Raw genomic sequence first — 115,343 nt, 5'->3', positions numbered from 1 at the left:
GTAAGTGCTGAAATGCCTCAACATTTGTTGAGGCATTTTTATTGATTCAAGTTGCATGATCTTTCGGCGATTGAGTTAATTATAAATAATAGATAGCATTCCATTCAAACCATCTTATGTATTAAACAGTTTTTAATGCTTCATCCAGATCGTTCAACAGGTCATCCACATTTTCAATACCAACAGAATAACGGATCAATCCTTCAGGTATGCCTAATTGTTTACGCTGCGCTTCTGTTAATTCAACATGGCTTGTTGTGCGTGGCGGGCCTGCGAGTGTGCTTACAGAACCAAGGCTGGCAGCGCGATGCACCAGTTTAAGCGCTGGTAAAAATTTTTGCACGCTGCTCCATCCGCCATTTAATACAAAGCTCATCATGCCACCAAAACCGCGCATTTGTTTTTTAGCAATATCATGGCCTGTATGCGTTTCAAGGCCGGGATAAAATACATCATTTACTTTATTATGGGCTTTAAGAAATGCTGCAATTTTTAAAGCAGATGCATTTTGTCTTTCAATTCTTAACTCCAGCGTTTTCATGCCGCGGGCAATCATATAAGCAGTATCAGCCTGCAGGCTTGCACCATTTATTTCCCTGAACTGAAATACTTTTTGTACCAGTTCTTTTTTGCCCGCTATCAATCCGCCCATTGCATCGGAATGTCCGCATAAATATTTCGTTGCACTGTGAATAACAATATCAGCGCCCAGTTGCAAAGGGTTTTGATTGATGGGCGTTGCAAATGTGTTATCAACCAAAACAATCGCTCCCACTGCTTTTGCAGCTTTGCTTAGCCTTTCTATATCTATAATTTTTAAAGTTGGATTGGTGGGCGTTTCAAGATATACAACATCGCAGCCTTTGGCAATAGCGGCTTCCAATGCTTCATGATCTGTTGTATCGCATAACTCAACATCCACATTATATTTTGGTAAAAAATCGAGAAACATTTTGCTGGTGCCGCCATAAGAATCTTTTATTGAAACCACTTTTTTGCCTGCCGTTAAAAAAGTAAATAAAGTATTGCTGATGCCTGCCATACCTGTTGCAAATGATGTTGCCGCTTCAGCATCTTCCAGTACACGAATCTTTTCTTCCAGTGCAGCAACTGTTGGGTTGGTATTGCGGCTATAAATATAACCGGGCTTATTGCCTTTTGAAACGTCGTACCATTCTTCAAGATCATCGTATGCAAAAGCCACGCTGTTCACAATGGGCGTAGTAGCAGCACCTTTTACATTTACATCGCCTTCGCCTGCCCAAACAGCTTTCGTTCCTTTTTTATAATTGTTATTCATGCACGATCTATTTTAAGATGCGCAAAAGATAAATAATTATTGATACCTGTATAAAATAAAAACCGCCTCAAATGAATGAGGCGGTTGAAAAAGAAACCCCCAAATCAAAAAACGGTGTTTACTATTGTTATCGTACACAACGAAGTGTATGATATTTAAAATTTAAAAACCAGGATTGTTTGGCAGCAGGTTGGGGTTAACATCAATTTCCTGCTGTGGCACCGGGAACAATAATTGCTTTTCTGCAAAGGTGGCGCCACCTGTGGTTTTATGGCCTACAAAATCATCCCAATTGCCGGTTACATCATTATGCACTTTACGGGTGCGTATCATATCAAACCACATTTTGTTTTCAAAACATAATTCGAAGTAGCGCTGCAGCCATACTTCATGTTCAAAATCTGTCTGGCTCATAGTGCCTATCGGCGCCAGTTTTGCCCTTGCCCTTATGGCGTTTACATAAGCAATGGCATTACTGTTAGGATGGCCTTCGGCGCGGTTGGATGCTTCCGCATACATCAGCATAACATCGGCCAAACGGTATAAGGTATAGTTTAAATCAGACTTTACAGTACTTACCACTGCAACGGAATCGAACCACTTGTAAATGTAGTGATGTGCAAAATGAACGGTATCAGTTGCGGGTGCTTTTCTCTTATACTTGGTGTAAAAGAATTGCCTTTCCTGCGCTCTTTTATCGCCTGCGGGGAATGAATTATAAAACTGGTCTGTTGGATAAACAGAGCCATATTCATCGGAGTAATTTGAGATGCCTGAATAATTGGGAATAGTAAGCGGTGTTAACGGATTGGTGGAAGGCACGCTTGCCGCATACTGCACCTGGAAGATAAATTCGCCGGTATTTTTATTTGCCGGATCTATCATATCTGTGTACTCAGGAAATAAAGAATAGCCGCCGTTTTGAATTACTTCAAGTGAACGTTTTGCAGATTCTGCATAATACTGTTCTCCGCCATTTATAGCCGCACCTGCATACGTTAAATACACATCAGCCAAAATTGATTTTACTGCACCCATAGAAACGCGGCCTGTGCTGCTTTGCCATGGAAGCGTTGATTGTTCCGCAGTTAAAAGATCAGGAATAATGATATTATCATAAATATCCTTTGCAGGCGTTCTTGGTATCTTTAAACTATCAGGGCCTGTGGCTAATTCTGTGATACTTGGCACTGCCCCGTACATCCTTACAAGATAGAAATAATACAAAGCACGCAATGTATGTACTTCCGCAAGCATATTGGTTTTGTCTGCATCGCTTAAACCACTTGCATTAATATCAGGTATTTTTTGCAAGGCAAGATTACTTGCGCCAATGCCTCTGTATAAATATTGCCACCATGTATCAAAGTAGAACGAAGTGGGTGCGTATGACAGGTTTTGAAATGTTACAAAGCCTGTTTGCCCAAGATCGCTTAACGACTTACCGGTCATAAATTCCATCAGGTTCCATGTGTTACCGCCATAAGAAGAAGGCTGGCCGCCAAGCATGGCAGGCTGCAGGTTTTGATAAGCGCCATCCGCAAATGCGCGGGCAACTTTTACACTGGAGAGATTAGATTCCGGCGTTAAGAAATTGGTCGGATCTTCTTCCAGGAATTTTGTACAGGAGCAGGCAAACAATATTGCTATTGCCACCAGCGTATATTTTGTCGATTTCATTTTAAAATATTTAATCATTAAGATTGATAATTTTTATTGTACAGCTTAAGCATTCATTAAAATACCAGTGATACGCCGAGGTTCCATGTGCGTGGGCGCGGATAAGCAAAGAAGTCTAAGTTCTGAGAGAAAGAACCATTTGCCCCATACCCGGAATTGAATGTATCAACTTCAGGATCGTAACCGGTATATTTTGTAATAATGAACAGGTTCTGCACGCTGGCATAAAAACGAAGTTTCTGAATTTTTGCCTTGGCTGTTTGAGATGTTGGCACCGTATAACCGAGCACAAAATTTTGGCCGCGTATAAACGAACCATCTTCAACCCACCATGTATCGAAATGGGAATCCTGTGCATATTTATAATTGCGCACCTGTGATACCATTGTGTTTTGATTGTCCGGAGTCCATGCATCCAATACAGTGGCGAGGCTGTTGGCAATGGTTTGCCTGTCTTCACTTGAATGCTTGAAGTTGGCTGCAGTATTTACGCCCTGCACAAAACGGATGTCAAAAGCAAAGTCCCAGTTTTTGTAGCTCATGCTGCTGCTGAATGTGCCGGTCCATTTAGGATAAGCCTGGCCTATAATGCTGTAATAGTTACTGCCATCTTCATTATATATATATTTTCTGTCGCCAACTTTTAAGCCATGTTTGGCAGCTTCATCAGCTTCTTTATCGCTGTATGTTCCAAGCCTTGTCATGCCATAAAATGAACCGATTGGTTCGCCAACACGGATAACAAAGTTTTGGCCGAGGAAATTAGGGCCGGGGAAAATATCTGCATTCCCATCATTTAATTTAAGCACCTTGTTTCTGTTGGTAGCAAAAATGAAATTGGTAGTCCAGGTAAAGTTTTTGCCTCTGATATTCTCTGTGGTAAGGTTTACTTCAAGACCTGTATTTCTTACAGATCCTACATTCCTGTATACGTACGCGTTAACAAAACCGGCAGACCATGGAGTGGGTTGTTGCAGCAACAGGTCTTTTGTATCGCGTGTATAGAAATCAAGATCAAGGTTAATGCGGTTTGAAAAAAGCCCTAATTCAAGGCCTGCATCAAACTGTACTGACTTTTCCCATTTCAAATCAGGGTTGCCGATATAGCTTGGTAATAAAGTTGACTGCGATGCGCCGTTCAACACCGTAGAGCTTGGCTGAATCTGTGCAATGGAAAGATACTGGCCAATTTCCTGGTTACCTGATACGCCATAGCTTGCACGCAGTTTTAAGTTAGAGATAGAAGTATTGTTCTTCATAAAATCTTCTTCGCTTAAACGCCATGCTGCACCAACAGATGGAAAGAATGCATACTTGTTATTCTTGCCAAATTTTGAAGAGCCGTCATAACGGCCTGTTGCTGTAAAGAAATATTTGCCGCTTATATCATACGTGGCGCGGGCAAAGTAAGAATTCATCGACCATTGATAATCCTGCGATTCGTTGGAACTTCTTACAGAGCCTGCCTGCTGGTAATGGTACTGGAAAATATCATCAATGAAATTTTGTGTTTCTGAACGCACCCTTTCATTATTGAATTGCTGGAATGACATACCAAGCAGTGCTGTCAACTTGTGATTATTATTGAAAGTTTTATTATAGGTAAGATAGTTTTCAGACTGCCAGTAAGTGGTATTATAAGCATTGATATTAGCTACGCCACCCTGGTCTTGTGAAAGGTGCGCCAGGTCTTGTGATGAATAGAAATTGTTTTTCTGTGAGTTTACATTATAGCCATAGTCTGTTTTAAAATCAAGGTCTTTTGTAATATGGAACAGCAGGTAAACATCGCCCAGCATTTGCATATTATTGTTAAGCGAGTACCTGTTGGTAGCAATGTTCACCGGGTTGGGGCCGCCTTCAAGACCTGCTATGTCATTGTTGCCAGCCCATGTGCCATCGGGATATTTTACCGGAACAATCGGTACTTCTTCCGTAACCATTCTCGGCACATTTAAAGCGCCGTTAGCATCAGAAACCATGCGCTGCCTGCTTTTAATTATATTGATATTGCCGCCTACTTTCAGCCAGTTGTTTATATCGTTATCAAGCGTAAATCTTGCAGAATAGCGTTTAAACCAGGACTCTACCATGAGGCCATTCTGATCAAGATAACCTAATGATAAACTGTATATAGATTTTTCTCCGCCGCCCTGGAAATTAAGCTGGTGGCTTTGAGAGAATGCCGGTTTATAAGTTTCTTTTTCCCAATTGGTATTATACAATGGTTTATCGTTGGCATCAAACAATAAAGGAAAGTTTTCATGGTTCAATGCTTTTGGCGGTGTTTGCACTGCGCCATCGGGATCCCATTTTGAACCATTGGCATAAGCCAGGTTATATACCTGCACAAACTCATCGGAATTAAGCGTTTTTAGATGCCTGTATAAATCAACCATATTTACATTACCATCATAGGAAACAGTAGTGCCGCCTTTTCTTCCGCGTTTGGTAGTGATGATAATAACACCGTTAGCGCCGCGTGCCCCGAAAATAGCAGTGGAAGATGCATCTTTCAATACTTCAAGCGAAGCAACATCGTTTGGATTTATTGAATTTGGATCAACGCCAATTACACCATCCACAACATATAGCGGATCTATGTTAGAGTTGATAGAGCCAATACCACGCACACGCACTTTGGCGCCGGCGCCGGGTGCATTGCTGTTAACACTTACATCCACGCCGGCAACTTTACCCTGCAATGCTTGCGTAACATTAGGCACAGGCCTGTCCATTAACCGGTCGCCTTTAACTGTGGCCACCGCACCGGTAAGGTCTGATTTTTTTACCGTGCCATAACCAATTACTACCACTTCATTTAATGTGGAATTTTCGTTATCCGGCAGTAGCGTTACCGTTATGCTTGATTGATCGCCTACAGTAACTTCCTGCGCTTTCATTCCTACATAATTAAACACAAGCACGGCGTTTGACGAGGGCACAGTGATAGAAAAGTTGCCCGACGCATCTGTTGTGGTGCCGCCGGATTGATTTTTAACTTTTACAGTAACATTCGGCAGCCCGTTTTGTGCACTGTCGGTAACATGGCCTGTTACGGTTTTTGTTTGGCCCGTAGCCATGTAAAAACAGAAAAGCAGGCAGGTAATAAGGCCTGCTCTGATCTGAGGGATTTTTTTCATGAACAAGGTTTTTGAAATGAATAAAAATTAATAGCAAAAAAATTTGAATAACATGGTAAGCGAAAGCTTTCAATAGCGGCCTGGCGCTGCTATTATTCAACAATAAATAATAACAACTATACATTGGGTGAGTATCCCGATGCTGGTTGCTTGCAGGAATGGCCAACATAACTACATATAAGAAGTAGTTATCAGCATAAATAAAAAGCCCTATTTAACAGCTTTGGCTATTGTTTGAGTACAGCAGCGCAAAAGATGAAGGGAAAGCATAAACGAAATTGGTTGGAGCTAAACTTTTTCATGTGTCAGAATTTTAAATGTGAGCAATTTTTGTCAGAATAAGTGATGTTGTTAGCAATCGAATTAGTTAGATAACAACTAATTGCACGCAAATTTAGGACGTAAGCCGAGATTATGAAACGCCAACTTATAAACCGTTTTCAATTATTAATGCACATAATAAAAATGCATGCAGCGTTTTTGAATATCAGGTAATCCCTTGAAACCTCTTAACGCTTTCCTATATATTTCCAATGCAGTAAATAGCGTTAATAAAAAGCCTTTATCTTGCAGCAAACAATTGTAATCGTATGAAAAAAATCCTGCTACCATTAATGCTTTTAGCATGTAACTTTTTATTTGCACAAGTGCCATTGCCGCAATTAAGTCCCACGGCAACTGTTACCCAGAATTTTGGCGTTGGCAAAATAACGCTGGTATATTCAAGGCCATCTATTAAAGAAAGAACACTGTTTGCCGAAAACAGCGACCTCGCACCGCTCGGAAAATTATGGCGTACCGGTGCTAATGCCGCCACACAGTTAAGCTTTACAGATAAGGTAACTTTTGGTGGAAAAAATGTTGACACAGGCTCGTATGCGCTTTATACAATTCCTGGTGCAAATGAATGGGAAATTATATTAAACAAGGGCTACAATAATTCGGGCACGGATGGCTACAAAGAAAGCGATGATGTGGCACGCTTTAAAGTGCCAGCCGAAAACAGTACCGATCTTAATGTTGAAACATTCACAATAGAATTTCTGAACATTAAAGCCGAAAGCTGCGATCTTGCTTTGATTTGGGGTAATACAATAGTAGTTATACCCATTACAACAAATTTTAAAGACAAGGCAAGGGCTGGTATTGAAGCTGCTTTAAAAACCGATAAAAAACCTTATTGGCAGGCAGCGAGTTTTTATTATGAGTATGATAAAGATTATGCAAAAGCGTTGGAGAATGTGAACCACGCCATCGAAACTAATAAAGATGCATTCTTTATGTATATGCTGAAAGCGCGTATTCAAAAAGAACTTGGTGATAAAACCGGCGCCAAAGCCAGCGCAGAGAAAACAATAGAGCTGGCCACCACTGCAAAGAATGATGATTATATAAAACAGGCAAATGAACTGCTGAAGGGCCTGTAACTAATAGTATAGAATTGAAAGAAGGCAGCCGGTATTGGCTGCCTTTTTTATTTTAAAAAGTTTGATATTGTTTTATGTATTTCTCTTAATGCCCGCATCTTCATATTATATTTAATACGCCAGCAGAATTATTTACATGAGAAAACTTATAATGCTAACTGCAATAATTTGTTGCAGCCTCGTTACATCAGCCCAAACAGCAAGCAGCTATGCAAAGCAATGGGAAGAGATAGATTCACTTATCGTTTTAAAAGACCTGCCTAAAACCGCTTTGAAGAAAGTGAATATTTTATATAATGATGCGAAAGTAAAAAGTTTGCATGATGAAATTATTAAAGCCTTGCTGTACAGGCTAAGCCTTGAAAACAAGACAACAGATGATGATATAAATAATAAAGTTGTTTTACTTAAAGCAGAGTTGCACACCACAAATGATGCGGTTTCAAAAGCTATACTATCTGTTATATTGGCTAATACCTTAAAAAAATTTTATTCTCAAAATGCCTGGAAAAACCGAGACCGTAAAGAAACTGATATAAAGGAAGCTGATGTTGCCACATGGAGCAACGCACAATTCAAAGAAATTATTGATAGCCTGTATGCAGCAGCTCTTATCTCTAAACAAATACTACAGCAAACAAATACCAATGCTATTAAGGCTATATTGATAAAAGGCAATATGGCCAATACAAGGCCCACATTATACGATCTGCTTGCGCATGAAGCGCTTGATTATTATAAAACAGGACTGGCGTATTTATCCAGGCCCGCATATACGTTTGAGTTAACTGATGTGCATGCTTTGGCAAATGCGCAGAATTTTATGCAGTACAATTTTGTTACAAAAGATACAGCTTCGCATATTTTAAAAACTTTACACTTATACCAGGAACTGCTGCGGTTTCATAAGATTGATGCAGACCCTTCGGCTTTTATTGATGTGAACCTTGAAAGAATAAATTGGGCGAATGCCAGGGCAAATATTGATGATAAAGAAGCGCTTTATGTGAGCGCGTTAACTGATGCAGCAGGCAGTTTTCCTAATGCAAAACCTGCTGCAGAAGCATGGTATTTATTGGCAAAGCTGGAAGCGGATAAAGCATCATCCTACAACGCTTTAACTGATACAACGCAACGTTTCGGTTATGTAAAATCAAAAAAAATAATAACAGAAAGACTGACAGCTATGCCTGATTCCTGTTATGGCAACGAAGCCATGAAGTCTTTATTAAACGATATAGAAAAGCCTGAATTAAATACAAATGCAGAATCGGTAAATGTTCCCAACATGCCTTTCAGGTTGCTGGTAAATTATAGGAACATTGATACATTATATGCACGGTTGCTTTTGCAAAAAGATATAGATAAACCTGCCAAGAAGAAACATTATAACCGGTGGGAAGGTGTGGCTTTATTATCGCCTTTAAAAACATTCATACAGCCTTTGCCGCAAACAAAAGATTACCAGCAGCACGCCGTTGAAATAAGGATTGACGGTTTGCCTGTTGGCAATTATTCAATCCTGTTCAGCAACAATAAAGATTTCAGCGATGACAAAGATAAACTGGCATTGCAACCAATAACGGTTTCCGGTCTTGCTTACCTGCGTAATGGTTTTGATTATTTTGTGGTTGACCGCGAAAGCGGCCAGCCTTTGCAAAATGTAAAAATCACCGGCTCTGTTTCTGTACAAAATGAGCAGAACAAAGAATGGAGTAACAAAAAGTTTAAAATACTATACACCGATAGCACCGGGCATTTCGTTTTGCCATTCAATAATAATGCAGGCATCTATGGCGATGTTAAGCTTATGTTGCAGAAGGGTAACGACAAACTTGAAACTGGTGATTATCTTTATTCTTACCGCAATAGTTATAATAACGATAATGATGAAGTTGATGATTCAACGTATGAAGAAGATAATTCGCGGGTTTATTTTTTTACAGACAGAAGCATTTACAGGCCGGGGCAAACTGTTTTTTATAAAGGCATAGTATTGACCAAAGATGGGAAAACCAAACAGCAAAAACTTTATAATTATACTGACAGCATAGAGGTTGATCTTTACGATGCAAACGGCAAACAAATTGATTCCATGTTTGTAATGTTGAATGAATATGGCTCATTTGCCGGAAAATTCTTATTACCGGAAAATGTGTTGACCGGCGAATTTTCAATTGAAACTTTGGACTTTGACGGCGAAGCAGAATTTAATGTGGAGGAATATAAACGGCCCACTTTTTATGTTGAGTTTGATACATTGAAAGGTTCTTATCGTCTCAATGATACCATCACGGTTACGGGTATTGTAAAATCTTATGCCGGCAGTAATATAGACAATGCACGCATCAGCTATAATATTCAACGCACGGCAAACTTTCCTTATTCCTATTTATTTTGGCGAACAAGAATGCCCTATTCATCTGAAACACAAATCGCAGACAGCATCATCAGCACAGATGTAAATGGTGTGTTCAAAATAAGTTTTGTTTCAAAACCGGATTCATCAATAGAAAAACAAACAGAGCCGTTGTTCAATTTTAAAATTGAATTATCTGCTACTGATGCCAACGGTGAAACGAGGGAAAGCTCAACCAGTGTAATGGTGGGTTATAAATCAATGGTGGTGCAGGCAAATGTTCCTTCCATCGCCGAAGTAAATAATTTTAAAAATATTTTCATCACTACAAAAAACAATTCGGCTGAAAATATTCCTGCAAATGTTGATATTGTTATTAAAAGATTGAAAACACCTGAAAAAGCGTACCGCAAAAGATTATGGCAGCAGCCCGATCAGTTTGTAATGGATAAAAATACGTTTGAGCAATATTTCCCTTATGATGAATACAAAGCGGAAACAGATTATCATGAATGGGCAAAGCTGGGTGCTGTTGTAAAAGATACTTTTAACACAACCAATACTTCCAGCTATAAATTGCCTGAACAATTGCAGCAGGGCTGGTATTGTATTGAAGTATCAGCAAAAGATAAATATGGCGATACTATTAAAGATGTTTGTTATGTTCAGTTGTATGATATGAATGCTGCAGGCCTGCCTTCGCCGCAAACAAATTTCTCTCAGAATATAAGTAATACCGGCGCTCCCGGTGATAAAGCGCAGTTGCTGATTGGCACAAGTGACGCTGATGTGTTTGTAATTAAAAAGCTCAGCAGGGGCGATAAAAATGTAGCGGGTTCATTTCAGTATATAAACCTCAATAATAATAAAAAACAAATTGAATACACTATACAGCCCACCGATCATGATAATATTGGTTTATACTATGCTTTTATAAAGCACAACCGTTTTTATACCGGTGGTATGCAGGTATATATCGCCAATGAAGTAAAGAACCTGGATATAACCTATTCAAGTTTTCGGAATAAAACAGAACCTGGCAGTAAAGAAACCTGGACGGTGCAGGTTGCTAATAATGATGGTACAAAAGCGGGTGCGGAATTATTAACGAGTATGTACGATGTGTCGCTTGACCAGTTTAAAAAGCATGAATGGGCTTTGCCTTATTTTAATACAAACAGTTATGTAAATAATGATTGGAGAAGCAGTTTGCTTTACGTTAAAAGTTCAGAAGAAAGTTATCCTGGAAATAATAATAATTTGCTATTCAAAGCACGGGATCATATAGCTCAATCTGCGGATGAATTTTGGAATATCTATAGTTTTAAAAGAATTTATAAACTGCAAACCGAAAAGCATTCCGGTAGAAAGATTAAAACTGAAGATTACGATAAACAGTTTACAACTGATCCTGAATTTATGGCAATGCGGTTAGCGGCAAGAGATAATAAAGCTGTTGTAACTGCTTATGGTGTACAAAAAAAGACAAGTGTAACAGTCGCTGCTGCGTCAATTCAAATCAGAGGCACGTCAAGCCTGAATGAAAAAGCTCTCTTAGTTATTGATGGTGTAATCAGTGATAAATCAGCAGATGATATCAATGCAGAAGATATTGATAATATAATTGTCCTCAAAGGCAGCGAAGCAACAGCGCTGTATGGGGCAAAAGCAGCTAATGGCGCAATCGTTATCACTACAAAAGAATTCGCTTTGCGTAATGGTAAAAAGAAAGAAGAAGAGCCACAGGTGCAGATAAGAAAGAACTTTAATGAAACGGCTTTCTTTTACCCGCAATTGCATGCAGACAGCGCGGGAAATTATAGTTTCAGTTTTACTATGCCTGAAGCTCTAACCACCTGGAAATGGATGAGCCTGGCGCATACAAAAGATGCTGCCTTCGGTTTAAAATGGCAGAATATCATCACCCAAAAAACATTGATGGTACAACCCGGCCTGCCACGTTTTTTAAGGCAGGGCGATACAATTGATATAACGGCAAAGCTCACCAATCTCAGCGGCAGCGTATTAACCGGCAAAGCAACGCTGCAATTGTTTGATGCTATTAATAATGAGCCTTTAAATGATGTTTTTAAAATAAATATCACTGCACAAAACTTCAATGCAGCCCCAGATAAAAGTACCGTTGTGAATTTCCCGGTTAATATCCCACGCAGTTTTACGCACCCGCTTATTGTAAAAATTATAGCGCAGTCAGGCCGGTACAGCGATGGTGAAGAAAGAATATTGCCGGTGCTTTCAAACAGGCTGCTGGTTACAGAAACGCTTCCTTTATATATGCCAGGCGAAGGATCGAAAACATGCACATTTGAAAAGCTGCTCAACAATAATTCATCAACTTTAACCAACGAAAGTCTCACTGTGGAATATACGCCAAACCCTGTTTGGTATGTTGTTCAGTCATTGCCTTATCTTATGCAGTTTCCGCATGAATGTGCGGAACAAACTTTCAACCGTTTTTATGCCAATGTATTGGGCGCATTCATTGTTTCGCAAAACCCTTCCATTAAAAATGTATTTAATAAATGGAAGCAGGATACAACGGCAATGGAAAGCAACCTTGAAACAAACCCTGAACTGAAACAAATCCTGCTGAACGAAACGCCCTGGGTTTCGGATGCAAATGGCGGGCAGCAGCAAAAGAGAAATATTGCGTTATTATTTGACTCTGCAAAAATGAACAGCAGTATGGAAAATATATTGCAGCAGTTAAAGCAAATGCAAAAAAGCAATGGTGCTTTTGCATGGTTTAGCGGCGGTAATGATGACAGGTATATAACGCAGTATATTTTAACAGGTATTGGCAAATTAAAGAAGCTGAACGCCATTCCTGCACTGCAACAAAACATATTGAATGAGATAACAAATAAGGCATTGTTATATGCTGATAAAGAAGCTGAAAAAGAATATGAAGCACTCGTAAAGCGCAAGGCAGACCTTACAAAAGAACAATTAACGCCGCTGATGATCCAGTACTGGTATATGCGCAGCTTTTTTGGCGAAGCACAGCATAAATCATTTCCTGCTGAAGCGTTAGATTTTTATATGAAGCAGGCAGAACAATACTGGATGAAACAAACGCCTTATCTGCAGGGCATGGTTGCACTGGCTTTAAACCGTTTGCTTCCTGTAATGCAGCCATTATCAAAATTTAAAAATTCACAGCTTGATATAATTAAATCACTTAAAGAAAATGCAGTGAAAGATGTTGAAAAAGGCATATACTGGAAGAATAATTCCAGTGGTTATTACTGGTACCAAAGCCCGCTGGAAGCGCAATCGCTTTTAATAAATGCTTTTGAAGAAATTGCGCCCGGAGATACTTGCATCAATGCTATGCGCAGGTGGCTTATACTTAACAAGCAGGTTAACAATTGGGAAACCACAAAAGCCACTGCCGATGCCTGTTACGCTTTGTTATCAGGCAATAATATCAATACACAAAATCTTGCGGTGAATATTAAACTGGGAGATTTAGTTGTTAGCACGATTAGCGAAATGCAGGAAAGCGGCAGCGGTTATATAAAGCACAGTATTGATGGAAAAGATATACGGCCGGCAATGAGTAATATTGAAGTGTCTGTTTCAAACCCGGTTGCAAAAAGCAATAATTATCCATCATCTTATGGCGCTGTTTACTGGCAGTATTTTGAAGATATGGATAAGATAACAGCGGCAACATCGCCACTTTCTGTCAGCAAAAAATTATTCATAGAAAAAAGTTCTGATAAAGGCAAGATGCTATATGCTATTAATGAAAAAGATACATTAAAAACCGGCGATAAAATTATTGTAAGGCTTACTTTGAAAACAGACCGTGATATGGATTATGTTTATCTGAAAGACCTTCGTGCAGCTTCGATGGAACCTGTAAATGTTTTGAGCGGATACAAATGGCGGGACGGTTTTGGCTACTACGAATCAACAAAAGACGCAGCTTCTAATTTCTTTATTGACCATCTTTCAAAAGGCACATATATTTTGGAATATGCCGTTTACATTACTCATGCAGGAATTTTTTCTGCAGGCATTGCCAGTGTTCAATGCATGTATGCGCCCGAATTTTCGGCACACAGCGAAAGCACGAAACCTCTGTTCCTTAAAGGGGAATGAGATATGTACGTAACAAGTATTCGTTTACAATAAATCTATTGTTGCCACAGATGCACAGATTTTTGTTTTTCTTATCTGTGCATCTGTGGCTTTTTATAATAAAAAAAGTTTAATCCGGTGCCATTATCTTCGCGGCATGGCTACGTATGCGCATGATAAAATTGTGCCTGATGAAAAAAGTGATGCCGCCAAAAAAAACCAGGTGGCTGAAATGTTTAATTCAATTGCGGGACGGTACGATTTTTTAAACCGCTTTTTGAGTGTTGGAATTGATAAAAGCTGGCGGAAGAAAGCAATTGCTGAATTAAAGGAAATTCATCCGCAAACAATGCTGGATGTTGCCACAGGCACAGCAGATGTTGCTATTACTGCATATAAAATGCTCAGGCCCGAAAAAATTACCGGCATTGATATTTCTGAAGGCATGCTTGAACTTGGCCGGAAAAAAATCCAAAGCCTTCAGCTTGAAGATAAAATCGAATTACATATTGGCGACAGCGAAACAATAAATTATGCCGATTCCTCGTTTGATGCAATAACCGTTGCATTCGGTGTGCGCAATTTTGAAAACCTTGAAAAAGGCCTTGCCGAAATGCTGCGTGTGCTGAAACCCGGTGGTAAAGTTTCGATACTTGAATTTTCAAAACCCAGGGCATTTATGTTTAAAGGCATTTATAATTTATATATGCGTATTGTGGCGCCGGGTTTTGGGAAAATGTTTGCAAAAAATAAAGAAGCTTATGCCTATCTGAATAATTCGGTGCAGGCTTTTCCCGACAGGGAAAATTTTGCGGCAATTATGCATAAAGCAGGTTTCAGAAAAACGTATTATAAATCGCTTAGTTTGGGAATATGCTGTATTTACTGCGGAAGCAAATAGTTTTTGTGTGCCTGCTTCTTATAACTATCTCTTCAAAAGCACAGCACGAACTTAAGCGGCCGGATCACGATAACCTGCCTTATTATTTCGGGCTCACTTTTGGATATGCCAATATGGGGCTGCATACAGAAAAAGACCCGCGTTTTCTTCAATACGACAGTGTGCTCTCCGTTGACCCGGGTACCAGCGGCGGTTTTTCTGCAGGGCTGCTGGCTACATTAAAATTAAATAACCGCTTTGAACTTAGAATTGCACCGCAGTTGGCTATTGGTGGCGCCAGGGTATTTACTTACTCCGTAAAATATCCAAATGCGCTTGAGCAAACGATAGCCAAAAAAACACTTACTTCCACATTATTCACTTTTCCGCTGCAGGTGAAATTTAATTCAGACCGCATTGACAATTTTCGTGTGTATATGATTGGAGGGCTTACGTATGATGCCGACCTCGCCAGTAATTCAAACGAGCGTAATGCCGAAGACCTTATCAAGCTTAAAAAAAATGATTATGCCATTGAAGCGGGCGTTGGCTTCAACTTCTTTTTAAACTTTGTAACCATTTCACCGGAAATAAAAATTCATAACGGCCTCACCAATATTCATGACCGTGATCCCGACCTTAAATATTCCAATGTGCTGGGCAGGCTTAGTTCCCGTATGATAATGTTTTCAATTAATATAGAACCTTAACCGGCAGTATTTTTTTTGGGCTTTGAGGCCGCCGGTTTGCTTTTAGATTTTGTAAATCCAATTAATGGCTGCATATATGCGGGCACTATATACCGTTTCTTTAATTGCTTTGCTACGGGTTTTTGATATTCCACATAATATATTTTCAGCAGGATAAAGAAGTAGGAGATAAGCAACGGGCCGAAAATCAGGCCGAGTATTCCAAAATACTGGAGGCCAAGTATTACGCCAAGCACGGTAATAATAGGATGCACATCTGCCATTTTTTTTGCCAGTATAAAACGGATAACATTATCGAGCACGCCCATAATAATGGCGCCGTATAATATCATAAAAATGCCTTGCCAGTAATGGCCGAGAACAAACATGTAAACGGCAATAGGCGCCCATGCAATACCAGTGCCCACTACCGGTATGAATGATGTAAATGCAGTTACAACTCCCCAAAAACCAGGCTCATGCAGGCCAATGATCCAATAGGCTAAAAAACCTGCGAGGCCCTGCGCCACCGCAATAGCAGGTATGCCAATGGCATTGCTGAATGTTTGATGCACCAGTTCATCGCCGAATAACTTTATTTTATCTTTTTTAAAAGGGAGATATAAAATAAGCGCTGCTTCAAACCTGCTGGTATTTATGATCATGAAGTATAAAAAGAAATACATCATTAATATGGTTGAAACAAAGCCCAGGCTTTTGTTTAATATCACCGATAAAAGGTCTGAGGCTTTCGTTCTGATGGTTGCCAGCGTATCGCTTGATATTACACTGATGTGGTATTTTTGTTGTATAACACTATCGGCCTGTTTTATGGAGTTTGTAATTACATCAGGGTTAGCTAACACGGCACTAATCTTGTTATAAAGCAAACTGATAAGGGTAGCTACCGGTAAAAGAATTACAAAGAAAGAAAGGATGATAATGAGAATGGCGGCCATGCTTTTATTCCATCCTTTTTTCTTTACAAGCCATGCAGCGAACGATTTACTTAAAATGTAAAATGTGATGGCGCCCAAAAATGCGGGGAAGAACTGCCGCAAACTGGCAAACAGAAAAAAAGCGAATATTAAAATAATGGCAAGAAAAATATACCTGTTAACCTGTTTGCTTAAAGAGTTCTCCATATAATGAAAATAATTTTTTTTGGTATTTAATGATAAACAAATATTCATCCAATTAAATCTACAATTATGACTACCGGACAAAAATTTTTAGGCGGTATTATGCTCGGCGTAGCAGCGGGCGTTGCTATTGCTTTATTTATCAACAGCGATAAAGGAAAAGAATTGTTAGCTGATGTAAGTGATGCTGCAAGCGATGCAGGCGATAAGCTGAAAAACAAATATGCTGAATATGAAGACCAGGTAAAAGACTTTATTAAGAAAGGAAAATCTTTTTTAAAAGATATGGAAGGCAAAGCGAAAGATATTGCGGGTTAAGTTTGCATAGCAGCAATCAATTAAAATAATTATTTACAATGAAGGAAGAAGCAAATTACTTTCAGGAAACCAGGCAAAAACTGAATGAGTATATACAGCGGCGGATTTTATTGCTGAAGCTGCAGGCAGCAGATAAAGTTTCCCATGCAGCGTCAACAATAATTACAGCAACAATAATTACCATATTAGTATTGTTTGTGCTCATATTTGCAAGCATAGCTGCAGCTTACTGGCTCGCAACGTTAACCGGCAGTTTAGCCGCAGGCTTTGGTATAGTTGCTCTTTTTTACCTGTTTGTTTTTTTATTTGTTATACTCTTTTTGAGAAAGATTATACGCAATTCCTTCGTTGACAAATTCGTTAAACTCATTTATAAAAAAGATTAATATGGCTTCAAAAATTGTTGCGGTAAACGGCGCTTATGACCTTTCTGAAATCAATACAATTAAAGAATTGAGGGAAGAGATAGAACTTTTGAAAGTAAGCGTAAAAAAGGATGAAGAAGAGCTTGAAGAACGCCTGCGCCGTTTGCCGCAACATGCCATAAAATCTGCAGCAGATAATTTGCTGCCTTCCTTTATTAATAAAATGATTGCAAACGGAACATGGAAATTATTATTGAACGGCGTTAACTTATTTGCCAATCCTTTTTCAAGAGGCTTTAGCATAAAAAAGAATATTGTTGGTTCTGCAAAAAAATTAGGCCTTATGGCTTTGATAAAAGGCGCCTACAGTTATTTCACAACCAGAAAAACACCAGCCGGACCGTCGTTTACAAATGCAGGAGGAGAGAAGAGGGTGCCTGGCAGCGTTATTCCGCCCAAAACGAAAATTAAAATGCCTAAGAAAGCGTAGCGTCTTCTGTATCCAGTCTTTCCACCTCATAAATGCCTTTCAGATGTTTTAACCGGTTTACAAGCTCATCAAGTTCTTCCTTGTCGTGCACAAAAATTTTAATGGTTCCTTCAAACATGCCTTCGCCCGATTCGATGGTGAGCGCTGCTATATTAATGCGCAGCTCGCCGCTAACAATATTGGTTATTTTATTAATAACGCCCACATCATCAATACCAATAATTTTTAAACCGGTTAAGAAAGAAATTTCCTTGTTCTTGGCCCATTTTGTTTTTACAATACGTGGTGCATAGTTTGCCATAAGCCTTGCTGCATTAGGGCAATTTGTGCGGTGTATAATGAGGCCTTTGCCCGTGCTTACAAAACCAAACACATCATCGCCGGGAATAGGAGAACAGCATTTAGCGAGGGAATATTTTATCTTATCGCTGCTTTCACCAAAAATAATAAGCTCTGAATCTTTTTTATGTGAAGGCTTTGTATCTGTTTCGGGAACTTTTACTTCAGTAATTACTTTTTGTGGTTTAGGCAGTTCAAGTTTGCCGCCGTTAACTGTAAAATCCTTTAGTTCTTTAAGATCGGTTTGCTTCGTGGCTATGTTATAAAACAGGTCGAGCTGCGAAGGAACTTTATAGAAGTTTACCAGTTCATCAATATTATATTGGCTTAATGTTGTGCCCTTGTTTTCAAGTTTGCGCTGCAGCATTTGTTTGCCATCGTCTGCTATCTTTCTTTTTTCTTCTTTAAGCGAATCTTTAATTTTTGCCCTTGCTTTTGCCGTTACCACAAATTTCAGCCAGTCTTCATTAGGCCTTTGTTTATTGCTCGTAATAATTTCAACCTGGTCGCCGCTGCGCAGTTTATGGCTTATGGGCACAAGCTTATGATTTACTTTAGCGCCAATACAACGGCTGCCTACTGCAGAGTGAATGGCGAAGGCAAAATCAAGCGCAGTACTGTTTACAGGCAACATTTTCACATCGCCTTTTGGCGTAAAAACATAAATTTCTTCGGCAAGAAAACTCGTTTTAAAATCCTGTAAAAAGTCAACACTGTCTGTATCCTGGCTGCTGATCATTTCGCGTATCTGCGAAAACCATTTATCAAAACGATCTTCTTCGCTGCTGCCTTCTTTATATTTATAATGCGCGGCAAGGCCTTTTTCCGCAATTTCGTTCATGCGGTTGGTGCGTATCTGCACTTCAACCCATTTTCCCTGCGGTCCCATAACGGTTGTGTGCAGGGCTTCGTAGCCATTATTTTTTGGATTGCTTATCCAGTCGCGCAAACGTTCAGGCGAGGGCAGGTATTCATCGGTTATCATTGAATAAACCTTCCAGCATTCTTCTTTTTCTTTTTCCGGCGATGCGTAAACGATAATGCGTATGGCAAATAAATCATACACTTCATCAAAATCAACGCCTTTCTTTTTCATTTTATTCCAGATGGAATGAATGCTTTTAGGCCTGCCATAAATATCGAAAGTAAAACCTGCCCTTTTCAGTTTCTCTTTTAAAGGCTTGATAAATTCGTTTATATAACGGCTGCGTTCCCTTTTTGTTTCAGAAAGCCTTTGGGCAATTTCGCGGTAAGCTTCAGGTTCAAGGTATTTCATGGAGAGGTCTTCCATCTCCGTTTTAATATTATACAACCCCATCCTGTGTGCAAGCGGCGCATAAACCCATATAGTTTCACTGGCTATCTTCAACTGCTTTTCACGCTTCATATAATCGAGCGTGCGCATATTGTGCAAACGGTCTGCAAGCTTTATTAATATTACCCGCGGATCATCTGTAAGCGTAAGTAATATCTTTTTAAAATTTTCTGCCTGCTGGCTTGTATTGGTATCCATTACGTTGGATATCTTGGTGAGCCCGTCCACTATGCGGGCTATTTCGGCGCCAAATTCCTTTTCAATATATTCAATGGTAATGTCGGTGTCTTCAACAGTATCGTGCAGCAGTGAGCAAATGGTAGAACGCACGCCAAGGCCTATCTCTTCCACGCAAATCATGGCTACCGCAATAGGATGAAGTATGTAAGGCTCACCACTTTTGCGGCGCATGGTTTTATGGGCTTCCGCTGCAATTTCAAAAGCACGGCGCACCATTTCCTTATCGCCTTTTTTAAGCTTGCTGCGTAATGTTTTTAATAAAGCGCGATACTGTCTTAAAATTAGCTTTTTCTCCTGCTCGTCTGTAAGATTGTACGTAGGCATCTTCACTGCCTGTACGGTTGCCTGCACTTCGTTCATACTCTACGAATTTAATAAAAAATACTGCGAAAGAAAAGTTTAATGCTGCGTTAATTGTTTGCCTGCGTAAAATTAAAATTGAATTGAATAAAGCGTGCTTCTGCCGGTTTTATTACAATTCCGGTAAAGCAGCAAGCTCCCGGAACGAATTGCGGGAAATCTCATAACAAAAACTTTCATTGCCGTTTGTGATAACAAAATAACTGATAGCGAGCGCCATATTATATCGTATCACCTGTTCAATAACTTTTATATCAACCGGTGTATTGCTTTCCTTGCATTCCACAATAAGCCAGGGCGTGTGTTCTTTATATACTACAATATCGTAGCGCTTTGAAAGATCGCCCACCCTGATAATTTTTTCAACAGAAATAAGCGATGCAGGATAATTTTTTACCTGTATTAAATATTGCAGGAAATTCTGGCGTACCCATTCTTCCGGCGTTAATGCCACCCAGCGGCGACGCACTTCGTCAAAAATAATGTGCTTGTTTTTTTCTTTTTTTATGCGGAAATTATGTTCAGGAAAATTTATCTGCAGCATATAAATAATGGCAGTTTATTAAAACCGCCTCGCTTTATTAATAATCATCAAAATTGCCATACATGTCTTTATTGTTTTCATAAAAATGCCGGGCGCTTTTATGTTGCAATAACAGTAATCTTGATAATTGTTCGCTGAACTGTTCTGCAAGCGGTTTGCCGGCTATAATTTTTTCATTGGTTAAAGACGTTAATGCATTGTCCGTGCTTACCATATTCAGGTTTTCCGGCTGCGGGCCGCTTAAAGCAATTTCCCAGTCATCATCTTTCTGCAATTTGTATTTAAAAAAATAAACATAGCCTTTTTTGCCATTGACATTTGCAAGCGTTTTTCCTTCGGGCTTTATATCAAAGAATTTTGTTTTTTCCGAATCGCCGGTTAATAATGAACGCGCCATTAAATCCTGCTGTTTATATTTTGATGGGAATATGTCAATGCGGTTAATTTCATAAAGCCCCTTAAACAGGTCGCTGCGGTAATTATCTTTCGCAGCAATATTCATCAATATACTATCCGGCACAGGTTTATTGTTTTTAATCAATAATACAGCCGTTTCCAGTTGAACGCTTGTATCCCTCGATTGTAATAAGCGGTTAAAAAATTTCGGCAAAGCAGGCACTGTATCATAAAAAGGCAATAACAATGCAGCATATTCATTTATATCGGTTGTTTCATAATTGTTTTTGGAATAGCTGTTTTTTATTACACTGTCATTGTCATCATAGTTTTGCTGCGATTGCTGTTCAAGTAATTTTTCTTCAGCATTCTGCTGCTTTTTCATTTCAATTTTTGCATCAAAATATATTTTACTGAAATAATCTTTATAATCGTTTGCTTTTATATAACCGCTGTCAAGTAATTCTGATAACAATGCAATAACGGGTTCTTTATAATCTTCAATGGTTGTTAGCTGCAATATTTCCGGAAATAATGTTCGTGTAAGCTGCAGCGAATCCTCAAAATTTTCGAAGAAATCCCCATATTCATCATAGTCGTCAAATAATGGCGGGTCTTGCAGCAGCAGGTTTTTTAAGGCAGCGTATGAAGAATCTGTTTCAATATGTTGTAATGCTTTTAATACTTCATTCTGAAAATAAGCGGTATCGGCAGTTCTTATATAAATATCTTTAAGCGTATGCACAATTTTATCTTTGCAGCATGAATCATTTATGTAACCTAATTCAGCAATGAATTTTTGCTTCATTTCAAAATAATCTTCTTCGCCATAATTAAGGTTATTGATGAAGTTTACAACTTTATCAATGTTGCCGGCGCCATAATAAACATTGGAGATTGCATTTCTTGCCCGCGCTTTTGTAAGCGAATCTTTACTGTAGAGGTCTTCAAAAAACAAATTTGTTTTATCTGAATAAATTGAAGCCGTGTTTTTATTAATTACGGTAAAGGTTGAAAAGAAATTTTTTATGAAGTTACTTTCAACACCTGTCGTGTCAGAGATGGTATAAAGATTATACAGCCTGTTATTGCTTAAAACTTTGTAGTTAATTATTTGCCTTACCGTATTGGTATCACGCCAGTATAATTTATAACCCTGGCAGGAATCGCAGGCTGTAAAAGCCGTTTTTTTATACAGGTAAATATCCTCGTCATTGCCTGGTTTTAATTGTTTGTTCCAATAAGTTGCAGCATCTTTTACATGGTAATATTTTGGATATTCATACATGCTTACCAAAACAGATTCGCCTGTTGAATCGCTTTTAAACATGGCGTATTTGCTTTTTGGCCAATAGCTTTCGCCCTGTATTTTGGCTAAAAGGCTTGCATCGTGCAGCACGCTGTACATTAAATTAACAAGCGATGAATCCAGCACGGGCTTTACAGGTGTTTGTACCGTAAAATCAAGCAAAGTATCTGTGTAAGTGGTAGATGCATTGTATTGATAAGTATTAAAACCAAACGAATTAAAAAATGCAGCGTCGATATTATTTTTTTTGCGGCTTGTTTGAATAATAAGATAATAATCCGGGCCCTTTAAAACAGCTTGTGCATTTATATAATTACCATTCTTACAGGCGAACTGCATTTTCAGCGCATTAAAGCCTTCCACTTTTGTAAAACTTCTTAAAATTTCTTTATCAATTATATCAGAAGATTTTAAACTCAGCTCTGCAAGGCTGAGATCAAAAGTATCTTCTTCCATAAAGTTTAAATTGGTAACTGTTTTTTTATAAACAGCATAAGCATTTCCGGTGATACTGTCATTGGCTTCAAATTGCCATTCGTCTATATTGTCTGCATCATACGTGTTTTTATTTATGTGCGGCAATTGCGGAAAGTTTATATGAAAGCCTGCCTGCGGCGATGTGAAAGCCGGGTGTGAAGCAGAAGGCGGATTAAAATGTATTGAATTAAAAAAAGTATCAGCCTCTGTGCCGCCTGCATAATCATTGATGCCGCTCATTTTAAAAATGAGTATTTCATAAGGCGTTACGAAAATATTGTAGCGTTGCAGGTCGCCCCTTCTTGTTCTGTTTACAATGTCAAAGCCACTTACACCATCTCTTTTTATTGTTTTTTTGCTAATGATGCGGCCGGGGATGTTTTCATATAAAAGGCTGTCTGTTTTTTGTAAAACGTCGCCCGCATTTTGATTGAGTAAACCTGCGTGTGTTTGCACCCGCGTAAGCATATAATAAGCGCCATTATCCATATCGGCATATTGCCAGTTATCGTTAATGGTCCTGTATGTTTGAGGCATTCTGTATAAAGGGCCGGGCATTTGCACAGAAACAAACCCGTCATCCGTTGTGAAGTTTTTAAAGGTTACCGGCACTTTCATTTTTTCAACAGCTTCCTTTGCTGTTGCATCCCTGTCCTGCATATAAATGGGACGCAGTTTATAACCTTTCTTCCGCAGTAATTCAATTACTCCGTTAGAGCCTGGCAAATGGGCAGCGCCAACGCCAACAAACAGGCTGTGTTTTTTTACTAAAGAGTCTATTGAGTTAGCCTGGATTTTATTGCGTTCATACAGAAATTTATTTACATAAGCAGGCGAGTTAAAAGATAAATGTTCAAGTGAATCCAATAAATCCAGGTTGCCGCGGCGGTAAGCTTCCTGGATTTTCTTATCAATATCAGGTGTTACATCACGGTTATTCGACCGCTTCATTCTTTCTTTTGCCATGGCCGCATAAGCCTGGAACAATATTTTCTGGGTTTGATAATAATCTTCAACGCCGCCGGCCAGCTTGCCATATTTTCTGCCGGTTTGATAAATGTAAAGATCGAGATAGGTGTTTTCCTCATAATCCTGCTGCATGGAAAATGTGCGGTAAAGCAGGCTGTTTATTTGCTGCGGTTCGGCTGTAAGCGCCGGTTTTAATTTGTCGTAATAATCATTTATCGCAAAAGATGATTCGGTTAAATATTGCGTTGTATTATCCCTGTAAAAATTTTCAATTTCTTCCTGCGCAGCATTCATTTTCACCATATCTTTTTGCCAGTATTCAGGGTTTAATTCAAGCGCAACCATATCGGTGCTTTGAATGGCATTGTAGAAAGAGTCGCTTAAATGAAAAGCAATCTTGTTGCTTACATGCATGGTGCCAAACAGGTAAGAAGGTTTTTTTAAATTGTTGCCGGTTATTTCCCAAAAAAGTGAAGGGTATTTTGCAGTGTTTGAAGTTTGGGCGAAAGCATTGTTAAAGAACAGGATCAACAGAGCTATCAACTTACAGGTTCTCAGCATTTCAGGCGATTGTTTCAGGTGTGCAAATTAAAGTTTTGAAATGAGATTAGCCCGGTTAATTATACGTATGGAAAAAGCCGTAACAACGTTTAACAATATGGTTTACAGAATTATTTACGGATAGGAAAATAATCAATTCATTATTATAAGGAGCGCTTCCTGCTTACTTATGTTTTTTGTTAACAGGCATTAGCAAACCTGTTTTGAAAATAGCGAGTATCTTGCACAACTTTTTACTACAGATATGGTTGATCTCTCAAAGTTTGACGTAAATGAAGTGGCAAACCGCAATAACAATATTTTCGGCCTGCCCTTTTCTGAAGATGATGCGCGTGTTGTTATCCTGCCCGTTCCCTGGGAAGTTACAGTAAGCTGTAATGCAGGCACAGCAAGGGCTATAGAGCATATTTTTAAAACAAGTACGCAAATCGATCTTTTCGATCCAAATATGCCGCACGGCTGGAAAAAAGGCTTTTACATGCGCGAGCCTGATAAGAAAATCCTGATGAAAAGTGATTACCTGCGCAAAGAAGCCGAACTCTACATTGATTTTATTGCGCACGGCCAGGACATAAACAACAATAAGTTTATGTTAAAAAGTCTGAAAGAGATTAATGAAGGGAGTGAAATGCTGAATAACTGGGTGTATGAGCAAACCGCAGATTTGCTTAACCGCGGCAAACTTGTTGGCCTGCTTGGCGGCGACCACAGTGTGTCACTGGGATATTTTAAAGCATTGGCTGAAAAATATGAAAGCTTTGGCGTGTTGCAGATTGATGCGCATTGCGATTTGCGTAAGGCTTATGAAAAATTCAATTATTCCCATGCGAGCATTATGTACAATGCCCTGAATGAAGTGCCTGCCATTGAAAGGCTGGTGCAGGCAGGTGTGCGTGATTATTGCGAAGCTGAATGGAATTATATCTGCAGCAGTAATTATAAAGTGATCACTTATTTTGACCAGCAGATAAAGGAACGTTTTTTTGCCGGAGAAAACTGGAAGATTATTGCCGATGAAATGGTACAATACTTACCGGATAATGTGTATTTCAGTTTTGATATAGATGGGCTTGATCCCAAACTTTGTCCAAACACCGGCACGCCGGTTCCGGGTGGTTTTCAAAGTGATGAAGTTTTATACCTGCTGAGAAAGATTATAGAAAGCGGGAAGAAATTAATAGGGTTTGATTTGGTTGAAGTGGGCGTGGGCGAAACCAATTACGATGCCGTTGTTGCATCGCGCCTGTTATGGAAGATCTGTAATTTATTTGTGAAAAGTAATTGCACTGATGAGCCAAAATAGAGAATACGATTTTGTAATTACGCTCAGGCATCCCAATTACAAAATATATAATATCATAACAACGCTGATGTGTGTGCTTACAATTGCCGCAGAAATATATGCGTTGTTAAGCACCATGTTCTTTACATACAACTGGATTAATGTAATATTAATGGCGGTTATTGTAATCAACTTTGTTCTTTCAATAGCGGCCAATCAGAAAGAAAGTATAATTACATTTAAATGGGCCTTATATGCAGCCGCATTTTTATGGCTCATGTACCCGCTTCATCTTCCGTGGATAGCGGTACTGCTCATTGTTGCGGCTTTGCTGGAGCGGCAAATTAAATTTCCGCAGGAAATAGGCTTTAGTAAAGATGCCATTACTTTCAACACCTTCCCATTCAAAAATTATGCATGGCAGGATGTAAAGAATGCTATGCTGAAAGATAATATGCTCACGCTCGATTTCAATAATAATAAGATTATTCAAAAAGAAACTGAAAGCGATGTTCCCGCTGAAACAGAAAGGGAATTTAACGAATTTTGTAAACAGCAAATTGCAAACAGCCCGCAGCTCACGGCTTAAAGTTTGCAGCTTTATATTATGCTTCATCAATCCCCATACATATTATATTCAGATGGTAAAGGCAACATCTTTGAAGATACAAGCCTTTATGCCGTTGGCCGTGCCGGATGGGACGCCTTTCCCATAGAAAAAGAAGACTGGATTGAATTGCCCGATGGCGGCAATTTATATGAACTGCCGGGCCGCAGGGGTATTGGCATTGATGTGCATACAGGAGAAATGCGTTTGTGCGAAAAGGGCTGGGCTGTTGCAGCATTTATTCCGCCTGCACATACGGGGTTGTTTATTGCTGCGTATGAAACTTTACCCGATGCGCCAACGCTGCCTTTATTTTGCTACACGGCTGCAGGCTGGCTGAACAATAAATTTTATGTACCTGCTTTGAGAATTGAAGAAGATATTCGACAGGAATGTGCGGGTTATAATGATGAAAAAATTCAGAACGGTGCGCAATGGCTTTTGGAGCATTACCCGCATAACCGTTTGGTGAAACATTTAATGCAGAATTGCTGCTTAACCTATCATTGCCCCGCAGCGAGGAATTTATCGTTGGGCAGATGGGAATGCCCGGTGCCATCATCACCGGCATGTAATGCCAATTGCATTGGCTGTATTTCTTTTCAGCCTGAAGAAGAAACGATTGTTTCCACACAAGACAGGCTTACATTTAAACCAACTGCTGAAGAAATTGCAGAGTTCACCGTTCCGCATTTGCTGAACGCGCCTTATCCGTTGGTGAGCTTTGGGCAGGGTTGCGAAGGAGAACCTCTGCTAATGTGGGAAACTATTCGTGAATCCATTGTTGAAATAAGAAAACACACAGATCGCGGCAGCATCAATATTAATACAAATGGCTCCAAACCCAATGCCGTAAGGGCTTTGTGCGAAGCTGGATTAAACAGCATACGCGTAAGTATGAACAGCGCCCAAAGCCATATTTATACCTCATATTACAGGCCTAATAATTATGTGTTTGAAGATTTGCTTGAATCATTAAAAGTTGTGCGCAGTTATAATGGCTGGACAAGCATTAACTATTTTGTTTTCCCGGGAATGACCGATACAGTTGAGGAATACGAAGCTTTGCGAAAGCTGATTATTGATACTGATTTATGCATGATACAATGGCGCAATTTTAATATTGATCCTGATTGGTACCTCGGAAAAATTAATGTAACAGAAACCGGTGAAATGCTTGGTGTGAAACAATTAATGGAATTATTAAGAGAAGAATTTCCCCATTTGAAATTTGGTTATTATAATCCTCCTGCTGAAAGAATTAAAGGCGATTACAAAAAAGATTTTGCCCATTTTGTATAATTGCTGTTAACACAAACTTCTTCGTGAATAAACTTAGGCAAACATTTGCTTACTGATGGCTTTTTATTTTCTACTTTAGCTGCCTGTCAAAATACGAATATAAAATGGCGATGAATACAGCCTTGCTTGGAGAATTAAAGCACGAAGCAATTAATACAAGAAAAATACTGGAACGTGTTCCAACCGATAAACTGGAATGGCAGCCACACGAAAAATCAATGAAACTTGGCAAGCTTGCAAAGCATATTGCTGAATTGCCTGTTTGGTTTGAAAGAATTTTAAATGCTGATCAATTTGACCTGGCTTCAGCATCATTTAATAGTGAACCGCCTAAAAACACCGGAGAAATTTTAAAGCTGTTTGATGACAGCATCGCTGCAGCAATAAAAGTATTGGAATCAGCAACTGACGATAATTTAAACAGCATATGGATTTTCCGCCGCGGCGAACAAATCATGTTTCAATTGCCCAAAAAAGTGGCATTGCGCAACCTGGCAATGAATCATGTTTACCATCATCGCGGGCAATTAAGTGTTTACCTGCGGTTATTAAATGTGCCTGTTCCGGGAATGTATGGCCCATCGGCAGATGAAGCCCTGTAAAGCCTGAGAATAAAAGTCTTTCAAAAAATTACTTCACTATAATATACAATGATTAATACAGAAACCCAGTTTGATAAGGCAATAGAAAGTTGCAAAGAAATTTTTCTTAAAAAAACAAAAGACTATGGTACGGCGTGGCGCGTGCTGCGTACAATATCTGTGGTTGATCAGATTTTCATAAAAGCGCTGCGCATAAGAAATATACAAAACCTGGAAGAACGTAAAGTGGATGATGATGTGCAAAGTGAGTTCATTGGTATTATTAATTATGCCGTTATTGGCTTAGTTCAGTTGAAACTAAATAACCCGGTTGTTGAAGAGCTTTCTGTAAAACAGGCTGGTGATTTGTATGATGAAGCAGTTCATATTGCAAAGCATACTTTGCTGAATAAAAATCATGACTATGGCGAAGCCTGGCGTGAAATGAGCCAGGAAAGTTTTGTTGATTTAATTATAGTAAAATTACTGCGTGTAAAACAAATTTTGAACAACGATGGCAAAACCCTCATAAGCGAAGGCATTGATGCCAACTATACTGATATTCTTAACTATGCAGTTTTTGCTTTAATAATGATTGATGAAGGAAAACACAAGGGATAGGACGTAAGGAGAAAGCGGCGCTGCTATGGCCTTATACATTTAACCTTACACCTCATACCTAAAAAAGATACAATGACAACAAAAAAAAATACAGGCTTATTGATTATTCGCTGGGTTGTTGGGCTGCTGTTTATTTTTAGTGGGCTGGTTAAGGCGAATGACCCGCTTGGTTTGAGTTATAAGATGCAGGAGTTTTTTCAAGCCTGGAATATGTATTTTTTTAATGACTACACATTGGCCTTTTCCCTTATAATGAATGTATTTGAAGTGCTTGCCGGCGTCGCGGTAATCATTGGCTGGCGCATGCGCTTATTTAGCTGGCTGTTATTATTGCTCATAATCTTTTTTAGTTTTCTTACCGGTTATGCTTTGTTTTCCGGTAAAATAAAAACTTGCGGTTGTTTTGGAGATTGCCTGCCACTAACACCTGCGCAATCTTTTACAAAAGACCTTATTTTATTAGTCCTGATACTTATATTGTTTATTAACAGGAAGAAAATAATATCATCTTTAAGACCCATTGCGGCTGTTTGTTCTTTGATATTCTGTATTGCTGTTATAGGTGAATTGCAGGCTTATGTAATGAAGCATTTGCCGGTAGTAGATTGCCTCCCTTATAAAAAAGGAAATAATTTATTGCAGCAAATGCAGCCGCCGCCAAATGCAGTGCCGGACAGTATTGTAATGGTTTTTAAATACAGAAAAAATGGTAAGGTGCAAGAATATACTGCAGAAACTTTGCCCGCTGATCTCGATTCAACATACGAGTTTATTGACCGTGTAGATAAAGTTGTAAGAAAAGGAAATGCTACGCCGCCTATTGCTGATTTTGCTTTATTTTCTTTTAATGGAACAGATACAACGAAAGATTTATTACAATCTGATGCAAAGTATGTAATGCTGTTTGCAAAAGACTTCAGCACGGTTGATGACTGGATGAATGATGATTTTAAAAAGTATGTGCAGCAATTGCAACAGCAGCAAATACATTTTTATATTGTTACAGCTGATAAGCAGGGTGCTGAAAGAATCTCAGGCAGCATTCCTGCTGATGTTTTATTATGTGATGGCACGGTGATTAAAACGGCAGCGCGTGTAAACCCAACCTATTTTGTTATGCACGGCGCTGATGTGCTGGATAAATTCAGCTATGCTGATTTACCGGAAAGACTTTTAAAATAATAACCGGTAAAAGTTGCTGATGCTTGGATAAACGTTTGAAGTATTTAGTCTTTGCCGCAAAAATTATAATTTACCTCCGGAAACTGAAATGCTGTCAATTGTAATTGTTTTTTATTTTTCACTGTCCTTTTTAAGAAACAATACACTACTTTTATTTCACCAAACAAGCCTGCGTACATCTGCTTATTAAGGTATATCCGGGAGCAATACTATTTCTTCAATTCAATATTGCATTTGCGCAGAATAACTGAATTCGTAAATTAATAACGCTAACTGCTTTAATAACTTTTAATGATCGTACCTTTTAAAAAGAACATAAAATCAAAACGGGTGTTTAAGATAAACCTGTTTAAAGTTGATACCGGCGATATTATATACGCCATTATTATTTTGTTCGCTTTAATTATATTGTTTTTTTAAGCTTGGTCATTAAATCCTGATTGTGCAGTTTCAGAAAGTTGAAAATTTGGAATAGGCTCTTTTAACTGCTCACTCCGTAAAATTAAGTGCATGAAATTATTTCATTTTGTTTTACGGAACTATTACCAAACGTTTACCGGCAAGGCCAGTGCGCTGCCATGCCTCGCTGATATTTTTTAGTGGCACTTTTTCAATATCCATATATAATTTCTTCTCCTGTATCAAATTCCAGACGAGGTTAATTTCTTCCGTCAGCACTTCGCCGGCAATTTTTCCCACGCCCATCATTTCCAAACCTGAAGTACGGAATGCAGAACCCGGTATAGATAAATGTGATCCTGCTTTTTCGCCAACCTGTATATAACGTATCCTGTGTTTGGCAAAACCTGCTTGTTTAGGAATAAACGTATTGATCAATATTTCAGCAGGATGGCCCCATAAAAAATCAATCACGATGTCATAACCTTCATCGCCTCCTGCTGCAATCAGGTTCTCTGCAAGCTTTTCATCGCTTTGTAATAAACTGATTGTTTCATCTGCCCCTAAAGTTTTCAGCAGTTGAAGCGAAGCATCATTTCTGCCTGCAGCAACAATTTTTTTTGCACCTAATATTTTAGCTATTTGCACTGCAATTCTGCCCGAAACGCCGGTAGCGCCGTTTACAAAAACCGTTTCGCCAGGCAGTAATTTTGCTGCATGCTTTAAAGGAAGTAATGAAGTGAGTGCTGAAGGAAGAATAGCAGCGGCATCAGCAGGATCAATACCAGAAGGCACCGGGATAGTGTAACCTGCCGAAACCTTTTCTGCAAAAGCGCCATAAGGCGGCCTGATTTTTCCAAAAGCCACCAGCTCTCCATTTTCTGTAATGCCAACACCATCATTGCCAACTATTGCCGGGAATTTTGGAAATAAAGTTTTGCTTGAATAATGTTTTCCCGAAGATGCGCCTTTGTCGAAATTTTCAAGAACGGCTGCTTTTACATGTATAAATTGCTCATTGCCGGATATTACTGGGTCAGGAAAGTCTGCATATTGTGGTGTTTCCCCGAAGCCGGTAATTACTGCTGCTTTCATAATTCTTTATTTTGAAACAAAGTTGATGCAGCAGGCAGGCATTGAACGATAACATTTGTTAAGAACTATGCTTGTTTTCTTTTAGCAGTTTATTGCGGATGCGGCTTAAATGTACCGATGTAATGCCGAGGTAAGAGGCTATATAATGTTGGGGCACACGCTGCACTACCTGTGGTTTTTGCTGTAATAAATTCAGGTAACGTTGCTGCGGGGTATCGCGGATAAAGGATAAGAATTCCCGTACATAATATAATTGCCGCTCAAAAATTATTTCCGTCATTTCTTTCAAAAAAGTGGTGTCATTGTTCAGTTCCTGCATAATATGATCATAATCTTTTTTATGCATGATTTGAATTACAGAAGGCTCAATTGTTTCTATGGTAAAAATGCTTGGAATTTTTTTTCGGAAACTTTCGGCAGAGGACACGCCCTGCCCTTCAAAAAAGAACTGGAAGGTTAAATCCTTGCCATTATTGTTAATCCAGGCGCGCAGGCAGCCTTCTTCCACAAAGAAAAACTGCCTGGAAATTTCTCCTTCCCTAAGCAGGATGGTTCTCGACGGCACTTCAATTCTTTCATATAATGCTGCAAATTGTTCGAGCCTGCTTGAGGTGCGGGAGTTTTTCTGCCAAATAGCTTATCATAACCTTTGAGATGTTGATTTGGCAAACTTAATATTATTTGAAAGGAGCGGTGTTTTCATATTAAATGAATGAAATTTGCAGTTTCCGTGCATCCTTAACAAAAATTATCAAAAAAACTTCTCTAAATGCTTGTGCCATATCTGTGAGAAACCTACCTTTGCGCTCCCAATTTGAAAAAATTGGTTTTGATTATGTCTCAGAGAATAAGAATAAAATTGAAATCATACGATCATAACCTGGTTGATAAATCAGCCGAAAAGATCGTGAAAACAGTACGTGGCACAGGCGCCGTAGTAACAGGCCCAATTCCTCTTCCAACACATACGAGGATTTTCACTGTTCTCCGTTCTCCCCACGTAAACAAGAAAAGCCGTGAGCAATTCCAGTTGGCAACACATAAGCGTTTACTGGACATCTACACTTCTTCATCAAGAACCGTGGATGCGCTGAGCAAGCTCGATCTTCCTTCAGGCGTTGAAGTAGAGATCAAGGCGTAAACTGTCTGAACCTGGATTCTTAGGATTCAGGGATTATCGGATAAAAAGTTCTTACAAATAATATCATCTCTCAATCAATCGAAAGTTTGAAAAAAGAGCTCTGAAAAATGAAATATCTGAAAGGAGTTTTGGATTAATCCTGAAAATTAGCAGAATATCCAAGATACCGCTTCAGACAACATATAAACAAGCCCTTCGAGGTTTGCTTACTTCCGGTACTTCTCTCCCGGTGTAAAATCGGGAAACAAAAGAAAAGGTCGGTAGCTAAACAGAGGATCGATTCCTGACAAAAAAGGAAGTCCTTATAACCATGCGGGGCTAAAACCGCAAAAAATGAAAGGAATTATTGGTAAAAAGATCGGGATGACCAGCATCTTCACTCCGGATGGCAAGCAAACAGCTTGTACCATTATTGAAGCTGGCCCCTGCGTGGTAACCCAGGTTAAAACAAAAGAAACAGATGGGTACTCTTCTCTCCAGTTGGCATTCGGCGACAAAACTGAAAAACACTCCATTAAAGCCGAGACCAATCACTTTGCAAAAGCAAGCACTGCTCCTAAAAAGTTCGTAAAAGAATTCCGCGATTATAATATTGATAAAGCTTTAGGCGAAACTGTTACTATCGACATTTTTACCGAAGGTGAAAAAGTTGATGTTGTTGGTACAACAAAAGGTAAAGGTTTTCAGGGCGTTGTAAAACGTCACGGTTTTGGTGGTGTAGGACAGCAGTCTCACGGCCAGCATGACCGCCAGAGGGCTCCCGGTTCTATCGGTAACTCTTCCGATGCTTCACGTGTATTTAAAGGTGTGCGTATGGCCGGCAGAATGGGCGGCGACCGCGTAAAGCTTAAAGGTTTGAAAGTGGTAAAGCTGTTTCCTGAAAAGAATTATATTCTTATCAGCGGTTCTGTACCGGGGCATAACGGCTCTATTGTATTAATTCAGAAATAATCGAAACCTATAAGGTTTATAAACCTTATAGGTTTTAAAAATAAATAAAGCGAAATGCAAGTTGACGTTTTAAATATAAAAGGTGAAAAAACCGGCAGGACATTAGAATTGCCTGATGATATTTTTGGAGCAGAGCCAAATGATCATGTAATCTATCTCGCTGTTAAACAATACCAGGCCGCTCAGCGCCAGGGTACACATAAAGTAAAAACCCGTGCTGAGGTGCATGGTGCAAGCCGCAAACTTCACCGTCAGAAAGGTACCGGTGGTTCCAGAAAAGGTAACATTCGTAACCCCTTATACAAGGGTGGTGGTACCATTTTCGGGCCTAAGCCACACAGCTACGATTTTAAGCTGAACAAGAAAGTGAAAGACCTCGCCAAAGTGAGCGCCTTATCATACAAAACAAAAAATAATGCTTTATTGGTTGTTGAAGATGTAAAGCTGGATACTCCTAAAACAAAACAGGTGGCTGATGCTTTAAAAAGCTGGAATTTAGGTGGCAAGAAAACTTTGTTTGTTACAGATGAACTGAATGATAATCTTTATTTAAGTCTTCGCAACATTGATACCGTATTAAGCTGTGCATTAACAGATTTAAATACGTATGATATTTTAAATGCAGATGCGCTTGTTTTAACAGAAGGTGCGGCAAAAATATTTGTTGACGAAACAGAAGTGGCAGAAGAAAAAGCATAATTGAATAACATTTCAATAAAAGAAAAATGCAGTTAGCAGAAGTTTTAATAAAACCAATCCTTACAGAAAAGGCAAATGGCCAGCAGGAAAAGCTGAAGCGTTATGCTTTTAAGGTAAGCCGTAAAGCAAATAAGCTTGAAATTAAAAAAGCCGTTGAAGAATTTTACGGAGTATCTGTAGTGGATGTAAATACCCTGGTTGTTCCGGGTAAAAACAAAACCAAGTTTACAAAGGCTGGTTTTGTAAAAGGTGTAAAACCGGCTTATAAAAAAGCAATGGTTACCGTAGCAGAAGGCGATACAATTGATTTGTACGCAAATATTTAAGCAAATAAGTTAAGGCAGCAACTGCCGCAAAAGTTGATAAAATAAAAGTACAATGGCATTAAAAAAGTATAAACCGGTTACAGCAGGCATGCGTTGGAGAATTGGTAATGCGTATGCTGAAATAACTACCAACGAACCTGAAAAGAGTTTGCTGGAGCCGATGTCAAAAACGGCTGGCCGTAATGCTCAGGGCAGAAGATCAATGCGTTACATGGGCGGTGGCCATAAAAGGAAATACCGTGTTGTGGATTTTAAACGTAATAAAAAAGATATTGCAGCAACGGTAAAAACCATTGAATATGATCCTAACCGTTCGGCATTCATCGCTTTGGTTGAATATACGGATGGTGAAAAAAGATACATACTTGCGCCGCAGGGCCTGCAGGTGGGAGCCACTATTATTTCCGGAGATGCAGTAGCCCCCGAAATTGGCAATGCATTGCAAATGAAAAACATGCCGCTGGGTACAAATGTTCACAATATTGAAATGCAGCCTAACCAGGGCGGAAAGCTGGCAAGAAGCGCAGGCGCTTCCGCACAGCTTAATGCCAAAGAAGAAAAATACGCTGTATTGAAAATGCCTTCAGGCGAATTGCGCAGGATTCTTATTAATTGTTATGCAACAGTTGGTGTGGTTTCAAACAGCGACCATAACCTGCAAACAATGGGTAAGGCCGGCCGTAACCGCTGGAGAGGTATTCGCCCACGCAACCGTGGTGTGGCTATGAACCCTGTAGATCACCCGATGGGTGGAGGTGAAGGTAAAGCTTCAGGCGGCCATCCGAGAAGCAGGACAGGTAAATACGCTAAGGGCGAAATTACCCGTAAGAGAGGCAAGGCAAGCAATAAGCTTATCCTGCAAAGAAAGAATGGTAAAAAGCTGGCTAAATAATTAAATCAGAAATCGTTAAACAGAATATAAATGGGTCGTTCGATTAAAAAAGGTCCTTACGTTGACGTAAAGCTGGATAAAAAAGTTCTGAATATCAACGAGGGTAAAAACAAAAAATCAGTTATTAAAACATGGAGCCGCCGCTCTACAATTACACCTGATTTTGTTGGACATACTTTCGCTGTACACAACGGTAACAAATTCATCCCGGTTTATGTAACAGAATTTATGGTTGGCCATAAATTAGGCGAATTCGCTCCAACCAGGAACTTCAGAGGACATTCAGGCAGTAAATAAAATTCAAAATTAAAAAGTGAAAAGTAAAAATCAGAGACTTCGAATTTAAGCTTTTTGAATTTTGACTTTTGACTTTTGACTTTAATAATTATGGAAGCAGTAGCTAAACTTAAAAATTATCCCACAGGTCCGCGCAAAATGCGTTTGCTGGCTGATGTTATTCGTGGCATGCAGGTTGAAAAAGCGCTTGGTATTTTAGAGCATCATCCGCAGCATAATGCAACGCCTTTAGCAAAGCTTTTAAGAAGCGCCATCAGCAATTGGGAGCAAGCCAATTCCGATAAGAGTGCCGCTGATGCCAACCTTATCGTGAAAACGGTGTTTGTTGACGGTGGAAGGGTTTTAAAACGCATGCGCCCGGCGCCGCAGGGCCGTGGTTACAGGGTGCGTAAACGCAGCAATCATGTAACAATAATTGTTGATTCAAAAAATTAATTAAACAGAATAAACCTTAATATGGGTCAAAAAGCAAATCCAATAGGTAACCGGTTAGGTATTATCCGCGGATGGGAAAGCAACTGGTATGGCGCTAAGAAAGACTTCGCTACCAAACTCATCGAGGATAATAAAATAAGAAACTATCTTAATGCACGTATCAATAAAGGCGGTATTTCCAAGATCGTTATTGAGCGTACATTGGGTAAGCTTATCGTAACAATTCATACCTCAAAACCGGGTATCATTATTGGTAAAGGCGGAAACGAGGTGGACAGGATTAAAGAAGAGTTGAAGAAACTTACCAGCAATGAAGATGTTCAGATCAACATTCTGGAAATCCGTCGCCCCGAACTGGATGCAGCTATCGTAGCCGATAATATTGCACGCCAGATTGAAAATCGCATTAACTATAAAAGAGCCATTAAAATGGCAATCGCTTCATCGCTCCGTATGGGTGCCGAAGGTATTAAAGTAAAAGTTTCTGGTCGTTTGGGTGGTGCTGAAATTGCCCGTACGGAAGAAATAAAACAAGGCCGTACACCGTTGCATACTTTCCGTATGGATATTGATTATGCCAGCGTATTTGCGCTTACCGTTTATGGTAAAATCGGCATTAAAGTATGGATTTGTAAAGGTGAAGTTTTAGGCAAACGTGAGTTGAACCCGAACTTTATCGGCGGTAAGAACGAAGGTGGCGACCACAGGGAAAGAAGAGGTGGCGATCACAGAGGCGACAGGGGTGATCATCGTGGCGGACGCCGGGATAACCGCGGTGGTGAGAGAAGGGATAACAGAAGATAATTAAAGAGAAGCTACGGGCCATGTGCTATGAGCCATGAGCCAGAGCCTTAAAATAATATTGATTTTAAATAGCTAAATGCTGAAAGCTCAAAGCTGAAAGCTGATAGCTCAAAGCTGAAGAAAATGTTACAGCCAAAAAGAACGAAACACAGAAAGGCGCAAAAGGGAAGAATCCGCAAAGTGGCCAAAAGAGGCACTTCTATAGCTTTTGGTTCCTATGCATTGAAATCTCTCGAACCAATCTGGTTAAATAACAGGCAAATAGAAGCTGCACGCCAGGCTATGACAAGGGCGATGAAGCGTGAAGGTAATGTTTGGATCCGCATATTTCCTGATAAGCCAATTACCCGCAAGCCACTTGAAGTGAGGATGGGTAAAGGTAAAGGTAACCCTGAGTTTTGGGCTGCAGTGGTTGAACCGGGCCGCATTTTATTTGAGTGCGATGGCGTAAGCCTTCAAACAGCACAGGAAGCAATGCACCTGGCTGCTCAGAAATTGCCTATCAAAACACAGTTTATACAAAGAAGAGATTTATAATAATGTGATAATTTGAAAATATGTTAATGAGGTAAAACATTTCAAATTTTCAAATTGTAAATTTTCAAATTTAGAAAAATGGCAGACAGAATTGATTTTAATAAAAGTTTGAAAGACCTTAACGAGAATGATCTTAAGGCCCGTATTGCAGAAGACAAGCTGCGCTTAAAAAAGCTGGAATTTGCACATGCCATTTCTCCGCTTGAAAATCCTTTAAGCATCCGCGGCCTTCGCAGGGATATAGCCCGTTTAAAAACTGAATTAAAAAACAGAACATTACAAGCTTAATATAATGGCAGAGGAAACAACAACAGTGCAGAGAAACCTGCGCAAAACAAGAACCGGTGTAGTCCGCAGCAATAAAATGGATAAAACCATTACCGTTACTGTGGAAAGAAGGGTAAAGCACCCTATCTACGGAAAGTTCGTAAAGAAAACAACCAGCTTTCATGCGCACGATGAAAAGAACGAGTGCACAGTTGGTGATATCGTGAGAATAATGGAAACACGCCCGCTGAGTAAAACAAAACGCTGGCGCTTAGTTGAAGTGATAGAAAAAGCAAAATAAAGAAAGCTACGCGCTACGAGCCCCAAGCTACGAGCCGTACAGTTTAAAATAGTTTTTAATTGCTAATAGCTCGCAGCTAATAGCTCAAAGCTTAAAAAAATGATTCAGCAGGAAAGTCGTCTAAACGTAGCAGATAACAGCGGTGCAAAAGAAGTATTATGCATCCGCGTTTTAGGAAACAGCGGCCAGGACTATGCAAAAATTGGCGACAAAATAGTTGTTACGGTAAAAGACGCAATACCCGCAGGCGGTGTTAAAAAAGGAACTGTTTCTAAAGCTGTAATTGTTCGCACTACCAATAAGTTGAGAAGAAAAGATGGTTCTTATATAAGGTTTGATGACAATGCAGTTGTATTGCTCAACGCATCTGATGAACCACGCGGTACCCGTATTTTCGGGCCCGTTGCCAGGGAACTGAGAGATAAAGGCTACATGAAAATTATATCACTGGCGCCGGAAGTATTATAAAGAAGCTACGAGCTACGAGCCATGAGCTACGAGCCCGTTAATCATAAGATATAAAACGCTATAGAGTAAAGCTCATAGCTCAAAGCTTAAAAAAATGAGTAACAGATTTAAACCGAAGTTTAATATTAAAAAGGGAGACATGGTAATTGTTATCTCCGGTAACAGTAAGCCACAAAAAGAAGATGGCAAAACCATCTATAAACCACGTAAGGTTTTAAAAGTGCTCCCTGAAGACGGGCGTGTAGTTGTAGAAGGCGTAGGCATCGTTACACGTCACACAAAACCTTCGGCGCAAAATACAAAGGGCGGGCTTGTAAAAAAAGAAGCTCCTATCCACATCAGCAATGTTATGTTGTGGGATGCGAAAGCCGGCGCTCCAACTAAAGTTAAACGCAGCCGTGAAAGCGGGAAATTAGTTCGCATTGCTAAAAAATCAGGGGAGGAAATTAAATAATGGCAACAGAAAAATATACGCCGAGACTGGCTAAAAAATATAAGGAAGAAGTTGTTCCTGCTTTGTCCAAGAAGTTTGGTTACAAAAGCATTATGCAAACTCCTAAGCTGCAAAAGATTGCTATTAACCGTGGCGTTAATGGCGCTGTGGCTGACAAGAAATTAGTTGAAGTGGCTGTTGAAGAGCTTTCAAACATTACAGGCCAGAAAGCTGTAGCTACTTACAGCAAGAAAGATATTTCGAATTTCAAGCTGCGTAAAGGCATGCCGATTGGCGCACGTGTTACCTTACGTGGTGAAAAAATGTACGAGTTCTTGGACAGGCTGATTTCTGTTGCTTTACCTCGTGTACGTGATTTCAAAGGCATCAATGATAAATCATTTGATGGCCGTGGTAATTACACATTGGGTATTACAGAACAGATCATCTTCCCTGAAATTGATATTGACAAAGTGAACAAGATTACCGGTATGGACATCACTTTTGTTACATCAGGCACCAATAACGAAGAAGCATACGAATTGTTGAAAGAACTGGGTATGCCTTTCAAAAAAACTAATAATTAAGAATATATAATTATGGCTAAAAAATCAGTAGAAGCAAGGCAAAGAAAAAGAGAACGCATGGTAGCACAATATGCTGCTAAGCGTGCTGCTTTAAAAGAGGCCGGCGATTTTGCAGGTTTAGACAAGTTGCCTAAAAATGCTTCACCGGTTCGCTTAAAAAACCGCTGCCAGCTAACCGGTCGTCCTAAAGGCTATATCGGATACTTCGGTTTATCAAGAGGTGTATTCAGGGATATGGCACTTAATGGCAAAATACCCGGTGTTAAAAAAGCAAGCTGGTAAAATAGTGAATGGTCAATGGTGAATGAATAAAGCTCACCACTGGCAACTCATCGCTTACAAAAATTATCGTTAACAATAAAATCAATCCAATTATTACGCTCCGGCGTGATGTAGGAGGGCAAAATATGGTAACAGATCCTATAGCAGATTTTCTTACAAGAGTTCGTAATGCACAAATGGCGGGCCACCGTGTTGTAGAAATTCCTGCATCTAACTTGAAAAAGCGTATCACTGAAATTTTATACGAACAGGGCTATATCCTGAAGTATAAATTTGAAGATGATAATAAGCAAGGCTTCATTAAAATAGCATTGAAGTACGATCCTTCAACCAAACAGCCGGCTATCCGCAGTTTGGAAAGAATCAGCAGGCCTGGTTTGCGCCAGTATTCAAAACCTGCCGATTTCAAAAGAGTGATCAACGGCCTGGGTATTGCCATCATCAGCACATCCAAAGGTGTTATGACCGATAAGCAAGCCAAAGCACAGAATGTTGGCGGTGAAGTATTATGTTCAATTTCCTAAAGATTAAATTAAACTTATTATATGTCACGTATAGGTAAAGCTCCGGTTACAGTTCCCAATGGTGTTTCCATCACTGTTGGTAAAGACAATGTAATTACCGTAAAAGGCCCTAAGGGAGAATTGAAAGAAGCTGTTGACAGGGATATTAAAGTTGAAGCTGCAGACGGCGAACTGAATTTAAGCCGTCCTACAGACCAAATACGCCACCGTGCCATGCATGGTTTATACCGTGCTTTAATAGCGAATATGGTTAAAGGCGTTACCGAAGGTTTCAAGAAAGAACTTGAACTGGTAGGTGTGGGTTATAAAGCTTCTAACCAGGGTAATGTGCTTGACCTTTCTTTAGGGTATTCTCATAACATCATCTTCGAAGTTCCTAAAGAATTAAAAGTAAGCACAGAAACTTTGAAAGGGCAAAACCCCAAAATTTTCATTGAAGGCACTGACAAGCAATTGCTTGGCCAGGTTGCTGCAAAAATCCGCAGCCTGCGCAAGCCAGAACCTTACAAAGGAAAAGGTGTTAAGTATTCTGACGAAGTTATCCGTCGCAAGGCTGGTAAGGCTGCAGGTAAATAAGCCTTGTTCTTTAACAGGCAGGTAAAAAAGAACTTATAAAATATGCCCGGCAGTATCGGGAATAAATAAATAAACAAATGGACACTAAAGTTTTAAGAAGACAAAATATCCGCTATCGAATCCGCCACAAAATAAGTGGCTCGAATGAGAAGCCAAGATTGTCTGTCTTTAGAAGCAATTCAGAAATTTATGCTCAGCTGATTGACGATGTAAACGGTAAAACTATTGCTGCTGCATCATCTCAGGATAAAGATCTGAAGGCACAGAAAGTTACCAAGCTTGAAAAGTCAAAAATGGTTGGCGCTGCAATTGCCCGTAAGGCAACTGAATTAGGCGTTACTAAAGCAGTATTTGACAGGAGCGGTTATTTGTATCACGGCCGTGTAAAAGCATTGGCAGAAGGCGCGAGGGAAGGCGGCCTGCAATTTTAGATTCCAGATTTTGGATTTACGATTTTTAAAAACTCGTAACCCGTAATTCGTAAATAGTAAATATTAAATGGCAAAGATCAGCGTAAATAAAGTAAAGCCTGGCGGTGAGGTAGAACTGAAGGAAAAAGTTGTTGCTGTAAACCGCGTTGTAAAAACTACAAAAGGTGGCCGTACATTCAGCTTTTCTGCTTTGGTGGTTGTAGGTAATGAAAACGGTGTTGTTGGCCAGGGCTTGGGTAAAGCAAAAGAAGTTCAGGAAGCTATTACCAAGGGCATTGAAGATGCTAAAAAGAATTTGGTGAAAGTGCCTGTAATGCATGGAACTATTCCGCACGACCAACTGGCAAAAGAAGGCGCTGCAAAGGTTTTAATTAAACCTGCTGCACATGGTACAGGCGTAATTGCCGGCGGCAGCATGCGTGCTGTGCTGGAAAGCGCAGGTATTACAGACGTATTGGCAAAAAGCCTTGGTTCTGCAAACCCGCACAACGTGGTAAAAGCCACCATAAGAGCGCTTACTTTATTAAGAGAACCATTACAGGTATCCAAAGAGCGTAATATCAAATTAAGCAAAGTATTCCAGGGATAGCCGGAAAGTCAGGAGGTCCGGAAATACGGAAAGAATGACCAACCGACAAACGACATTACAATGAAAAAAATTAAAGTAACATTGGTAAAAAGTGCGATCGACAGGCCCGAGCGTCAGAAGCTTACACTGAAAGCACTTGGTTTAAACAAGCTGAATTCTTCAAAAGAAGTTGAAGCTACCGACCAGATTTTAGGTATGATCCGCAAAGTAGATCATTTGGTAAAAGTGGAAGAACTGGCATAGCCGCAAAAGCGATCGCCTGCTTTTATATTATTCATTAGCGAGCTCCGGCAATACCTGGGCGTTGAGTTAAAAAATAAAACATGCAACTACACAATTTAAAACCTGCAGAAGGTTCCGTTCACAAACAGAAAAGATTAGGCCGCGGTGAAGCCAGCGGTAAAGGTGGCACATCCACAAAAGGTAACAAAGGTGGCCAGAGCCGTGCCGGTTACAAAAGCAAAATGGCACATGAAGGTGGCCAGATGCCTATTCAGCGCCGCTTGCCAAAACGCGGTTTTAAAAATAATAACCGCATTGAATACAAAGTGTTCAACTTAGGCCAGATTGATGTGATTGCCGAAACGTATGAAATAGCTGAATTCAGCACAGAAAACCTGTATGCTAACGGCCTTATTAAGAAAACTGATAAGGTAAAAATTTTAGGTAGCGGTGAATTAACAACCAAGCTGAATTTTAAAGTAAACGCTGTAAGCGAAAGTGCAAAAGCTGCTATTGAAGCCGCTGGTGGAAGCATTGAAATTTTGAAATAATTTTCCCGATATTTGCCTCAAACCCTGTTTGGGGCATTTCATTTATCTTATAATTTTTCCCGGTGAAAAAATTTATTGAAACACTAAAGAATATCTGGACTATTGAGGAGCTGCGTAATAAAATTATTACCACACTGGCATTGATTCTTGTGTACAGGGTTGGAACCCATATTGTATTGCCGGGCCTTGATCCTAACAAGCTGGAAGCTGCGGCTGCCGGGGCAAGCAATAATGGATTGCTTGGCCTGTTTGATACATTTGCAGGCGGTGCATTTTCTCATGCATCCATATTTGCATTGGGCGTAATGCCTTATATCTCTGCTTCTATCTTCATGCAGTTGGCAACTATCCTTGTTCCCCAAATGCAGAAAATGCAGAAAGAAGGAGAGAGCGGCCGTAAAAAGATCAACCAATGGACGCGTTACTTAACCGTGGGCGTTACGGCTTTACAGGCAAGTGCTTATTATCAGTATTTAAAAACACCTTCTTACGCGCCTGCTATTCTTCCTGGTTATGCACCTTATTTTTTCGCATCAACTATAATCATTCTTACGGCTGGTACTTTGTTTGTAATGTGGCTGGGTGAAAAAATACAGGATAAAGGCCTTGGTAATGGTACTTCAATCATCATTATGATTGGTATTCTTGCCCGCCTTCCTATTTCGCTGGTACAGGAATTTCAGAACAAAGAAGTTAAAGGTGGCGGCGGTTTATTAATCTTTTTGATTGAAATAGCTGTGTTGGTTGCTATTAATATGGGATTGATTGTATTGATTCAGGGTGTGCGTAAAATTCCTATTAACTATGCAAAACAAATTGTTGGTAACAGGCAATTTGGAGGAGCAAGACAATTTCTTCCAATAAAAGTAAATGGCGCCGGTGTAATGCCTATCATTTTTGCGCAGGCAATCATGTTTCTACCAACCTTGGTTTCATTTACCAATCTTGATTCTGCACAGGGCATAACAGCCATATTTTCCGATCATAGCAATGCGTGGTACATGGTTATTTATGGTGGAATGGTTATCGCATTTACTTTTCTTTATACGGCGCTTATCTTCAATCCAAAACAAATGAGTGAAGATTTGAAGCGTAATAATGGTTTTATTCCCGGCATAAAGCCCGGCCAGCCTACGGCAGATTTTATAGGCGCCGTTATGGATAAGGTAACTTTGCCTGGTGCTATATTTCTTGCCATCGTTGGTATCCTTCCCGGGTTTGCAGAAAGGCTTGGCGTAACGCAAGGCTTCAGCACTTTCTATGGAGGAACATCACTTTTAATTATGGTGGCTGTTATTCTTGATACACTACAACAAATAGAAACCCATCTTTTAATGCGCCAATACGATGGCTTAATGAAAGGTGGCCGCATACAGGGGAGACAAACTGTTTCGCCGGTAAGCAATTTCTAATTCCAAATAACATTGCAGCTATAGGAAGCCCCGTGAACGCGGGGCTTTTGTTTTGCTATGATGCAGTGAATCATCTGCATATATCTTATATATTTGATATTGATTATTAAAATGCAGTTTACAAACTTACCTTATGTTAAGCATCTCTTGTTACGGCAAGGCTTTTGCTAACTAATCAAATAAATAAATCATGCAGATTCCTGAACTACAAAATCTTTTAGATGAACTGGTATTCCTTTTAAAAAAAGGTAACGCGCATGTTTCTTTTAATGATGCCATAAAGGATATACCTTTTGATGATCTTGGGAAAAAACCACAGGGCCTGCCTTACAGTATCTGGCAAATAGCCGAACATATCCGCATTACTCAAAAAGATATTCTTGATTTTTCAGCAAACGAAAACTATAAAGAATTAAACTGGCCTGCAGATTACTGGCCCCATGCAGCAGCACCGGAAAGTGTGGCTGCGTGGGAAAATTGCACCAGGGAAATAAATGATGACCTTGAGGCTTTTATCAAACTGCTTACTCATTCAGCCAATATATTTAAACCATTCGAACATGGCACAGGGCAAAGCATGCTGCGGGAAGCTATGCTTATTGCAGATCACACCAGTTATCACACAGGTGAAATAATTGTACTGAGAAGATTATTAGGTAACTGGAAAAATTAATTCACTTTTACGTAGCATTGCGCTTCAATTTTAATAGATGGCGGGTATAAGAAAGCAGACAATTCAATCCAGCTTAATTGTTTATTTTGGTTTTGCCGTTGGCGCTTTCAACACTTACCTCTATACAAAAAACGGTTCTTTCACACAGGAAGAGTATGGCGTAACGCGTTTGTTTATAAATTTTTCGCAGAACTTTTTTGCATTTGCAAGCCTTGGTTCGCTGCCGGTATTGTATAAATTCTATCCTTATTACAAAGACAATCTTCCCGATAAAAAAAACGACCTGCTTACACTGGTTTGCCTTGTGTCATTAGCAGGCTGCATTCTGGTTTCTGCCTGTGGCATTATATTCGAACCGTATGTTGTAAGAAAATTTTCTGAACACTCCAGTTTGTTCCTCCCATTTTATTTGCTTGTATTTCCGTACAGCCTGGGATTTTTAGTGTTTTCTGTTTTGGAAAGTTATGCGTGGGCACTGCAAACGTCTGTTATAACAAATGCTTTAAAAGAAACGGTTTTAAGAATTATCACTACTTTATTTATTGTGCTTTTTTATTTCGGGCTGATTAATTTCAGCCAGTTCATGTATCTCTTTTCTTCGTTATACATAATAATAGCCGCCATTCTTATAATATTTCTCTGGAAAACAAACCGCCTTCATTTTTCATTCAGCATAAGCCGTGTTACAAAAAAATTCTATAAGAAAATGCTGGGCCTTCAGGTCTTTGTTTTTGGCGGCGTATGCATAAATGCAGTTGCTATTACTATCAGCGATCTTTTAATAGCAAGCAAGCAGGGTTTGGCAGATGCGGCCATATTCAGCCTGGCGGTTTATGCGGCAAATTTTATAGAAATACCGCAACGCAGCTTAACCTCTATTACAACAGGCGCTTTATCAAGGGCGTGGAAGGATAAAGATTTTAACACCATTAACCGGGTGTACCATCGTTCCAGCATTAATATGCTTTTACTGGCTGTTTTTGTATTTGGAAATGTTTGGCTAAATGTTGCGCAGGGCATAGAAGTATTGCATATTCAAAATGAATACGCTGCAGGCCTGGGCGTTGTTTTTATATTGGGCATTGCCAAAATTATTGATGCGGGCACCGGCGTTAATTCTGTGATTATTGCAACATCAACTTTTTGGAAATTTGAATTTTACACTAATGTTATTTTGCTGGCCCTGCGCATTCCGCTGGCTTATTTCTTTATTGAAAAATATGGTATTATAGGCCCCGCTTATGCCGAAATAATATCACAGGTGGTATATAATTTTATCCGTTATGAATTTTTAAGAAGAAAGTTTAATATGCAGCCATTTAATATAGAAACATTATATGCTGTATTGCTTGGTGTAATAGCTGTGGCAGCCGCTTATTTCCTGTTCAGCGGTATAGAAGGATGGACAGGTATTATCATCCGTTCTGTTTTATTTTCAGGTGTTTTAATTGGCGGTATTTTCCTGCTCAAGCTTACCCCGGATGCAGTGCATTTGGTTGGCGTTGCAAAAACACGCATACAAGACTGGAAAAAATAATTTATTTCCTTGTTCCCCTGTATAAAAAGTTGCGATCAAATAAATAGTTACTTAGCTTAGTATTTGAACCTATTGAAAAATATCCGGATGAACATTCTTTATCTTATTTTATCAGTTTTTGCCGTGTGGCGGATAACACATTTATTGAGTAAAGAAGACGGGCCGTTCGATATAATCTTTCGTATAAGAAAAAGTGCCGGTGAAAATTTTTTGGGCAAAATGATGGATTGTTTTTACTGCCTCAGTATTTGGATAGCATTACCTTTTGGAATTTGGCTAGGCACAAACTGGGTTGAAAAAATCTTGGTGTGGCTGGCGCTCTCGGGTGCAGCAGCTTTACTTGAGCAGGCAACAACAAAAAATAATAAGGATAATGAAACACCAACTTATTATGAAGATTAGTTGATAAGTAAAAAATTAAAATTCAAACATCTAACCTATGTGTAATTGTGGTAAAAAAAGAACTGCTTTTAAGCAGCAACGGATAGTTGATCCCCACTTGCCGGCTGTTGTGCCGCAGCAAAATTCTTTGCAAAGCATACAGCCTGTAAAAACTGTGATGTTTCAATATACTGGCAATACGGCGCTTTCCGTTATTGGTAATGTTACGCGAAAAAGTTACCGTTTTGGTTTTCCCGGCGATATTCAGCATATAGCTCTAAACGACGTTGCAGGAATGGCTGCAATTCCAGTATTGAAAAGAATTTAAACCTGGTGTTGAAGGTATCAATGCATCACTCTTCCCGCGCCTGCATATTTCCTGCCCCAGTATGCATCATTTAAATCGGTGATAGCAACGCCCGTGCTTGTGGCGGCATGAATAAACTTATAGTTGCCCACATACATACCCACATGTGTAATGGAACGCCCGGTCCTGAAAAAAACCAGGTCACCTTCCTGTAAATCCCTGTCTTCAATACGGGTGGCAAAAGTAAATTGCTCTTTGGCTGTTCGTGGTATATCAATGCCATAAACGCTGTGCAATAATGTTTGGGTAAAGGCAGAACAATCAATACAATCTTCATCATCGCCTCCAAAACAATAGCGTGTGCCCATCCAATGATCCATTTGTTTCAATAATGTAAGGTTGTTGAGTTGCTCAACGGGCATATCAGTCATTATTGCATATTTAATTTGCAGCCAATCTGCCTTTTCCAGATTAAATGATGAATTATTACTGCTTACGGATTTTGTGCTGCCTGATGCAGGAGACGAATGAACAATATAGTTTGAATTTTTTTCGCCGGGCCTGATAGCAACTTCATTTAAAAACTTTGAATCTGTTTTTTTTGAAGCTGTTGTTTGTGTTGTGCTGGTATTATTGCGCGCAGTACTGCGTTGCAGGCTTTTACAACCACTTAAAATTAACAGCAGGCTAATGATTTGGGTAAGTCTTACTTTCATCGGCTGGTGCAATATAAAAATCCATTTGTAATAACAGCATTAACGTGCATAAATTGTATGCTTTTCTTTAACGATTTGCAAAATGTGGATAACCCCGAAAACGCCATTGCCTTATATTTAGGAAATTTGTTGGTTCTTAAAACAGCTATCAGCCTGTAATTTAAACTTTAAACAATGCAGTTTTCTCATCTTCATGTTCATACACAATATTCTTTGCTCGATGGCGCAGCTTCAATAAGTGATTTATATAAAAAGGCAGGAAAGCTGGGCATGCCTGCATTGGCCATAACAGATCATGGCAATATGTTTGGCGTGTTTGAATTTGTAAAGCAGGCATGGAACAATACAAAGGTTGTTGGTAAAGATGCAAATGGAAAAGATGTTATTGAGCCCGTAGTAAAGCCTATTGTTGGCTGCGAGTTTTATGTAGTGGCAGATCGCCATCGTAAAACGTTTTCCAAAGAACAAAAAGATGAACGTTATCACCAGGTTTTATTAGCGAAGAATAAACAAGGTTATGCCAATCTTGTAAAGCTTACATCGCTTGGTTTTATTGAAGGCATGTACAGCAAGTATCCCCGTGTGGATAAGGAACTGGTAGAAAAATATCACGAAGGTTTAATTGCTACAACCTGCTGCATTGGCGCTTACGTGCCGCAAACTATTTTGCATGATGGGGAAGAAGCCGCAGAAAAAGAATTTAAATGGTGGCTTGATCTTTTTGGTGATGATTATTATATAGAATTGCAAAGGCATAACATTAAAGAGCAGGAAGTAGTCAACAATACTTTACTGAAGTTTTCAAAAAAATATAATGTGCCTGTTATTGCTACCAACGACAGCCATTATACAGACCGAGATGATTTTAATGCGCATGATATTTTGCTTTGCATCAACACCGGTGAAAAGCAAAGTACGCCTGGCTTTGATGATTTTGTGAATGATGAATTACAAATAAAAAACCGCCGTTTTAAATTTCCCAACGACCAGTTTTATTTTAAAACACAGGATGAAATGGCTCAATTGTTTAAAGATGTTCCGCAATCTTTAGATAATACGCAAGCCATTGTGGATAAGGTTGAAGTATTGAATTTGAAGAAAGATATTTTGCTGCCTGCGTTTCCCATTCCAAAAGAATTTCAAACAACGGATGACAGCAACCTTAACCAGTGGAATTACCTTCATCACTTAACGTATGAAGGTGCAAGGCAGCGTTATAGTGAAATAACAGAAGAGGTGCGGGAGCGGCTGGATTTTGAATTATTCACCATTAAAACAATGGGCTTTGCCGGTTACTTTTTAATTGTAAGCGACTTCATAAAAGCAGGCCGTGAAAAAGGCGTTTTTATAGGGCCGGGCCGCGGCTCTGCAGCAGGAAGTGTAGTTGCATTTTGTATTGGCATTACCAACATCGATCCCATAAAATATAATTTACTGTTTGAAAGGTTTCTGAACCCCGACCGTAAATCAATGCCGGATATTGATACGGATTTTGATGATGAAGGCCGGCAAACTGTAATAAATTATGTAGTTGAAAAATATGGCAAAAACCAGGTGGCGCAAATCATTACCTATGGCACCATGGCGGCGAAGATGAGTATTAAAGATGTGGCGCGTGTAATGGATTTGCCGCTGGCAGAAAGTAATGCGCTGGCAAAAATGGTTCCCGACAGGCCGGGTACTGATCTTGGCCGTGTATTAACGGCGCCGCTTACTTCAAAAGAAGCAAAAGAAGGAGAGAAGTCGATAGAAGATAAAGAAGGCTATGGCGCTGAAGAGTTGGAGAACATTAAACGGCTTCGTGAAATTTATAAAGGCGATGATATTCGCGGCCAGGTATTGCGTGAAGCAGAACGGTTGGAAGGCAGTGTGCGCAATACGGGCATTCATGCCGCAGGCATTATCATCGCACCAAAAGACCTCACTGAATTAATCCCTGTTGCAACAGCAAAAGATTCCGATTTGTGGGTAACGCAAATTGAAGGCAGCGTGATTGAAGAATCCGGCGTTATTAAAATGGACTTTTTGGGATTGAAGACCTTGTCTATTTTAAAGACAGCGCTGGAGCTCATCAAACAAAATCATAACATAAAGATTAACCTGGATGATATTCCGCTGGACGACGAGAAAACTTTCCTGTTATACCAGCGCGGTGAAACCAATGCTACTTTCCAGTTTGAAAGTCCCGGCATGCAAAAATACCTGCGGGAATTAAAACCGGATAAATTCGCCGATTTAATTGCAATGAATGCATTGTACCGTCCCGGGCCAATTGCCTATATTCCAAACTATGTGGCACGCAAGCATGGCCGCGAAGAAATTGTGTACGACATCGCAGACATGGAGGAATATTTGAGCGAAACCTATGGCATTACTGTGTACCAGGAACAGGTGATGCTGCTTTCACAAAAGCTTGCCGGTTTCACAAAAGGCGATGCCGATGTGTTGCGTAAAGCAATGGGTAAAAAAGATCGCAAGACACTGGATAAAATGAAAGGCAAGTTTATGGAAGGCGCTGTTGCCAAAGGCCATGATAAAACCATTCTTGAAAAAGTTTGGACTGACTGGGAAGCCTTTGCGCAATACGCATTCAATAAATCGCACTCCACCTGCTACGGTTTTGTGGCGTATCAAACAGGATATTTAAAAGCGCATTATCCGAGTGAATATATGGCCGCTGTGTTAAATCATGCAGGCGCTATAGAAAAAATCACCTTCTTTATGGAAGAATGTAAACGCATGGGTTTAAAAGTGCTTGGTCCGGATATAAATGAATCATTAAAAGGTTTTGCTGTAAATAAAAAAGGCGAAATACGTTTTGGTTTAGGTGGGTTAAAAGGTGTGGGCGAAGCAGCTATTGAAAGTATTATTGATGAACGTAATAAAAATGGCGCTTATAAAGATATTTTCGATCTTATCAAACGTGTGAACCAGCGCACGGTAAATAAAAAATCGCTTGAAAGTTTGGTGTATGCAGGCGCCTTTGATTGTTTCCCCGAAATACATCGTGCCCAGTATTTTTATACAATGCCTAACGATACTGTTACAGGCATTGAACGCATCATAAAGTTTGGCAACGTTTTCCAGGCCAATAAACAAACGCAAACAAATACTTTGTTTGGCGATTCGGTAATGCCTGCTATTGCCACGCCGGTTTTGCCCAACTGCCCGGAATGGTCGCTAACAGAAAAGCTGGATAAAGAAAAAGATGTTACCGGTATGTTTATGAGTGGCCATCCGCTCGATCATTTCAAATTTGAATTGAAGTATTATGGCATTATGCAGCTTACTGATTTTTGTGAGATAAAGGAATCTAATACATTGGCTGCTGCCAACCGGGAAAAGAATATGCGTATTGCAGGATTGGTAACAGATGCACAACATCGCATTTCACGCAATGGCAAAAATTTCGGTTCAATGGTTATTGAAGATTTTAGCGGTAAAGCGGAACTGATGTTATGGAGCGATGATTACGTAAAGTTTAAAAATTACCTGGAGAAAGGCAATAACCTTTTAATATATGGTTATTTTAAACCACGCTACAATGGAGAAGATTATGAGTTTAAAATTGTAGCAATGAACTTATTGGAAACAGCGAAAATGAACCTTACCCGCAATCTTGAAATATGTGTTGAGCCGGCTTCGCTTACCAATGAATTTGTGCAGTTTGTTGATCAGAACGTAAAAGCCAACCCTGGCAAGTCTTCTTTAAAATTCAGGATAAGAGAATCGCAGGAAAACCTTGAGGTGGTATTGAACACAACTGATAAAGGTTTTACCATGAATGAAGAAATGGCTTCGTTTTTAATGGATAATCCTGATGTGGAAGTGAGTGTGGGATTATTTAACTGAGTTGATTTTGCTGGCTGCTGAATTTAAATTTATCACTCTTAACATTCCTTGATAAAATGAAACGATTGCTTGTTATTTTTTGTTTACTGATTGCAATACATACATTCAGCCAGCCGCGATGGAGTGCGCAAACAGCAAATGACTGGTACAGTAAACAACCCTGGTATTGCGGTTTTAATTATATACCGGCGTATGCCATTAATTACACCGCCATGTGGGACAAAACTTCTTTTGATGCTGCAGCTATTGATAAAGAACTGGCGCTTGCAGAAAACACCGGTATGAATGCAGCGCGTGTGGTTTTACAATATGCTGTGTATGCAGATGACCCTGCCTATTTTCTTAAAACCTTTGATACATTTCTTGAGCTTTGCGCAAGGCATAAAATAAAAGCTGTGCCCGCTTTGTTTGATGATTGTGTGTTTGGTATTAACAGCGATCCGAAAATTGGCAAACAGCCTGAACCGTTGAAAGGATGGTACGCATGGGCATGGTCGCCAAGCCCGGGGCACAGCATGGTAGTTGATTCAACAACTCATTTATTGCTTGGTAAGTATGTAACTGCAGTAATAGGCAAGTTTAAAACAGATGACCGCATTTTGTTTTGGGATTTATACAATGAACCCACAAATGGAGGCCTTGGCTCTGCAACATTTCCACTGCTGAAGAAAGTAATTGCATGGGCAAAAGCGGTTAATCCTAAACAGCCTCTAAGCATTGGTATGTTTGATAAAAATGCAAGGTTGAATGATATTATCATCAGCGCTTCTGATATTATTACCTTTCATAATTATGGTGATAAAGAAGCGTTGCAGCAACAAATAACAGATTTGAAAAAATATAACCGCCCCATCATTTGTACAGAATGGATGAACAGGCCATTTAAGAGCACGGTGGAAAATAACCTTCCTGTTTTTTATAATGAAAAAGTGGGCTGCATGTTGTGGGGCTTGGTAAATGGAAAAACGCAAACTGAATTGCCCTGGGGCCATCGTCCCGGCGACCCTGAACCAACAATATGGCAGCATGATTTATACCATGGCGATTTTACACCGTATAATGCAAAAGAAATTGCATTGCTGAAAGAATATATTGACAAATCAAAACAGTAACGCGGGCAAACGGTTATTAAAACCGCAAGACTGGCAGCAGGCATTTTGCAGAAAATTTATTTAAAGCAACTTATCTATATCATTGTTATATTGCATAAGCATCTCTCCTCATAAAATTAATTTCATCATTAATTTTATTGGTTTTGGTTTACTCCGCCCAACATATTGCCGCTCAAAATCAATCGAAGAAAAGAAGCCAATTCTTTAATAATACTGTTCAGGCAAAGCCATTCTTTTCACCTGTATTGCAATTAAAACCGGCAGGTGAAAAGGTTGAAACAGTCATGCCCGGTGTTCCTGAAGAAACAGCTAAATATTTAGAAGAATTAAATCGTGATTTTGATAAAGCAAGAAAAAATTTATGCGAATTATCGCGTGAGCTTTTTAAGCAGGCAATTAATACAAAGGGCATAATAAACAGCGATACAGCAATGGCATTGGATGTATTCTCTAATGTGGCCGCTAATTGCAGCAGCCTGAGCGGTTATATAAAACTTAAGCCTAAAAGCATTGCCGGAACAGGCGTGTATAAAACGTATGCACATAATTATACCGATGATTTCACTGGTTCAAAAGAAGGGAGGGACAAGTTTGATGCCAACGACTGGCACCAGGCTGTAAAGCAGGGAACAAACGCCGGTACAAGGGAAGAGATCGCAGGTGTTGGCGGCTTTTATCAACGCTCCAACGACACAATTAATTTGCCGGAAGATGCAACACTTGGAAGCGCTTTGCATGAGAGCATGCACAGAATGTCGGGTAGCAGGTTCAGAAGTTTTACAAGAAAATTTACTGATCCTGATTTTTTAAGCGAGGGTGCAACCCAATATTTTACAGATAAGGTTTTAATGGATATAGGCCTGCCAAAAATGAGTGGTCATAAATACGGAAGTAATGTGGCGGCAATAGAAAACCTTGTACGTAAAATGAATGGCAATTTTGATGCATTGGCAAGATTATATTTCCAGGACGATATAACTGCTTTTCATGAAATTTTATTCGCACTTCAATTAGCGCCAGATTTAAAAACAATGATTGCTAACCCCGGCCAGAAAATATACGATGCCGTAAAAACAAACTGATTTTTTTACCGATTCTCTCAAAATAAACACCTGCATTTTTTATTATATTACCAGTTGCTGCATCTACATTTGTTAAATAAATTTCTTATGAGTTTACAGGAAAAACTAAAAGCTATGCTACAGAGAAACACCAAAGAACAGGAAGCTTTCCTGCTTGAAAACGCTTCAAAAGAAGGCGTTGTTACATTGCCATCCGGTCTTCAATACATGGTTGTTACAGAGGGAAAAGGCGATAAGCCCGGGCCATATACTATTGTAACCGTTCACTATGAAGGCAGCCTTATAAACGGCAAAGTCTTCGATAGTTCTTACAAACGGGGTCAGCCTGCCAGCTTTGGCGTGCACCAGGTAATTCCCGGCTGGACAGAAGCTTTGCAGCTTATGCCGGTTGGCAGTAAATGGAAACTGTTTATACCTTCTGCATTAGGCTATGGTGCAAGAGGCGCAGGCGGCGCTATACCGCCAAATGCTACACTTATTTTTGATGTGGAATTATTAAGCATGCGATAGTCGATTTTATAACTGTTATTCAAAACATAGTTTTTATAACAGTTATTTTTTATTTTGCTGCATGCTAAAAAATTGCTTTGTATCCTGTTGCTTGTTACTCATTGTTTTTACGGCTTGCTCTCCATCAAAAAAAATAAGCCGTGCACAGCAAAGTTTTTTGCAGGATGCTGCCATAAAAAATGCGCATGCAGGCGTATGTATTTACGATGTCTCCGCTAACCGTTATATCTATAATTACCAGGGCGATCATTACTTTATGCCGGCAAGCAATACCAAGTTGTTTAGCTGTTATGCTGCATTGAAACATCTTAACGATAGCATTATTGGCTTGCGCTATTACGAAACGCCGGATAGTTTATACATCCTGCCTGCTGGTGATCCAACGTTATTGTATATGGATTTTACAAATAACCCTGTGTTGAATTTTTTAAAAGCGAACAATAAACCGGTTTCTGTTGCTGATACATATTGGAAAGAAGATCGCTGGGGCGAGGGCTGGAGCTGGGATGATTACAGGTATTATTATATGGCTGAGCGAAGCCCTATGCCTGTGTATGGCAATGTTGCCCACACAACATTTACGTATGACAGCCTTACGCAGCAGGTTCATTTTTCGCAAACACCTGATGTTGCTGGCGGCGTATCGTATAACGTTAATCCAAAACTTAAAAGGCCGGAAGTTGTAAGAATGCTTAATTCTGATTCATTCAACATTGATTATCCTCTGCAAAATATTAACTGGACAGATGAAATTCCTTTTATAACTAACGGCATTCATTCAACCATAAAAATAATCGGCAACAATAAATGGGCAATAAACAATAACCTGCCAACATCTTACGCCAACTATAAAAAACTGTATTCGCAGCCGCTTGATTCTATGCTGAAGCCGATGATGTACCGCAGTGATAATTTTTATGCAGAGCAAAGCCTGCTGATGGTAAGCAACGAATTGCTTGGTTATATGAATGATGCTGATATTATTGATACTTTATTAAAAACAGATTATAAAGATCTGCCGCAAAAACCATCCTGGGTTGATGGCAGCGGCCTGAGCCATTTCAATTTATTTACGCCGGAAGATTTTGTTATGCTGCTTGTAAAAATGAAAGATGAATTCGGGCTGGAACGCATTCATAACATTTTACCCAAAGGCAATACCGGCACGCTCGAAGGTTTATACGTTAATATAGGTGATAATATTTTTGGCAAGACAGGCACCATATATGGAGTAGTTGCATTAAGCGGGTATCTTAATTGTAAAAGCGGCAGGCTGGTTATATTTTCTGTATTAATAAATAATCATGCGGGGCGTGCACAATCTGTAAGAAAAGCTATTGAACGAATGCTTGTGAATGTATGGGAAAAATATTAGCAGGAGATTAAAGGGCATTTTAATTCTTGTTTTTCTTTTTAGGTTTCCTGCTTTTCTTATCAGAGGCTGAGGTATTGTTCACCCATTCATAATCTAATTGCCTTTTATCAAGATTGGCCGCTACAACGCGTATGGTTACTTTATCGCCCATTCGGAATTGTTTGCCGCTTCTTCTGCCTACCAAACTATAATCGCTTTCTATATGCCTGAATTCATCAAAATCGTTTAAATCCTGGATGCTTATTAAACCTTCGCATTTATGATCAACCGTTTCTGCCCAAAAACCAAAACGTGCCACGCCGCTTATTACAGCGTCAAATTCCTCACCCAAAAATTGCTGCATAAATTCCACCTGCTTGTATTTATTACCAGCGCGTTCGGCTTCCATTGCTGCGCGTTCACGTTCGCTGCAATGCGCACATTTTTCATCCATTTTTTTATCTTCAATGGGTTTCTTTTTTAAGCAGCTCGCTACAATGCGGTGCACCATTACATCCGGATAGCGGCGAATGGGCGAAGTGAAATGGCAATAATCTTCAAAGCCCAAACCATAGTGGCCAATATTCTCCGTTTTATACGCGGCTTTTGCCATAGTGCGAATGCCTAACTGCTCCAGCACATGCTGCTCCGGTTTTCCCTCCACATCTTTTAATAACTGGTTAAAACTTGCCGCAATTTTTTCAGGTGAGCTCATGTTGAATTTATGCCCGAACTTCCTGGAAAATTCCACAAAAGGAATAAGCTTATCCTTATCAGGTTCATCATGAACGCGGTATGGAAATGCCACATCTTTTTTTGCTGCTCTTATATCGCTTACATATTTGGCAACTGTTCTGTTGGCAAGCAACATAAACTCTTCAATCAATTGATGCGCTTCCTTGCTTTCTTTTATTACTATACCAATTGGTTTGGCATGTTCATCTAATTTAAAACGTACTTCCTGAGACGAAAAATTAATGGCGCCATTCTTAAAACGCTGCCTGCGCATTTTTTGTGCAATGCCGTTGAGTAATAAAATTTCTTCTTTATATAAGCCTTCTTTGGTTTCAATTACCTGCTGCACATCTTCATAAGAAAAACGATGATCGGAGTGAATAATAGTTCTGCCGATCCATGTTTTTTTTACCTCCGCTTTCGTGTTCATTTCAAACACGGCAGAGAAGGTATATTTATCTTCTTTTGGCCGCAACGAACACAAAACATTGGAGATGTTTTCAGGCAGCATTGGGTTTACACGATCAGGCAAATACACCGATGTGGCACGGGTATATGCTTCTTCATCCAATGCTGAACCTTCCTTAACAAAATGGCTTACATCGGCAATATGAACACCAATTTGATAAATATCTTTTTTTATTTTTTTAATTGATATAGCATCATCAAAATCTTTTGCATCCACTGGGTCTATTGTAAACGTAAGCACATCGCGAAAATCTTTGCGTTTCTTAGTTTCTTTTTCTGTTATATCGCCGCTCAGTTGCTCACTTTCTTTAACAGCTTCATCAGGAAATGATAAAGAGAAGCCGTTTTCTGCAATTATCTCCTGCATTGCCATATCGTTTACATTCTCTTCGCTTATTACGCTTATTACTTCGCCAATTGGCTTTTTGTCTTCGGCATTCCAGCGCACCAGCCGCACGCTTACATGATCTTTATTTTTTGCACCATTTAATTTATCAAAAGGAATATAAAAGTCGGGCATGGGTTTGTCAGTGTCTGCAATAAAGAATGCAGCTTTGGGCGATACCTGCAAAACACCAATAAACTCTGTGCGGTATCTTGAAATGATCTCTGTTATCCTGCCTTCTTTTTTGCCGGTAACGGGATGCTCTTTAAACACTTTTACGCGAACCGTGTCTCCATGCAATGCATTATTAAAACTGCCCGGCCTCACTAGTACGTCACCGCTGCCATCGGCTATAACTACATAGCCCAAGCCACTCCTTGCAATATCAAGCGTGCCTTTCAACATATAAGCCTGCGAAGACTGGTGCTTTGAATGTTTACGTTTCATCAGAGTTTTCTTGCTTTTACTTCATTAAATTATTCACGCATTGCATGAGTTGATTAAAATTATTTTAATTGCCGGTGAATGAACTAATGGCATCTTCCTTGTGTGGCAACACTTCAACTCTATATCATTATTCATTATGAACAACATTTACGCCGGGTTTTATTTTTCATAGTTTGTATATTATTGCAGCAGCCAGTTCAATCAGTCCGTCAATATACGCTACATAAAAGTCATATTGCGGTTTCAGTATCATCTTTTTTAAAACTATTCACAAAGTCAATAACTGCGTTGTTAAAAGCTTCAGCGCTGTCAAATAAAAAAACCGGTTTCACAGGCAATACATATAGAGGAATTTCCAGCAGTTGTTCTTTAAATTTCAGTAACCGCACTGCATCCTTTTCTGTTGTAATGATGAGCTTATTGCTTGATTGAATTTTTGCAAATTTTTTATTGATGTCTTTTAAGTCATCAATTGAAAAAATATGGTGGTCGCTGTAACTAACTTCATCGTACGCTGCACTTATTTCCGATATGTAATTTTTTAAAGGCTGCGGATTGGCAATGCCATGAACCAATAAAACTTCATCATTTAGTGAAACAGGCTTTTCGTTTTTACTGATGATATGATACGGCGTTTGATACTGTATTGCTGTAAAGAAAATCTGTTGGTTTTCCAATAGGTTTAATTGCTTAATGATTTCTTCTTTCTCAGATGCTGAAAGATTTAATGGGCATTTGGTAACAACAATTATATCGGCGCGTTTAGCAGATGTTTTCTGGTCGCGCAGATCGCCGGTGGGAAAGAAAAAATCATCCGTATATAAATCATCATACACCGTTAGCAAAATATTTAACCCTGCTTTTATAGCGCGGTGCTGAAAAGCATCATCCAATATAATTACCTGTATGCCCGGTTTATCATGCAGTAATTGTGGTATGGCTACAATTCTTTCTTCGCCAACAGCAACAGCAACATTGGGAAACTTTGTGTGAAACTGCATGGGCTCATCACCAATATCAATGGCATTGGTATTTTCATTGGCCAGCGCATAGCCTTTTGTTTTGCGTTTATAACCGCGACTTAATGTTGCAGTTGCATATTTATCATGCAGCAATTCCAGTAAATATTCTACCATTGGCGATTTGCCTGTACCGCCTAACGAAAGGTTGCCAATGCAAATTACAGGCAGGTTAAACGATGCTGATTGAAAGATTTTTTTATTATAAAAAAAATTGCGAACAACAATCGCCAGGCCATACAACAAAGAAAACGGTAACAATAAAATGCGGAATGACCGCAGAAAAATTGCGTTTAAATTCATATTATTTGCAGGTAATGCAATAATCAAAGATACAGTAAACGGTTTTTAGAGAAGCGCTGAACAGTGGCATCAGAAAATCAAATTGCTTTTAAGTATAGTTGCCTGCTCTTTTACAAAATCTGCAGTAACATTATTTGTAAAAGGCAATGAAGCAATTTTTTTATACCCGCTCCATTGCACAATTTCATTTTCGTAATTCATATAATGATCATTGAAAATCCATCCCAATACATCAATATCATGCGCTTTACAAACCTGTGCAGTCAATAAAGAATGATTGATGCTACCCAAATAATTGCGGCTTACCAAAATAACTTTTGCATTAAGTTTTTTAATAAGATCAGGCACGAATTCATTTTCATTTAAGGGAACCATTAAGCCGCCTGCACCTTCAATAATTAAATGGCGAGTGGTGAGTGATGAACGGTGAGTTAGAATTTGATTATTGATTATTTTGAAATAATCTTTTTCAATCTTACTTAAATCAATTGTAGTGCCTTCTTCCCTTGCTGCAATATGCGGCGAAGCCGGCAGTTTTAATTTATATGTTTCAGGATGAATGGTTGTTTGTTTATTGCTGATAATTTTTTGAACAAAGATTGAATCTGTGCCGGCATCAAAACCTGCCTGCACGGGTTTCCAGTAATCAGCTTCCAGCGCTTCTGTTAATACAGCAGCGGTAACAGTTTTGCCAACATCCGTACCTGTTCCTGTTATGAATATTGTATTAACCATAGTGACTTACAACTCTACTTTAAGGGACGGGAATAAAAAAACTAAATATGGTTGTTCCATAATTTCTTTTAAAGCTAAACCCTTTATATTTTTCATAATCGTTGCGTGGCGTGTGTTCTAATACAAAAAAGCCATCTTCTGCAATAAGATTTTTTTCAACGATTATTTTAGGCAGTTCATCAATTGTGTTTAAAGCATAAGGCGGCCCGGCAAAAATAAAATCATATTGTTCATTGCAGGCAGCAAGAAAATTAAACACATCCATTTTTAAAACATGGGCGTTTTCTATTTTAAGCAATTCAATATTTTTTTTAATGAAAGCATACATCGCTGCATCTTTTTCAACAATAGTAAGGTTTGAGGCACCCCTTGATGCAAGCTCATAGCTTATGCTGCCCGTTCCTCCAAAAAGATCAAGTGTTTTAGCACTGTCAAAATCAATTCTTGTTTGCAGAATATTAAACAGGCCTTCCTTTGCTACATCTGTTGTTGGCCTTGTATAAGGCATCTTTGAAGGGGGATGAATTTTTCTGCCACCCAGTGATCCTGAAATTATCCTCATACAGCATAATTTATATAAGGCATAAAATAATGGGCCGGGTATTCTTTAAACTCATCTCCTGCAAAACGGGTTTCATCAATGTGCAGCAATTGAAACCCTTCAAGGTACTGGTATAAAGTTTCGTAAAGTTTGGAAGTATTGTTTATAAACCCACCACATTGTATGGCAACATTTTTATCTATTTCATATTGCTTACACACATTCAAAATAAAATACAATACATCTTCAGGTGTAATGTATTCAGTTGTGTTTAAATAATGCAGTTTATTTTCTTTAAATAAACAAATTGTAAAATAACGGGGGTAGAAAAACAGGTAGATAAGGTTTTCGTGTGCACGTTCCAGCGAATTTAATAAAGCAACAAAGGGATGCGTAAATGTTGCGTTAGCAAAACACTTCTTTGCAATATCCTGCTTATCATTTTCCAAACGCCAGGCTATGGTACAGGGAGCAGCCTGTTCAGTAAATATGGTTGAAGCAGGCAGGCTGCCTTTGAGTAAATTAAAATTCTGTTGTAAAAATGCTATATCATTTTTTTCTTTCGGAACACATAAAACTTCATCTGTATTCCAGAAAAAGCTGATGCCGGCAACAGGCATTGCCAGCAGCCTTGAACGCAGTTTTGCATTATCAATAAGTTCTTCAAAATTTGAAGATGAAAGGTCACTGTATTGAAAAAATTCAAAAGCCCTCAATACATTATCGCCATTTTTCTTGCACCAGCATGCAATATGGCGCTTGCCGGTTTCAATAAATAGCTGCACATCATTCAAATCATCAGAATATATGCTATATGTTTTTTGAAGCATCTGCAATGTTACGGAAGATTTTTATGTGCCAGGCCTGCCAGCCTTTTCAACTAAATCATCAATGTATATTGGTTTAAGGCAATTTAGAAACGCATTTTAGCATAATTAGTTTTGGTTACAGCTTTGCTGTTTTAGCAGTTTTAATTCTCCGATGGAATATCACTGATGTCCAAAGGCATGATGTTATACGAAGCGTCTATATTGGCTTTCCTGTAAATATCATTTTGAGTACTGGCATATTCTTTTGCATTTTGCTCAAGCCAAAACGCAGAATCATTTCTCAAAATGGGTTTTCCGTCAATAGTAAAAGCTTCGAAAACTACGTAGATTTTCTTTTTCATAAGGTATCCGAGATCTTTTAAAAGTTAACAATCAGGTACTACATTTTAAGGCATTAAAATTCCAAAATAGATACCATTTCACAATAGGAAATGTTAATTTTCTTAACTTCTTATTCTTTTCGGGCATCGTTTGTAAAACCTCAATTATCGCACTTAGCGTTATTGCCATTGCCTTTCCCGATTGCGTAAACTTGTTTCCCGATCTTATAAGCCTTATTGCTTATACAGGCAGAATTTTACAGCCAAATTTTATAGATGAGATATATGGATAAGCAACCGGTAATAAAAAAGATATTTTTTGCACTTCTTCTAATACTAACAGCACATGGCGCATGGGCGCTGGATGAGGAGAATGACGAAGGATTGGGCGGTATTAAAGGAAAAATTACAACTTCAGATAATAACCCGGCCGCTATGGTTTCGGTTAGAGTTAAAGACACCAGGAAAAATACCATTTCCGGCGAGGATGGCTATTTTATTATCCGCAATATTCAGCCCGGCAATTACGAGCTTGAATTTTCTTTGGTAGGATATGAAACCATTTCAAAAAGCATAACAATTGTTGCTAATAAAACAGAAGATATTGCTGTGCAACTGCAGGTATCAGACAAAGAATTGCAGGAAGTAATTGTGAAAACGGCCAGCGGGTATAAAACAAATAGGCCTTCTTCAAGCCTTCGCGTTACAACGTCCATTTTAGAACTGCCTCAAAATATACAGGTAGTTACCGGCAAAACTTTAAAAGACCAGCAGCTGATCAGCATGAGCGATGGCGTTGTACGCAATGTGAGCGGTGCGGTAAGACTTGAACATTGGGGCGATTTGTACGCAAATATCACATCCCGCGGTTCGCAACTGCAGGCTTTCAGAAATGGGTTTAATGTAGTTAACTCTTACTGGGGGCCGCTTACAGAAGATATGAGTTTTGTTGACCATATTGAATTTGTAAAAGGCCCTGCGGGATTTATGCTTTCCAGCGGCGATCCAAGTGGCTTGTATAATGTTGTTACCAAAAAACCTACAGGCCAAACAAAAGGCGCTGCGGAAATTACATTGGGCAGTTACGATTTATACCGCGCAACGCTTGATCTTGATGGCAAGCTTAGCCGGGATGGAAAATTGCTATACCGCCTGAATCTTATGGGCCAGAATAAAGGCTCTTTCCGCCCCGATGAATTCAATAACCGCTACAGCATTGCGCCGGTTATCTCTTACCAGGTTGATGATAAAACAAAGCTTACGCTTGAATATACTTTGCAGCATGCCAAAATGAGCGACGTGGGTTCTTACTATGTATTTTCTACAAAAGGTTTTGCAACACTGCCAAGAGACTTTACAGCATTACCTCCTGGTCTTGAGCCAACAACCATTGACGACCACAGCGTGTTTCTGAATTTGCAACATCAGTTAAGTGAGAACTGGAAATTAACTATGCAGGGCGCTTATTTTTATTACAAGCAAATAGGCTCTTCCTTATGGCCAACTGCAGTTAATGATGATGGCACAATGATAAGGAATGTAGCAAGCTGGGATGCTTTGAGCAATATGACCATGGCGCAGGCTTTTGTAAACGGGGAAGTTTATACGGGCAATGTTCGCCACCGTATTCTTGGCGGTATTGATATGAGCAATAAAAAATATTGGGCAGATTGGGGACAGAGCTTTGATTTAGACAGCGTTGGCGGCGAATTTAATACGCTCGATCCCGGGAACAGGATGCCTTCAAACGGCTATCCTTCATTCGATCATGATTTTTCAACGCTGAAGCAAAGGGCAACTGCCATTGGCGGTTTGCAGGATTCCCGTTATACAAGCGTTTATATACAGGATGAATTAGGGTTTTTTAATGATGTGCTTCGCTTAACATTGGCAGGCCGCTATACTTATCTCAGCCAGGCAGCCTGGGGCGATCCGGCTAATGAGGCGAAGCATTTTACGCCACGTGCAGGCGTTAGCGTTTCCATCGACAGGGCAACTTCTGTATATGGTTTATACGACCAGGCTTTTATACCCCAAACTGCAGGCAGGTTAACTAATGGTGGTAAAGTAGAGCCTTTAACCGGCAATAACCTTGAGTTTGGAATAAAAAGAGATTGGGCTAATGGCAAATGGAACACAACAGTAGCCGTGTATCGCATTCTTAAAAATAATGAAGTAACAACTGATCCTAATTCAAATCCTTCCAATCCAACATCTATTATAATTGGCCAAAAAAAGGCACAGGGTGTTGAATTTGATTTACGTGGTAAAATAACAGATGGCCTTAGCCTTATTGCAAATTATGCTTTAACAGATTCCAGGGTATCCAAAGCTTCAAAAGATGGCGGATTACAGGTTGGCGATTATGTTCCGGGATTTGCAAAACATACTGCTAATACCTGGCTCAATTATGAAGTGCAGGGCGGTGCATTGAAAGGTGCCGGTGCTTCCATAGGATTTACATGGCTGGCAGACAGGCATACAAATGATGATGTTTCCGATGAGGCTCAACTTAAACTGCCTGATTATTTTAAATTGGATGGCGGGTTATTCTGGCAGGGCGATAAAATAAGAGTTACTGCAAACGTGTTCAATATTCTTAATAAATATTTATACAGCGGTTCTTATTATTCCTGGTCAGGCGCTTATTACTGGCAGGCAGAATCTCCGAGAAATTTAAGGTTTAGCATTGCTTATAATTTCTAAAGACAGATAATGGTAAAGTTAAACAGGCCACCGGTTCCGGCGGCCTGTTTATTTTTAAAACGCCGGTATAATTTACCTGCAATGCGCTATTTTACAGGTTGGTAAAAAAATTGTAGGAATAAGAAAACTATAAGTATGAAAACTCCCCAGGGCTGGTCTCAGAACGATAATGCTTTATACCGTAAAATAGAGTTCAAAGATTTTTCTGAAGCGTTTGCATTTATGATTCGCACAGCATTGGAAGCGCAGTGCATGAACCATCATCCTGCATGGAAAAACGTTTATAATACCGTAGAAATATGGCTGAGCACGCATGATGCCGGTGATATTGTTACAGAAAAGGATATATCGCTTGCTGAAAAAATAAATGCACTTTTATAATTTGAGGTAACCCTTGAATTATTTTATTATTGATTGATATTTCGCTAATGAAGAGTGTAATTATTTGCCCATAAATAATTTACCGCTTTAAATCAATAGCATTTATTTACAGCAGTAATGACGCTCGTCATATAAGGCTTAACGCCATCAAATATTTTTGCAGCAAATTTTTTATCATGAAAATACCGGTGCATTTTGTAACGCCTAAAGAAGCATTATCTGTAATAAAAAGTAATCAGCGTGTGTTTATTCATGGCAGTGCTCATACCCCTACTTATCTCTTAAAACATCTTGCAGAGGAAGCCGGCAGGCTGCGTAATGTTGAAATTATCTCTATAAGCGTTTATGGTGATTTGCATGTAAATAAGCCTGAATTGAAAGATAGTTTCAGGCTAAATTCATTATTTGTATCGGCTTCGCTGCGGCAGTCCGTTAATGAGGGTTATGGCGATTATGTGCCGGTATTTCTCAGTGAGATACCAGCCCTTTTCGACCGCAATATTTTACCGATAGATGTTGCCATTGTGCATGTATCATTGCCGGATGCGCATGGTTATTGTTCGCTGGGTGTTTCGGTTGATATTGCAAAAAGCGCAGTAAGCAATGCCAGGTATATTATTGCGCAGGTAAATCCGAATGTGCCCCGCTCACATGGTGATGGTATGATACATTGCAGCCGCTTTACCTCAATGGTATATTGTGAAGATGCCTTGCACGAAGCAAATTTTTCAGAAAAATGTGGCCCTGAAACGCAGGTGATAGGAGAACTTGTTGCCGGGCTTATAGAAGATAAAAGCACACTTCAAATGGGCATCGGCGCTATACCCGATGCGGTATTAAGTTCGCTAACCAATCATAAAGATTTGGGTGTGCATACAGAAATGTGTTCCGATGGAATCATAAAACTGGTGGAAAAAGATATCATAAACAATAAGTATAAAAGGATACATCCGAACAAAACTGTATCTTCTTTTGCGCTGGGTTCTAAACAATTATATGATTATATAAGCGATAACCCTGCCTTTGCTTTTCTTGTAATAAATTATGTGAATGATCCTCATGTCATACGCCGCAACAATAAAATGGTGGCCATTAACAGCGCTATAGAAATTGATATAACGGGGCAGGTGTGCAGTGACTCTATCGGAACCTATCAATATTCCGGCGTTGGCGGCCAGATGGATTTTATGCGTGGCGCCGCTTTAAGCGAAGGAGGAAAGCCCATCATTGCCATTCCTTCGAGGACGGCGAAAGGCATTCCCCGCATTGTACCCATGCTTAAACCAGGTGCTGGTGTGGTTACCACCAGAGCGCATGTGCATTACGTAATAACCGAATATGGTGTTGCATATTTATTTGGTAAGAATCTAAAACAACGTGCAAGAGCGCTCATAAACATTGCACACCCGGATGACAGGGAAGGCCTGGAGAAAGCCTGTTTTGAAAGATTTAAAATGTTTTAGATTTTTTGTATGTAAAAAAAAGGCCGGCTTTTTACAAGCCAGCCTATATGTGTGATCATATAAGATTGATTAATCTTCTACTTTTACTTTGCCCTTGCTCTTTGCAATTACTTCTTCAGCAATGTTTGTTGGAGCAGGTGAATAGTGCGAAAATTCCATAGTTGAAGTTGCACGGCCGGATGACAATGAACGCAACTGCGTTACGTAACCAAACATTTCACTCAAAGGAACTTTAGCTTTAATAACCTGTGCATTGCCACGGCTGTCCATACCTTCCAATAAGCCACGGCGGCGGTTAAGGTCGCCTGTTACATCACCCATGTATTGATCTGGTGTAACCACTTCAACTCTCATAATAGGCTCAAGTAAAACCGGTTTAGCTTTTTTACCAGCTTCGCGGAAACCGGATTTAGCACAAAGTTCAAAGCTCATGGAGTCAGAGTCAACTGCGTGGAAGCTACCATCAAAAATGCGCACTTTCATGCTTTCCATTGGGTAAGCTGCCAATACACCTGTGCTCATTGAGCTTTCAAAACCTTTCTGGATGGCCGGTATAAATTCACGCGGAATGGAACCGCCGAAAATATCATTTACAAACTGGAACGATTTACCGGCATTTTCCTTCAGCCATTCTTCATCTGCGGGACCTATTTCAAACTGTATATCAGCGAATTTACCGCGGCCACCGGTTTGTTTTTTCAGTACTTCACGATGTTCAATGGTTTTGGTAAAGGCTTCTTTATAGGCAACCTGCGGATTACCTTGGTTTACTTCCACCTTAAACTCACGTTTCATACGGTCAACAATAATTTCAAGGTGTAATTCACCCATGCCTGAAAGAATTGTCTGGCCTGTATCTTCATCGGTTTTTACGCGTAACGTAGGATCTTCTTCCACTAACTTGGAAATGGCAAGACCCATTTTGTCGACATCCGCCTGAGTTTTAGGCTCAACCGCTACCGAAATTACAGGTTCAGGAATGAACATATTTTCAAGAACGATAGGATGATCTTCATCACATAATGTATCGCCAGTCTTTATTTCCTTAAAGCCAACAGCAGCAGCTATATCGCCAGCCTCAATAAAATCAACAGGATTTTGCTTGTTGGCAAACATTTTCATAATACGGCTGATGCGCTCGTTTTTACCGCTACGCATATTTCTTACATAAGACCCTGCGTCAAGATGACCGCTATAACAACGGAAGAAAGCAAGCCTTCCCACAAATGGATCGGTCATGATTTTGAAAGCCAATGCAGAAAAAGGAGCTTTGGGATCTGACTTGCGTGTAATTTCTTCTCCTGAATCCGGATCAGTTCCCACTGTATCAGGAAGATCAAGCGGAGAAGGAAGATAACGGCATACAGCATCCAAAGCAGTCTGCACACCTTTATTTTTGAAAGATGATCCGCACATCATCGGCACAATGCTCAAATCGATAGTTGCCTTGCGGATAGCTTCATGTACTTCTGCTTCGCTTATTGTATCAGGGTCATCAAAAAATTTCTCTAATAATTTTTCATCATATTCTGCAACAGCTTCAATTAACTGGCCTCTCCAGTAATCCACATCTTCCTTCATATCGTCAGGGATAGGGATTTCGGTATAGGTCATTCCTTCTGTAGCATCATCCCAAACTATGCCTTTCATCTGGATCAGGTCAACAACTCCTTTAAAGTTATCTTCCGCACCAATCGGCAACTGTAAGGGAACGCTCTTGGCGCCCAGCATTTCTTTCACCTGGGCCACAACGTTTAAGAAATCAGCACCAGCGCGGTCCATTTTATTTACAAAACCAATGCGTGGCACACCATAGCGGTTTGCCTGGCGCCAAACGGTTTCACTTTGAGGCTCAACGCCATCAACTGCTGAAAATAGAGCGATCAGGCCATCCAGTACACGCATAGAACGTTCAACTTCTACGGTAAAATCAACGTGGCCCGGAGTATCAATAATATTAAAATAGTATTTTTTAGAATCGGGAGTAGGTTTTCCCTGCAGCGTGGGAAAATTCCACTGGCAGCTTACGGCTGCAGAGGTAATAGTAATACCTCTTTCTTTTTCCTGTTCCATCCAGTCGGTTGTTGCAGCACCTTCGTGAACTTCACCAATTCTGTGAATCATTCCGGTATAACGAAGAATGCGCTCCGTGGTGGTGGTTTTGCCGGCATCAATATGTGCGGCAATTCCAAAATTTCGTTGTAATCTTAAATCAGCCATATAAGTTGTTATTTGTTATTTCATTTCAGCGATAATAAAATCCTGAAATTTTTTTGAGCGGCAAAGGTAATATTTTTTGGTGTTGCAGTTATATTTTGAAGGTTAATTAATTCAATAAAAAAGCCGCTGAATTTCAGCGGCTTTTTTATTATTTGAAAGATTATTATTAACCTTTTCTAAGATTTGGGTGAGGAGCAGGAACTGTGTTAGGACCTTCTTCTGTAGTTGGAACTAAATCCACAGTTGTAGCTGAACCATCCATGCCGTAAGTAAAGATGATGCGTGTTTCAGAAATACCTTGTTTTTCACTAAGGTAAGTCTTGATAGCATTTACATGATCCCAGCTAAGCTGTTGAGCTCTCTTATCAGAAGCACCATAGCCAACCAGTTTAACTTTACAAGTAGGATTAGCCTGTAACTGCTGGGCTACATTATCAAGTAATGAAGTAGCTGTGCTGCTTAATTTAGCGCTGCCGCTCTTGAACTGTACGCTTGGTAAGCTGCCTATTGCACAAACCGGTGCTACTGGCTGAAGGTTTTTGCAGCATTCTGGTTCAGGACAAGTACCTACGCCGTCTGCATTAACAGGGAAGCAGTTTTGAGGAGTAAGTTTTTCTTTATCCTTGCAATCAGGAACGCCGTCACCATCTGTATCAAGGCTAACACCTTTTACGTCAACTGCGCAACCTGCAGGAGTGCTTGGTTCCATATCGAACTGGTCTGTTACGCCGTCGCCATCAGCATCAGGTAAAACAACCGGAGGAAGTTTCATGTGCTTTGGAGTTGCAACTTCGTTGTACAGGTAGTTGTTAGGATTAACCCACCATAAAGGTGCTGTATGTGTAGCTGAGTTACCAAGGTTAAACGCGATTTTAGCTGTAGAGAAAGCGAATTTATCAGCGCCGCCTCTTACACTGCCAGACTGATTAATATAACCGTCTAACATATCAACACCTGTAAGCGGAGCTACGATTCTTTCTTCAACACCGAAAGTAATTCTTGGGCTGATCCTGAAATCGATACCGGCACCAAAAGCTAAGTTGTGATATAATGCCTGGTTTTTATTTCCATTATCATCTTCATGGAATGTAGAAATAAAGTTCTTTGAATCTTTTTGATAAAGATCGAAACGAACCGGGCCTGTTGCTGAGAAAATTCCATCATCCGGATTACCAGCGGCAACCTGAGAAGCAGCAATGCTATAACCGGCAAATACATAATAGTTTACTTTGGGATTGCCTCTGAAAGAGCTCAGTGTATTTAATGAAGCAATCAAATCCAGGTTCAACATGTGCGTTGTATTGGAGCTATATGGGATATAATTCTTATAGCCAGGAATTTTCTGGATGCTTGCCACATAACCAAGACGGGTAGAAAATACATGGCTTAATGCGAAACGGGCTGCAACGCCGCCGGCAAATCCACCTGAATAACCATCAGCTAATATAGGACGGTCGCCAATGATAATTGCATTGCCACCAAGTACTGATAATTCCCACATCCCGCGTGGCTTTGCCGGATAAGGGTTCTGATAATTTACAAATTCGTTATACTGAGTTGTATTCGATACTTTACTAGAGTCATAAGCCCAGCTTGCATCGGTTGAACTTGTTGAAGACCCAGTAGTTGTTGTAGTACCATCTTGTGCGTAAGATGAGATCTGCATTAGTCCTACAAGGGCTAAGAGCAATTTTAGCTTTTTGCTTACCATAGGTAAAATTTTAAATGTTTAATGTTTCCCTTTAAAAAAATATAACCACAAAAGTACTCATTGATAATGAAATACCAAATTTTTACTATCTATTTTCTTTTGATCAAACCGCTCTTATGACAAAAACTTTATTCATTATGCTGCATTTCCTTTACCAATTAGTTTTCCCATATCTTGCAACTGTTTGAAATTTTTAATGAAGAAAGCTATACAATTAATAGACCAAGATTTAACAAAGTTCGAAGAATACTTTAGCAAAGCCGTAAAAAGTAATGCTCCTTTGCTCGACAGAATTATGCAGTACATCGTGAAAAGAAAGGGCAAACAGATGCGGCCGATGTTTGTATTATTAAGTGCCAGGTTAGGAGGGGAAATAACAGATACCACATACAGGGCTGCTTCGTTGGTTGAACTATTGCACACGGCTACACTGGTGCATGATGATGTTGTTGACGAATCTCCCGAACGTCGTGGTTTTTTTTCAATAAATGCGCTATGGAAAAATAAAGTGGCTGTACTTGTGGGCGATTATTTGCTTTCCAAAGGCCTTCTGCTATCCCTTAATAATAATGATTACAAAGTTTTACAAATACTCTCTGAGGCAGTGAGGCAAATGAGCGAAGGTGAGCTATTACAAATAGAAAAAGCAAGGAACCTGAATTTAAGTGAGGACATTTATTTTAATATCATAAAAGGAAAAACCGCCTCATTGCTGTCGTCTGCCTGCGCGGCGGGTGCCAGCACCACCTTCCCTGATAGCCAGAATATAGAAAAAATGCAACAATTTGGCGAAAAGGTAGGGATGGCATTCCAGATAAAAGACGACCTTTTTGATTACAGCACCGAAAATGTGGGAAAGCCAACGGGTAACGATATTAAAGAAAAAAAACTCACCTTGCCCCTTATATACACTTTGAATAATTGCGAATCAAGACTCAGGAAGAAAATTATTTATATCGTTAAAAACGAAAACCGCGATCCTGAAAAAGTAAAATTTGTTATTAACACAGTTAACGAATGCGGCGGAATAGATTATGCAACACGCAAAATGCTTTCTTTCAGGGATGAAGCATTGTCGTTATTACATAGTTTTCCCGCATCCGATACAAGAGATGCGCTTGAAGACCTGGTTAGATATACCACCGACAGGCAATTTTAGCCTTTGAATTATGCAAAAGCGATGGAACATATTACCCTTTGATGAAACTGCAACGCTGCAACTGCAGCAGGCACTTCGGATAAATAGAACAATCTGTAAAATTCTTGTGCAGCGCGGAATTGACACCTATAATAAAGCACATGATTTCTTTCGCCCTGCGCTTAGCCAACTGCATGATCCCTGGCTGATGAAAGACATGCTGAAAGCAGTAACCCGTATTATCGCAGCCATTAATAATAAAGAAAAAATCCTGGTTTTCGGCGATTACGATGTGGACGGAACCACTTCCGTTGCCTGCATGTACCAGTTTCTAAAATCAATATATCCACAGGTTGCTTATTACATTCCGCATCGTTATAAAGAAGGTTATGGAATATCGAAAGCAGGTATTGATTTCGCTTATGAAAATAATTTCTCTTTGATTATTGCGCTTGACTGCGGTATAAAATCTGCGGAGCTTATTAATTATGCAAAACAGCTAAACATTGATTTTGTTATTTGCGATCACCATTTGCCCGATGAAATAATTCCCGATGCGATTGCAGTGCTCGATCCAAAACAAAAAGACTGTAATTATCCTTATAAGGAACTGTGCGGCTGCGGTGTTGGGTTCAAATTAATGCAGGCTTTAAGCGATGAGTTAGGCCTGCTGCCGGAATATTATCTGAAATATATTGACCTGGTTGCGGTAGCAATAGCCGCTGATATTGTTCCTATAGATGGCGAAAACCGCATTCTTGCATTTCACGGATTGAAGAAAGTGAATGAAAATCCATCCGTGAGTTTAAAAGCCCTGCTTTCGCTGGCGGGAATGCAAAAAAAAGTGCATATAAATAGCCTTGTGTTTATTGTGGCACCGCGCATAAATGCCGCCGGCAGGATGGACGATGCAAAGAAGGCTGTACAATTATTTATTGAAGAAGATTATGACAAGGCGATGGAATACGCCAAATTGCTGCACAATGATAATACAGAACGAAAGGAAGCCGACAGCAATATTACAGATGAAGCCCTAACCTTAATTGAAAATGATGCCATATTAAAACAACGTAAAACAACTGTTGTTTATAAAGAACATTGGCACAAAGGCGTAGTGGGTATTGTTGCCTCAAGATTAATTGAGAACTATTACAGGCCTACTATTGTGCTTACAAAAAGCGGCGATATTATTGCCGGGAGCGCCCGCAGTGTGCCGGGTTTTAATTTATACGAGGCTATTCATGCGTGCCGGGAGCACCTGCTTGGTTATGGCGGCCATTTTGCTGCTGCGGGTTTATCAATGATGGAAGATAAATTACCTGGCTTCATTGACAGCTTTGAAAAAGTTGTATCGCAAACTATCACAGAAGAATTATTAATACCCGAAATTATAATTGATGCAGAGCTTTCTTTTAATGAAATCAATTTTACTTTTTTAAATATAATTGAGCAGATGGAGCCTTTCGGGCCTGGCAATATGCGGCCTGTTTTTATCAGCCGTAATGTGAAAAATACCGGGTATTCAAAACTGGTGAAAGAAAACCATGTGCGGTTTGTGTTGCAGCAGCACGATAAAATATTAACCGGCATTGGATTTAATATGGCTGAAAAATTTGCTTTGCTTGAATCAAACCTGCCGCTTGATGTTGTTTACACCTTAGATATAAATGAATGGAATGGTGAAAGGATGATACAAATGAAGATGATCGATTTTAGGTTGTCAGCATAAATTTGTGATTGCTCAAACGCTTTTTGCTTATGATAAAAGTTGTACATGTAACTGAAGCCTTTGAAGGCGGGGTGATAGAATTCTTACGATGCCTTACCAACAGCACACCCGATATTGAGCATACAATAATTTATGGCCGCCATCAATTTTTTGAAAAAGCCCACAAGTCATTTCCGGCTGATGTGAAGTTTATAGCATGGCCCGATGTGAATACAAAAATTTCTCCCCGCAGCGATATAAAAGCTTTAAGGCATTTAATCAAAATTTTAAAAAATTTACAGCAGGTTGATGTTATTCATCTTCATTCTGCAAAAGCAGGTATTCTTGGACGGATCGCCGCCAGGCGTACAGGACATAAAAAAGTAATTTATGCACCACATGGGGCTACCTTCTTGCGCAAAGATGTTTCAGCATTGGCACGAACTGCTTTTGCAACCATTGAAAAAGCAGTAAGTATTTTTCCTGCCAAAGTAGTAGGCGTTTCAAAGTCTGAAGCAGATGCCTATCGCCGCCTGGGTATTCGAGCAAGCCATGTGAATAACGGTAAGTTCTTTCCCGAATCGCCTGAAAAAAAAATGCCCGGAGATATATTTACAATTGTAACTACAGGCCGTGCCATGCGGCAAAAGAATCCGGCTTTATACAATACAATTGCATCTGCATTTACGGATAATAAAAAAATTCAGTTTATATGGATAGGCGATGGTGATGAACGTCAATTTCTTTCATCGCCTAACATAAAAATAACGGGCTGGGTTGACAGGACTGAAGTTGAAAATAATCTTCGCGAAGCAGATCTTTATATTTCAACTGCATTATGGGAAGGCCTTTCTTATGCAGTGCTGGAAGCCATGAGCATGCGGCTTCCGCTGTTACTCACCAATTGCCCGGGCAATAATGATCTTGTAGAGAATGGCATTAATGGTTTTCTATATAATTATCCGGCGCAGGCCATAGACTTTATTAACCAGTACTTTGATAACTCTAAATTATTACGGGCACACGGCGATGCTTCTTACAGCATGTTGCAATCAAATTTCAGCGTGGAGCAAATGGCGCATGGCTACCGCGAAGTGTATGCGTCCATGTAAACTAAAATTTATTCACGGCAACGCTATTGAAATGGAATAAACACAGGAGCATCATTTATAAAATGCAATTAACTTTCTCATTTTTATTATGCTGATGCAGGTTTCAAAATTGTTATGAACATAAATCAGTAACAAGCTGTTTAACGAAAAAACATTAGTCAATAATGATATTGTATTTATCCAAAAGCCCTGCAATATTTGCCAGTGAAAACCTTGCCTGCTTTATTTTATTAAGCTCCGGGTTAATTGAATAATTATAAGATGTTCTGAAGTCGGCTTTTTCAAGTATAGTATTTTCAAACTTTGCATTAAGAAAATCGCATGCAGTGAAAACAGCGCCGGCTGCATCGCATTCTGAAAAATCAGTTTCGTGCAACCGGCAATTTTTGAAAATTGTTTTTTTAATTTTTGTTTTATAAAAAGATGCGTTATCAAGCATGCAGTTATCAAAGCCAAAGGCAACGCCAAACTTATTACAGTCATCAAATAAAAGCCCTATCATTTTGCAACCTTCAAATTGCACATCCCTGAAATTGGTTCCCTGTAATTGAACAAGGCTTAGGTTGCAATTAATAAACCTGCAATCAATAAATGTAGCTTCTGAAAAATCTGCCTTCGAAAAATCTGCATTACTGAAACTGCAGTTTTCAAAGCTGTTTTGTACAAAAATTAATTGCCCGCAGGCTTCAGCGGTGAAATCTTTGTCTTCAATAAAATCACGCATAGGTGTTGTTATAAACAGCTATAAAATGTTGTTGCAACCGGTTATTCTTTTATAGCATTTGCTATATAGGATGCCACATCGCCGCCTTTTGCCGTACCAATTTTTTGCAGTGCCCCGTTTATATAAGGGTATAAATTTTCTTTGTAAGAAGATGGAATTTTATTTCTGAAAGCAACAACTTTATCAACGCCTTCTTTTATTTGCTGTTCATCGCTGAGCTTTGAAAGATAGCTACAGAAATAGGCTGTAAGGTTAAGCTTGGATTGTGTTGGCAAACCCTCATACTTTGTTACGATCATATCATAATCTGCAGGATTGCCGGTTAAGATGAAAATAGTAGTTATAATTTCATTCAGGTCGCCTCTTGCATCTTGGGCATATTTTGTTGCAAGCGAATAAGCGTTTGAAGGGTTCAAATTACTTAAGCCAATTAACGAAGCGCCTGCAACGCTGTAAGAAGAATCATCAATACCTTTTTCAAACAAAGGCTGGTATTTTGCGTTACGCAATGCAGCCAGCAGCGTTAAAGCTTTTGCCTTCGTTTTATTATCATTATCTGTTTGGGCAATGTGCTCAACCATTTGCTGCAATGCAGTATCTGACATTGCATTTTCAACTTCACCTAACCTGTCGAGCGTAAAGCTTCTTATGCCATAATATTTATCATTCAGGCCAGGGCTTAAATCTTTGGTCATGTTTTTATCAGCAAAATATTGCAGCGCTTCGCGGCGGTCAACATACAACGGTGCATACTTTAACTGCGCCCTGAAATTGTCATCTGTTTTATGATCTATTTTTTCACAAAGCAAAGTTTTATCGCCATCAAAATTTATAAGATCAGGCCTTGTTGTGTATGCAAAAGAAAAAGTATCAATAGTGTGCTGCATCCAAACACGGTGGCGCTCTTTATTTGATCCGTGATATATATCAATATACACAGGCATTTTAAAAATTTGCTGTGTTTGGTTTTGTTCAACAATTACATCCACCTTATGTGCGGAATCATTATACACATAATTTATATCCAAAACCGGGTGGCCTTCACCATAATACCATTCATTCCAAAACCAGTTTAAATCCTGGCCTGTTACACTTTCAAAAGCCAGGCGCAATTGCTGCGCTTCGCCGTTTTTAAATTTATTATCCGTAAGGTATTTATGCAGCGATGCAAAGAAGGCATCTTCGCCAACATAATTACGCAGCATATTTAAAATGCGGCCGCCTTTCGCATAGCTCACATCATCAAACATATCTTCTTTATCGGCATAATTAAAGCGCACCAGTGTTTTGTTTTCACTGCCGCTGTTAAGATAGCTTTGCATGCCGGTGTAATTGGTTTCATCGCCTTTATCTTTTCCATATTTATATTCATTCCAAAGCGTCTCGCTAAAATCGGCAAAGCTTTCATTTACGGTAAGGTTGCTCCAGCTTTCTGCGGTAACCAAATCGCCAAACCATTGATGGAACAATTCATGCGCAATTACATCTTCCCAGGTATTGCCATCTTTTAATTCACGTGCATTTTGATAAGCGCCATCTCCATGCAATGTTGATGTGGTATTTTCCATAGCGCCGCTTACATAATCGCGGCCCACTATCTGGTTATATTTCTGCCAGGGAAAATCAATTCCCAATTTCTCAGAATAAAACTTAATCATTTCAGGTGTGTGGCCAAATATGCCGCGTGCCACAGGCGCATATTCTTTCTCCACATAATACGCCACTTCTTTTCCTTTATAACTGTCTTTAATTATGCTGTAATCGCCCACGCCCATGAAAAATAAATAAGGGGATTGCGGCAAATCCATTTTCCAGGTATCGGTGCGGGTGCCATCGTTATTTTTCTTTTTATTTACAAGAAGGCCGTTGCTAAGCGTAACATATTTATCAGGCACCGTCATGGAAATTTCATCCGTTAATTTTTGATTGGGTTTATCAATCGTTGGCATCCACACAGAATTATGTTCTGTTTCGCCCTGCGTCCATATCTGGATTGGCTTTGTTGTATCTTTTCCCAGCGGGTTAATAAAATACAAGCCTTTTGCATCGGTAATGGCAGCGCTCCCTTTTTCACGCCATTCATTTGGTTTTGAAACGTAATCTATATACACCGTATAATTTTCACCGGCCTTATACGTTTTATTTAATTTGATGCGAAGGAATGCACTGTCATACGAATATTTCAGCGGCGTTTTCTTTCCCTTGTCAAAAAGTGCAACTTCATTAATGTTCATGCCTTTTGCATCAAGCGTTAATGAATCTGTGGGATAGAAATGCGGACGCGCCGTAAGCCATTCCTTGCCATACATGTAAGATTTAGCATAATCAAATTTTACATCGAGTTTTGTATGAACAAGGTCATTCACTTTAGTGGCTTCGGCCCGGTAAATATTTTTCCAGGATGAATCGGGTTTCGCTGAATCGCTTTGGGCAAACGTTTCAACGCCTGCAAGCAGAAAAAGGATTAAAAGAATTTGCTTCATGAATTTTTATTTTGTTGGCCGCAACGGCTTTGTGTGCTGAAAATGCAATTTTAGGGCAACAAAAGTAAAGGTGAATGGCGCATACGGTTAATGTATAAATGGTTAAAATATATGAACGGGTGTTGGCAGTATGGGCGCAGCAGGTTTATTTTATATTAGTTTTGTGAGCGCAAAAAGCATTGTATAAATAGCATAGCATGAGGTATCCCGTAAAACTTTCAGGATTTTTACTCTTTTTCTGCATGATTTGCCTGGCTGTTAAAGCCCAGCAAAAACATTTTATTTATGTGCAAAGTGAAGACCGGCAGCAGTTTGCGGTTATTATGGATGGCAAAGTATATAGCTCTTCAGACTATGGGTATGTTATCATTCCCAAGCTTGACGATGGTGAATATAAATTTACAGTGAGCTTTCCGCTGAACAAATTTCCTGACCAGGCTTTTAACTGCACTATAAATAAAAAGGACGCTGGTTTTTTTCTTAAGAACGGCGCTAACGGCTGGGCGCTTGAAAATATGCAGACTCAAAAATCATTGGCGGGCAGCGGGGGAAAAGCCAATGATAACAATGCTTTCAGCGATATGCTTTCTGATGTGGTGGGCGATTCAACACTTAATCAGCCCGTAGTTACCGCGACTCCTCCTGAAGTTGAAAAACCGGTTTCCGATGCAGGCAATGTTGCTGAAATCCTACCTTCAGCAGAAACCGCCGCCGTGCATCAGCCTGAGAAAATCGGCGAATTAAAAGAAGATACAGGAACCAATCTCGTATTTATTGATCAATCGCAAAGCGGCATTGATACAATTAGTGTTTTTATTCCTGCCAACCAAGAAGCAAAAATTTCCAAACCTGAAGATGAAACTGCTACCAGCAATATCGTTCCTCAAGATTCTTTAAACGAGACAGCTTTTCAAAATACAAACCCTCCTGAAATAAAACAGGAAGCCAAAACAAGCGAACCTGTTTTCCTGGATAATGATAAGCCGGCAGATACCGGCTCGGAAAAAATGACCACCGATATCTCCAATCCTTTTTATAATGCTGAAGAAAATAAAACCCCTGTTACTTCAGCACCGGTTGAAACAAATACTGAGGCTGCAGCGCCCACAGAAAATAATAACAATAATACAGTTGTTAATAATGCTGCAGCAGGTACACGCCAGGATTGCGATGATATGCTTTCTGAAGATGCTTTCAGCAAGCTTAAGCGCAAAATGTTTTCGCAGGATAATGATGACGCCATGGTGCGGTATGCTGTAAAATTTGTAGGAAAAAAATGTATATCAACTGATCAGGTTAAAGCGCTCGGCAGTTTGTTTTCGAGCGATGATGGCCGTTATAATTTATACGATGCTTTATATAAGTATGTGTATGATTATGGCAACTATGCGAGCTTATCCAGCCAGATTTTAGATCCTTATTATAAAAAACGTTTTGCAGCATTGCTGCGATAACAACAAGCTGCAACCATGCCACGCTATTTTATTGAGGTCGCTTATGTGGGGACTCGTTACAGCGGTTTCCAGGTGCAGTTAAATGCAAATACCATACAGGCTGAAGTGGCGCGTGCATTAAAAATTTTCTTTGGAAAGGAGTTTGAGTTAACAGGTTCTTCCCGCACAGATGCAGGTGTGCATGCTCAGCAAAACTTTTTTCATTTTGATACGGATACTGAAATAAGCAATAAAGCAGTTTACAGCCTTAACTCCATATTACCTTACGATATAGTTGTAAAAAATATTGTTGAGGTTAAGCCTGAAGCGCATTGCCGTTTCAATGCAATTTCAAGAACCTATCATTATTATATAACCCGGTTTAAAAATCCTTTTTATTTCGACCGTTCTTATTATTACCCTTTTAAGGCCGATATAAGTTTGCTGCAGGAATTAGCCATAGCTATTACAACGTTTAATGATTTCACTTCTTTCTCAAAAAAGAAAACACAGGTTAAAACATTTAACTGCACAATTGAATATTCGCGATGGGTTTTTGAAGATAATATCTGGCGGTACGAAGTAAAGGCCGACAGGTTTTTACGCGGTATGGTTAAAGGCCTTGTTGGCACCATGCTGAAACTTTCAAAGCATAATAAAACCATAGCTGACCTTGCAGATATTTTTGAAAAGCAAAATTCTTCCGCCGCAGATTTTTCAGTTGCGCCAAACGGGCTTTTTTTAATGTCAGTTGAGTTTAAAGAAAGTATATTCCACAACCTGGCGTGAGCACATATTTTTGCTGCCATTCCTGCTAATAACTTTCATGTGCACCAGTGGCAATAATTAAAACTAATTTTGTTGCATGACTTCAAAACAGCAAATAGTTGATAACTGGCTGCCGCGTTATACAGGCCAGTCGTTAAAAGATTTCGGATCATATATTCTTCTTACCAATTTCAGCAATTATGTAAAAAGCTTTGCAGAAATTTTTAATACCGAAGTTATCGGCATCGACAAACCTTTCCAATGCGCAACAGCAGAAAAGATTACGATCATTAATTTCGGAATGGGCTCTCCCGGCGCTGCAACCATAATGGATTTACTATCGGCCATCAACCCAAAGGCTGTGTTGTTTTTAGGCAAATGCGGCGGCCTCAAAAAGCGTAATAAATTAGGCGACCTTATTTTGCCTATTGCTGCCATAAGAGGTGAGGGAACATCAAACGATTACTTCCCACCCGAAGTACCTGCATTACCTGCATTTGCTTTACAAAAAGCTATTTCAACCACCATAAGGGATTATCGTACCGATTACTGGACAGGTACTGTTTACACCACCAACAGGCGGGTGTGGGAACATGATGATGAGTTTAAAAAATACCTGGCTAAAATACGGGCGTATGCAATTGATATGGAAACGGCTACCATATTTACCGTAGGGTTCTACAATAAAATTCCCACCGGCGCTTTACTGCTGGTAAGTGACCAGCCTATGATTCCTGAAGGCGTAAAAACAAGTGAGAGTGATAAAAAGATTACAGAACAATATGTGCAAAGGCACCTGAACATAGGTATAGACAGCCTGAAGCAATTAATTAATAAACATGAAACAGTAAGGCATCTCCGGTTTTAATTTCTTTGTAAATTGCTATGCTAAAAAATAATGCAATGAAAAACACAACATCCGTATGCTATTATGCAAAACATATCGCGAACCTGTTTTTACTTATGTGCCTCTTATTATGCGTAAATGTTCAGGCGCAGGATAGTAAAGATTATAAATTCAGGCTTGGTATTACCTATACTACTACATCGGGTGACAAAGCGCATGATATAAAGATGTGGTTATCTGATGAAGCTTATACAGGTATTGAAGCTTCGGAAAACTCAGGAAGCGCTTTCATTATTTTTAATATGAAAGATAAAAAGATGATTACTATAATGGAAACCCAGAAAATGGCCATGATTATGGACCTTGGAAAATACCAGCAAATGATGACTCAAAAAATGAAAGAAGCCGAAGACTCGCTGCCAAAAGTTGAAAAAACGGGCATCACAGAAAAAATACTGGGATACAATTGCGATCAATATAAAATTACAAGCGATAAAAGCCAAACGCTTGTATGGATAACAAAAGAGCTTGGCAATGGTTTCGCCGGTTTTTCAAAAAGCCTTATGATGATGCTGAATAATGGGCGGAGCAAACCGCAGGGCGCTTCCATTCCAGATATACAGGCTGCCGCAGATGGCGTAATGATGAAGATGGAGGCGACAGACCTCTCTTCCAATAAAGTAACGAAGATGGAAGCTACTGCAATTAATAAAGACGGGAAGGATTTAAATATAAGTGATTATAAAACCATGAGCATGTAAAGCCGCAGGGGTCGTATTAATTGCCAATGTATAATATAATTAGCCACAGATACACAGATTTTTTTTGTGCATCTGTGGCTAAAAAATTTGTATTCAACCTCATTCCATTTTATAGGCTGGGCTATTCCAGTTCAGCTTGCCTTACCCTAAACTTCTGAAAGCCTCGAACCTCTTTCATCAATTTATTTTACCGCTCATCAGCACTTTGTAAAAGCATGATTTTTATAAATTATTGATTTTCATTGCAAATTATTTTGTAATAATACTTTCCACTGCACATTACTTAAAATAAAATAGTATTATGTTTTGCATAGTACTGAAAAATACCTTTATCTTTGTGATGTCAATTAATCAATAACAATAAAAACAAAATATATGAGAACAGAATTCATCAGCCTTTTTGCAGAATTAAATGCAATGGAGCTTGAAAACCTTACCAGGGAAACAAAAGAAACAATCGCTGCTGATGTACATGTTGATAATAAAAAAACTGTATTCACCGCAGCAAATCTTTGGAGCATTCACAACCGGAGACGCGAAAGAACCTCAAGAAGGTATATGTAATCAAATTAACCAACCAATAAAATATTTTAAAATGAGAACGCAATTAACCAGCCTGTTTACAACATTAAACACCACAGAGCTTGAAAACTTAACGAGAGAAATAAAAGAAACCGTTGCTACCGGTATCCAGGTTAAAAATGTAAAACCTGTATTTACCGCGGCTAATCTCTGGAACATTCACAATATGCGGCGTGAAAGAACTTCAAGAAGGTACATGTAAATCAGATTAACCAACCAATTAAAAATATTTTGTATGAGAACAGAATTCATTAACCAGTTTGCTGAATTGAATGCAATAACACTGGAAAATTTAATAAGAGAAACAAAAGAAACTGTTGCAATTAACGTGCATGTTGAAAACACAAAGCCTGTGTTTACAGCAGCTAACCTTTGGAATATTCACAATAAAAGAAAAGTAAGAGCGGGAGGAAGGATGTTTGTTGCCTGATTATAAAGCAGGCATAAAAGTCAACGGCGCAGTTATTATAGCTGCGCCGTTTTTATGTTTAATTTTTTTTGACTTAAAGACAAACTTCTTCGGGAAGATATTTGGCAATCAGATCTTCGTAATACGATTTCAATTCCGAAACAACGGGTGGTTTCGGGCTTTTGGAATATAAATCGTAGGGATTGAATTTCCTTACCCAGTCAAACATTTTGCGGTCGTGGTCATTCAATAAATGATCGTAAGCATTTTCGCGGTGCTGGGAATAAAATGAATGATAGCGGATCATGTACAAAGATGGTTCCGGCATATAATCTTTCACAATCTGGTATAAATATTCATCGTGCCCCCAACTCATGTGTACATTATCCAGGCCGCAGCCATGTTCATACACACCATATTTGGTATTGTAACGTTCATCTTTACTATCCGGGTTGGCGCTAAAAAATTCAGGGTAAACAATTTTATCTGAATGGGCGCAGCCAACAGGAAAAGTATCTCCTACTACAGCCCATTGCGGTTCGCCAAACAGGCAAAGCACTTTACCCATATCATGAATAAAACCGGTGAGTATAAACCAGTCAGGATGGCCGTCGGCACGAATGGCTTCTGCAGTTTGCAATAAATGCTGCAATTGGTCCAATTCAATATCAGGATCGGAATCATCAACAAGCGTATTTAAAAATTCCATGGCTTCCCATACCTTCAGCTTTTTGCGGTTGAACTGCAAAAAATCTTTACGCTTTTCCATTACAAAATCATAAGTCTGGTATTGATGGTTGAGCCGGTAAAACTCACGCACTGTATCCCTGCCGGGGTTATCGTAATTGCGAAATTCTTCTTTGGCTTTTGCAGGCGCATCTGCTTCAGGATAACGTTCCAGTACATCATCCTCCCATTGTTCTATGCTGTGCAACGGGTTAATTTCTTCTTTTGTGAAACTGGCAGCATTCATTATTTGATGTTTTTTAGTTGCATAAAAATAGCTCTTTTTTGCAGATTAATTTCTCGGCTTCTTTTAATGGGTTAAAACCACGAAGGCGCTAAGGCACAAAGCTTCACCAAGAAACTGCTTAATTTATTTTAGCCACAAATGCACAATAAAAAATCTGTGCATTTGTGGCAATAATTTCTTTGTGTTTTTGTGTCTTCGTGGCTCAAAAAGTATCACCAAAAAACAGTATATAAAGCAGCAAGTATGCCAACAATAATTACCGAACCAATTATAAAACCAGGCGAACAGCGAAACATGCTTGCATCAATTTCAAGCGCTTTGGGGTTATGTTTGGTTCTTTTATCTGCAAGGCTGATGAAGACCATTAATACTACAATTATTACAAACACAATCGTCATGCGGTCGAGAAAAGGATAATCGGGAAAAGCGCCATTCGTCCACACAGGTAAAAATTTTAATATGGTGGAAAGCGGAATGGTAAGTAATGCTGCAGTTAATGCAGCCGCAGAATTGGTGCGTTTCCAGAAGAAACCCAGTAAAAAAATGGCCAGTACGCCCGGAGAAATAAAACCTACATATTCCTGTATGAATTGATAAGCCTGGTCGAGGCTTTTTAATGCAGGCGCTACAATACCCGCTAATATCATAGCCACAATAACTGTGAGGCGGCCGGTTAAAACAAGCTGTTTTTCCGAAGCATTTTTATTGATATACTTCTTATAAATATCCAACGAAAAAATGGTGGAAATGCTGTTGGCTTTTCCGGCAAGCGAGGCAACAATAGCTGCGGTTAATGCAGCAAATGCAAGCCCTTTTAAACCATCGGGCAAAAGATTCATTAAGGTAGGATAAGATTGATCGGGCTTGATAACGCCATTGCTCATCATCTCCTGCTGAAACATGCCGTTTTGATGCATAACAAACATGGTGATACCGGGAATAACCACAATTAAAGGAACGAGCAGTTTTAAAAATCCCGCAAATAAAATTCCCGAACGCGCCGTTTTCAAATCCGCGCCCAACGCCCGCTGCACGATGTATTGATTACAGCCCCAGTAATTAAGGTTATTGATCCACATGCCGCCGATTAAAACTGATAAGCCGGGCAGGTCTTTATAATAAGGATTCGATTTATCAAATATCATGTGAAAATGCGAAGGCGCTTTCTCACGAATAATGCTTAAGCCTTTCAACACATCTTTTCCAAAACCAAAATGTTCCGATACAAGATTGAGTGCAAGAAAAGTTGTAACCAATCCGCCCATAATTAAAACCAGCACCTGCACTACATCTGTATAACCAATCACTTTCATGCCGCCAAGCGTAACGATAATGGAAAAAATACCGAGGCCGGTCATGCACCATTCAAAGCTTATTCCCGATATAGAATTTACGGCCAGTGCACCGAGATAAATAATGGAAGTGAGGTTAACAAACACATACACCAGCAGCCAGAATATAGCCATGATGGTGCTTACTTTATCGTTATACCGCCGCGACAAAAATTGCGGCATGGTATAAATTTTATTTTTAAGATAAACGGGAATAAAAAAGATGGCTACAATTATCAGCGTTGCGGCAGCCATCCATTCGTATGTTGAAATAGCAAGCCCCAGCGCAAAACCCGAACCACTCATGCCGATAAAATGTTCTGCTGAAATATTGGATGCAATAAGCGAAGCACCTATTGCCCACCAGGTTAATGAGCCTTCTGCCAGGAAGAAATCTTTTGAATCCATTTTGGCCGATTTCTTTTTATGGTATATCCAATAACCATAAACGGCAACAACAATAAAATAAATAAGAAATACAATGTAGTCGGGCGTTTTTAAATGATTCATCTGGCTTGCAATCGTTAAATGAAAAAGGAAAATAAATATTTTTAAACAAATGCCGCCGTAAATGCAATCGCTCAATTTGCTGTTACATTATTTTTTGTTTCAATAAATATGAAAAGGAGGAAGGCTTATTTCAATATTACTGTACCAAGCTGTTGCGTAATTTCTCTTTCAATGCCCTTTAAATAGCGGTGCACTTCCATCAGTTGCCGGGTCTCATCCCAATTGGTTGATTTTTCAATATCCTGCTGGTTTTGCTCAAACATTTTTTTTATCTTATGCAGCTTGAAATAGCTCAGGCTCATGGCCACATCTTTACTGCTGTTATCAACATTTGAAACCTGTATGTTTTCCAGCTTTTCATCCCAGCGCTGGCTTAATTCAAACGGAAATAATGTTACGTTTACCACAAGGCTTCTTATTCTTTCATCTTCATTATACAACAATGTTTTGGCCGAAGGCTGCAAGCCCATTTCATAATAATTGCGGTAAGTGTTGTATAAAAAAGCCATATCGGGATTATCAAAACTAAATTGCTCAAGCTCTTTAAAAATATGCTGAGCGATAGTATGATCATCATCCCATTGATTCAATCCATATTCAAGCAAAACACGCAGTACACTTTTTTCCTGCGCTTCATCGGGGTGAAATAACAGTGCTGTTTTATCTTCTTCAGCAGTTGCCGTTTCTTCCAGGCCGGAAATGGGTGCGGCTTGCTTCTTTTCTTCTTTGGCAACCTTGTCGTGAATAAATTTATTCACCAGGTTTATCAAACCGCTTTCATCAATTTTTAAAGCAGCGGCGCATTCATGTATATAAGCCTGCCTGCGTGTAAAATCTTCTGCGCGGTTAAGTTTGCTTAAGCTTTCTGCAACCTGGTTTACTGCTTCTTTCTTTTTGGTTATATCATCGCCGGCTTCTTTTAATAAAACATCTAACTGGAAAAGAATGAAATCCTTTTTATTCGCTGCTATAAATGATTTAAAAGCATCGGCGCCAACTTTCTTTACATAACTATCCGGGTCTTCATTATCGGGAATTAAAACAAGCTTTACATTAAGGCCTTCTTCAAGCGCCATATCAAGCCCGCGCATGGCGGCTTTTACGCCTGCCGCATCGCCATCATAAATAATGGTAAGGTTGTTAGTATATTTTTTTACGATGCGTAACTGGTCTGTTGTAAGCGATGTACCGCCGCTTGCTACCACATTATCAATGCCGGCCTGGTGCAGGCTTATCACATCGGTGTAACCTTCAACCAGTAAACATTCATTGTTTTTATCAATAGAATGGCGGGCGAAATAAGAGCCGTATAAAATTTTGCTCTTTATATAAATTTCATTCTCCGGCGTGTTAATATATTTCGGCGCCCGGTCTGCTTTGCCAATTACACGTGCGCCAAAACCAATTATTTTTCCTGTATTGTTATGAATGGGAAAGATGATGCGGCCCCTATAATTGTCAAACAATTCTTCCCTGCCTGCCGATGAGGCAGGATTGCGTTCCACCAGCAAACCGCTCTTCAATAAAACTTCTTTATTGAACTGATTTTGTAAAGCAGCAGTTGCAAATGCATTTCTCGATTGAGGATTGTAACCTAACTGAAAATGTGTGATTATTTTTTCATCATAACCGCGTTCTTCCAAATAAGTTAGTGCATGCGATTGCCCTTCTTCTGTTTGCAGCAATTGTTCGGTAAAAAACTTTTGTGCAAAATTGTTTAATACATGCAGGCTTTCTGCGGCCTGCTGAATGGTACGGGTTTCATCGCTTACCTCAGTTTCCTGTATTTCTATGTTGTAGCGTTGTGCCAGCCATTTCAATGCTTCGGCATAAGAATATTTTTCATGCTCCATCAAAAAAGTGATGGTATTACCGCTTTTACCACAGCCAAAACATTTATAAATTTCTTTTGACGGCGATACGGTAAATGATGGCGTTTTCTCGTTGTGAAAAGGACAGAGGCCGAGATAATTAGCGCCGCGTTTCTTAAGTTTTACAAATTCGCCCACTACATCAATTATGTCAATGCGATTTGTAATTTGTTCTATGGTTTGTGGTGCGATCATTGCTGGGAAAAGCCCAAAAGTAAACTTTGGGTGCCTTCCATTCAAACAAAAAAATTGGTTTAGTATTGCGCCCTGAAAATTAAAAGAAATGAAAAAAATAATTGCAGCGTTTGTTATTGTGGCAGCATTTGCAGCTACCGGTTCATCGGCGCAAAAACCTGTTGACCTTAAGTTTAATTTAAAAAAAGGTGAAAGTTATGCTTATGCCTCTACCATGAACATAGAAACAAAAGGAAATATGGGCGGCCAGGATGTGGATGTTAAAAATACAGTAGGTATATCTTATCTTTTTACCAATACGGGCGACAGCGCTGGCTGGAAAAAACTCAACTCCACCATAACAAGAATTGCCATGAATATAAATGCTGGTGGCATGAGTATAAATTACGATTCCGATCAGCCTGTTGACAGCAGCGATATGGTTGGCTCAATGCTTGGTAAAATATTAGGCGCTATGAAAAACGGCCAGTTTATGTTTACGATAAATGAAAAAGGAGAGGTTGGTTCTGTAACGGGCTTTGAACAAATGATGCAGAAAGTTACAGATGCAGCTTCCGGCGCAGGGCCAATGGGTAATGTTGGCAATGCTTTTAATGAAGAAAACTTTAAACAGAATATTCAGCAATCGTTTGGCGGTTATCCCGGAAAGCCGGTAAAGCCCGGCGATACCTGGACGAGCACTATGAACACGAACGCCGGCGGAGCGCAAATGACTTCTCAGAATACTTATACGCTTGAGTCTGTTGAGGGAAATACAGCAACTGTAAAAGTTAATTCCAAAATTTCTTCACCTGCGGAAGATTCAGCGGCCACTATTAATGGTACTTCAACCGGAAACATAAAATACGATATTCCTTCAGGCATTGCTATTGATGGAGATATGGATACCAATCTTGATATGAATATAAACCGCGGCGGCCAGTCGATGCCAATGAGCACAGATATTAAAATGAAGATTACAGGCAAGAAATCCTAAGAAGAAAATAATCAATAATCAACATTCAATTTTCAATAGTCATTTTTTGAGCGATTATAATTGAGCGTGTGTGCCGGTATTGAATATTGAATATTGGATATTGGATATTGAGTGTTTAGTTATTTATTCTCTTTTGCCAGCCCATAAGTTTTCAAAATTTTCAGCAGCACGCCATTCGTCCAGCCGAATCCATCCTGCGATGGATATTCTCCACCGCCTGCTGTAAGGTGTGTATCTATTACATTGTATTTTTCCATTAATCTGCCGGTATTGCGGTAAACTTTTATATTCAGCATTGACCAGTTATGTGCCAGCGTTGCTGCTAAATCTTTTTGGCCATAATTATCCAGGCCTTTTATAGTTATCCATTGCAAAGGCGCCCAGCCATTCGGCCAGTCCCATTGCTGTTCTGTATTGATAAGCGTGGTTACAACGCCGCCGTCTTTTAAAAAATCTTCCTGCACTATGGCTGCGGCTTTTTGAATATAATTTCCGGGCGGAATATTAAAAAAGAAAGGTGTGATGCCGGCAATTGTTTTCTGGTTGTTCAGTTTACTTTCGCTGATGTTATAATCATAATACCAGCCATCTTTTTCATCGTAAAAATATTGATTGATGGCTGCCTTTCTTTGCGCTGCTTTTGCTGCAAAAGTTTCAGCTTCGCTTTTATTTTTATTCAAGGCTGAAGCTTTACTTATTGAAGATTCAAGATGATACAGCAGGCAATTCAGGTCAACCGGGATAAGATTAGTTGTTTGAATGGTATTAAATGTTTTACCATCTTTAAACCAGCGCCCGCTGAAATCCCAGCCGCTTTCACAGGCAGCACGTAAATCGCGGAAAAGCTGGCTGGCATCAGCATATTCATTTGATAGCGTTGAATCCTGCCGGTATGCTTCGGAACGTGGTTTATCCAATTGATCATAATAGCGGTTAAGTACAATGCCATTATTTAATTGAACACAATGTTTGGTTGCGTGCGTTTTATCCATCCAGTAATCATATTCTTTCAGCATGGCCGGTAAATATTTTTTATAAGCTTCATCACCTTTGTACGTGGCAAGCAATTCAATCATGCAGGAGAAATAAGGAGGCTGAGAGCGGCTTAAAAAATAACTGCGGTTGCCGTTTGGAATAAAGCCAAATGTATTGATGAGGTAGGTGAAGTTTTCAATCATATCTTCAATAATATCCCACCGGTTGCTTTCTGCAAGCCCAAGCATGGTAAAATAGGAATCCCAGTAAAACACTTCGCGAAACCTGCCGCCGGGAACAATATAAGGATGAGGCAAAGGAATTAATGAACTGCCTTCAACAGGTTTATCAGCACTGCGCTGCAATACATTCCAAAGCTCTTCTATGTGTTCAATAACATTGTCTTTTATATCTGTACGATAACCAGGCGCGGCTGATAACGGAATGATAAAATTATCTGCTACAAATTTTTTAATGCTTTCGGCAGAGGGGTCGGTTATTCTTAATTTATCGTAATCCGCTACAATCATTTCTGGCTTTCGGTTGGGAATGCAATCCACAAAAGTTTTATTGTCGGGAAAGATTTTTTTTAGCTGAACATCTTTAAAAAGATTTCCATATAAATCGTAAGGCGTTTGCATTGTCAATATTTCCTGTATTTTTTATAAGATGGGAAGTTCATGGTTTTAAATCAAATCGCAGGCCTAAATAATTAAGCCCGGGATTACATAAATTTTATAAGCTCATTTACATTTTTCATTGTTCCTGTTGCCTGTTTTATCTTTACAATATGTTTACACAAGATGAAATAAAACAACAGCTTGGTATTTATGCCGCCGATTTTATAAAGAACGATATGCTTATCGGCTTAGGCACCGGCACTACCGTATATTATCTTTTAAAAGAATTGGGAAAACGTAAACAGCAGGGTTTAAACTTTACGGCAGTATGCACTTCGCTTCAAACCCAAAATATATTGAAAGAGGAAGGCATGAATTTTATTTCGCTTGATTATGTTGACAGGCTGCAGCTTGCCATAGACGGCGCTGATGAAGTGGATGAAAACGGCAGCCTGATTAAAGGGGGAGGAGGCGCTTTATTGCAGGAAAAAATTGTGGAAGCAGCAGCAGATGAGTTAATAATTATTGTGGATGAAAAAAAGAATGTGAAAACGCTCGGCGCTTTTCCATTACCGGTTGAAGTAATTACATTCGGATGGAAGCAGGTGAAACAAAAAATTGAATCAGCCTATAACATAAAAACCCGGCTGAGAGAGAAAGACGGCAAAGTTTATTTAACCGACCATCAGCATTATATATTGGATTGCTTTTTTAATACCATACCTGATCCCGGGCAATTAAATAATGACCTTCATTTGATGCCCGGTGTTGTTGAAACCGGTTTGTTTGTTGACATGGCCAATAAAATTATTACGGGCCATTCAGATGGCAGCATTACGGTAAGGGATATTTAAAACCTGCCTTTAATCAGCGATAAAATAAACAGGATAATAAAAATAAAAAACAGTATGCGTGCAACATCAGTGGCGCCTGCTGCAATATTGCCAAAACCAAAAATGGCTGCAATAATGGCTATCACTAAAAAAATAACTGTCCAGCGTAACATAGCGTAAGGTTTTAAGTGAATAATAATTAGCTCATCTAAATACATACCAATTTGCAGGCTGCGCCCTTTGCAATTCTGATTATCTTTATTGCCAAACGCAACCAATGCAGAGAAGAAATTTTTTAAAACATACATCTGTTGCCGGGTTAGTTTTTTCTCCTGTTTTTAAAACATCATCTTCCATTGTTGCAGAAAAAAGTACTCCGGAAAAAAATATCGATGATTTTGAACTGAATGAAGCCACCATCGATATGCTGCAGCAAGCCATGCAGGCTGGAAAATACACGTCGCGAAAAATAACGGAACTGTATTTAAAGAGAATTGAAGCCATTGATAAGAATGGGCCAGAACTTAATGCTGTAATTGAAATTAATCCCGATGCATTAAAGATTGCCGATGCTATGGATGCAGAACGCAAAGCTGGTAAAATACGCGGCCCGATGCATGGCATTCCGGTTTTAATAAAAGACAACATCAATACAGGCGATAAGATGATGACAACAGCCGGAGCGCTTGCTTTGCAGGGCAATTATGCTGCAAAAGATGCATTCATTATTCAGCAGTTAAGAGCATCGGGCGCAGTGCTGTTAGGCAAAACCAATTTAAGTGAATGGGCTAACTTTCGTTCAACGCATTCATCAAGCGGGTGGAGCAGCCGCGGCAAACAAACACGTTGCCCCTATATTTTAGAAAGAAGCCCAAGTGGTTCAAGCTCCGGCTCGGGCGCTGCTGTTGCTGCCAATTTATGTGCAGTTGCCATTGGCACAGAAACGGACGGTTCCATTGTTTCGCCATCATCAGTTAATGGTATTGTTGGTATAAAACCAACGGTGGGTTTATTAAGCAGGTCGGGCATTATTCCTATATCCGCAACGCAGGATACAGCCGGGCCAATGGCGAGAACGGTAAAAGATGCGGCGATTTTGTTAGGTGCATTAACCAATGTTGATGAAGAAGACGCCGTGACCAAAAACAGTATGGGTAAAGCTCAAAAAGATTATACTGTTTACTTGAAAGAAGATGCTTTGAAAGGCAAACGTATTGGTATTGAAAAAGCTTTTTTTAATGGTAGCAAACAGGTGGTGGATGTATATAAAACTGCTGTTGATGTTTTGAAACAGCAGGGCGCTATCATTGTTGAAATAGAATTAAAGAAAGCTTTAAGCGATTTGGGCGATGCTGAATTTACTGTGTTGCAATATGAATTTAAAGATGGCGTGAATAAATACCTTTCAGCAGCCAATGCCAAAGTAAAAACGCTGAAAGAAGTGATTGATTTTAATAAACAGCATGAAGCTGAAGCAATGCCTTTTTTTAAGCAGGAAATATTGGAAATGTGTGAAGCAAAAGGCGATTTGAATTCGGGCGAGTATAAAGAAGCTTTATATAAAAACTTATCATCAAGATTAATTATTGACAATATGATAAGCGGGCATAAGCTTGATGCTATATGTGGCGTTACAAATGGTTTATCATGGTGCATTGATTTGATTAATGGCGATTATGATACAGGCTTTTCTTTTTCAACGCCTGCAGCCATCAGCGGTTACCCGCATATTACAGTGCCAATGGGAATGGTGCATCATTTGCCTATTGGATTATCGTTTATAGGCGGCGCTTACACCGAGTCCCAGCTTATTTCCCTGGCATATAGTTTTGAGCAAGCCACCAAAAAGAGGATAGCGCCAACGTTTATTGCCAACAGTATTTCCATGCAGGCCTGAAACACTTTATTAGTGGTATAAAGGTTGAAATAAAACAGCCATAGTGTGGGCCGGAAACCAAAAAATAATTGTCAGGGCAGAATGATTTTGTTTGAGCACTTATTTGGGGAGATTGTTGGATAGAAGAGAAGAATATCTCCAAAAGCCCTGAAGCTTTGCTATAAACTTCAGGGCTTTTTTGCGAGGCATAAAGTTTGTTTAAAACAATGCATCTTTCATTTTAAATATTCAATAATTATGGGTTTTGATCAGTACCATGAACCGGCAAATGAATTGCCTGAAGAAACAAGAACTTTTGCACGCATGATAGCTTCTTTGGCCGAAGAAGCAGAAGCCATTAACTGGTATGAGCAGCGCATGGCTGTTGAAAAAAACAGAACGGCAAAGGCTATTATGAAAGATGCGCAGAAAGAAGAGTTCAAGCATTTTGGAATGGACCTTGAATTTTTACTGCGCATGAAACCTGTTTGGAAAGATATTCTGCAGGGCATTCTTTTTAAAGAAGGCAGTATTGTAGATCATGCAGATGATGCTGAAGAGAATGCTCCGGATGAATAACTAATAATCGCGTTGTATAAGAAACTCTGCAATTTCGAGTAAAGGTTTCTTTCTTGACGACAGCACTGCAATTTCTTCCAGGTGAAACAGCGCTTTATCAAAATATTGCTGTTTTAATTGCTTTGCCCATGCATCCACATTGCAATCGCGAAATATTTCTAAAACACGCTGCACTTTATCTTCGGCATCATTGTTCAGCAAATCAGTCAATTCTTTTTGCTGGCTGCCGGTTGCCGTTTGCAGGGCATGAATAAGCAGGAAGGTTTTTTTGTTTTGTTTTATATCGCCACCTGCAGTTTTGCCAAATTTTTCAGGATCGCCAAAAGCATCAAGATAATCATCCTGCACCTGGAATGCTATGCCAAGATTTTTTCCAAACTCATACAAATGATTGCAATTACCTTCTCCCGCACCGCCTATAATGGCGCCCATCTGCAAACTGGCTGCAAGCAGTACCGAAGTTTTTAATTCAATCATCTTTATATAATCTTCCAGCGAAACTGTTGTAAGTTTTTCAAAATCCATATCAAGCTGCTGGCCTTCGCAAACTTCCTTTGCCGTTCTGCTAAACAGGTTGATGATAGGTTTTATATAGCTGCTGCTTATTTTGTTCAGGTATTCATACGCCACCACCAGCATTACATCGCCCGCAAGCAAAGCCGTGCTGGAGCCATATTTATAATGCACTGTTTCAAAGCCACGCCGCAGCGGCGCTGCATCCATTATGTCATCATGAATTAAAGTAAAGTTGTGAAACAACTCAACAGCCGTAGCCACCTGCCAGGCATCTTCATGAATTTCATCAAACAATTCATTGCCCATTAAGCACATAACCGGGCGAATGCGTTTGCCGCCAAGCCCGAGAAAATAATCGTTGGCAGCGTATAAAGATTCAGGCTGTTTGGGAAAATGCGGTTTGCTGAAACGTTGCGCAAAAGCCGCCGATAATTCTTTGAACGAAAACATGGGCGAATTAAGAATGAAAAATTCAAAAAGAAAAATTTGAATTTTATGCGGGCAGGAAAGAGGATGGTGCAATTATGCTAAAAGAAGTATAGCGTATTTGATTTGAAGGTTTTATTTAGCCACAGGTGCACAAATAAAATCTGTGCACCTGTGGCTTACAAAGAGCTGATAAGTCGTTGTTAAATATATTTTATCATCCTGCCTGCTTAATAACTTCATTATAATATTGGCAAACGGGCCTCATTAAGCATACTTCGCATTTTGGCGTAGGCCTGCATATCTCCCTTCCCAGGAAAGACATGGCCATACCGGCATCCCATTCAGATTTGGGCAAAGCATCCATTATTTGTTTTTCTATTTTTTTAGGATCGGCGCCGGTGGCAATGCCTAACCGCGGCGCCACACGCACGGTATGCAGGTCAACTATTATACCTTCCGCAGGATGGCCGCTTTCGCGAAGAATAACATTGGCCGACTTTCTTCCAATGCCGGGCAGCGCAGTCAATTCGTCCAGGTTATAAGGAATATTTTTATCTGCTTTAATGGTATCTGCAATTTGCAAAAGCCATTGCCCTTTTTTTTCGCTGTTGCGCACACCGGTGATAAAATGCTGTAAATCTTTTAGGGTGGCTTTTGATAAAGCTGTCATGTCCGGATAAGCTTCAAACAAGGTGGGCGCAATTTTATTAATGTGTTTATCTGAATCCTGCGCCGATAAAATAACCATTACAATTAGCTGGTAATTGGTTTTGTAATCAAGCGGGTGTTTTTCGTTTTTATACTTTTTCAACAGCGGTTTAATGGCCTCGGGCCAGTTCACATTTGGCATAACAATATTTTTATAAAGCTAAGAAGGATTTGATTTGCTCACTATACAAACATACATATAGGCGCTTTGTTTTGAAGCTTGAACGCTTATACCATGATTCTGCTGCAAGGCCACGCTGCTTTGCATATAGTTTGTGTAATAGCCGGAAAAGGATTGGATTTGTTCAGAAAAAGGATTGAAACAATCAGTAAAAGGATTGAATTAACCGGAAAAAGGAGTGAATTAATCAAAAAAAGGATTGAAATAATCGAAAAAAGGGTACGTTTTCCCGGTTTTAGGGTGTAATCATTGAATAAAAGGGTGTATTTTCTCAATAAAAGGGTATGTTTCTTCGGGAAAAAGGTATGTTTTTAGAGAAATAAGGTACGAATGGAGGATTTAAAGGTCAGAAAAATCAATAAAAAGGTCAAAAGAATCGGTTTTATGGCCAGAAATACCGGCCTGATGGTCAAACCTTTATATTTTTAAAAAGATATTGGCGGGAATGCAAATAAAAAAAAGTGGCTGATTGCTCAGCCACTTTTTTAATTTATTGTATCGTATTTAACCTTATCCTAAGGCAACACGTTTAAACTCTATTACTTTAAGGTCTTTGTCTGTGCCTTTCAGGTAATCAGCCACAGATTTGCCGGCATCTTTCACAAAAGCCTGTGCCAGTAAAGTTTGCTCTTTAAAGAATGCATTCAGTTTGCCCTGGGCAATCTTAGAAAGCATATCATCTGTTTTACCAGCCATTTTGGGGTCCTGTTTCATTTGCTCAATGGCAATATTCCTTTCGCGTTCTATTGTTTCTGCAGGAACAGAATCCTGGTCAACCGCTACAGGGTTCATGGCTGCTATCTGCATAGCCACATCTTTACCTGCATCGGCAGCTTCTTTATTCAGGCCCACCAAAACACCCATGCGGTAAGCGCCATGTATGTAAGAAGCCACATAAGGGGCATCAACACGTTCGAACTTTGTGATACCTATTTTTTCACCGATAGAAGCCAGCTTGTCATTCACTAAATCTGCAACAGTTGCTTCACCGGCTTTTGTGGCGTTTAACTCTTCCAGGCTCTTTACGTTGTTATTGATAGCTGCATCTGCAATGCTTTGTGCAAAAGCAACAAAGTCTGCATTCTTGGAAACGAAATCTGTTTCGCAGCTCACACAAACAATGATACCTGATTTATTATCATCGGTGGTTTTTGCAATTACAACGCCTTCTTTTGCTTCGCGGTCGCTGCGTTTTGCAGCCACTTTCTGGCCTTGCTTGCGCAGCCAGTCAATTGCTGCTTCAAAATCACCATTTGTTTCTGTTAAGGCTTTGCGGCAATCCATCATACCGGCGCCGGTTGCCTGGCGCAGCTTATTAATTTCTGCTGCTGATATTGTTACTGTAGTACTCATTGTGCCCTCCTTCCCCCCTAAAGGGAGGTAATGAAAGTCTCTAATAAATTAGAGCGTGTTGAAATATTATTTATGAACAGTAGCGGTTTCCCTTGCTCCCCTTTAGGGGATGGGGGTTTATCTTCCGCCACCGGGTGCAGGCCTGCGGCCACTGCTTGGTACACGGCGTTTAGTTGGGCCACCACCTCTTTGCCTGTCGCCACCGCTGCCGCCTTCACCGCGCCTGCGGCCGCCTTCAGATTCTGCCTCAGCCTGTAAACGGGCAGCTTTCTTTTCAGCTTCGTTATCTACTTCTTCAGTAGTTGATTCTTCATCTTTTGCTGCCTGGCGTTCTGCAAGGCCCTCAGTAATGGCGGCTGTGATATAATTTGTAATGATGGCAATTGATTTTGTTGCATCATCATTTGCAGGAATCGGGAAATCAACTTTATTAGGATCTGAATTGGTATCAACCATTCCAAAAGTTGTAATACCGAGGCGTTTTGCTTCAGCCAAAGCAATATGCTCATGGCCAATATCAACAATGAATAAAGCTGCGGGCAAACGGCCAAGCTGTGCAATACCGCCCAATACTTTTTCCATCTTGTCTTTATCGCGGGTTAAAGTAAGACGCTCTTTTTTAGTAAGGCTTTCTGCGCTGCCATCTGCCAGCATTTTTTCAATGCTCTGCATTTTCTTAACGCTTTTACGCACGGTGTTGAAGTTGGTGAGCATGCCGCCCAGCCAACGTTCTGTTGCAAAAGGCATGTTTACGCGGCGTGCACATTCGCTAACGATTTCCTTAGCTTGTTTTTTAGTGGCCACGAACATTATTTTTTTACCGCTCTTGGCAATTTGCTTTAATGCGGCAGAAGCCTCCTGTAATGAATCAACCGTTTTGTTGAGGTCAATAATGTGAATGCCTTTCTTTTCAGCAAAAATGTAAGGCAACATTTTTGGATTCCACTTCTTACGCAGGTGGCCAAAATGCACACCGGCTTCGAGTAATTGCTGTTGTAATGAAGTGTTTTGTTCCATTGTTATTTATGATTTGTAATTGTTTTGAATCTTATTATGCTACAAGCTTTACGCTGCAAGCTGCAAGAAAAAGCGTGGAGCTTGCAGCGTAAAGCTTGTGGCTGGCTTTAACGTTTGCTGAACTGGTAGCTGCGTCTTGCTTTCTTGTGGCCGAACTTCTTACGTTCAACACCACGGGGATCGCGTTTTAAATGACCTGCAGCTTTTAAAGCAGGACGGTATTCAGGATTTATTTCCAGTAAAACGCGGGCAATGCCCAGTTTTGCTGCTTCTGCCTGGCCTTTTACGCCACCGCCGCTTGCATTAATAACCACATCAAATTTATCAAGTGATTCGATGGTTTTTAAAGGCGCTTCCACCTGGTTTTGCAGGTATGGTAAAGCGAAATATTCTTTATAGTTTTTATCATTCACCGTAATATTACCAGTGCCTTTTGAAATAAAAACGCGGGTAACGGCTTCTTTACGGCGGCCTACGGCATTTTTTTGTTTTTCCATTTTTTATAAGCTTTCAGCTTTCAGCCATCAGCTTTCAGCTAACGGCCATCAGCTTATTTAGAATTTAAATTCTTTTGGTTGCTGTGCAGTGTGCGGATGTTCGGCGCCAGCATACACAAATAATTTTTTATACATCTTTCTGCCCAAACGGTTTTTAGGCAGCATGCCTTTTACAGCGCGTTCAATAACGGCTTCCGGCCTGCGCTTTAAAAGGTCTTTTGCGCTTTCTTCCCTTAAACCTCCGGGGTAGCCGCTGAAGTTCTGGTAAACTTTATCTTCCAGCTTGTTGCCGGTAAATTTTACCTTGTCTGCATTGGTTACAATTACGAAATCACCACAGTCAACGTGGGGAGTATAGTAGGCTTTGTTCTTACCACGCAATACTGTTGCGATCTTAGAACACATGCGGCCTACGGTTTGATTGGTGCCGTCAACAACGTACCAGTTACGCTGTACGGTAGCCTCGTTCGCATGCTTTGTTGTGAAATGTAGTTTGCTCATTTATTTGTTTTTAGTTGCCCGCCATCCCGGGCTTAATTTTTGGGAGCGCGAAGATGCGTAAAATTGGCAGTATAAAATACTAAAAGGGTGTTTATTTTTTATTGAAACCCTGTAATAGGCTGATTCTCAGTAAAAATTTTGAGCAGAAATTCGAATGTTCCTTGCTTAAGTTTAAAAATGCGCGGGTTTACCTGCCTTCTACCAAAAAGCAAAACACTTCTTTTGGGCCGTGAACGCCGGTTACCAGTGTTTTTTCTATATCTGCCGTGCGGCTGGGGCCTGAGGCAAAGGTGATAAGTGAAGGGATGCCGGAAGGATATTTTCTCTTTATCAATTCAAAACCATCTTTTAAATCAAATACCAGTTGGCTGGTATAAGCGATACAGATATGAACGGGCGCGTAAACGCTGGATGTGCGGCCGGTTTGTGCACTGCTTAACAGCATGCTGCCCGTTCGGGCAATTAAACATTCACAGCTTGTAATGGATGCATCGCAATCTGCGAGATTTATGCCGGGTGGTAATTCGATCTGCTGGCGGGCAAATAGTTCCCTGATGTTTTGTTCGTTCACAAACAATTTCTTCCATTGCCTTGTGCCGAACAATGTTTGTAGCTGCTGGGCAAGTTCAGCCTCATCTGAGCAAAAAGAAAAACGGCCTTGCAGGGCGGCAAAGTTTTCAGCAAACTGCAGTTCCAGCTCGCCTTCATTAATAAAGAAAGCCGGGCTTTCGGATGTTTCTTCAAATGGCAAAGGCACTGGTTTTGCCAGTGCCTGCTTTATTTTTTTTAAAATGTTTTCCCTGGAAGATAATGTTTTCACGTACATCAAAAATTTATACCTGTGAATTCGTGAATCAGGAAGTTGCCTGTTTGGGCGCCGGCTGCGTAATGCTTGGATCGTAAGGCGGAACGCCGGCACTTATTGCGCCCTGGTGATGTTCATTTAATTCTTCCTCTTTATTTTCTTCTTCTTTATGTTCGCCAAAAGGCCGCTTGCCAATCAATACTTCCACATCGCTCTGGAATAAAACTTCTTTTACAAGCAATTCTTTTGCGAGGGTTTCCACTTCATGCTTTCTTTCAATAAGTAATGCTTTTGTTTTTGCATAAGCGGTTTCAATCAGCTTTCTCACTTCTTCATCAATCATTTCACCGGTTTTTTCACTGTAAGGCTTGGTGAAAGAATTATCTGCGGCAGGATCGTAAAAACTTACATTGCCCACTTTTTCGTTCATGCCATAAACGGTTATCATGGCGTAAGCGGTTTTTGTTATCTGCTGCAGGTCGTTTGATGCGCCGGTAGAAATCTTTCCGAAGAAAATTTCTTCTGAAGCCCTTCCGCCAAGCGTCATGCAAAGCTGGTCCATTAACTGGTCGGTATTATATAAATACTGTTCTTTTGGCGTGTATTGTGCATAGCCCAATGCCGCAGTTCCGCGGGGAACGATGGTGACCTTTAGCAAAGGATAAGCATGTTCCAAAAACCAGCCACAAATAGCATGGCCGGCCTCATGGTAGGCGATGATCTCTTTTTCTTCGGGCGAAATGATCTTATTCTTCTTTTCCAGCCCGCCAATAACCCTGTCAATCGCATCCTGGAAATCGCTCATCTCCACCATCTCCTTGCCTTTGCGGGCAGCGATTAAGGCGGCTTCGTTACAAACATTGGCAATATCTGCACCCGCAAAACCAGGTGTTTGTTCTGCCAGTTTGAATATGTTTAATGACTGGGAAACCTTGATGGGTTTTAAATGCACACGGAAAATATCTTCCCGGCCTTTCACATCAGGACGGTCAATTGAAATCTGGCGGTCGAAACGGCCGGGGCGCAAAAGAGCGCTATCCAATACATCCGGGCGGTTGGTTGCAGCCAGGATAATAATGCCGCTTTCGCCACTGAAACCATCCATTTCAACCAATAACTGGTTCAGTGTATTTTCTCTTTCATCGTTGCTCACGATTGCATTTCTGCCACGGGCACGGCCAATGGCATCTATTTCATCTATAAATATAATACAAGGCGCTTTTTCCCTTGCCTGTTTGAAAAGGTCGCGTACGCGGCTGGCGCCTACACCCACAAACAGCTCAACAAAATCTGAACCGCTCATGCTGAAAAAAGGTACCTGCGCTTCGCCGGCCATTGCTTTGGCTAATAAAGTTTTACCGGTTCCGGGAGGGCCAATAAGCAAAGCACCTTTGGGAATTTTACCGCCAAGCGCCGTATATTTTTTGGGGTTTTTAAGGAAATCTACAATTTCCATTACTTCCACCTTGGCTTCATCCAGACCAGCCACATCGGTAAACGTTATATTTACTTTAGCACCTTTATCAAACAACTGCGCCTTTGATTTGCCAATATTGAAAATACCGCCGGGACCGCCGGAACCACCACCACCGCCCACTTTGCGCATCAGCAAAACCCATAATCCCACGAAAAGCAAAACGGAAATAATGGTATTGGCAAAAGGGCCGAACCATTCACCTTCATCATATACATTTTCCGGAACTTCGGGAATATTATTGTCTTTATAAAATTGTGCAAGGCTGCGGTTAAAACTTTCCCAATCGCTTACCCTGAATTCAAATAAAGGCGTTGCGGACGGGTCTTTTGTAAGCGGCTGCTTAAACTGTGATTTATAATATTCTTTGCTGAGGCTTTCGGATTTAATATAAACACGAACAAGTTCTTTGTTCCTCACCTTGTCAATTTTTAAAACATCGCCATCTTTCAGCATTTTTTCTTTAAAATCCTGTTCGGTAGTTGTGAGTATATCGGGGCTGTTAAACTTAAACACATTTACAGCAATAAGTGTTATAGCTACTATTGCGTAAATCCAATATATACTGAAACGCGGCCCACGACGCGGCGATTTATCTCCATTCCCTTTGTCGAAAAGTTCCGGTTTATTCTTGTTGTTATCTTGTGCCATTTTTATAAATCTCTGTAAGGTTAAATTAGCTGGTTAAATTTTTATAATGAATGTTCTTTCAAAACAGCGTCGCTCCACATTTCTTCCAATTTGTAAAATTTTCTTGTTTCAGGCTGCATAATATGCACTACAATGTTTACATAATCTATTAATACCCATTGCAACGCACTAAAACCTTCGTGCCTGTACGGAACTTCGCCTAATTCTTTTTTAATAGTCTCTTCAACAAAATCAGCAATTGCCCTTACCTGCGTGGTGCTTGTAGCTTCACAAATAACAAAATAATCACTTACTGCTTCCGGTATCTTTCGCAAATCAAGGGAAACAATATTTTCTCCTTTTTTTTCCTGAATAGCTTTAAGAATAAGTTTGAAAATCCTGGAATTTGAGTTAAGCCGGGTAACCTGGCTTTTTTTGCGGGAAGCTAAAACGGTAAGAGGTTCCAAATAAGCAACTATTTTAAGTGAAAAAATTTTACAGGCATTTTACGTTTCTTCGAAAATAAACTATTTATCAAAAATGTAGTTTCGCCAAAATTAGTAATTCTTTGTCAGCAGCCTCAATAAATAATGTAATCGGCAAACGCTTTATAGAATTATTAAGTGTTGACAGCACCAACAACTATGCCATGCAACAGGTGCAAAACAGTAATGCCGATCATGGTGATGCTTTCTTTGCTTTTGAACAAACAGCCGGACGGGGGCAGTTTAACCGGCAGTGGCTTTCGGCAAAGGGAGAAAATATTATGCTCTCTGTAGTATTAAACACAAGAGAACTGGCGCTGAACAAACAGTTCCTGTTGAACATGGCCTGTGCGCTTTCAATACTTGATTTATTTAACAAATACACAACTGAAAAAATAAAAATTAAATGGCCCAACGATATTTACTGTCGTGACAGAAAGGCAGCGGGCATACTGGTTGAGAATATGATACGCGGTAAAAACTGGCAATTTGCAATAGCGGGTTTTGGAATTAATATCAATCAAACCGAATTTCCTGCGGCTGCGAAAAGACCGGTTTCGCTGAAACAGGTAACAGGTGAAACTTATAACACGGTTGAACTGGCCAAAGAATTTTGTGTGATGTTGAATGAAAGAATGCGATGGTTGTATGCAGGCCATGATCACGAAATTCTAAACGATTATAACAGGCATTTGTACAGCTTGAATGAAACAGAGAATTTTAAATATGGCAGCGTTGTTTTCCCGGCCATTATAAAAGGCGTAAATGAATCCGGCAATATTGTACTTGATAGTGGTATTGAAAAGCCTTATCGTTCCGGGGAAATAGAATGGCTTGTTTAAGCTGTATGTTTATTTAACTTATCATCCCCTAACTTTAATCGCTAACGATATAATATGTATAAAACTGTTTTTTGGCTGCTTCTTTTACTTTGCAATTTCACTGCGTATACCCAAAACATTTCATGTATAAGAATTAACCAGTTGGGGTATACAACCGGGGGAATTAAAATAGCCGTTTTGGGGTGTGATAGCCCGGTTCATTCAACTGTATTTTCAGTAAAAGATGAGAAGAATAAAGTAATTTTTTCCAGCCCGGTTGGAAAAGACTTTGAAAGTTACGGCCCTTTCAGCCATACTTACCGGCTTGATTTTTCAAGTTTTACAGGCGAGGGAAAATTCAGTATTTATATTGATGATATTGCTTCGCCTGTTTTTTCAATCAATGATTCAGTGTATGATGGCGCAGCTGATTTTTGCCTGCGGTATATGCGGCAGCAACGCAGCGGCTTCAATCCTTTTTTAAAAGATTCCTGCCATACACATGATGGTTATACTTTGTATGCACCTGTGCCTGACAGTACGCATATTGATGTTGTTGGCGGATGGCATGATGCCAGCGATTACCTGCAATATTCAACCACATCGGCAAATGCAACCTATCATTTGCTGGCGGCTTACCGCGATTTTCCCGGTGTTTTTACAGATGAAAAATTGGCAAACGGTCTTGGCGGAAAAAATAATATTCCCGATGTTTTGGACGAAGCCAAATGGGGACTTGACTGGCTGCTTAAAATGCACCCGAAGGATGATTGGTTATTCAACCAGCTTGGTGACGACCGCGATCATCGCGGCATGCGCATACCAAAAGAAGATACCAATTATTATGGCCGCGGTTTGGAAAGGCCGGTTTATTTCTGCAATGGCAAACCGCAGCAAAGGGGAAAGTTCATGAATAATACAACCGGCGTGGCTTCAACCGCCGGAAAATTTGCCAGCGCTTTCGCGCTGGGCAGTGAATTGTTTTTTAATATAGATAGGAAGTATGCAGATGATCTCCTCAATAAATCATTATCTGCATTCACGTTAGGATTAAAATATCCAGGCGTAGCACAAACAGTTTCTGTGCTTTCACCATACATTTATGCGGAAGATAACTGGACGGATGACATGGAGTTAGCAAGTGCTACTATGTTTTCGAATGAAGCATATACTTATGAAAGAATTAAGTTCGAAGAGTCTGTAGTATCTCATTCAAAACCTGATACAGAATTTTTATCACTTGCATATAAATACTCATTACAAGAACCTATTACACCGTGGCTTGGCGCCGATACGGCCAAACATTATCAATGGTATCCTTTTATAAATCTTGGGCATTATGAATTGGCTAAACAATTAACCGGAGCAAAAAAAGATTCTATCATTCAATTTTATAAAGAAGGTATTGAACGTGGTTGGCAGAAAGCAAAGCAAAATGCGTTTTACCGCGGCGTTCCATTTATCTGGTGCAGTAATAATTTAACGGTAAGCTTTGCCATTCAATGTTACTGGTACAGGCAGCTAACAGGCGATACAACATACCAGTCATTGGAACAAGCCTGCTTCGATTGGATATTCGGCTGCAATCCCTGGGGCACCAGCATGGTGTATGGTTTGCCTTCATGGGGCGATACGCCAACCGATCCGCATTCTGCCTTTACGCACCTGAAAAATTATCCTATTGATGGAGGGTTGGTTGATGGGCCGGTTTATACATCCATCTATAAAAATTTAATCGGTATTCAATTGCACGATGAAGATGAGTATGCGCCTTACCAGAGCGATCTTGCTGTTTACCATGATGACTATGGCGATTACAGCACGAATGAACCAACAATGGATGGCACTGCTTCTTTAATTTATTTGCTTGCTGCAAAACAATCTGAAGTTAATCAAACCAATAGGGTTACTTATTCTCATGGCGGCATAATACGGGGCGATTCAACGAAAAAAGAAATTGCGCTGGTATTTAGTGCGGATGAATTTGGCGATGGCTTGGCTTCTATCATTAAAACATTGCAAACTGAAAATGTAAAAGGCGCTTTCTTTTTTACAGGGAGGTTTTATCGCAATAAAAAATTTCAACCTTACATACAGCAGTTAAATAAAGACGGGCATTATCTCGGCCCGCATTCTAACAATCATCTTTTGTATAATGATTGGAATAAACGCGATAGTTTATTGGTAACACAAAACCGGTTTAACGCAGATATGCAAGCCAACCTTAATACTATGCAGCTTGCACATATTCCAGTACATGATCCGCAATATTTTATTCCGCCTTATGAATGGTGGAATGATACTATTGCCGCATGGAGTAAAGAGCTTGACCTAAAACTGTTTTGTTTTACACCCGGCATAAGAACGAATGCAGATTATACTTACCCTGAAATGCCCTCGTATAAAAGCAGCGACTGGATAATGCAATCATTAAAAGAACAGCAACAGAAAAATGATAATGCATTTAATGGCGCTATCATATTAATTCATGCTGGAACAGATGCAAGAAGAAAAGATAAGTTGTATAACAGGCTCGGCGAATTAATTGAATGGTTAAAAGAAGAAGGTTATTCTTTCAAACGGGTTGATGAACTTTTAAAATAGTTCAACGCTCCATGTATGTTCCCATGCTTTACCGGCGGCCAGTATATTAATACCTTCTTTTGTTGTGAGCTGATGATTATGATGAATATTATCTGCAATGCCGCACCAGGGCTCAAGGCAAACAAACGGCGCATCTTTTGCCGCCCATATTCCAAAATACGGAAAGCCCTTAAAATTGAAGTTCAGGCCATGTTCATCTTTATCTGAAAATAATTTTACCTGGTCGCTGCCGATGTGCTTCAGCACAATTGCATCTTCATAAAACAGCGAAGCTTTTAATGGCAGTGTTTTATTGTTCAATATAATTTTTTCGGTTTCATCGCCCGTTAAACCCTGGTGCAATAAATAACGGTTTAATACAGCATCACTATTAAACAATAAAAAATAATCTGTGTATTGTAATTGATCGTTCAGCGGAACCTTAAAAGCCGGGTGCCCGCCAACAGAAAAATACATATCACCATTTCCTGTATTAGTTACCTGGTAAGTGCAGGAAAGCGATGCATCATCAATAGCATAAATAATATTAAAAATAAAAGGAAAAGGATATAATGAAAGTGTTGCTTCATCACTCTTTAAACTAAACACAGCTTGTGTTTGGGAAGATGATGTTACTTCAAACATTTTATCTCTTGCAAAACCATGTCTTGACAATTTGTATTCTTTATCATTGAAAATATATTTACCATCTTTTAATTCGCCAACAATTGGAAAAAGTACCGGCGAATGCTTGCCCCAGAATGCAGCATCTGCCTGCCATAAATATTCAATATTATTCAATTGAAGGCTTTGCAGTTCTGCACCTTTTTCACTTATGATAACCGATAGTTTATTGTTTTGTAACTGTACCATGCTTCAAAAATAAAATCATTCAGTTTATAATTGCAAATGATGGTTGATTGGTTGAATGGTTGATTGGTTGAATAGTAGGAATTGGGAATTGGGGATTTGGAATTTGAGAATGAACTCGTGAACAAGTGAACCTGTGAACTTTTGAACGAATAAAATAGAAGTTGACTGGTTGAAAAGTTAAGAATTAAAAATTGAGAATTGAAATTTTACATTATGAGTTTACAGGAAGAATTAAATTTTAATGCGGTTGCTGTTCAACCCATAAAAAGCGAAACTTTTAGTTCTTCAATTATTCAGGTTGATGTTTTAAGGCTTGATAAACTTCACCCCGTTGTTAGCGGCAACAAATGGTTTAAACTGAAATATTACCTGCAGCAGGCAATGGCAAATAAATCAAAAGCTGTTGCAACATTTGGCGGCGCATTTTCAAACCATATTATTGCCGCGGCATACACTTGTAATAAACTAAATATAAAATGTACAGGCTTTATACGTGGTGAAGAGCCGCGGCAATATTCTCAAACACTGCTTGATGCTGCGGCTTTGAATATGCAACTTAAATTTTTAAGCCGTGAAGCCTACAAAAACAAGCAGGCAGTTATAGATGAAAATCCGCAAATGTTTTTTATTCCGGAAGGAGGGTTTGGAACAGAAGGTGCAAAAGGAGCGGCGGAAATTTTGCAACTCGTGCCCAACATTTCTGAATACAATTATATTGTTTGTGCCGTTGGTACAGGAACAATGTTAGCGGGAATTACGAATGCATCGTTACCGCACCAGCAATGCATTGGCATAAGTGTAATGAAAAATAATTGGAGCCTTGATGAAACGGTGATTTCTTTACTTCTTGATAAAACGCAGCAAAACCGGTTAAACATTTTTCATGACTATCATTTTGGCGGCTATGCAAAATATTCGTCTGGGCTAATTGCATTTATGAAAAAAGTTGAAGCAGAGCATCAATTGCCACTCGACTTTGTTTATACAGCCAAAGCGTTGTATGCTGTGTGTGATCTCTCCGGAAAGAAATATTTTTCCGAAGGCGCTAAGGTACTTTTTATACACAGCGGCGGCCTGCAGGGGAACAGATCGCTGGTTGGATAACCGTAAAAAGTAACGCCATGCTCGTAAGAAATTTTTTACTTACTCACATGGCGTTGTATAATGTTTAGACCTCTGTTTAATCTTTAAGTCTAAAGGGCTATCACTTAAGCGTTTTTTACTGCGGAAAGGTATTCCTGCATGGTAATTTTACCTGCAAAAAGCTGGTTGTATAAAAAATTAGCGTCAACTTTTGCGCTGCGAATCTGGCTTACTACCTCTTTGTCGAAGAATAATCTTTTTAAATTTTTCATGGTATATCAGTTTGTTAACTTGTGTTAATATGTATTTATTACACATTAATACCACTATTGGTTAAAAGGTAACCCTTTCAGGCTTTGTTAAAGCAATATTTCCTTTTATAACTTCATAATTATCAATAAAAAAGCCCCGTTAAGGGGCTTTTTTATTTACTGTTGGTTAACCAATATCTTTCGTGTTTCCGAGAAATTCTCTCCTGTGATTTTCACATAATATATTCCCGATGCAAGCTTGGGAAGGTTTATTTCCAATATCTGCCCGGCCATATTGAAGCTTCTCAGCACCTGGCCATTTTCGCTGAGCAGGCTAACCTTTAATGATTGTTTATTGCCGGCTATTGTAAGCGTTACCTTTTTATTGGCAGGGTTGGGGGCAAGGCTTAGAGATGCAAGTATTTTAGCAGCAACTGCTTCTTCTGCCTTCGGCTGGGCTGCTTTTGCAAAAAGTGAAGGCGGAAGACTGTAATCTGCCACGCCATCTTTCAGGCTGCCGGCAGAACCCTGAGATGCATTATAACCTAAGCCCCTGCTGGCGAAGGCCTTCCATATTGTGGCGCTGTATGCAGCTCCATACAACAGCGTATCGGCTTTTAAAATAGCGTTTCTGCCATCTACAAAACCGGGGCTGCATGGCTGTAGTTTCATACCTTCAATCACCAGTTGCAATGCAATCTGGTTGCCGAATTTTCCGCCGGCATTGTAAATGTTGGTACCTATGCCTTTATCCTTAATAATTGCCCAGGTCATATTCCAGAGCATATTGCACCATACTTCGCCCACCACATGGGAATCGTAGTTTAAAATACCGTTTGGAATGCGTGAACTGAGCTTTAAGCTATCGTAAGTCCACGGATTAACATTCAAATCTATGCTGTAAGGATAATAACGAATGCCAGGCCCGTCTGGTGTTTGGCCAAAAGCATAAGTGCCCATCGGCCTTGATTTAGATGAATCGGCTACAGTTGCAGTTTTCCAGTTGGTGGTTACCATTAAAGCCATATAATCACTCCACCCTTCACCCATTTGTTCTTTATTGCTTAGGCAACTTGCGGCATTAGGCCCGCCTGTCAGCCTGTTTGAAATGCCATGCGTATATTCATGGGCAACCACCCCGTTATCAAGGTCGCCGTCAATTTGCACGCCTGCGCTCAGTTTTGCACGCACTATGTTGCCGGCTTCAATATTCTCCTTCATTGTCTCGCCTGTTTCATAGCCCACCATTACAGCAGGTATAGTAATAGTATTATCGGTGCCGCCCATGGTAATTGGGTATTCGCCCGGGATGTTATCAACCATAATAGCTGCTATTGCGCCTGCATTTTGTGCATTCTTCACTTTATCTGTAAAGCCACAATCGCCCCTGTAAATAAGGGCAATCTTGCCATTAAGCTGCGCAGGATTTGCTGCTGCCCCGCAACCCAGGTGAGTGGTATTGCCTGCATCGTCGGCATATAAAATAACCCTGCCCTGAACAGGGCCAACATTAGATAATTTGTTAGCAGTGCTGAAATTGCTTTCCTTATTTGCTTTTTTACCTTTAATGGCGTCGGGTTTTGTTACGTTTACAACGGCATTAGCGCTCCACAGAAACATCTGCATGCGCGGGCTGCTGCCATCTTTCGGTGTGGCAAAATTGGCATTATCTGTACCAGAACCGTCCTGTGCATCTGCCAGCACAAAATCGTTGGCTTTACCACCCCGGCCAAGATTATTTTTCTGAAAATTGCCAGACACTTCGTCAAACCCGTAACGGTAAGAAATATCATGCATAATATTGTTCCAGTAAAAAAGATTAGTGATGGCGAATTGCTGGTTGGCGGCAGCAGAAGGGGCGTTATTAAAATTAGGCGTATAATTAAAAGTAAGATTGGGAACCGCTGTTGAAGAATGTGCCCCAATGCCAAAACCATTATTACCATTTGCATCTTCCTGCGCCAGCACATTATTGCCTCTTGAGCTATCATAGGAAGTTGTGCCATCATCATTCCATTTTAAAGTAGTGGCATCATTGCCGGAGCCGGCAAGCGACCATGGATTTGATTTAACAGCAGGCGTGCCGCCCGGGTGTAAAGGGCTTTCCGCTGGAAATGGTATAACCTTATATTTGGCAGAACTGATTGCTTCGGTGCTTTCCGGTTCGTCTTCAACCGGCGCAGCAACATTATCCCATTCAAGTTTATCTGCATCAACAGCATCCAGTCTGGGGCCGTTCCATTTACATTTTACAGTGAGGTTTAATTTGCTTATAACCTGCCCTTTTAAGGCGTCAACATTCACAAGCCAGTAGTCTGAACTTCCCCTGGGCTGAATTTCAACCTGCCAGGTTAGTACTGCATTCCTGTTATCTTCATCAGGAAGCCAGTACAGTTTCGACACTACATTTACTGAAGAAATATTCATATTGCCAAAGTCAAATTCCTTATCTGTAATTTGTTTGGCAACCGCAAATGCTGCGGCTAAATGAAGGTGCGATGCAACAGTGCTTGCTGCATTGGCAGGTGTTACCGTGGGCCTGCCTGTTTTTGAATTAGCCATATCAGCAATATTATCTATCCGGGTGCCTGCCTTTGAAAATAATTTGCCGTTTTTAAATGAATAGGTTTGAATTGAATTAAACACATCTACACCCTTATAGGTTTGCTGCGCATATACGAGGGTTGCCCCTGAGGTTTTATCAATATACGCTGCCGATATGCGCACATTTTGCAGTTCTGTTTTGGTTAGCCCTATTAACGAAGCGTTATTTTTAATGAGGCTTAATGCCGATGCATCTGTAAGTTGTTGGGCAAACAACCAGTTTACAGATGAGCACAATACTGCCAAAAGCAGCATTGCTGTTTTCAATTGTAGAATTCCAGATTTCATGAGAAAAAATTTAAAAGATTGAAGAAATTTTCAGTGTATGCGGTACAATTAGCTTTGATATGCAATATAATTATTAGCAGCCTGAAAAAATTAATTGCATTTCAAATTTTTTCTGTGATGCACGTGTTTGCAGCGTTATTCATACCTGCTTTTACCGGTTGAATTTTACCCTCTTCTTTCTTTAAAGAATCCCCTATTTTCGGTACAAATACAGGCTATAGATGGAAGACATAATCGCATTGCTGACGCTTATTTTACTGGAAGTTGTTTTAGGTATTGATAATATCATTTTTATTTCGATAGTTACCGGCAGGCTGCCTTTGCAGCAGCAAAAAAAAGCAAGAAGGTTAGGCTTGCTGCTTGCTATGTTAATGCGGCTTGTATTGTTAACGCTTATTTCTCTTATTTTAAAATTACAGGGAAATTTATTTACCGTTTTTGATATTGACATTTCCGGAAAAGATATCATCCTTATTCTTGGCGGTTTATTCCTTCTGTATAAAAGTGCAACGGAAATTCATCATAAGACTGATGGCGGCCCGGAAGAAGTAAGCACAAAAAAAGCAACAAATTTCAGCGGGGCCATCGGTCAGATTATTATGCTTGATATTGTATTTTCCATTGACAGCATTGTAACGGCAATAGGCATGGTAGATCATTTATGGATAATGTATGCCGCCGTTGTTATAAGTGTAACCGTTATGTTGTTTGCAGCAGAACCTATAAGCCGGTTTATTCATAAATATCCGTCCTTTAAAATACTTGCATTAAGCTTTTTGCTGCTTATTGGCATATCATTAATTGGGGAAGGATTGGATTTTCATATTCCCAAAGGCTATATTTATTTTTCAGTGGCATTTGCATTGCTGGTGAATATTTTCCAACTGCGTTTGGAAAAACGAAAGCCCTGATATTATGCTGCATAAACTGAAAAATTATACAATTATACGGCCTTTAGCAATGCCGGTTTTGTGTCCTGTACATGCATGATCATTTCACCAAATAATGTATTGGCCCAGGCAAACCATTTGCGCGTAAATTTTGATGGATCATCTTTATGAAAACTTTCGTGCATAAAACCGGTGCCTGCGTTGGAGGCAATAAGCATTTTTATACAATTGGTTATTTCAACATCATCGTTACTGGTTAATGCACGCATTGTAATGCCCAGCGGCCATATCATATCCATTCCGGCATGTGGCCCGCCAATACCTTCTGCTGCTTTGCCTTTAAAAAAGAAGGGGTTTTCAGCAGATAATACCAGCTTTCTGGTTTGTTTATACACGGCATCGTCGGCGTCAATGGCATGCAGGTAAGGCAGTGATAAAAGATCAGGATTATTGGCATCGTCCATTAAATTAAAACTGCCAAAACCGTTTACTTCATATGCATATACCTTACCAAATTGTGCATGCTCCACAACGGCATATTGTTTTAAAGCATTGGCTACTTCGGTTGCAAGCGCATGGCAGCTTTGTGCAAGCGAAGCATCTTTAAGCACGGTGTTTAAAATTTCAGCAGCTTGTTTTAACGATGTTACGGCGAAGAAATTACTAGGTATTAAAAAAGGAAAAATAGTAGCGTCATCACTTGGCCGGAACATAGAGCAGATAAGCCCCACCGGTTTTACAGGATAACCATATCCGCCCAATGGCACACCGTCTGTGGCCCATGCAGTTTTACGCTGAAAACTGTATGGGCCGTTGCCATGCTTGCGCTGCTGTTCTGTAAATGTTTGAACGGTTAAACGGATGGATTCTTTCCAGTCATTTGTAAATGGCTTTGTATCGCCGGTTGTTTTCCAGTATTCATAAGCCAAACGAATGGGAAAACAAAGCGAATCTATTTCCCACTTGCGTTCATGAATGCCGGGCTTCATATCGGTAAGGTCATCTTTCCATTCACTAACCTGGTTCTGATCTTTATAAAATGCATTGGCATAAGGATCTTTCAATATATTTTTTACCTGCCGGTTAATAACGCCTGTAATCAGCTGTTGCAATTTTTTATCTTTTGCGGCCAATGGAATATAGGGATGCACCTGCGCAGAACTATCCCGCAGCCACATGGCATCAATATCGCCGGTTATAACATACGTATCAGGTACGCCATTGTTTTCTTCATAAAAAACAGTTGTATCCAGTGTGTTGGGAAAGCAATTTTCAAACAGCCAGCCCAGTTCTTTGTTTGGCAGGCTTGCTTTCATTTGTTTGATAGCGGCTTCAACAGCATCGCTGGTAAAATTCCGTTCTGCAAGCGGCGGGCGTTTGCTTTCAAAATCCAATGCGTTATTAGCGAAAATATTTTTTGATGAAAGCAATGTGGCTGCGCCCATCATGCCTGATGCTTTAATAAAATCCCTTCTTGTTTTCATGTTGGTTAAATGAGGCGTAAATGTAAAGCAAAAGCTTTGAGCTATGTGCTTTAGATAAACACGTAATTAAATATGCATATAATTTATGCCTCAATAATATTAGCTGTTGCTTTCATCGTTTTTATCCAGCGCTGCACCGCGCCTGAAATATTCGTCTGCAGAAAAAGGCCCGCTTCCTTTATAGGAAACTATCAATAATAGAAGGAGCGTAATAAGTGAAAGTATAAATTCAGTGGGGTTTTCACCAATGTGCTTTATGTTTATAATAAACACAGCAACAAACAAAATAGGTATTTGTATAATGGCGCTTATTCTTGTAACAAAGCCCACCAATATAAAAAGGCCGCAGGCAATATTAAGGATTGAAATTACGGTGGAAAGCGCTGATGAGTTTTCTGCAAATACGGTTATATCAGCTTTTATGATCGATTGAAGATTGGCTGTCACAAAAATAAAAATGAAAGCCCTTAAGAGAATAATAAGCCCGGTTAAAATTCTAAGGAATGAATAGGAGGTTGGTTTATTTGGAATTAGCTTGTCGGCAATATTGATTGTTTTCATAAAAAATTATATTAGATAATTAAATAAGAATAGTAACTACCCTTGCTACTTCGCTATGTTTAACAGAAAAACAATCCCGCGCTTTAAAGAGCTCCAACAATAAATTTACTCATTTCTCAAATAAGATATTCAAAAATCCAATAACTTTTATTGGCATATAATAGCGTGCCGGTAACGTACTTTTTACCTCTAGTATCATAAATAAAAAATAATTAATAAGATTAGGTGAAAAGTTAAAAATAGGCGTATCTTGTTGGTTCTTCTTTAGCTATCCTGACCTGCTGTCAGCGCTAACAAACCGCTCACAAAAACACACATATATGAGAAAAAATCTACCAATCCTTCTAAAGATTAAAGGCAGAAAAAACATTTTTAAGTACATCCTTCCTTTGATTGTTGTGTTATTTTCTGTAAGGCTAAGCGCGCAGGACCTTAAGCCGCAGGCCATACAACAAATCAAACTGCTGACTGAAGAAAAAGCATCACGAACGCCGGCGCAAAAGAAAATTGATTCACGTTTGCTGCTGGCTTATAAAATGCAAAACAATCCTGCATTTGCAAAGCAATTGCCTGCTTATAAAACAGATGTAAAGGCAAACAGCCAGGGAAAAGTAAAAGTGGATATAGAAGCGCATGTTTCGCAGCAATTATTAAGCGATTTAAAAAACCTCGGCGCTGACATTATTTTTTCTTCAGAAAGGTTTAATAACATCGTTGCCAATGTGCCTTTGGATAAAGTTGAACAAATTGCGGGTTATAAGGCGGTGCTGCACATAAATCAATGGCTGGCGCCTACGCACAATGACCCGCATATTAATAATAATGTTGCTAACAGCCGCGCCGGAAAAAAGATAACCGGAAACAATAGCCCCGGCATTAAAAATCGCGCTGATTTTGCTACCCGTGCAGCCACTGTGCGCAATGAATTGAATAATGTTTTTAATTCCGGAGCAAATAACAATTTTGGAGGGTCTGTAACTTCAGAGGCTGACGCCACGCACAAAGCGGCCCTGGCGAGGACTACTTTTGGAGTTTCCGGCGCTGGCGTAAAAATCGGTGTATTATCTGATGGCATTGATGGCTATGAGACATCGCAGGCCACCGGCGATTTACCGGCAGTGCTTAACATTCTTCCGGGCCAGGCTGGTTCCGGCCGTGAGGGAAGGGCTATGCTGGAATTGATACATGACATTGCGCCGGATGCTGATTTGTATTTCGCCACAGCTTTCATCAGCCAGGCAAGTTTCGCTCAAAATATACTTGACCTTCGTACCGCAGGCTGCGATATTATTGTGGATGATGTAACCTATTATGCAGAAGGTGTTTTCCAGAATGATAATGTGGCGCAATCTGTAAATACTGTTACATCTTCTGGCGCGCTTTATTTTTCTTCTGCAGGCAATTCAGGCAATGTAAATGATGGCACAGCCGGTGTATGGGAGGGTGATTTTACAGATGGCGGAAGCCTTCCGTTATTTCCGGGTACCGTAAACGATTTTGGCGGTGGCGTTTTATATAATACAGTTACAGGAACCACAGGTTTGGTAACTTTAAAATGGTCTGATCCGCTGGCACATTCTTCAAACGATTACGATCTTTATGCCACAGATCCTGCAGGTACTGCTGTAATTGATTTTTCCACCAATGTTCAGGACGGTGATGATAATGCTTATGAATATCTGCACTATGGCTTCCCCGCAGGTTACAGGTTTTATATTGTAAAAAATACAGGTGCGGAAACAAGGGCGCTGCATTTAAACACAAACAGGGGCAGGCTTCAAAATGCCACACCCGGTGTAATGTATGGCCATAATGCAGCAGGCAGTGCTTATACCGTTGCAGCCACACCTGCGGCTATTCCTTTTTACAGCAATTTCCCCCAGGGCCCATATCCTGATCCGTTCAATGCCACCAATTTGGTGGAAGGCTTTAGTTCAGACGGGCCGAGAAGGATATTCTATAATCCTGACGGATCTGAAATTACGGCAGGCAATGTGTTATTTGGTACCAATGGCGGCACATTGCTCCAAAAACCAGATATTACAGCGGCAGACGGCTGTTCTACCACCACACCTGGTTTCGAAACTTTTTATGGCACTTCTGCCGCTGCGCCTAATGCAGCAGCAATAGCAGCGCTTGTGAAATCTGCATTCCCGGCTTTAACGCCTGCACAAATACGCACGGCACTTATAAGCAGCGCTATTGATATTGAAACACCCGGCGCTGACAGGGATGCTGGTGCAGGTATAATTATGGCTTATGAAGCACTCGAAGCAGCAGGTGCGCCATCAGGACTTTCAATTTCAATAGCTGATAAATCAGTAAAAGAAGGAAATAATGGTTATAAGCTTGTGAATTTTATTGTTACGCTCAGCAACAAGCCTTCAAAGAAAGTAGCGGTAAGATATGTTGTAAAACCAGGCTCTGCAACGCCCGGCAGCGACTACCTTGCAGAGTCAGGCATATTGGTCTTCCCTAAGAATGGCGCTCAAACACAAAGAATACCGGTATTGATTAAGGGCGATAAGGTTAACGAAGCAGACGAAACATTTAAAGTTATCCTGCGCAACGCGGTTAACGCCATTATCAGCAATGGTGAGGCAACAGGCA

General features: G+C 39.8%; 105 protein-coding genes (1 of these 105 running past the window's edge). 66 read left to right on the top strand and 39 right to left on the bottom strand.

Going from position 1 to position 115,343, the window contains the following annotated elements; translation table 11 throughout:
* Positions 1-121: 121 nt before the first annotated feature.
* From BM015_RS01480 to BM015_RS01470, 3 genes are all read right to left on the bottom strand, one after another.
* Positions 122-1,300, bottom strand: a complete 1,179-nt coding sequence (locus BM015_RS01480; protein WP_090653785.1) for a cystathionine gamma-synthase family protein — start codon at positions 1,298-1,300, stop codon at positions 122-124.
* Positions 1,301-1,462: 162 nt separating this feature from the next.
* Positions 1,463-2,980 (bottom strand): RagB/SusD family nutrient uptake outer membrane protein, encoded by a 1,518-nt coding sequence (locus BM015_RS01475; RefSeq protein ID WP_090655129.1) that lies wholly within the window; start codon positions 2,978-2,980, stop codon positions 1,463-1,465.
* Positions 2,981-3,036: 56 nt separating this feature from the next.
* The gene (locus BM015_RS01470) at positions 3,037-6,123 is read right to left on the bottom strand and encodes a SusC/RagA family TonB-linked outer membrane protein (protein WP_090653783.1); all 3,087 of its coding nucleotides are present in this window, start codon (positions 6,121-6,123) and stop codon (positions 3,037-3,039) included.
* A gap of 590 nt (positions 6,124-6,713) precedes the next feature.
* Here BM015_RS01470 and BM015_RS01465 point away from each other — a divergent pair.
* The 4 genes from BM015_RS01465 (at position 6,714) to porT (ending at position 15,609) form a co-directional block, all read left to right on the top strand.
* The gene (locus BM015_RS01465; RefSeq protein ID WP_090653781.1) at positions 6,714-7,550 is read left to right on the top strand and encodes a DUF2911 domain-containing protein; all 837 of its coding nucleotides are present in this window, start codon (positions 6,714-6,716) and stop codon (positions 7,548-7,550) included.
* A 136-nt stretch (positions 7,551-7,686) separates the two neighbouring features.
* Positions 7,687-14,040, top strand: a complete 6,354-nt coding sequence (locus tag BM015_RS01460) for an alpha-2-macroglobulin family protein (protein ID WP_090653778.1) — start codon at positions 7,687-7,689, stop codon at positions 14,038-14,040.
* Positions 14,041-14,176: 136 nt separating this feature from the next.
* Positions 14,177-14,920: a bifunctional demethylmenaquinone methyltransferase/2-methoxy-6-polyprenyl-1,4-benzoquinol methylase UbiE gene (gene ubiE / locus BM015_RS01455; protein ID WP_090655126.1), complete on the top strand. Its 744-nt coding sequence runs from the start codon at positions 14,177-14,179 to the stop codon at positions 14,918-14,920.
* A gap of 5 nt (positions 14,921-14,925) precedes the next feature.
* Complete coding sequence (porT, locus tag BM015_RS01450) at positions 14,926-15,609, top strand: type IX secretion/gliding motility protein PorT/SprT (RefSeq protein ID WP_245751163.1); 684 nt, start codon at positions 14,926-14,928, stop codon at positions 15,607-15,609.
* Here porT and BM015_RS01445 read toward each other — a convergent pair.
* Positions 15,606-16,733, bottom strand: a complete 1,128-nt coding sequence (locus tag BM015_RS01445; RefSeq protein WP_177191777.1) for an AI-2E family transporter — start codon at positions 16,731-16,733, stop codon at positions 15,606-15,608. The two genes, porT and BM015_RS01445, sit on opposite strands and share 4 nt — an antisense overlap.
* A gap of 66 nt (positions 16,734-16,799) precedes the next feature.
* Here BM015_RS01445 and BM015_RS01440 point away from each other — a divergent pair, with 66 nt between their 5' ends.
* Genes BM015_RS01440 through BM015_RS01430 form a run of 3 tightly spaced genes read left to right on the top strand, consistent with a single transcriptional unit; the run spans position 16,800 to position 17,903 of the window.
* Positions 16,800-17,048 carry a YtxH domain-containing protein gene (locus BM015_RS01440; RefSeq protein WP_090653773.1) on the top strand — a complete coding sequence of 83 codons (249 nt, stop codon included), beginning with the start codon at positions 16,800-16,802 and terminating at the stop codon, positions 17,046-17,048.
* A gap of 38 nt (positions 17,049-17,086) precedes the next feature.
* Positions 17,087-17,434 carry a phage holin family protein gene (locus BM015_RS01435; protein ID WP_090653771.1) on the top strand — a complete coding sequence of 116 codons (348 nt, stop codon included), beginning with the start codon at positions 17,087-17,089 and terminating at the stop codon, positions 17,432-17,434.
* Position 17,435: 1 nt separating this feature from the next.
* The gene (locus BM015_RS01430; protein WP_090653769.1) at positions 17,436-17,903 is read left to right on the top strand and encodes a hypothetical protein; all 468 of its coding nucleotides are present in this window, start codon (positions 17,436-17,438) and stop codon (positions 17,901-17,903) included.
* Here the strand turns inward: BM015_RS01430 and BM015_RS01425 are convergent.
* From BM015_RS01425 to BM015_RS01415, 3 genes are all read right to left on the bottom strand, one after another.
* Positions 17,890-20,157, bottom strand: a complete 2,268-nt coding sequence (locus BM015_RS01425) for a RelA/SpoT family protein (protein ID WP_090653767.1) — start codon at positions 20,155-20,157, stop codon at positions 17,890-17,892. The genes BM015_RS01430 and BM015_RS01425 overlap by 14 nt on opposite strands.
* A 112-nt stretch (positions 20,158-20,269) precedes the next feature.
* Positions 20,270-20,701 carry a type I restriction enzyme HsdR N-terminal domain-containing protein gene (locus tag BM015_RS01420; protein ID WP_090653764.1) on the bottom strand — a complete coding sequence of 144 codons (432 nt, stop codon included), beginning with the start codon at positions 20,699-20,701 and terminating at the stop codon, positions 20,270-20,272.
* A gap of 37 nt (positions 20,702-20,738) precedes the next feature.
* Entirely contained in the window at positions 20,739-24,413 is a 3,675-nt protein-coding gene (locus tag BM015_RS01415; protein ID WP_090653762.1) for a TraB/GumN family protein, read from the bottom strand.
* 244 nt (positions 24,414-24,657) lie between these two features.
* On the opposite strand from BM015_RS01415, the gene BM015_RS01410 reads away from it, so the two are divergent.
* The 6 genes from BM015_RS01410 (at position 24,658) to BM015_RS01385 (ending at position 29,988) form a co-directional block, all read left to right on the top strand.
* Positions 24,658-25,716, top strand: coding sequence for an agmatinase family protein (locus tag BM015_RS01410; RefSeq protein ID WP_090653761.1), 1,059 nt, complete (start codon positions 24,658-24,660; stop codon positions 25,714-25,716).
* Entirely contained in the window at positions 25,703-26,284 is a 582-nt protein-coding gene (locus tag BM015_RS01405) for a hypothetical protein (RefSeq protein WP_090653759.1), read from the top strand. The genes BM015_RS01410 and BM015_RS01405 overlap by 14 nt, the downstream gene beginning before the upstream one ends.
* Positions 26,285-26,302: 18 nt before the next feature.
* Positions 26,303-27,604 carry a radical SAM family protein gene (locus BM015_RS01400; protein ID WP_090653757.1) on the top strand — a complete coding sequence of 434 codons (1,302 nt, stop codon included), beginning with the start codon at positions 26,303-26,305 and terminating at the stop codon, positions 27,602-27,604.
* A gap of 104 nt (positions 27,605-27,708) precedes the next feature.
* Positions 27,709-28,206 (top strand): DinB family protein, encoded by a 498-nt coding sequence (locus tag BM015_RS01395; protein WP_090653755.1) that lies wholly within the window; start codon positions 27,709-27,711, stop codon positions 28,204-28,206.
* A gap of 48 nt (positions 28,207-28,254) precedes the next feature.
* A complete protein-coding gene (locus tag BM015_RS01390) occupies positions 28,255-28,806 on the top strand; it encodes a DUF1599 domain-containing protein (RefSeq protein ID WP_090653754.1) in 552 nt (183 codons plus the stop codon).
* Between the two features lie 72 nt (positions 28,807-28,878).
* Positions 28,879-29,988: a BT_3928 family protein gene (locus BM015_RS01385; protein WP_090653752.1), complete on the top strand. Its 1,110-nt coding sequence runs from the start codon at positions 28,879-28,881 to the stop codon at positions 29,986-29,988.
* 531 nt (positions 29,989-30,519) lie between these two features.
* Here the strand turns inward: BM015_RS01385 and BM015_RS01380 are convergent.
* Both BM015_RS01380 and BM015_RS01375 read right to left on the bottom strand, forming a co-directional pair.
* A complete protein-coding gene (locus BM015_RS01380; RefSeq protein ID WP_090653750.1) occupies positions 30,520-31,482 on the bottom strand; it encodes a quinone oxidoreductase family protein in 963 nt (320 codons plus the stop codon).
* 58 nt (positions 31,483-31,540) lie between these two features.
* Positions 31,541-32,047, bottom strand: a complete 507-nt coding sequence (locus BM015_RS01375) for a Crp/Fnr family transcriptional regulator (RefSeq protein ID WP_245751162.1) — start codon at positions 32,045-32,047, stop codon at positions 31,541-31,543.
* A gap of 270 nt (positions 32,048-32,317) precedes the next feature.
* Between BM015_RS01375 and rpsJ the strand changes: the two genes are divergently transcribed.
* The 26 genes from rpsJ to BM015_RS21470 all read left to right on the top strand — a co-directional run bounded on the left by rpsJ (position 32,318) and on the right by BM015_RS21470 (position 47,126).
* Positions 32,318-32,623, top strand: a complete 306-nt coding sequence (gene rpsJ / locus BM015_RS01370; protein WP_090655123.1) for a 30S ribosomal protein S10 — start codon at positions 32,318-32,320, stop codon at positions 32,621-32,623.
* 333 nt (positions 32,624-32,956) lie between these two features.
* The gene (gene rplC, locus BM015_RS01365) at positions 32,957-33,574 is read left to right on the top strand and encodes a 50S ribosomal protein L3 (protein WP_090653746.1); all 618 of its coding nucleotides are present in this window, start codon (positions 32,957-32,959) and stop codon (positions 33,572-33,574) included.
* Positions 33,575-33,628: 54 nt separating this feature from the next.
* Positions 33,629-34,273: a 50S ribosomal protein L4 gene (gene rplD / locus BM015_RS01360; RefSeq protein WP_090653744.1), complete on the top strand. Its 645-nt coding sequence runs from the start codon at positions 33,629-33,631 to the stop codon at positions 34,271-34,273.
* Between the two features lie 26 nt (positions 34,274-34,299).
* Positions 34,300-34,599 carry a 50S ribosomal protein L23 gene (gene rplW, locus BM015_RS01355; protein WP_090653742.1) on the top strand — a complete coding sequence of 100 codons (300 nt, stop codon included), beginning with the start codon at positions 34,300-34,302 and terminating at the stop codon, positions 34,597-34,599.
* A gap of 52 nt (positions 34,600-34,651) precedes the next feature.
* Positions 34,652-35,491, top strand: coding sequence for a 50S ribosomal protein L2 (gene rplB, locus BM015_RS01350; RefSeq protein WP_090653740.1), 840 nt, complete (start codon positions 34,652-34,654; stop codon positions 35,489-35,491).
* 30 nt (positions 35,492-35,521) lie between these two features.
* Positions 35,522-35,788 (top strand): 30S ribosomal protein S19, encoded by a 267-nt coding sequence (rpsS, locus tag BM015_RS01345; RefSeq protein WP_090653737.1) that lies wholly within the window; start codon positions 35,522-35,524, stop codon positions 35,786-35,788.
* Positions 35,789-35,878: 90 nt separating this feature from the next.
* Complete coding sequence (gene rplV / locus BM015_RS01340) at positions 35,879-36,223, top strand: 50S ribosomal protein L22 (RefSeq protein WP_090653735.1); 345 nt, start codon at positions 35,879-35,881, stop codon at positions 36,221-36,223.
* 21 nt (positions 36,224-36,244) lie between these two features.
* Positions 36,245-37,027, top strand: coding sequence for a 30S ribosomal protein S3 (gene rpsC / locus BM015_RS01335; protein WP_090653733.1), 783 nt, complete (start codon positions 36,245-36,247; stop codon positions 37,025-37,027).
* Positions 37,028-37,150: 123 nt separating this feature from the next.
* Positions 37,151-37,564: a 50S ribosomal protein L16 gene (rplP, locus tag BM015_RS01330; protein WP_090653731.1), complete on the top strand. Its 414-nt coding sequence runs from the start codon at positions 37,151-37,153 to the stop codon at positions 37,562-37,564.
* Positions 37,565-37,642: 78 nt separating this feature from the next.
* Positions 37,643-37,852, top strand: a complete 210-nt coding sequence (gene rpmC, locus BM015_RS01325) for a 50S ribosomal protein L29 (protein ID WP_090653729.1) — start codon at positions 37,643-37,645, stop codon at positions 37,850-37,852.
* A 4-nt stretch (positions 37,853-37,856) separates the two neighbouring features.
* Entirely contained in the window at positions 37,857-38,132 is a 276-nt protein-coding gene (gene rpsQ, locus BM015_RS01320; protein WP_090653727.1) for a 30S ribosomal protein S17, read from the top strand.
* Positions 38,133-38,231: 99 nt separating this feature from the next.
* Positions 38,232-38,600 carry a 50S ribosomal protein L14 gene (gene rplN, locus BM015_RS01315; RefSeq protein WP_090653725.1) on the top strand — a complete coding sequence of 123 codons (369 nt, stop codon included), beginning with the start codon at positions 38,232-38,234 and terminating at the stop codon, positions 38,598-38,600.
* A gap of 94 nt (positions 38,601-38,694) precedes the next feature.
* The gene (gene rplX / locus BM015_RS01310; RefSeq protein WP_090653723.1) at positions 38,695-39,054 is read left to right on the top strand and encodes a 50S ribosomal protein L24; all 360 of its coding nucleotides are present in this window, start codon (positions 38,695-38,697) and stop codon (positions 39,052-39,054) included.
* Positions 39,054-39,620 carry a 50S ribosomal protein L5 gene (gene rplE, locus BM015_RS01305; protein ID WP_090653721.1) on the top strand — a complete coding sequence of 189 codons (567 nt, stop codon included), beginning with the start codon at positions 39,054-39,056 and terminating at the stop codon, positions 39,618-39,620. The genes rplX and rplE overlap by 1 nt, the downstream gene beginning before the upstream one ends.
* 12 nt (positions 39,621-39,632) lie before the next feature.
* Positions 39,633-39,902 carry a 30S ribosomal protein S14 gene (rpsN, locus tag BM015_RS01300; RefSeq protein ID WP_090653719.1) on the top strand — a complete coding sequence of 90 codons (270 nt, stop codon included), beginning with the start codon at positions 39,633-39,635 and terminating at the stop codon, positions 39,900-39,902.
* A 125-nt stretch (positions 39,903-40,027) separates the two neighbouring features.
* A complete protein-coding gene (rpsH, locus tag BM015_RS01295) occupies positions 40,028-40,426 on the top strand; it encodes a 30S ribosomal protein S8 (RefSeq protein ID WP_090653717.1) in 399 nt (132 codons plus the stop codon).
* Between the two features lie 21 nt (positions 40,427-40,447).
* Positions 40,448-41,002 carry a 50S ribosomal protein L6 gene (rplF, locus tag BM015_RS01290; RefSeq protein ID WP_090653715.1) on the top strand — a complete coding sequence of 185 codons (555 nt, stop codon included), beginning with the start codon at positions 40,448-40,450 and terminating at the stop codon, positions 41,000-41,002.
* Positions 41,003-41,079: 77 nt separating this feature from the next.
* Positions 41,080-41,433: a 50S ribosomal protein L18 gene (gene rplR, locus BM015_RS01285; protein WP_090653713.1), complete on the top strand. Its 354-nt coding sequence runs from the start codon at positions 41,080-41,082 to the stop codon at positions 41,431-41,433.
* A gap of 67 nt (positions 41,434-41,500) precedes the next feature.
* Complete coding sequence (gene rpsE, locus BM015_RS01280; protein WP_090653711.1) at positions 41,501-42,022, top strand: 30S ribosomal protein S5; 522 nt, start codon at positions 41,501-41,503, stop codon at positions 42,020-42,022.
* Between the two features lie 60 nt (positions 42,023-42,082).
* On the top strand, positions 42,083-42,265 hold the full coding sequence (gene rpmD / locus BM015_RS01275; RefSeq protein ID WP_090653709.1) for a 50S ribosomal protein L30: 183 nt from the start codon (positions 42,083-42,085) through the stop codon (positions 42,263-42,265).
* An 80-nt stretch (positions 42,266-42,345) separates the two neighbouring features.
* The gene (gene rplO, locus BM015_RS01270) at positions 42,346-42,795 is read left to right on the top strand and encodes a 50S ribosomal protein L15 (RefSeq protein ID WP_090653708.1); all 450 of its coding nucleotides are present in this window, start codon (positions 42,346-42,348) and stop codon (positions 42,793-42,795) included.
* A 62-nt stretch (positions 42,796-42,857) separates the two neighbouring features.
* Positions 42,858-44,207, top strand: a complete 1,350-nt coding sequence (gene secY / locus BM015_RS01265; RefSeq protein WP_090653706.1) for a preprotein translocase subunit SecY — start codon at positions 42,858-42,860, stop codon at positions 44,205-44,207.
* A gap of 190 nt (positions 44,208-44,397) precedes the next feature.
* Positions 44,398-44,880, top strand: coding sequence for a DinB family protein (locus BM015_RS01260; protein WP_090653704.1), 483 nt, complete (start codon positions 44,398-44,400; stop codon positions 44,878-44,880).
* 37 nt (positions 44,881-44,917) lie between these two features.
* Complete coding sequence (locus tag BM015_RS01255) at positions 44,918-46,417, top strand: lipopolysaccharide biosynthesis protein (RefSeq protein WP_090653702.1); 1,500 nt, start codon at positions 44,918-44,920, stop codon at positions 46,415-46,417.
* A gap of 144 nt (positions 46,418-46,561) precedes the next feature.
* The gene (locus BM015_RS01250; protein WP_245751161.1) at positions 46,562-46,819 is read left to right on the top strand and encodes a DUF1360 domain-containing protein; all 258 of its coding nucleotides are present in this window, start codon (positions 46,562-46,564) and stop codon (positions 46,817-46,819) included.
* 157 nt (positions 46,820-46,976) lie between these two features.
* On the top strand, positions 46,977-47,126 hold the full coding sequence (locus BM015_RS21470) for a hypothetical protein (protein ID WP_177191776.1): 150 nt from the start codon (positions 46,977-46,979) through the stop codon (positions 47,124-47,126).
* Between the two features lie 17 nt (positions 47,127-47,143).
* Here the strand turns inward: BM015_RS21470 and BM015_RS01240 are convergent, their stop codons facing one another.
* Positions 47,144-47,821, bottom strand: coding sequence for a C40 family peptidase (locus BM015_RS01240; RefSeq protein WP_090653696.1), 678 nt, complete (start codon positions 47,819-47,821; stop codon positions 47,144-47,146).
* Positions 47,822-47,995: 174 nt separating this feature from the next.
* Between BM015_RS01240 and dnaE the strand changes: the two genes are divergently transcribed.
* The 5 genes from dnaE to BM015_RS01215 all read left to right on the top strand — a co-directional run bounded on the left by dnaE (position 47,996) and on the right by BM015_RS01215 (position 55,752).
* Positions 47,996-51,673 (top strand): DNA polymerase III subunit alpha, encoded by a 3,678-nt coding sequence (dnaE, locus tag BM015_RS01235; RefSeq protein ID WP_090653694.1) that lies wholly within the window; start codon positions 47,996-47,998, stop codon positions 51,671-51,673.
* 56 nt (positions 51,674-51,729) lie between these two features.
* A complete protein-coding gene (locus BM015_RS01230; protein WP_090653692.1) occupies positions 51,730-52,785 on the top strand; it encodes a cellulase family glycosylhydrolase in 1,056 nt (351 codons plus the stop codon).
* Positions 52,786-52,928: 143 nt separating this feature from the next.
* Entirely contained in the window at positions 52,929-53,867 is a 939-nt protein-coding gene (locus BM015_RS01225; protein ID WP_143075720.1) for a hypothetical protein, read from the top strand.
* Between the two features lie 54 nt (positions 53,868-53,921).
* A complete protein-coding gene (locus tag BM015_RS01220) occupies positions 53,922-54,377 on the top strand; it encodes a BamJ family beta-barrel-assembly machinery protein (protein WP_262497227.1) in 456 nt (151 codons plus the stop codon).
* A gap of 91 nt (positions 54,378-54,468) precedes the next feature.
* Positions 54,469-55,752, top strand: a complete 1,284-nt coding sequence (locus BM015_RS01215; RefSeq protein ID WP_177191775.1) for a D-alanyl-D-alanine carboxypeptidase/D-alanyl-D-alanine-endopeptidase — start codon at positions 54,469-54,471, stop codon at positions 55,750-55,752.
* 19 nt (positions 55,753-55,771) lie between these two features.
* Here the strand turns inward: BM015_RS01215 and rnr are convergent, their stop codons facing one another.
* From rnr to BM015_RS01185, 6 genes are all read right to left on the bottom strand, one after another.
* The gene (gene rnr / locus BM015_RS01210; protein WP_090653684.1) at positions 55,772-57,766 is read right to left on the bottom strand and encodes a ribonuclease R; all 1,995 of its coding nucleotides are present in this window, start codon (positions 57,764-57,766) and stop codon (positions 55,772-55,774) included.
* A 230-nt stretch (positions 57,767-57,996) separates the two neighbouring features.
* Positions 57,997-59,088 (bottom strand): tetraacyldisaccharide 4'-kinase, encoded by a 1,092-nt coding sequence (gene lpxK, locus BM015_RS01205; RefSeq protein ID WP_090655121.1) that lies wholly within the window; start codon positions 59,086-59,088, stop codon positions 57,997-57,999.
* Positions 59,089-59,157: 69 nt separating this feature from the next.
* Positions 59,158-59,823 carry a dethiobiotin synthase gene (gene bioD, locus BM015_RS01200; protein WP_090653682.1) on the bottom strand — a complete coding sequence of 222 codons (666 nt, stop codon included), beginning with the start codon at positions 59,821-59,823 and terminating at the stop codon, positions 59,158-59,160.
* Between the two features lie 19 nt (positions 59,824-59,842).
* Complete coding sequence (locus BM015_RS01195) at positions 59,843-60,385, bottom strand: RsmD family RNA methyltransferase (protein WP_090653680.1); 543 nt, start codon at positions 60,383-60,385, stop codon at positions 59,843-59,845.
* Positions 60,382-61,194, bottom strand: a complete 813-nt coding sequence (locus tag BM015_RS01190; protein WP_090653678.1) for a DUF3822 family protein — start codon at positions 61,192-61,194, stop codon at positions 60,382-60,384. The genes BM015_RS01195 and BM015_RS01190 overlap by 4 nt, the downstream gene beginning before the upstream one ends.
* A gap of 140 nt (positions 61,195-61,334) precedes the next feature.
* Positions 61,335-61,535, bottom strand: a complete 201-nt coding sequence (locus tag BM015_RS01185; RefSeq protein WP_090653676.1) for a hypothetical protein — start codon at positions 61,533-61,535, stop codon at positions 61,335-61,337.
* A 264-nt stretch (positions 61,536-61,799) separates the two neighbouring features.
* On the opposite strand from BM015_RS01185, the gene BM015_RS01180 reads away from it, so the two are divergent.
* From BM015_RS01180 to BM015_RS01170, 3 genes are all read left to right on the top strand, one after another.
* Positions 61,800-64,220 carry a TonB-dependent receptor gene (locus tag BM015_RS01180; RefSeq protein WP_090653674.1) on the top strand — a complete coding sequence of 807 codons (2,421 nt, stop codon included), beginning with the start codon at positions 61,800-61,802 and terminating at the stop codon, positions 64,218-64,220.
* A 135-nt stretch (positions 64,221-64,355) separates the two neighbouring features.
* Entirely contained in the window at positions 64,356-64,601 is a 246-nt protein-coding gene (locus BM015_RS01175; protein WP_090653672.1) for a 4a-hydroxytetrahydrobiopterin dehydratase, read from the top strand.
* Between the two features lie 176 nt (positions 64,602-64,777).
* Positions 64,778-66,064, top strand: a complete 1,287-nt coding sequence (locus BM015_RS01170; RefSeq protein WP_090653670.1) for an acetyl-CoA hydrolase/transferase family protein — start codon at positions 64,778-64,780, stop codon at positions 66,062-66,064.
* 69 nt (positions 66,065-66,133) lie between these two features.
* Here BM015_RS01170 and fusA read toward each other — a convergent pair whose 3' ends face one another.
* Positions 66,134-68,284: an elongation factor G gene (gene fusA, locus BM015_RS01165; protein ID WP_090653668.1), complete on the bottom strand. Its 2,151-nt coding sequence runs from the start codon at positions 68,282-68,284 to the stop codon at positions 66,134-66,136.
* Positions 68,285-68,450: 166 nt separating this feature from the next.
* Positions 68,451-69,785, bottom strand: a complete 1,335-nt coding sequence (locus BM015_RS01160; RefSeq protein ID WP_177191774.1) for an OmpA family protein — start codon at positions 69,783-69,785, stop codon at positions 68,451-68,453.
* A gap of 406 nt (positions 69,786-70,191) precedes the next feature.
* Here BM015_RS01160 and BM015_RS01155 point away from each other — a divergent pair, with 406 nt between their 5' ends.
* From BM015_RS01155 to BM015_RS01145, 3 genes are read left to right on the top strand one after another with little or no spacing between them, the layout of a single operon-like run.
* The gene (locus tag BM015_RS01155; RefSeq protein ID WP_090653663.1) at positions 70,192-71,154 is read left to right on the top strand and encodes a polyprenyl synthetase family protein; all 963 of its coding nucleotides are present in this window, start codon (positions 70,192-70,194) and stop codon (positions 71,152-71,154) included.
* A 10-nt stretch (positions 71,155-71,164) separates the two neighbouring features.
* Positions 71,165-72,862 carry a single-stranded-DNA-specific exonuclease RecJ gene (gene recJ / locus BM015_RS01150; RefSeq protein ID WP_090653661.1) on the top strand — a complete coding sequence of 566 codons (1,698 nt, stop codon included), beginning with the start codon at positions 71,165-71,167 and terminating at the stop codon, positions 72,860-72,862.
* A 29-nt stretch (positions 72,863-72,891) separates the two neighbouring features.
* Entirely contained in the window at positions 72,892-73,953 is a 1,062-nt protein-coding gene (locus BM015_RS01145) for a glycosyltransferase (protein ID WP_090653659.1), read from the top strand.
* A 154-nt stretch (positions 73,954-74,107) separates the two neighbouring features.
* Here BM015_RS01145 and BM015_RS01140 read toward each other — a convergent pair whose 3' ends face one another.
* Together BM015_RS01140 and BM015_RS01135 are read right to left on the bottom strand one after the other, a co-directional pair.
* Complete coding sequence (locus BM015_RS01140) at positions 74,108-74,677, bottom strand: pentapeptide repeat-containing protein (RefSeq protein ID WP_090653657.1); 570 nt, start codon at positions 74,675-74,677, stop codon at positions 74,108-74,110.
* Positions 74,678-74,718: 41 nt separating this feature from the next.
* Entirely contained in the window at positions 74,719-77,160 is a 2,442-nt protein-coding gene (locus BM015_RS01135; RefSeq protein WP_090653655.1) for a M1 family metallopeptidase, read from the bottom strand.
* A gap of 197 nt (positions 77,161-77,357) precedes the next feature.
* Between BM015_RS01135 and BM015_RS01130 the strand changes: the two genes are divergently transcribed.
* From BM015_RS01130 to BM015_RS01105, 7 genes are all read left to right on the top strand, one after another.
* Positions 77,358-78,614 (top strand): proline and serine-rich protein 1 family protein, encoded by a 1,257-nt coding sequence (locus tag BM015_RS01130; protein WP_090653653.1) that lies wholly within the window; start codon positions 77,358-77,360, stop codon positions 78,612-78,614.
* A 15-nt stretch (positions 78,615-78,629) separates the two neighbouring features.
* Positions 78,630-79,382: a tRNA pseudouridine(38-40) synthase TruA gene (gene truA / locus BM015_RS01125; RefSeq protein WP_090653651.1), complete on the top strand. Its 753-nt coding sequence runs from the start codon at positions 78,630-78,632 to the stop codon at positions 79,380-79,382.
* 76 nt (positions 79,383-79,458) lie between these two features.
* Positions 79,459-80,229: an AMP nucleosidase gene (locus tag BM015_RS01120; RefSeq protein WP_090653650.1), complete on the top strand. Its 771-nt coding sequence runs from the start codon at positions 79,459-79,461 to the stop codon at positions 80,227-80,229.
* Positions 80,230-80,264: 35 nt separating this feature from the next.
* Positions 80,265-80,969, top strand: coding sequence for a DUF4412 domain-containing protein (locus BM015_RS01115; protein WP_177191773.1), 705 nt, complete (start codon positions 80,265-80,267; stop codon positions 80,967-80,969).
* 375 nt (positions 80,970-81,344) lie between these two features.
* On the top strand, positions 81,345-81,533 hold the full coding sequence (locus tag BM015_RS01110) for a hypothetical protein (RefSeq protein ID WP_090653647.1): 189 nt from the start codon (positions 81,345-81,347) through the stop codon (positions 81,531-81,533).
* Between the two features lie 31 nt (positions 81,534-81,564).
* Positions 81,565-81,753, top strand: a complete 189-nt coding sequence (locus tag BM015_RS21320; protein WP_143075718.1) for a hypothetical protein — start codon at positions 81,565-81,567, stop codon at positions 81,751-81,753.
* A gap of 33 nt (positions 81,754-81,786) precedes the next feature.
* Positions 81,787-81,981 carry a hypothetical protein gene (locus tag BM015_RS01105; RefSeq protein ID WP_090653645.1) on the top strand — a complete coding sequence of 65 codons (195 nt, stop codon included), beginning with the start codon at positions 81,787-81,789 and terminating at the stop codon, positions 81,979-81,981.
* A gap of 73 nt (positions 81,982-82,054) precedes the next feature.
* On the opposite strand, the gene BM015_RS01100 is transcribed toward BM015_RS01105, so the two are convergent.
* The 3 genes from BM015_RS01100 to dnaG form a co-directional block, all read right to left on the bottom strand.
* On the bottom strand, positions 82,055-82,933 hold the full coding sequence (locus tag BM015_RS01100) for an inositol oxygenase family protein (RefSeq protein ID WP_090653643.1): 879 nt from the start codon (positions 82,931-82,933) through the stop codon (positions 82,055-82,057).
* A gap of 212 nt (positions 82,934-83,145) precedes the next feature.
* A complete protein-coding gene (locus BM015_RS01095; RefSeq protein ID WP_090655118.1) occupies positions 83,146-84,774 on the bottom strand; it encodes a sodium/sugar symporter in 1,629 nt (542 codons plus the stop codon).
* 125 nt (positions 84,775-84,899) lie between these two features.
* Positions 84,900-86,885 (bottom strand): DNA primase, encoded by a 1,986-nt coding sequence (gene dnaG, locus BM015_RS01090; RefSeq protein ID WP_245751160.1) that lies wholly within the window; start codon positions 86,883-86,885, stop codon positions 84,900-84,902.
* A 43-nt stretch (positions 86,886-86,928) separates the two neighbouring features.
* On the opposite strand from dnaG, the gene BM015_RS01085 reads away from it, so the two are divergent.
* Positions 86,929-87,816 carry a DUF6263 family protein gene (locus BM015_RS01085; RefSeq protein WP_090653639.1) on the top strand — a complete coding sequence of 296 codons (888 nt, stop codon included), beginning with the start codon at positions 86,929-86,931 and terminating at the stop codon, positions 87,814-87,816.
* A gap of 119 nt (positions 87,817-87,935) precedes the next feature.
* Here BM015_RS01085 and treA read toward each other — a convergent pair whose 3' ends face one another.
* A complete protein-coding gene (gene treA / locus BM015_RS01080; protein WP_090653635.1) occupies positions 87,936-89,432 on the bottom strand; it encodes an alpha,alpha-trehalase TreA in 1,497 nt (498 codons plus the stop codon).
* A 149-nt stretch (positions 89,433-89,581) separates the two neighbouring features.
* Between treA and rpiA the strand changes: the two genes are divergently transcribed.
* The gene (gene rpiA / locus BM015_RS01075; RefSeq protein WP_090653633.1) at positions 89,582-90,265 is read left to right on the top strand and encodes a ribose-5-phosphate isomerase RpiA; all 684 of its coding nucleotides are present in this window, start codon (positions 89,582-89,584) and stop codon (positions 90,263-90,265) included.
* Here the strand turns inward: rpiA and BM015_RS22100 are convergent.
* Positions 90,262-90,552 (bottom strand): DUF1328 domain-containing protein, encoded by a 291-nt coding sequence (locus BM015_RS22100; RefSeq protein ID WP_449406338.1) that lies wholly within the window; start codon positions 90,550-90,552, stop codon positions 90,262-90,264. The genes rpiA and BM015_RS22100 overlap by 4 nt on opposite strands.
* Here BM015_RS22100 and BM015_RS01065 point away from each other — a divergent pair.
* On the top strand, positions 90,522-92,141 hold the full coding sequence (locus tag BM015_RS01065; RefSeq protein WP_090653631.1) for an amidase: 1,620 nt from the start codon (positions 90,522-90,524) through the stop codon (positions 92,139-92,141). The genes BM015_RS22100 and BM015_RS01065 overlap by 31 nt on opposite strands.
* A 237-nt stretch (positions 92,142-92,378) precedes the next feature.
* On the top strand, positions 92,379-92,699 hold the full coding sequence (locus BM015_RS01060; protein ID WP_090653628.1) for a ferritin family protein: 321 nt from the start codon (positions 92,379-92,381) through the stop codon (positions 92,697-92,699).
* Here BM015_RS01060 and BM015_RS01055 read toward each other — a convergent pair whose 3' ends face one another.
* The 9 genes from BM015_RS01055 to rsfS all read right to left on the bottom strand — a co-directional run bounded on the left by BM015_RS01055 (position 92,700) and on the right by rsfS (position 101,277).
* Positions 92,700-93,665: a polyprenyl synthetase family protein gene (locus BM015_RS01055; RefSeq protein WP_090655113.1), complete on the bottom strand. Its 966-nt coding sequence runs from the start codon at positions 93,663-93,665 to the stop codon at positions 92,700-92,702.
* Between the two features lie 193 nt (positions 93,666-93,858).
* Positions 93,859-94,494: an endonuclease III domain-containing protein gene (locus BM015_RS01050; RefSeq protein ID WP_090653626.1), complete on the bottom strand. Its 636-nt coding sequence runs from the start codon at positions 94,492-94,494 to the stop codon at positions 93,859-93,861.
* A gap of 549 nt (positions 94,495-95,043) precedes the next feature.
* Positions 95,044-95,886, bottom strand: a complete 843-nt coding sequence (tsf, locus tag BM015_RS01040; RefSeq protein ID WP_090653623.1) for a translation elongation factor Ts — start codon at positions 95,884-95,886, stop codon at positions 95,044-95,046.
* 117 nt (positions 95,887-96,003) lie between these two features.
* Positions 96,004-96,903: a 30S ribosomal protein S2 gene (gene rpsB / locus BM015_RS01035; RefSeq protein ID WP_090653621.1), complete on the bottom strand. Its 900-nt coding sequence runs from the start codon at positions 96,901-96,903 to the stop codon at positions 96,004-96,006.
* Positions 96,904-97,010: 107 nt separating this feature from the next.
* Positions 97,011-97,400, bottom strand: a complete 390-nt coding sequence (rpsI, locus tag BM015_RS01030) for a 30S ribosomal protein S9 (protein ID WP_090653619.1) — start codon at positions 97,398-97,400, stop codon at positions 97,011-97,013.
* Positions 97,401-97,457: 57 nt separating this feature from the next.
* Positions 97,458-97,901, bottom strand: a complete 444-nt coding sequence (gene rplM, locus BM015_RS01025; RefSeq protein ID WP_090653616.1) for a 50S ribosomal protein L13 — start codon at positions 97,899-97,901, stop codon at positions 97,458-97,460.
* 187 nt (positions 97,902-98,088) lie between these two features.
* On the bottom strand, positions 98,089-98,721 hold the full coding sequence (locus tag BM015_RS01020) for a LutC/YkgG family protein (protein WP_090655110.1): 633 nt from the start codon (positions 98,719-98,721) through the stop codon (positions 98,089-98,091).
* A gap of 34 nt (positions 98,722-98,755) precedes the next feature.
* Positions 98,756-100,831 carry an ATP-dependent zinc metalloprotease FtsH gene (gene ftsH / locus BM015_RS01015; protein WP_090653614.1) on the bottom strand — a complete coding sequence of 692 codons (2,076 nt, stop codon included), beginning with the start codon at positions 100,829-100,831 and terminating at the stop codon, positions 98,756-98,758.
* 41 nt (positions 100,832-100,872) lie between these two features.
* Positions 100,873-101,277, bottom strand: coding sequence for a ribosome silencing factor (gene rsfS / locus BM015_RS01010; protein ID WP_090653612.1), 405 nt, complete (start codon positions 101,275-101,277; stop codon positions 100,873-100,875).
* A 101-nt stretch (positions 101,278-101,378) separates the two neighbouring features.
* On the opposite strand from rsfS, the gene BM015_RS01005 reads away from it, so the two are divergent.
* Both BM015_RS01005 and BM015_RS01000 read left to right on the top strand, forming a co-directional pair.
* On the top strand, positions 101,379-102,137 hold the full coding sequence (locus BM015_RS01005) for a biotin--[acetyl-CoA-carboxylase] ligase (protein ID WP_245751159.1): 759 nt from the start codon (positions 101,379-101,381) through the stop codon (positions 102,135-102,137).
* Positions 102,138-102,314: 177 nt separating this feature from the next.
* Positions 102,315-104,720: a glycoside hydrolase family 9 protein gene (locus BM015_RS01000; RefSeq protein WP_245751158.1), complete on the top strand. Its 2,406-nt coding sequence runs from the start codon at positions 102,315-102,317 to the stop codon at positions 104,718-104,720.
* Here the strand turns inward: BM015_RS01000 and BM015_RS00995 are convergent.
* A complete protein-coding gene (locus BM015_RS00995; protein WP_090653607.1) occupies positions 104,712-105,572 on the bottom strand; it encodes an aldose 1-epimerase family protein in 861 nt (286 codons plus the stop codon). The genes BM015_RS01000 and BM015_RS00995 overlap by 9 nt on opposite strands.
* 213 nt (positions 105,573-105,785) lie before the next feature.
* On the opposite strand from BM015_RS00995, the gene BM015_RS00990 reads away from it, so the two are divergent.
* Positions 105,786-106,676, top strand: coding sequence for a 1-aminocyclopropane-1-carboxylate deaminase/D-cysteine desulfhydrase (locus BM015_RS00990; RefSeq protein ID WP_090653605.1), 891 nt, complete (start codon positions 105,786-105,788; stop codon positions 106,674-106,676).
* A 104-nt stretch (positions 106,677-106,780) separates the two neighbouring features.
* Here the strand turns inward: BM015_RS00990 and BM015_RS21465 are convergent, their stop codons facing one another.
* A complete protein-coding gene (locus BM015_RS21465) occupies positions 106,781-106,927 on the bottom strand; it encodes a hypothetical protein (protein WP_177191771.1) in 147 nt (48 codons plus the stop codon).
* Positions 106,928-107,083: 156 nt separating this feature from the next.
* The gene (locus tag BM015_RS00985) at positions 107,084-109,798 is read right to left on the bottom strand and encodes a M36 family metallopeptidase (RefSeq protein WP_090653603.1); all 2,715 of its coding nucleotides are present in this window, start codon (positions 109,796-109,798) and stop codon (positions 107,084-107,086) included.
* Positions 109,799-110,019: 221 nt separating this feature from the next.
* Between BM015_RS00985 and BM015_RS00980 the strand changes: the two genes are divergently transcribed.
* Positions 110,020-110,709, top strand: a complete 690-nt coding sequence (locus BM015_RS00980) for a TerC family protein (RefSeq protein WP_090653601.1) — start codon at positions 110,020-110,022, stop codon at positions 110,707-110,709.
* A 32-nt stretch (positions 110,710-110,741) separates the two neighbouring features.
* Here the strand turns inward: BM015_RS00980 and BM015_RS00975 are convergent, their stop codons facing one another.
* Both BM015_RS00975 and BM015_RS00970 read right to left on the bottom strand, forming a co-directional pair.
* Complete coding sequence (locus BM015_RS00975; protein WP_090653599.1) at positions 110,742-112,172, bottom strand: glycoside hydrolase family 125 protein; 1,431 nt, start codon at positions 112,170-112,172, stop codon at positions 110,742-110,744.
* Positions 112,173-112,271: 99 nt separating this feature from the next.
* Positions 112,272-112,733: a DoxX family protein gene (locus BM015_RS00970; RefSeq protein ID WP_090653597.1), complete on the bottom strand. Its 462-nt coding sequence runs from the start codon at positions 112,731-112,733 to the stop codon at positions 112,272-112,274.
* Positions 112,734-113,053: 320 nt separating this feature from the next.
* On the opposite strand from BM015_RS00970, the gene BM015_RS00965 reads away from it, so the two are divergent.
* Positions 113,054-115,343, top strand: the 5' portion of a protein-coding gene (locus BM015_RS00965; protein WP_090653595.1) for a S8 family serine peptidase. It continues 332 nt past the right edge of the window; 2,290 of the gene's 2,622 nt are visible here — the first part of the coding sequence; the start codon lies at positions 113,054-113,056; the stop codon falls past the right edge of the window.

It is taken from the genome of Parafilimonas terrae (assembly GCF_900115755.1).
Lineage (GTDB): Bacteria > Bacteroidota > Bacteroidia > Chitinophagales > Chitinophagaceae > Parafilimonas > Parafilimonas terrae.
This window is presented reverse-complemented; position numbering and strand designations above follow the sequence as displayed.

Excerpts from the sequence above, each read along its gene's own strand:
- BM015_RS01055 (WP_090655113.1), bottom strand. The coding sequence starts at position 93,665 with ATGTTTTCGTTCAAAGAATTATCGGCGGCTTTTGCGCAACGTTTCAGC.
- BM015_RS01140 (WP_090653657.1), bottom strand. The coding sequence starts at position 74,677 with ATGCGTGATTTTATTGAAGACAAAGATTTCACCGCTGAAGCCTGCGGG.
- rplR (WP_090653713.1), top strand. The coding sequence starts at position 41,080 with ATGGACACTAAAGTTTTAAGAAGACAAAATATCCGCTATCGAATCCGC.
- BM015_RS01180 (WP_090653674.1), top strand. The coding sequence starts at position 61,800 with ATGGATAAGCAACCGGTAATAAAAAAGATATTTTTTGCACTTCTTCTA.
- BM015_RS22100 (WP_449406338.1), bottom strand. The coding sequence starts at position 90,552 with ATGTATGTTTTAAAAAATTTCTTCTCTGCATTGGTTGCGTTTGGCAAT.
- rpmD (WP_090653709.1), top strand. The coding sequence starts at position 42,083 with ATGAAAAAAATTAAAGTAACATTGGTAAAAAGTGCGATCGACAGGCCC.
- dnaE (WP_090653694.1), top strand. The coding sequence starts at position 47,996 with ATGCAGTTTTCTCATCTTCATGTTCATACACAATATTCTTTGCTCGAT.
- rplB (WP_090653740.1), top strand. The coding sequence starts at position 34,652 with ATGGCATTAAAAAAGTATAAACCGGTTACAGCAGGCATGCGTTGGAGA.
- rplF (WP_090653715.1), top strand. The coding sequence starts at position 40,448 with ATGTCACGTATAGGTAAAGCTCCGGTTACAGTTCCCAATGGTGTTTCC.
- ubiE (WP_090655126.1), top strand. The coding sequence starts at position 14,177 with ATGGCTACGTATGCGCATGATAAAATTGTGCCTGATGAAAAAAGTGAT.
- bioD (WP_090653682.1), bottom strand. The coding sequence starts at position 59,823 with ATGGTTAATACAATATTCATAACAGGAACAGGTACGGATGTTGGCAAA.
- BM015_RS01385 (WP_090653752.1), top strand. The coding sequence starts at position 28,879 with ATGACAACAAAAAAAAATACAGGCTTATTGATTATTCGCTGGGTTGTT.
- BM015_RS01115 (WP_177191773.1), top strand. The coding sequence starts at position 80,265 with ATGAAAAACACAACATCCGTATGCTATTATGCAAAACATATCGCGAAC.
- rplP (WP_090653731.1), top strand. The coding sequence starts at position 37,151 with ATGTTACAGCCAAAAAGAACGAAACACAGAAAGGCGCAAAAGGGAAGA.
- BM015_RS01465 (WP_090653781.1), top strand. The coding sequence starts at position 6,714 with ATGAAAAAAATCCTGCTACCATTAATGCTTTTAGCATGTAACTTTTTA.
- BM015_RS01415 (WP_090653762.1), bottom strand. The coding sequence starts at position 24,413 with ATGCTGAGAACCTGTAAGTTGATAGCTCTGTTGATCCTGTTCTTTAAC.
- ftsH (WP_090653614.1), bottom strand. The coding sequence starts at position 100,831 with ATGGCACAAGATAACAACAAGAATAAACCGGAACTTTTCGACAAAGGG.
- rplN (WP_090653725.1), top strand. The coding sequence starts at position 38,232 with ATGATTCAGCAGGAAAGTCGTCTAAACGTAGCAGATAACAGCGGTGCA.
- rplE (WP_090653721.1), top strand. The coding sequence starts at position 39,054 with ATGGCAACAGAAAAATATACGCCGAGACTGGCTAAAAAATATAAGGAA.
- BM015_RS01135 (WP_090653655.1), bottom strand. The coding sequence starts at position 77,160 with ATGAAGCAAATTCTTTTAATCCTTTTTCTGCTTGCAGGCGTTGAAACG.
- BM015_RS01105 (WP_090653645.1), top strand. The coding sequence starts at position 81,787 with ATGAGAACAGAATTCATTAACCAGTTTGCTGAATTGAATGCAATAACA.
- rpsJ (WP_090655123.1), top strand. The coding sequence starts at position 32,318 with ATGTCTCAGAGAATAAGAATAAAATTGAAATCATACGATCATAACCTG.
- rpsI (WP_090653619.1), bottom strand. The coding sequence starts at position 97,400 with ATGGAAAAACAAAAAAATGCCGTAGGCCGCCGTAAAGAAGCCGTTACC.
- BM015_RS00985 (WP_090653603.1), bottom strand. The coding sequence starts at position 109,798 with ATGAAATCTGGAATTCTACAATTGAAAACAGCAATGCTGCTTTTGGCA.
- rpiA (WP_090653633.1), top strand. The coding sequence starts at position 89,582 with ATGTTTACACAAGATGAAATAAAACAACAGCTTGGTATTTATGCCGCC.
- treA (WP_090653635.1), bottom strand. The coding sequence starts at position 89,432 with ATGCAAACGCCTTACGATTTATATGGAAATCTTTTTAAAGATGTTCAG.
- rplM (WP_090653616.1), bottom strand. The coding sequence starts at position 97,901 with ATGAGCAAACTACATTTCACAACAAAGCATGCGAACGAGGCTACCGTA.
- BM015_RS01240 (WP_090653696.1), bottom strand. The coding sequence starts at position 47,821 with ATGAAAGTAAGACTTACCCAAATCATTAGCCTGCTGTTAATTTTAAGT.
- BM015_RS01100 (WP_090653643.1), bottom strand. The coding sequence starts at position 82,933 with ATGAATGCTGCCAGTTTCACAAAAGAAGAAATTAACCCGTTGCACAGC.
- BM015_RS01475 (WP_090655129.1), bottom strand. The coding sequence starts at position 2,980 with ATGAAATCGACAAAATATACGCTGGTGGCAATAGCAATATTGTTTGCC.
- BM015_RS00995 (WP_090653607.1), bottom strand. The coding sequence starts at position 105,572 with ATGGTACAGTTACAAAACAATAAACTATCGGTTATCATAAGTGAAAAA.
- BM015_RS01440 (WP_090653773.1), top strand. The coding sequence starts at position 16,800 with ATGACTACCGGACAAAAATTTTTAGGCGGTATTATGCTCGGCGTAGCA.
- rplV (WP_090653735.1), top strand. The coding sequence starts at position 35,879 with ATGGAAGCAGTAGCTAAACTTAAAAATTATCCCACAGGTCCGCGCAAA.
- rpsN (WP_090653719.1), top strand. The coding sequence starts at position 39,633 with ATGGCTAAAAAATCAGTAGAAGCAAGGCAAAGAAAAAGAGAACGCATG.
- BM015_RS21470 (WP_177191776.1), top strand. The coding sequence starts at position 46,977 with ATGTTTCAATATACTGGCAATACGGCGCTTTCCGTTATTGGTAATGTT.
- rplC (WP_090653746.1), top strand. The coding sequence starts at position 32,957 with ATGAAAGGAATTATTGGTAAAAAGATCGGGATGACCAGCATCTTCACT.
- BM015_RS01420 (WP_090653764.1), bottom strand. The coding sequence starts at position 20,701 with ATGCTGCAGATAAATTTTCCTGAACATAATTTCCGCATAAAAAAAGAA.
- BM015_RS01435 (WP_090653771.1), top strand. The coding sequence starts at position 17,087 with ATGAAGGAAGAAGCAAATTACTTTCAGGAAACCAGGCAAAAACTGAAT.
- lpxK (WP_090655121.1), bottom strand. The coding sequence starts at position 59,088 with ATGAATTTAAACGCAATTTTTCTGCGGTCATTCCGCATTTTATTGTTA.
- BM015_RS01155 (WP_090653663.1), top strand. The coding sequence starts at position 70,192 with ATGAAGAAAGCTATACAATTAATAGACCAAGATTTAACAAAGTTCGAA.
- rpsB (WP_090653621.1), bottom strand. The coding sequence starts at position 96,903 with ATGGAACAAAACACTTCATTACAACAGCAATTACTCGAAGCCGGTGTG.
- BM015_RS01085 (WP_090653639.1), top strand. The coding sequence starts at position 86,929 with ATGAAAAAAATAATTGCAGCGTTTGTTATTGTGGCAGCATTTGCAGCT.
- rplX (WP_090653723.1), top strand. The coding sequence starts at position 38,695 with ATGAGTAACAGATTTAAACCGAAGTTTAATATTAAAAAGGGAGACATG.
- BM015_RS01470 (WP_090653783.1), bottom strand. The coding sequence starts at position 6,123 with ATGAAAAAAATCCCTCAGATCAGAGCAGGCCTTATTACCTGCCTGCTT.
- BM015_RS01480 (WP_090653785.1), bottom strand. The coding sequence starts at position 1,300 with ATGAATAACAATTATAAAAAAGGAACGAAAGCTGTTTGGGCAGGCGAA.
- BM015_RS01065 (WP_090653631.1), top strand. The coding sequence starts at position 90,522 with ATGCAGAGAAGAAATTTTTTAAAACATACATCTGTTGCCGGGTTAGTT.
- BM015_RS01230 (WP_090653692.1), top strand. The coding sequence starts at position 51,730 with ATGAAACGATTGCTTGTTATTTTTTGTTTACTGATTGCAATACATACA.
- rnr (WP_090653684.1), bottom strand. The coding sequence starts at position 57,766 with ATGAAACGTAAACATTCAAAGCACCAGTCTTCGCAGGCTTATATGTTG.
- BM015_RS01170 (WP_090653670.1), top strand. The coding sequence starts at position 64,778 with ATGAAAATACCGGTGCATTTTGTAACGCCTAAAGAAGCATTATCTGTA.
- BM015_RS00975 (WP_090653599.1), bottom strand. The coding sequence starts at position 112,172 with ATGAAAACAAGAAGGGATTTTATTAAAGCATCAGGCATGATGGGCGCA.
- BM015_RS00970 (WP_090653597.1), bottom strand. The coding sequence starts at position 112,733 with ATGAAAACAATCAATATTGCCGACAAGCTAATTCCAAATAAACCAACC.
- BM015_RS01410 (WP_090653761.1), top strand. The coding sequence starts at position 24,658 with ATGGTTGATCTCTCAAAGTTTGACGTAAATGAAGTGGCAAACCGCAAT.
- BM015_RS01425 (WP_090653767.1), bottom strand. The coding sequence starts at position 20,157 with ATGAACGAAGTGCAGGCAACCGTACAGGCAGTGAAGATGCCTACGTAC.
- rpsS (WP_090653737.1), top strand. The coding sequence starts at position 35,522 with ATGGGTCGTTCGATTAAAAAAGGTCCTTACGTTGACGTAAAGCTGGAT.
- BM015_RS01445 (WP_177191777.1), bottom strand. The coding sequence starts at position 16,733 with ATGGAGAACTCTTTAAGCAAACAGGTTAACAGGTATATTTTTCTTGCC.
- rplO (WP_090653708.1), top strand. The coding sequence starts at position 42,346 with ATGCAACTACACAATTTAAAACCTGCAGAAGGTTCCGTTCACAAACAG.
- BM015_RS01160 (WP_177191774.1), bottom strand. The coding sequence starts at position 69,785 with ATGTGGGAATTATCAGTACTTGGTGGCAATGCAATTATCATTGGCGAC.
- BM015_RS01260 (WP_090653704.1), top strand. The coding sequence starts at position 44,398 with ATGCAGATTCCTGAACTACAAAATCTTTTAGATGAACTGGTATTCCTT.
- BM015_RS01050 (WP_090653626.1), bottom strand. The coding sequence starts at position 94,494 with ATGCCAAATGTGAACTGGCCCGAGGCCATTAAACCGCTGTTGAAAAAG.
- BM015_RS01130 (WP_090653653.1), top strand. The coding sequence starts at position 77,358 with ATGAGGTATCCCGTAAAACTTTCAGGATTTTTACTCTTTTTCTGCATG.
- BM015_RS01185 (WP_090653676.1), bottom strand. The coding sequence starts at position 61,535 with ATGAAAAAGAAAATCTACGTAGTTTTCGAAGCTTTTACTATTGACGGA.
- BM015_RS01405 (WP_090653759.1), top strand. The coding sequence starts at position 25,703 with ATGAGCCAAAATAGAGAATACGATTTTGTAATTACGCTCAGGCATCCC.
- rplW (WP_090653742.1), top strand. The coding sequence starts at position 34,300 with ATGCAGTTAGCAGAAGTTTTAATAAAACCAATCCTTACAGAAAAGGCA.
- BM015_RS01430 (WP_090653769.1), top strand. The coding sequence starts at position 17,436 with ATGGCTTCAAAAATTGTTGCGGTAAACGGCGCTTATGACCTTTCTGAA.
- rpmC (WP_090653729.1), top strand. The coding sequence starts at position 37,643 with ATGGCAGACAGAATTGATTTTAATAAAAGTTTGAAAGACCTTAACGAG.
- BM015_RS01175 (WP_090653672.1), top strand. The coding sequence starts at position 64,356 with ATGAAAACTCCCCAGGGCTGGTCTCAGAACGATAATGCTTTATACCGT.
- BM015_RS01060 (WP_090653628.1), top strand. The coding sequence starts at position 92,379 with ATGGGTTTTGATCAGTACCATGAACCGGCAAATGAATTGCCTGAAGAA.
- rpsE (WP_090653711.1), top strand. The coding sequence starts at position 41,501 with ATGGCAAAGATCAGCGTAAATAAAGTAAAGCCTGGCGGTGAGGTAGAA.
- tsf (WP_090653623.1), bottom strand. The coding sequence starts at position 95,886 with ATGAGTACTACAGTAACAATATCAGCAGCAGAAATTAATAAGCTGCGC.
- BM015_RS01195 (WP_090653680.1), bottom strand. The coding sequence starts at position 60,385 with ATGAGGATAATTTCAGGATCACTGGGTGGCAGAAAAATTCATCCCCCT.
- rpsC (WP_090653733.1), top strand. The coding sequence starts at position 36,245 with ATGGGTCAAAAAGCAAATCCAATAGGTAACCGGTTAGGTATTATCCGC.
- BM015_RS01380 (WP_090653750.1), bottom strand. The coding sequence starts at position 31,482 with ATGAAAGCAGCAGTAATTACCGGCTTCGGGGAAACACCACAATATGCA.
- BM015_RS21320 (WP_143075718.1), top strand. The coding sequence starts at position 81,565 with ATGAGAACGCAATTAACCAGCCTGTTTACAACATTAAACACCACAGAG.
- recJ (WP_090653661.1), top strand. The coding sequence starts at position 71,165 with ATGCAAAAGCGATGGAACATATTACCCTTTGATGAAACTGCAACGCTG.
- BM015_RS01395 (WP_090653755.1), top strand. The coding sequence starts at position 27,709 with ATGGCGATGAATACAGCCTTGCTTGGAGAATTAAAGCACGAAGCAATT.
- truA (WP_090653651.1), top strand. The coding sequence starts at position 78,630 with ATGCCACGCTATTTTATTGAGGTCGCTTATGTGGGGACTCGTTACAGC.
- BM015_RS01145 (WP_090653659.1), top strand. The coding sequence starts at position 72,892 with ATGATAAAAGTTGTACATGTAACTGAAGCCTTTGAAGGCGGGGTGATA.
- fusA (WP_090653668.1), bottom strand. The coding sequence starts at position 68,284 with ATGGCTGATTTAAGATTACAACGAAATTTTGGAATTGCCGCACATATT.
- BM015_RS01095 (WP_090655118.1), bottom strand. The coding sequence starts at position 84,774 with ATGAATCATTTAAAAACGCCCGACTACATTGTATTTCTTATTTATTTT.
- BM015_RS00990 (WP_090653605.1), top strand. The coding sequence starts at position 105,786 with ATGAGTTTACAGGAAGAATTAAATTTTAATGCGGTTGCTGTTCAACCC.
- BM015_RS01390 (WP_090653754.1), top strand. The coding sequence starts at position 28,255 with ATGATTAATACAGAAACCCAGTTTGATAAGGCAATAGAAAGTTGCAAA.
- BM015_RS01190 (WP_090653678.1), bottom strand. The coding sequence starts at position 61,194 with ATGCTTCAAAAAACATATAGCATATATTCTGATGATTTGAATGATGTG.
- rpsH (WP_090653717.1), top strand. The coding sequence starts at position 40,028 with ATGGTAACAGATCCTATAGCAGATTTTCTTACAAGAGTTCGTAATGCA.
- rplD (WP_090653744.1), top strand. The coding sequence starts at position 33,629 with ATGCAAGTTGACGTTTTAAATATAAAAGGTGAAAAAACCGGCAGGACA.
- BM015_RS00980 (WP_090653601.1), top strand. The coding sequence starts at position 110,020 with ATGGAAGACATAATCGCATTGCTGACGCTTATTTTACTGGAAGTTGTT.
- BM015_RS01400 (WP_090653757.1), top strand. The coding sequence starts at position 26,303 with ATGCTTCATCAATCCCCATACATATTATATTCAGATGGTAAAGGCAAC.
- rpsQ (WP_090653727.1), top strand. The coding sequence starts at position 37,857 with ATGGCAGAGGAAACAACAACAGTGCAGAGAAACCTGCGCAAAACAAGA.
- BM015_RS01255 (WP_090653702.1), top strand. The coding sequence starts at position 44,918 with ATGGCGGGTATAAGAAAGCAGACAATTCAATCCAGCTTAATTGTTTAT.
- BM015_RS01460 (WP_090653778.1), top strand. The coding sequence starts at position 7,687 with ATGAGAAAACTTATAATGCTAACTGCAATAATTTGTTGCAGCCTCGTT.
- BM015_RS21465 (WP_177191771.1), bottom strand. The coding sequence starts at position 106,927 with ATGAAAAATTTAAAAAGATTATTCTTCGACAAAGAGGTAGTAAGCCAG.
- BM015_RS01110 (WP_090653647.1), top strand. The coding sequence starts at position 81,345 with ATGAGAACAGAATTCATCAGCCTTTTTGCAGAATTAAATGCAATGGAG.
- BM015_RS01120 (WP_090653650.1), top strand. The coding sequence starts at position 79,459 with ATGACTTCAAAACAGCAAATAGTTGATAACTGGCTGCCGCGTTATACA.